Origin of the sequence: Frigoribacterium sp. CFBP 8766 (assembly GCF_014841435.1) — a bacterium.
Lineage (GTDB): Bacteria > Actinomycetota > Actinomycetes > Actinomycetales > Microbacteriaceae > Frigoribacterium.
Map to the genome: position 1 here is coordinate 516,328 of NZ_JACYTX010000002.1, position 115,343 is coordinate 631,670.

Below are 115,343 nucleotides of genomic sequence, written 5' to 3' on the forward strand. Positions count from 1 at the left end.
CCCGGACGAGGTCCGGGCGACGGCGGCCGGGATCCCCGCGTCGGCTACCGGACCGTGACGGTCTTGCAGCCGAGCAGCGGGTTGTTGCCGTCGGGGGTGTTGTAGGCGTAGGCGCAGACGGTGTGCGACCCCACGGCCACCGAGACTTTCGTGGCCCAGCCGTCGACGTCCGGCGATCCCGGGTAGGCACGGAGGACGTCCGCGCGGCTGTGGTCGGGAGACACGGCGGCGAGGAAGCGGCCGTTGTCGTAGAGGTGCACGTCGGTCGGCTGGCCGGACCAGTCGAAGGCCCAGCCGCTCGCGGTGAGCTGCCCGGCCCGGGACGACACGAGCGCGTCGTAGGCGCCGACGGGGTCGCCGACGCCGAGCACCGTCCGGCAGCCGAGGCTCCTCGCCCCGGTGCCCGTTCCGGCGGTCGCGCAGATCTTCCGGTCGCCCTGGGGGATGTCCTCGTAGAGCGACATGTCGAAGCCGGTGGTCATGTACGCGCCGGGGAACGCACGGTTGACGTCGGGACGACTCTGCCCGTCGGACACGACGGAGAGCTCGACGACGGTCCCGCCGGTCTCGTCCGTGACGGTGACGGCCGCGAGGCCGCCGTCGTCCTGGGGGGCCCAGGCCCAACCCCGGACTCGGATGCCCTCCCGGTCACGCGAGACGGCGTCGAGTGCCCCGACGGTGAGGTCCCTCGCGGTCACCTCCTTGGTCGAGGCTGCCAGGCAGCCGATCATCGGGTTCGCCCCGCCGATCGCGTACGCGCAGATGCGGTGGGCTCCGTCAGGGATCCTGAACTCGCCCTCGAAGCCGGTGTCCGCCGGCGCTCCCGGCACGGCGGCCGCGACGTCCGGGCGACTGACCGACGTCCTGAGCTTGCCCGCGTAGACGGAGCCGCCGGCCCGATCGTAGAAGTGGACCTCGGTGGGTCCGGCGACGCCCGACCACGCCCAGCCGGCGACCGAGACGACGTCGCCGCTGACCTCGATGAGGTCGAGGGCGCCCCGGGGAGCCGGGGCTGCCGCGGGGGCCGAGGCCGCGATGACGGCGGGGGCACCGATCACGAGCGCCAGCACGGCTGCGGCGAGGGTGACGATGCGGGCACGGCGCGGGAACACGGTCCTCCTGGGGACGAGAGCGAGAAGTCGATTCCCGTCGGGCACGGGAGTCGATGAACGCTAACCGGCGGGGCTCGCCCGTCGCTCCCCCCTCTTCGGGCACCGGCCAGCGCGTCCGCCAGCGACGACGCCTGCAACGCGTCCGCGCACGGCGCGTCCGGCGGAGCCGCCCTACCCTAAGCTGGACGGCATGCCCCGGGACCTCGACGGATCACTGACCCCGGGCCGGGTCTCGCCACTCCGCCCGGTCCCCTCGTCCATCGCCCGACCCGAGTACGTCGGCAAGGCGGGCCCCGCTCCGTACACAGGCGGCGACGTGTACGACGCCCCGACGATCGAGCTGATCCGCGCGAGCGGCCGGATCGCCTCGCAGGCGATCGACGCCGTCGAGGCCGCGATCCGCCCCGGCGTGACGACGGACGAGCTCGACCGGGTCGCCCACGAGTTCCTCGTGGCCCACGACGCCTACCCGTCGACGCTCGGCTACCGGGGCTTCCCGAAGTCGGTCTGCACGTCGGTGAACGAGGTCATCTGCCACGGCATCCCCGACGACACCGTGCTCGTCGAGGGCGACCTGGTCAACATCGACATCACCGCGTTCAAGGACGGGGTGCACGGCGACCTGAACCGCACGGTGCTCGTCGGGGACGCCGCACAGGAGACGACCGACCTGGTCGACCGCACCCGCGAGGCACTGCGCCGAGGCATCAAGGCGGTGGCCCCCGGTCGCGAGGTCAACGTGATCGGCCGGGCGATCCAGTCGTACGCCGCGCGTTTCGGCTACGGGGTCGTGCGCGACTACACCGGCCACGGCGTCGGACGCGCGTTCCACTCCGGCCTCGTCATCCCCCACTACGACGCCCCGCAGTTCGACGACGTCATGGTGCCGGGGATGGTCTTCACCATCGAGCCCATGCTCACGCTCGGCGGCGTCGAGGCGGACATCTGGGCGGACGGCTGGACCGTCACGACCCGGGACAAGTCGCTCACGGCCCAGTTCGAGCACACCCTCGTCGTCACCGAACGCGGTGCCGACGTCCTCACCCTCAGTTGACGACGAGCACCAGGAAGAAGGACGACCCGTGGCACAGAAGGCAGTCGGCATCGACATCGGCGGCACCGGCATCAAGGGGGCGATCGTCGACGTCGAGTCGGGCGAGCTCCTCACCGACCGCATCAAGAAGCCGACCCCCGAGGGCGGCGAGCCCGACGCCATCGTCGCGGTCGTGAAGCAGATCGTCGACGAGCTGGGACTCGACGACGACGCGATCCCGGTGGGCGTCTGCTTCCCCGCCGCCATCATGGACGGCAAGACCCTCTCGGCCGCGAACGTGTCGAAGAAGTGGATCGGCTTCGAGGCGGAGGCGCTCTTCGAGGAGACGTTGGGCAGGTCGATCCACTTCGTCAACGACGCGGACGCCGCCGGCTACGCCGAGACCCGCTACGGCGCCGCGAAGGACGTGCCCGGTCTCGTGATCATGACGACGCTCGGCACCGGCATCGGCACCGCCCTCATCAACGACGGCGTCCTCATCGTCAACGCCGAGCTCGGCCACCTCGAGATCGGCGGCAAGGACTACGAGACGAAGGCCTCGTACGCCGCCAAGGAGCGCGACGACATCAGCTGGAAGCACTGGGCGAAGCGCCTGCAGAAGTACTACTCGCACCTCGAGGCGCTGCTCTACCCGCGGCGCATCATCGTCGGCGGCGGCGTCTCGAAGCACCACGAGGAGTTCCTGCCGCTGCTCGACCTCCGCGCCGAGATCGTGCCGGCGGTGCTCCGCAACAACGCGGGCATCATGGGCGCAGCTGCCCTCGCCGCGGGCTCCCGCCCGGCTGCCTGAGGCGGCCCGGCGGACCCCGCGGCCGGCACGACGAGAGGGACCCTGGCTCGGGAGGCGCGCCTCCTGGACCAGGGTCCCTCTCGTCGTGTCCCAGCCGCGTGCACGGCTGAGGCGGATGGGCCGGCTGATACGCCGGGTTCTGTCCCGGTGCGCGAGCACCATGGACGGCCATCTCTCTCGGGACTGCGTTGCCGCAGCCCTCTAGCGGTCTACCCGAGGACTCGGCGAGCAGCCTCGGCGTCCTCTGTCTGACCTTGCTCCGGGCGAGGTTTACATAGCCGGTCGGTCACCCGAACCGCTGGTGGTCTCTTACACCGCCGTTTCACCCTTACCCCGGCGCCGCCTCTCGGCGACGACCGTGGCGGTCTTCTCTCTGTTGCACTGTCTCGCGGGTCGCCCCGGGTGGGTGTTGCCCACCGCCCTGCTCTGTGGAGCCCGGACGTTCCTCGGCACCGCAGGGCGGACCCCGCGGTGACGCGACCGTCTTGCCGACCCATCCGCGTCGACCATGCTAGCGGGCGTCACCCGCCCGTCACGACGGGAGGGTCAGATGCCCGACTCGCCCGTGCGCACGAGGATCGCGTCGCTGTCGGGGCAGAGCACGACGTCGTACGCGGAGGCGGACCGCACGGCCGCGAGGTCGCTGCCGGTGAGCGTCACCCCGCTCGCGCTGGAGACCCCGCCGCGGAGGAGCGACGCGCCGACGCCGTAGCGGGCCCGCTGGCGCTCGTACAGGGCGAGCAGCTCGGCGGGGACCTTCTCGGCGATGGCGGCTCGGTCGGCCTCGACCTCGCGCCGCTCGACCTCGAGCCTGCCGAGCCCGGCGTCACGGCCGTCGGCCGCCTCGGCACGACGGGTCTCGATCTGGTCGAGCTCGGACTTCGTCAGCGCGGCGACGGCACCGAGCGACTCGACCCGGTCCATGACCTCGAGCTGCGCGTCCTCCAGGTCGCTCTGACGACGGGCCAGGGCGACGAGCTCGCCCTCGAGCGCCGCGACGTCCTTGACGGACGAGGACGACGCCAGCCGCGTGCGGTCGCGCTCGGCCCGGGCCACCACGACGGCCACGTCGGACTCGATGCGCGTCAGCTCGGTCTGCGCGTCCTCCCAGGCGCCCTGCTCGGACGAGAGGCGGCTGCGGAGGCGGGAAGCGTCGCCGTCGATCGTGGCCAGCACGGCGATCTCGGGCAGGTTCGCCGCGCGGTGGGCGAGCTGCTGGATCGACGTGTCGAGCGCCTGGAGGTCGAGGAGGAGCGCCTGGTCGGCGGGGCTTGCTTGGAGGGCCATGGTGCCTGCTTCGTGGTCGTGGTGCGGCGGTGGTGGTGCGGCGTTCGTGTGGCGGGCCCGACAGGGCCGGGGGCGAGGGAGGGTCGGGTCGGCTACTGCACGACCGTGAAGTCCCAGGGGTCGGTGCGCAGGTCGCTCAGGGTGACCTCGACGTCGTGGAGGGCCTCCCGCAGCTGCGCGGCGGCCGTGTCGAGCCAGAGCCACTCGCTCGCCCAGTGCGAGACGTCGACGAGCGCGGGGCCCCGGCCGAGGAGCATCAGGTCGCGGGCGTCGCTCGCGGGGTGGTGGCGCAGGTCGCTCGTCAGGTAGACGTCGGCCGCCCGGACCAGGGGGTGGTCGAGCAGCGAGTCGCCGGCGCCGGCGCAGAGGGCGACCGTCTCGACGACGCGCTCGGCGTCGCCCGCCACACGGACGCCCGCGGCGGTCGGCGGCAGCAGCTCGCCCAGCTGACGGGCGAACGACACCAGGCTCATCGGGCGCGGCAGGCGGCCCGTGATGCCGAGCCCGGTCGAGCTCGTCGCGCCCTCGGTGATCGGTCGCTGGTCGACGAGGCCGAGCTGGTGGGCGAGGGCACGCGAGGTGCCGGTCTCGACGACGTCGGCGTTCGTGTGGGCGGCGATCAGCGCGCAGCCGGCCCGCACGAGGCGGGAGACGACCGCGCCCTTCGTCGTGTCCTCGGCCATGGTGGTCGCGCCGCGGAACAGGAGCGGGTGGTGGACGAGCAACAGGTCCGCACCGATGTCGACGGCCTCGTCGACGACCTCGAGGACAGGGTCGACCGCGAGGCGGACATGGGTCACGGGCTGGTCGGGATCGCCGACGACGACGCCCGGGGAGTCCCACGACTCGGCGCCCGAGAGGGGCCAGAGGCGTTCGACGACGGCGTTGACGGAGGCGAGGGTGGACACCGCCTCAGCCTAGCGGCGGGAGCTCGACCGGAGACCCGTCGCGAGCACGGCGACCACGAAGGCGGCGGCCGCGGCCACGAGCAGCGCGGCGGCGGCGGCGATGCCGGGCGTCATGCCCGTGAAGCCGACGAGGCGGACGAGCCAGCCCTGCCAGGCCAGCGACGCCGGCGCGGTCACCAGGACGCCGTAGCCGAGCGCGGCGGACACGACGATGCCGGCGACGACGGCGACGGGCCCGCGGGCGGCGACGCGCAGGGCGTCGGCCGGACCGTGCACCACGGCGATCAGCGCGGCGGCCGCACCGAGGCCGCCCGCGACGGGGACGGCCACCGTGGCGAGCACGGCGGAGGCGAGCAGTTCGGGGACGACCAGGGCGAGCACCACGGCAGCGAGGACGACGAGTCCCGCGACGACGAGACCGGCGACGATCGGGAGGCGTGGCGCCTGACCAGCGGACCGCTCGACCACGTGGGCCTCGTCCATCTGGAGGGCCGGCTCGGCGAGGGCCGCAGGCGGAAGGGTCGGCGCAGGTGCGGGAGTCGCTACAGGTGCGGGGGCCGACTCAGAGGCGGGCTCGGACACGCCGCTCGGTGCGCCCGAGGCCTCCGAGGGGGTCGCAGCCGGGCCGGACGACTGCACGTCGGTGGTCGCGTGGGGCGTCTCCTCGGGCTCCTCGTCGACGGCGTCGTCGCCGTGGACCTCGTCGAGGTCGATCGGCAGCCCGACGTCGATGACGCCGGTGAAGCGGAGCCGGGTCCGCTCGAGGGCGTCCGCGGCCTCGTCGGTGCCGACGCGGTCCATCTCGCGAGCCCAGGAGGCGAAGCGAGCGGCCTCGACGCGGCGCGCCTGGAGCTGGGCCTGCACGACCGCCATCAGGTCGACGGTCGCCGTGTCGTCGAGACGACGCTCGACCATCCGCACGAGGACGTCGTCGTCGAGGGTGAGCCGATCGGGCGGCTGCGGCAGCGAGGGGTCGACGTCCGGGGCGAAGACGGGCAGGGTGATGGCCGACGTCTCGACCGAGTGGCGGGCGACGCTGGCCGGTCGCGGCTCCGTCGGGTCGGTGGGCACGACGTCGTCCGTCGTGTCGGCGCGGTGCGAGGGCACCGAGACCGGACGCGGATCGCGGCGGGTGACGAGGACGTCGGACGGTGCTGCGGGGGCCTCGGGTGCGAGGACGGGTGTCACGGGGCGGTGCTCCTGCTCGTGCGTCGCGGGTGCGTGCGACGCGGTGGGGTCGACTGCGGGAGGAGCCGGGACGGCGGTGCGGGCTCCCCGCGGCGAGGGCGGCGCCTCGACGGGGAGCACGTCGACGTCCCACTCCGTCGTGCCGGTGCTCTCGCTCATGGTCGGATCGTACGTCCGCCCGGGGCCCATGCCCGGCGGACTCGCCGGTGCGACCGGGACATCTCCTGGCGTGGGCCCCTCGGGAGGGCGCCTCCCCGGCCTGACGGCCTCCCGCTGCTCAGAGCTCAGGGACGGCGGTCTCCGTCGCGGTCGGCTCCCCCGGCGTCCGTGACCTCGTGGGCACCGCCGTCCGCGGTCCCGCCGGCGGCGCTCCCCCGGGGGTCGTCGCCGACCGCCGTCGACGGCGCTCCCGCCGCGACGGCCGACGCGGTGGCCGCCTCGGCGACCGCGCCCGTCGACCGGCCGCGCGCCTCCTTCTCGAGCTGTTCCGCCTCGTCGCCCGAGACCGCCTCCCCGCGGGCGACCATGCCGGCGACGTCGCTGAGCGCGATCTGGGGCAGGAACAGCGCCAGCACGAAGGCGATCGCGATGAACGGGATGAGGTAGGCGAACACGGGCGCCAGGGCGTCGGCGTAGCCCTCGACGACCTGACGGCGGATCGCCTCGGGCAGCTCGTTCAGGGCTGCCGGGTCGAGCGTCGCCGTGGCCTGGGCGGCGTCGCCGCTCGACGCTCCGGCGCCGGTGAAGACGCTCGTGAGGTTCTCCGTGAGGCGACTCGTGAAGAGGGCGCCGAAGATGGCGACGCCCAGGGCTGCACCCACCTCGCGGAAGTAGTTGTTCGTGCTCGTCGCCGTGCCGACGTTCGCGGCGTCGACGGAGTTCTGCACGACCAGCACCACGACCTGCATGATGAGGCCGAGCCCGGCGCCGAAGACCAACAGGAAGACGCAGATCAGCCAGAGGGGCGTGTCGGCCGTGAGGGTCGTGAAGAGGGCCATCGCCACGCCCGTCAGCAGCGTGCCGACGATGGGGAAGACGCGGTAGCGCCCCGTCTTGGTGATCAGGTTGCCCGACAGGATCGAGGTGCCGATCAGGCCGGCCATCATCGGCAGGAGCAACAGCCCGGACACGGCCGCGGAGGCGCCCGACGACATCTGCAGGAACGTCGGGACGAACGCGATCGCCGAGAACATGCCGATGCCGAGCACGAAGCCGACGGCCGTCGCCAGGACGAACACGCGGTTGCGGAAGAAGGACAACGGGATGATCGGGTCCTCGGCGCGTGACTCGACGAGCACGAACGCGCTGACGGCGACGAGCACGCCCGCGCCCCACAGCCACGTCTCGGGTGCGCCCCAGCCGTGGTCGGCCTGGCCGCCGAACTCCGTGAAGAAGACGAGGCACGTCGTGGCGGCCGAGAGCAGCACGACGCCCAGCCAGTCGACGCGCTTCGTGGCCTTCTTGCTCGGCAGGGTCAGCGCCATCCAGGCGATGACGAAGGCGGCGATGCCGACGGGCACGTTGATGTAGAACGCCCACTGCCAGGTGAGGTGGTCGACGAAGAAGCCGCCGAGCAGGGGGCCGCCGATGGCCGACAGGCCGAACACGGCGCCGAGGGGGCCGAGGTACTTGCCTCGCTCCGAGGCAGGCACGATGTCGGCGATGATCGCCTGCGACAGGATCATCAGGCCGCCGCCGCCGAGGCCCTGGATCGCCCGGAAGACGACGAACGCCCAGAAGTCCGTCGCGAACGCGCAGCCGATGCTCGCGAGCGTGAAGATCGCGATCGCCGCCAGGAAGAGGTTCCGTCGACCGAGCACGTCGCCGAACTTGCCGTAGATCGGCATGACGATCGTGGTCGCGAGCAGGTAGGCCGTGGTGATCCAGGCCTGGTGCTCGACGCCGCCCAGCTCGCCGACGATCGTCGGCATGGCGGTCGAGACGATGGTCTGGTCGAGGCTCGAGAGGAGCATGCCCGAGATGAGGGCGCCGAAGATGATCCAGATCCGCCTCTGGGTGAGGAGGAACGGCGCGTCGGCCGTCTTCGCGGTGGTGGTGGTCATGGTCGAGTCAGCGTGCTTCCTGGTCGAGGGGCGGTGCGGCGGAGAACAGCGCGCGGGCGAGGGCGAGCTGGTCACGGAGGACGTGGTCGAAGCGGAGGCCCGGCGGGCCCTCGTCGAAGAAGAAGCGGGTCATGGCGCGCTGCACCAGCGCACCGGCGACCGCCACGACGACGCCGATGCGCGGGTCGTCGGCGGGGACGCCTTCGTGCGACGCCACGGCGGCCGCGACGCGACGCTGCTGCTCGTCGCCCTGCGTCAGCATCGCCTGCAGCAGCCGTGGCTCGCGGTCGAGCGCCGCCTTGAACTCGGCGGCCCGCTCGCGGGTGAGGCCGACGTGCTCGACACGCTGGACGACGAGCGCCGCGAGGTCGTCCAGAGTCGTCGAGAGGACGGGGAGGCGCGGGTCGCGTCGCGAGGACGCGTAGCCCTCGAGCGCCTCGTCCTCGTCGTCGTCCAGCCCCACGCCGACGACCACGTCGTCCTTGGACGCGAAGTGGTTGAAGAACGTGCGCCGGGAGATGCCGACCTCGTCGCAGAGCTGCTCGAGGGTGAAGCCGGCCAGCCCGTGCTCGGCGGTGAGCCGGCGGGCCGCGCCCACGAGCTCGGAGCGGGTCCGCTGGCGGCGGATCGCGGCCTTGCTGACGGGCGGGACGGTCTCGGTGCTCACGGGGCGCCTCCTCTCGGTCGTCGCTGCGCGGTGCGGCGACGTCGCCGGAGGGCGGGTGCCCACCGGAGATGATTGCACTCTGCGGTCAATAGTGCAATGTGCATGTCCTGCGGGCGAACGGCAACGACGAGCCGGCCCCGGGGCTGACAAGATCGACGCATGACGTGGCGCAGGATCTTCAAGCACTTCCCGACGGTGATCTTGGTCGTCGACATCCTCATCCGGATCGTGGCCGTGGTGGCCGTGCCCCGCAACCGGCGCCCGAGCTCGGCGATGGCCTGGCTGCTGGCGATCTTCGTGTCGCCGATCCCCGGCAGCGTGCTCTTCGGCCTGCTCGGCAGCTCGAAGCTGCCGCAGGACCGCCGCGACAAGCAGCGCGAGATCAACGACCGCATCCTCGACGCGACCAAGGGCATCGACGACGTGCACGCGGTGACGGACCCTCGCCCCCCGTGGTTCGGCACGGTCGTGACCCTCAACCGCACGCTCGGGGCCATGCCGCTGCTGCCCGGCAACACGGCGACCCTGCTGCCCGACTACGCCGAGTCGATCGCGGCCATGGCCGCCGCCGTCGACGAGGCCGAGCGGTACGTGCACGTCGAGTTCTACATCCTCACCCGTGACGAGTCGACCTTCCTCTTCTTCGAGGCGCTCGAGCGGGCGCACGCACGAGGCGTCGCCGTCCGGGTGCTCTACGACCACTGGGCGACGATGCGGAACCCGCAGGGCCGGGTCACCCGGCAGTGGCTGCGCGACTCGGGCATCCGGTTCGAGGAGATGCTGCCCTTCCGCCCGTTCCAGGGCGCCTGGCGCCGACCCGACCTGCGGAACCACCGCAAGATCGTCGTGATCGACGGCGACGTCGCCTTCACGGGGTCGCAGAACATGACGGACCCCAGCTACAACAAGCGAGGCAACATCAAGCGCGGGCTGCAGTGGAAGGACCTCATGGTGCGGCTCGAGGGCCCCGCCGCCGTCGGCCTCAACGCCCTCTTCATCACCGACTGGTACAGCGAGACCGACGAGCTGCCCACCGACGCCGAGGCCGAGCCCCTGATCGAGCAGCGGCAGGGGCCCGACAGCCTCGAGTGCCAGGTCGTGCCGAGCGGCCCGGGCTTCGACGGCGAGAACAACCTGCGCCTGTTCAACGCACTCGTCTACGGCGCACAGGAGAGGCTGATCATCGCGAGCCCCTACTTCGTGCCCGACGACTCGATGCTCTACGCGATCACGACGGCTGCCGAGCGCGGCGTCGAGGTCCAGCTCTTCGCGTGCGAGGTGGCCGACCAGTTCATGGTCTACCACGCCCAGCGCTCGTACTACGAGACGCTGTTGCGGGCCGGTGTCCGCATCTTCCTCTACGAGCGCCCGATCGTGCTGCACTCGAAGCACTTCACGGTCGACGACACCGTCGCCGTGATCGGCTCGAGCAACATGGACATGCGCTCGTTCAGCCTCAACTTCGAGGTGTCGCTGATGGTGCACGGCAAGTCGTTCGTCGACGAGGTCCGCCTCATCGAGGACGACTACCGCCGCAAGTCGCGCGAGATCACCCTCGAGGGCTGGCTGTCCCGCCCCGCGGGCCTGCAGGTGCTCGACAACGTGGCACGGCTGACCGCGTCGGTCCAGTAGGCCCGACGCGGCAGGCCGACGTCAGAGGAGGCGCTTCTCCCCCGGGCGCACCACGCGCAGCCAGCGGTGACCGTAGCCCTCCAGCTCGATCTCGACGCCGCCGTCGTCGAGGGGCCGGGCCGCACCGTCGCCGGCCAGGACGTCCACCACCTGCCACTCGTCGGTCGCGCCCTCGAGCTCGACGCGGAACGACCGGCCGTCCGGGGCGAAGTTGTGCGCCGCGACGAGCAGCCCTAGCTCGCTGTCCACGCTGTGGGCGAGCACGCAGGCGTGCGGTTGACGGAGGACGGACAGCTCTCCCCAGCCGATCTCGGGCGCCGCCCGGTAGGCGCGGGTCAGCTGCGACACGAAGGCGAGCAGCGAGTCGGGGTCGTGCCGCTGCTGGGAGACGTTGACGTGCTCCGGAGCGTTGCCGCCCGTGACCACCGCCGACACGAGGTCGTCGGGCGCGGCTGCCGAGAAGCCGCCGTTCGCCTCCGCCGTCCACTGCATGGGGGTGCGGACGGCGCCGCGGCTGCCCTCGACGCGGGAGTCCTCGCCCATGCCGATCTCCTCGCCGTAGTAGAGCACCGGCGAGCCGGGCAGCGAGAACAGGAGGCTGTAGACCATGCGGACGCGCCGGGGGTCGCCCTCCAGCATCGGCGGCAGGCGGCGGGTGATGCCGCGGCCGTGGATGCGCTGGCCCTCCTCCGGCGCGAACGCCGCGAAGACCTCGCCCCGCTCGGACTCGCTCAGCTGGTCGAGGGTGAGCTCGTCGTGGTTGCGGACGAAGTTGCCCCACTGGTTGCCGCGGGCCAGGGCAGGTCGAGCCTCGAGCGCCTCCCGCAGCGGGGTCGCGTCCTGTCGTGCGAGCGACAGGTACAGCGCCTGGTTGCCGACGAAGTCGAACTGCATGGTGAGCTCGTCGCCGTCCTCGCCGCCGAAGAACGCGAGCTGCTCGTCGTAGGGCAGGTTGACCTCGCCGAGCAGCACGCCGTGCCCGCTGCGTCGGGACACGAAGCGCCGCAGCGTGCGCAGGAAGTCGTGCTCGGGGCCGTCGTCGCCCTCGATCAGGTGCGGCACGGCGTCGACCCGGAACCCGTCGATGCCGAGCTGCAGCCAGAAGCCGATCACCTTGGCGATCTCCTCGCGGACCACCGGGTCGTCGGTGGCGAGGTCCGGCTGGTGGCGGTAGAAGGAGTGCTTGTAGAACTGGCCCGCCTCGTCGTCGTAGCGCCAGACACCGTCCTCGACGTCGGGGAACATGCTCTCCGGGGCGTCCTCGGGGACGTCGTCGCGCCACTGGTAGAACCGGCGGTACCGGTTCTCGGGGCTGCTGCGCGCCTCCCGGAACCAGGGGTGCTGGTCGGACGTGTGGTTGACCACCAGGTCGACGATGACCCGCATGCCCCGGTCGTGGGCGGTGCGCACGACCTCGACGAGGTCGCCGAGGTGGCCGTAGCGGGGGTCGACCCCGTAGTAGTCCTCGATGTCGTAGCCGTTGTCGCGCTGGGGCGACGGGTAGAACGGCGCCAGCCACAGGCAGGTGACGCCGAGCTCGGCCAGGTGGTCGAGCCGGTGCGCCAGGCCATCGAGGTCCCCGACGCCGTCGTCGTCCCGGTCGAGGTACGTCTCGACGTCGAGGTTGTAGAAGACCGCGGTCTTCCACCACAGGTCGCTCGTGTCGGTCAGCCTCATCGGCGCGTCTCCCGTCGTCCTCGCGCCGGTCAGGCGCCGAGGGGGTCGACGGTAGGGGCCCGCACGCGGTCGCCGCCTGGCAGGACGCCCCGAGGAGGCCGAGGATCGACCTGCTCCGTGCAGTGGCTGCAGGAGGCGCGGCGACCGAAGGGCGCTACGCCTGCGTCGGCGAGGACTCCGCGTCGTCGGGCTGGCCTGCCGGGCCGGCCGTCGCCGCCGTCGCCGCCGCCGCGCGGTCGAGCGGCTTGCCGAAGGAGGTCACCTCGGCCCCGAGACCGGCGAAGAGCGCCGACAGCTCGTCGATGCGGGGGCTGTCGGGGCCGGGTCGACGGCGTCGGACGAGCTCCTCGAGGTGGGCGCGGAGCTGGGCCTGGCTGGCGATGACGACGGTGCTCACGCCCTCGTCGTCGGCCCGGGGGTCGGCGTGGACGTCGGCGTCGGGGTGCGAGTACAGCACCGCGGTGTCGAACCACGGCTTGCGGTGGGTCTCGGCACGGACGAGGTCGGAGATGCGCTGCGCCTGGCGCCGGACCTGCTTGCGGGGGGCGTGGCCCTGGTCGTGCGTGCGCAGCTCGAGCGAGGTGAGCGAGTCGCGCTTGACCTGGACCGCGAAGGGCGGCTCCAGCTCGAGGTCGCCGAGGAGCGTCGCGAACGACGAGCCGGCGTCCCGGGGGTGCACGCCGTCGAGCACGACGCCCTTCCACCCCTTGTTCTCGATCACGAGGGCGACCGTCGGCAGCAGGAGGACGTGGTCGACCTGCGCGACGAAGCGCCGGGTCCGCGTCGCGTCGACGGGCACGAAGACGAGGTTCGTCACGAGGGCGCCGTCGAGGCCGAGGTCGGTGACCGCGTCGAGCACCATGCGGCGGGAGGTCTCCTCCCACTTCGCCCCGGCGGCGACCAGGGCGCGGCTCTGCTGTGCGGACGTCTCGGCGTCGACGCGACGCGCCTCGACCTGCTCGAGCTCACGGGCGTGGGACTCGGCGGCGTCGCGGGCCGCGCGCTCGCGCTCGGCCGTGGCCTCGTCGAGCGCCTTCCGGTGCGCGTCCTCGCGGGTCCGCAGCGCCTCCTGCGCCGCCGTGGCCCGTCGACGCAGCAGCACCACGAGCACGATCAGCACGATGAGGAGGACGGCGGCGACCGCCCAGGGCAGGTACGTGGTCAGCTCGCTCGCGTCAGGCATGCGCCCAGCAGACCACGGGTGGCGTCAGGGGCGCAGGAGGCGCACCGCGCCCGGACGAGGCGGTCGCGGCCGAGCCTGGCCCGACACGGCCCCCGCCCACAGGGGACGACGTCCCGTCGAGGAGGAGCGGCTCAGGAGCCGGGGTCGGCCACGGCGGAGATCCGTGCCACGGCGAGCACCCCGGTCCCGGCGACGGCCACGGTCGCGGGACCGGGCACCTGGAAGGCGTCGAGAGCACCCAGCACGTCGTTCCCGAGGCGTGCCTCCCCCGACACGACGACGGCCACGGCGACCTCGTGCGCCGCGAGCTCGAGCACGGCGGGGACCTCGACGGTCCGGAGCTGCCCCTCCGCGCTGCCTCGGCGGGTCATGAGGTTGAGGTCGAGTCCCTCGGCCGCGACGTCGACCGCCTCGACCGGCGACTCCCCCGCGAAGGCCAGCACCTCGAGGGCCTCGCCGTGCACCCGACGCCCGTCGACCACGAGGTCGAGACCCGCCTCCGACAGCGGCATCAGCAGGCGATCGACCCCCGCGAACTCCGAGAACGGCGCCGACCGGGCGATCGTCGCGATGCTGACCCGCCATGTCGGCTCCCGCCGCGTCGGCTCGCTCGAGCCGGCGGAGGACGGCGGCCCCTCGGCGACCACCGTCGTCGTCCCGGCGCCGTTCCGCCACGGCGCCACCGCGCGGACGGCGACCCGCAGCACGACGGGCTCCGCCATCAGGAGGCGCGCCCCGAGACGAGCTCCCCGCCGCGCCGGACCGACTCCACCAGCGGCACGCCCGGCCGGTACGCGAGGTGCACGAACGACGGCGCGTCGAGCACGAGGAGGTCCGCTGCCGCACCGACGGCGAGGTGGCCGACGTCGGTCCGTCGCAGCGCCGCCGCTCCCCCGGCGGTCGCGGACCACAGCGCCTCGGCCGGCGTCATGCCCATGTCGCGCACGGCCACCGCGATGCAGAACGGGATGCTCGTCGTGTAGCTCGACCCCGGGTTGCAGTCCGCGGCCAGGGCCACCGTCACCCCGGCCGCGAGCAGCCGTCGCGCGTCGGGGTAGCGAGCGCGGGTGGAGAACTCGGCCCCCGGCAGCAGGGTGGCGATCGTCGACGACGCGGCCAGTGCCTCCACGTCGTCGTCGCTCGCGTGGGTCACGTGGTCGACCGACGCCGCACCGAGCTCGACGCCGAGCTGGATGCCGCCGCCCGGTGCGAGCTGGCCGGCGTGCAGCCGCGGCGTCAGCCCTGCGGCCATCCCGGCGGTGAGGATCTCCCGCGTCTGGTCGACGTCGAACGCCCCGACGTCGCAGAAGACGTCGATCCACCGCGCGAGCGGCGCGCAGGCCTCGAGCATCTCGCCGACGACGAGCGCGACGTAGTCGTCGGGCCGCCCGGCGAACTCGGCGGGCACGACGTGGGCGCCCAGGAAGGTGGCCTCCGTCGTGACCGCCCGGACCGCCTCCAGGCTTCGGCGCTCGTCGTGCACGCTCAGCCCGTAGCCCGACTTGCTCTCGAGCGTGGTGGTGCCCTGCCGCAGCGCCTCGTCGGCGAGCCTCCGGACCGAGGCGGCGAGGTCGGCGTCGCTCGCCGACCTCGTGTGCGCCACGGTGCTCCGGATGCCGCCGGCGGAGTACGGCTCGCCGGCCATCCGGGCCGCGAACTCCTCGGACCGGTCGCCCGCGAACGCCAGGTGGGCGTGGCTGTCGACGAACCCGGGGACGACAGCCCGGCCGCCCAGGTCGACCACGGCGTCGGCGACCGACGACGGCATGCTCGCGGCGGGGCCGGTCCAGAGGACGCGGCCGCCGTCGAGGAGGACGGCGGCGTCGAGCACGACGCCGAGCGGCGAGTCGGACGCCTCGGCGTGCTCGTGCGTCGGGTCGTTCGTGACGAGCTGCGAGATGCCGGTCAGGGCGGTGACGGTCATGCGGGCGGGTCCTCTCGGCGAGCTCGGGCGGGTGGCGCGGGCACGGGCGGGGGCACGGGCCAGGGCACCGGCGACGGCTCGGGCGGCAGCACGGCCGCGATCGAGTCGCGCAGTGCGACGGCCGGCGACGCGATGCGCGCGTGTGCGCCGTCGCGCACGACCACCTCGCCGCCCACGACCACCGTGGCCACGTCCGACGCCGTGGCGGCGAAGACGACCGACTCGAGCAGCGAGTCGCCGCGCGCGTCCGCGAGGCGCACCGAGTCGAGCGACACGGTCGTGAAGTCGGCGAGGGCGCCGGGCGTGATCGTCCCGCCGTCGTCCCAGCCGAGCGACCTGGCCCCCTCGACGGTCGCCGCCGTCAGCAGCTGCGCGGCTCCGAACCAGCCGCGCCGACCGCTGACCAGGCGCTGTCCCGACTCGATGCCCCGCACCTCCTCGAGCAGGTCGACCACCGCGTGGCTGTCGCTGCCGACGGTGAGCGGCACGCCGGCCTCGACCAGCTCGGCGGCCGGTCCGATGCCGTCGGCGAGGTCGCGCTCGGTCGTGACGCAGAAGCAGGCCCAGGCGCCGCTCGCGGCGAGGTCGCCGACGTCGCGCGGCGTCAGGTGGGTGGCGTGGACGGCCGTCGCCCTGTGGTCGAGGACGCCGTGCCGACGGAGCAGCGCGACGGGGGTGGCGCCGAGGAGGCGCACGCAGTCCGCGTTCTCGGCCGGCTGTTCGGAGACGTGCACGTGCAGCGGTGCGCCGTGTCGGTGGGCCCAGGAGGCGACGGTGCCGAGTGCACGCTCGGGCACGGCCCGCACGGAGTGCACGGCGGCGCCGACCACGACGGTGGGCCCTGTCAGCGCGTCGCGGGTGGCCGTGGCACGGCGGGCCCAGTCCGCGGCGGTGCCGTCGCCGAAGCGGAGCTGCGCGGCCGACAGCGGGACGTGCACCTGCTCGACGTCGGGCCCGCTCTCGACCTCGCCTGCCCTGTCGGGCACGAACCCGCCGACCAGGTAGCAGGTGTCGAGCAGGGTCAGGCGGACGCCCGCGGTCGTCGCCGCCCGGACGAGCGCTCGCGACATCGCGATCGGGTCGTCGTGCGGCGTGCCGTCGGGGGTGTGGTGCACGTAGTGGAACTCGCCCACGGTCGTGACCCCGGCCAGCACCATCTCGGTGAACACCGCGGTCGCGAGGGCCTCGTAGTTCTCGGGCGTCAGCCGACCGGCGACGGACCACATGACGTCGCGCCAGGTCCAGAAGCTGCCGCTGCCGACCTGGGTCCGCCCGCGCAGCGCGCGGTGGAAGGCGTGCGAGTGCGAGTTCACCAGCCCCGGCAGGGTCACCCCGCGCAGGACGGTCGACCCCGCAGGAGGCGCGTCCACGTCGACCGCGACCGTCGCGATCCGATCGCCCGCGACCTCGACGACGACGCCGTGCCGCACCTCGCCCTGGCCGGGCCAGAGGTGCTCTGCCCAGAAGACCGACCGGTCCGGCTCGGCTGTCGGGCGACCCTCCCCGGTCACCGAGCGGCCTCGGCCGGGACGCCCCTGTCCGACACGACCTCGAGGGACTCGGTCAGCAGGTCGCGGAGCACGACGGTCAGCGCCTCCACGCCGTCGACGCAGTCCGACGCGTCGGCGTGCTCGTGCGGGCTGTGGCTGATCCCCGTCGGGTTCCGGACGAAGAGCATGGCCGTGGGCACGCGCGCGGCGAGGATCCCGGCGTCGTGCCCGGCGGCCGTCGGCAGGGTCGGCGCCGCGATCGACGCGGCGCCGAGCGACGACCGCAGCCGATCGCTCAGCGACGCGTCGAACTCGACCACGGGGGTGAAGCTGTCGTTCGTCACGGTGAGGCGGACGCCGTGGCCGGCCGCCGCCTCCTCGGCGACCCGTCGGAGGTCGTCGACCAGGCGGACGATGCCGACCTCGTCGGCCCCTCGGGCGTCGAGCCAGGCGTCGACCCGCGACGGGATCGCGTTCGTGCCGTTCGGGTCGACGCGGACCCTGCCGAAAGTCGTGACGGCCTGCGCCTCATCGGCCAGTCGACGGGCGGCGCCCACGGCCTCGGCGAACGGCAGCATCGGGTCGTGACGGTCGACGAGCCGCGTCGTCCCGGCATGGTTGCCCTCGCCCTCGAAGCAGAAGTGCCAGCGGCCGTGCGGCAGGATCGCACTCGCCACCCCGACCGACTCCTCGCCGAGGGCGAGGTGCACGCCCTGCTCGACGTGCAGCTCGACGAAGACCCCGATGCGGGCCAGGGCCGCCTCGTCGAGGCCGACGTGCTCCGGGGCGTGGCCCGCCGCGGACATCGCGTCGGCGAGGCTCGTGCCGTCGTCGTCGGTCAGCGAGAGCGCGTGGCCTGCGTCGACGGCGCCGGTCATGAGGCGCGACCCGAGGCAGGCGAGCCCGAACCGGGCCCCCTCCTCCTCGACGAAGTTCACCACGGCGAGCGGTCGCTCGGGCGCGAGGCCGGAGGCCCGGAGCGCGTCGACGGCGAGCAGGGCGCTGACGACGCCGAGCGGTCCGTCGAACGCCCCTCCGCCGGGCACGCTGTCGAGGTGGCTGCCCGTGACGACGGCGCCGTCCGCCGGGGCGCCCCACCAGGCCCACTGGTTGCCGTTGCGGTCGACCTCGACCTCGAGCCCGCGACGGGTCGCCTCCGCGACGAACCACTCGCGGAGCCCCAGGTCGACGCCCGTCCACGAGAACCGGTCGTAGCCGCCCGAGCGCGGGTCGCGGCCCACGCCCGCCAGGTCGCCCCAGACCCCGTCGAAGGAGGCGCGGAGCCGGTCGCGCTCGACGGTCGCGCCGCTACGGGCGAGGGCCATCGACCGTTCCCTCCGTGGCGTCGGCCGCGACGCTCTCGGTCGCCGGGCTCTCGGCGGGTGCTGGCTCCGGGACGCGACTCGCGCCTCCTGCACCCTGCTCCCGCATCGGGACGCGGACGCCGCGCTCGGCGGCGACCTCGACGGCTCGCTCGTAGCCGGCGTCGGCGTGGCGGATGACGCCCATGCCGGGGTCGGCGACGAGCACGCGCGCGAGCTTCTCCGCGGCGAGGTCCGTGCCGTCGGCCACGATGACCTGGCCGGCGTGGATCGAGCGGCCCATGCCGACGCCGCCGCCCTGGTGGATCGACACCCAGGTGGCCCCCGACGCGACGTTGACCATGGCGTTCAGGAGGGGCCAGTCGGCGATCGCGTCCGACCCGTCGAGCATCGCCTCCGTCTCGCGGTACGGCGACGCGACCGAGCCGGAGTCGAGGTGGTCACGGCCGATGACGATCGGCGCGGACAGCTCGCCCGACGCCACCATCTCGTTGAACTTCAGCCCGGCGAGGTGTCGTTCGCCGTAGCCGAGCCAGCAGATGCGGGCCGGGAGGCCCTGGAAGGCGACCCGCTCGCCCGCCATGGTGATCCACTTCCGCAGCGACTCGTTCTCGGGGAACAGCTCGAGGATCGCCTTGTCGGTCGCGGCGATGTCGGCCGGGTCGCCCGAGAGCGCAGCCCAGCGGAACGGCCCCTTGCCCTCGGCGAAGAGGGGACGGATGTACGCGGGCACGAACCCGGGGAACGCGAAGGCGCGGTCGTACCCTGCCGTGCGCGCCTCGCCGCGGATGCTGTTGCCGTAGTCGAAGACCACCGCACCGGCGTCCATGAAGCCGACCATCGCCTCCACGTGGGCCCGCATCGCCGCCTGGGCGCGGATCGTGAAGTCGGCCGGGTCGGCCGCGGCCTCGGCGGCCATGTCCTCGAAGCGGGTGCCGATCGGCAGGTAGGACAGCGGGTCGTGGGCCGAGGTCTGGTCGGTGACGATGTCGATCGGGGCCTCGCGGGCCAACAGCTCGGGCACCAGCTCGGCGGCGTTGCCGACCACGCCGATCGAGAGGGGCCGCTTCTCGTCGCGGGCGGCGATCGCCAGCTCGAGGGCCTCGTCGAGGTTCGCCGCCGCGACGTCGAGGTACCGGTGCTCGACGCGACGGTCGATGCGCGTCCGGTCGACGTCGATGCAGATCGCGACGCCGTCGTTCATCGTCACGGCCAGCGGCTGCGCACCTCCCATGCCCCCCACGCCCGCGGTCAGGGTGATCGTGCCGGCGAGCGTGCCGCCGAAGTCGGCGTCCGCGACCGCCGAGAACGTCTCGTAGGTGCCCTGGAGGATGCCCTGCGTGCCGATGTAGATCCAGGAGCCGGCGGTCATCTGGCCGTACATCATGAGGCCCAGCGCGTCCAGCTTGCGGAACTCCTCCCAGTTGGCCCAGTCGCCGACCAGGTTCGAGTTCGCGAGGAGCACGCGGGGCGACCACTCGTTCGTGCGGAACACGCCGACCGGCTTGCCCGACTGCACGAGCATCGTCTCGTCGTCGCCGAGGGTCCGGAGCGTCGCGACCATCGCGTCGAAGGCCTCCCACGAGCGGGCGGCCTTGCCGGTGCCGCCGTAGACGACGAGGTCGTCGGGGTGCTCGGCGACCTCGGGGTCGAGGTTGTTCATCAGCATCCGCAGGGCCGCCTCCTGCTGCCAGCCGCGGCAGCTGAGCTCGGTGCCTCGGGGGGCCGTCACCGGGCGGGGCCCGGACGGGACCGGTGCGAGGGACGTGTCCGCGGCGACTTCGGGGAGATTCGCGTCGATTGTCACGAGAGCTGCTTCCGTTCCGATCGTGAATGAGTTGATTCATGATGAGTAGATCATGAATACTTCGTCAATGGCCTCGACGATCAGTTCACGAGCCCGAAACAGCGAGGAGGCAGGGTGGCGACCATGACCGGGACGAACCGCATCACGCTGGACGGCACGCCGCTGCGCGTCGCCGACCTCGTGGCCCTCGCCGACCGGCACGCCGAGGTCACCGTCCCGGACAGCGCCCTCGAGCGCGTCCGGCTGTCGCACGAGACCCTCCTCGCCGCCCGGGACGCCGGCACCGTCTACGGCGCCAACACCGGCGTCGGCGCCAACCGCACCGTGGCGCTCGTCGACGAGGGCGAGGACCTGTCCGAGGAGGAGGTCCTCCGGGAGCAGACCGCGCACGGTCTGCGCCTCCTCCGCAGCCACGCCACCGGCATCGGCGAGGTCGAGGACGACCGCGTGACCCGCGCCGCCCTGGTGGTCCGCCTCAACCAGCTGCTCGCCGGCGGGTCCGGGGTCAGCCCCGCCGTGGTGCGGGGGCTGCTCGCCGCGGTCCGCGCCGACGCCCTCCCGACGTTCCACCGGACCGGCTCCGTCGGCACCGGCGACGTCACGGCCCTGGCCGAGCTCGCCCTGACGCTGATCGGCGAGCTGCCCTGGCGCTCGGGCACGGCCGAGCCCATCGTCTTCGCCCCCAGCGACTCCCTGCCGTTCATGAGCTCGAGCGCCGTCACGCTGGCGACGACCGCCCTCGCCGCCGACGTCGCGGCCCGGCAGCTCGACGCGGCCACGGTGGTCGCCGCGCTGAGCTTCCGTGCGTTGCGAGGCTCGGCGGAGGCGTTCGACGAGCAGGTGCACGCGGCCCGTCCGCATCCCGGTCAGGTGCAGGAGGCGGCGCGCCTGCGCTGGCTGACCGAGCGCGTCTCGGGCCCGCCCGCCGGCGCAGCCCGCCTGCAGGACCCGTTCGGGCTGCGAGCAGCCCCGCAGGTGCACGCCCCCGCCCGCACCGCCCTCTCGGTGCTGCTCGGCGCCCTCGACCGAGAACTCGGCGGGCCGGCGGAGAACCCCCTGGTGGTCGACGACGGGGTGCGGCACCACGGCCAGTTCCACCTCGCCACCCTCGCCTGGACGCTCGACGCGGCCAGGGTCGGGCTGCACCCCGTCTTCAGCTTGTCGACGAGCAGGCTCGGGCTGCTGATGCGGGCCGACATGACCGGGCTGCCCCCGTTCCTCGCCGACGCCCGGCGGAACGCGACCAGCTCCGGCCTGATGATCGTCGAGTACGTGGCGCAGGACGCGCTGGCCCACATGCGCGTCGACTCGGCACCCGTCACGAACGCCAGCGTGAGCGTCTCGCTGGGCCTCGAGGACCACGCGAGCTTCGCGATCCAGAGCACGCGGCTGCTGACGAGCCTGGTGCGCTCGGCCGGCGCCGTGCTGGCCGTCGAGCTGTTCGCGGCCGTCCGCGCCCTCCAGATGGCGCCCGACCGCGTGGCCGGGACGCGCCTCCTGCCGGTGTTCGAGCACCTGGTGAGCCTGATCGACCCGTCGACGGACGACCGTCCGCTCGGGCCGGACATCGAGCGGCTGGAGGCCGAGCTGCCCGGCCTCGGCGCCGTGCTCGCCGACTTCCCCGCCCGGCAGGCGCCGCCCTCGTCGCCGTCGGCCCTCTCGTCCCTGCAGGAAGGGACCTCGTGACCGACTCCGCCAGCACGCAGTCGCTCGACCGTGTGCGGTCGTGGCTGCTCGACCTGATGCACGCCCATCGCCTCTCGCCCACCCAGCGCCGCGTGGCGCAGCACATGCTCGACTCGCTGCCCGACGTGGCCTTCGCCTCGAGCGTCGACGTCGCCGAGGCGGCCGGGGTGAGCCAGCCCACGGTGACCCGCATGGCGACGGCGTTCGGGTTCTCGGGCTGGGCGGAGTTCCGCGCCGCAGCCCGGGAGCGCGTCCTCTCCGCGTCGCCGAGCGACAGCCCGTCGCCCGGCCCGGGCAGCATCCCCGCGGCCGCGCTCGCCCGCGAGCGGGACAACCTGAGCGCCCTCGAGCAGACCATCGCCTCCGACCGGATGACCCGTGCGGTCGACCTGCTCGCCGGGACGCGCCCCCTCGGCATCGTCGGCCTGAGGGTGTCCGCGTCGCTGGCGCACCACCTCGGCCACCTCGCGCAGAAGGTGCTGCCCGACGTCCGCGTCCTCGACGACGGCGCCTCGCTGATCGACGCCGTCACCCAGCTGCACCTCGACGGCGCGAGCGCGGTGCTGTTCGTCGTCATGCCCCGGCACCCGGACGCGACGGTGCGGGCCGTGGCCCACGCCCGGTCGCTCGGGCTGGCCACGGTCGGCATCGTCGACACTCCCCTCGTTCCGTTCGCCGACCTGCTCGACGTCGCACTGGTCGCCCCGGTGGGCACCGACCTCGTCTTCGACTCGCACGCCGCCGTGGTGACGCTGTCCATCGTGCTGCTCGACGCGCTCGCCCGACGGGACCCCCGGCGTACCCAGGCGCGGCTCGAGGCGCACGAGGAACTCGTCGCCACCTGGGAGCACGACGCCCGCCCGCGGCCCTCGTAGGAGGTACCCCCGAGTCCTCAGGGACCGCCGAGCCAGTGGTCGATCCGGTGGTGGTCGGGGCGGAAGCCGTTCTGCACGCCCCAGAGCACGGCCTGCGTGCGGCTGGTCGCACCGATGCGCCGGTAGACCGACCGGATGTACGACTTGACCGTGTTCGGGCTGAGGTAGGTCAGGGCGGCGACCTCGGCGTTGCTCTTGCCCTGCGTGATCAGCGCCAGGATCTCCGACTCGCGGTCGGTGATGCCCTCGCGGCGGCCCGGCCAGTCGAGGCCGGGGGCGCTCGGCGCACGGCCCCGGACGTCGCTGACGACCTGCTCGCCTCGGTGCACCGCCTCGAGCGCCTCCACGAGCTCACGCGCCGTGAGGGTCTTCGAGAGGTAGCCGTGCACGCCCTGCGCGAGGGCCGCCTCCACAAGCTCGGGGTGGAAGTTCCAGGTGTAGACGACCACCTTGCCGGCCGCGGGGTTCGCGACGAGCTCGGCGAGCTCGTGGTGGTCCGACTCCGGCTGGGCGAAGGAGTCGTAGAGGACGACGTCGACCTCGTCGGACAGCGCCGTCGTCGCGTCGATCTCGGTGACGACGACCCGGTCGCGGTACCGGTCGAACATGTGGGCGAGGCCGGCGAGCACGACGTCGTAGTCGTCGACGAGGGCGACGGTGATCGAGCGGGTCGGGGCGAGGGGCATGACGACACCATCCCACCCCGAGGGGTGTGCCGCCACACCTCCAGGGGTGGTCTGCTGAGCTGCGCGACTCCACGGCACCGACGGTGCCCGTCGCGCACCTCTCCCGGAAGGAGAACACCATGATCGGTCTCATCATCAGCCTGCTCGTCATCGGCCTCATCGCAGGGTTCATCGCCCGAGCGGTCGTCCCCGGGCGTCAGAGCCTCTCGATCGCCATGACGATCCTCCTCGGCGTCATCGGCTCGTTCGTCGGCGGGTTCCTCGGCTTCCTGCTGTTCCAGCACGACCCGACCGACGGCTTCTTCCAGCCCGCCGGCATCATCGGCTCGATCATCGGCGCGATCGTCGTCCTCGCGATCTGGGTCGCCGTCTCGGGACGCCGCAGCGCCGCCCGCCGCTAGGCGACGACCGCTGCCGTCGCGGGGGTGCGCCGGGCCGTCACGGACGTCCCGGCCCCTCGCCCCGTGGTGGTGAGCCCGCTCAGCGCCCGGCGGCGTGGCGGGCAGCCACGTCGGCCGCCGTCAGGGCGACGTCGTAGACCGCGGTGTTCTCGAGATCGCCTCGGTAGTGCGGACTGGACGGCGCCTCCGGCCACACTCCCCCCACCGTGTCGTAGCCGATCCGCCACCAGCCGAAGAAGTTCTCTGCCGAGGCCTGCGGCGAGGACGCCACCTGCGCCCCGTCCACGTACATGGCCATGCCGGACCCGTCGAGGGTGACGGTGGCGAGGTGCCACGCCCCGTCGGCGTAGGAGGCGGTGCTCGACATCGTGTACTGCTGACCGCTGTACACGCCGAAGACGAGCGTGCCCCGGTTCGTGAGGTAGAGGTGCCGGTCGTACTGGGTCGAGGCGCCCGCCTGGCTGTTGCCGAAGCCGACGAGCTTCCCCCCGGCTGTCGTCGTCGTCCGGAACCACGTCTCGATCGAGAAGACCTGGGGCGCCCTCAGCCGCTCGGGCGTCGTGACCTGCCCGGTCACCCCGTCGAGCGACAGCCACGGGCTCGGGTTCGACGCACAGCTCCCGCTCTGGATCACCGCCCCCTGGGTGAGCGTGCCCGCGCGCCCGTTGCCGCTGCTGTCCCGCAGCGACGTCCCGACGCCGTCGTTGTACTGGTACGCGAAGTGCGCCTGCGCGGCCACCGGGCGGTCGAGGCAGGCGAAACGGGAGGTGGCGAGGCTGCTCGCCGTCGAGGTCGTGCCGGCGAACGCGGAGTGGCTCGAGCCCACCACGAGCAGCAGGACGGCGACGCTGCCGACGACGGCGAGCGCCGTCCCCGACGCCCTGGCTGCCCAGGCCCCTGTGGTCACGGGGGCGCGCGCACGATGGCGGGACGGGCCGAGCGGGTCGACCACCTCCTCGTCGCCCCTCGGCTCGAGCCGTGTCAGGGCGATCAGCGCCAGCACGACCAGCGACGCCAGCAGGCCGCCGACCACGCGGTCGCCGCCGTGCCAGAGCATCGGGGAGCCGACCGCGGGCACGAGCAGGACGCCCACGCCGTGGACGTCCTCGACAGGGACCGGGCTCGAGTCGGCCGTCGCGTTGGCGTCGCCCTGCAGCCGGAGCCCGTCGGCGGTGCTCTCGACCAGCCGGTGCAGCCGCAGCTCGCCCGGTCGGTCGGGGTCGTCCACGAGCAGGACCTGCCCAGGGACGAGCTCGTCGGCACCGAGGGGCATCGCCACGACGACGTCGCCCGCGACGATCGTCGGCGCCATCGACCCCGAGACGACGGTGGTCGGCGACCAGCCCCAGAGGGCCGGCACGGCCGCCCAGAGGAGGAGGCACACCGCCGTCGTGAGGACCACCCGCGCACACGTCGCGACGCACAGGGCACCCCAGAAGGAGAGGGCGGTGCGCTCGTGCGGCGGCGTGGTGGTCGTGGTCATGACAGGGCTCCCGCTCCGGGTGGTCGACCGGGGTCGACCGGCGGTCAGCGGGTCTGGGCCTCCCAGGTGAAGGCGAGGGCGGCGCGGGAGTCCTGCCCGGTGTTCGGCGTGGCCGAGCTCAGCGTGTACGTGAACTGGAACGAGCGGGACTCGGGGGCGGTGCCCGACGGCGACCAGGTCGGCGCACCGGTCGCGTAGCCGGTGCGCTGGCTCGCGAAGTCCGCGAGCGTGCCCGACCAGACCTGGGGGTCCTGGGTCGCAGGCGTGAACCCGTCGCACGAGGCGCTAGACCCGCCGGTGCCCTGCACGATGCGCAGGTCGAGGTAGGACGAGAGCGAGTTCGTCGTCGTGGCCGAGGTGCCGTAGAGCCTGACCGCCGACGGCAGGGTGCCCTTGGACGTGACCGTCATGCACTTGCTCCCCGTGTCGCCCGGCTTCAGGCCCGACGCCGAGAACAGGGCGACGTCGGAGTCGTCGTCCGTGAGCTGGACGGTGCCGGTCGACCAGTTGCTGGTCGGGTTCGACGTGGTGGCGGAGAACGCCGAGTACGAGGCGGTCGAGATGATCGCGCCGGAGGCGATCACGGCGACGGGCAGGGCTGCCCAGCGGGCACGGCGCGTCCAGCGGGCGCGGCTGATCGTTCGGGACATGTCGGGAGGTCTCTCGGGTCGCGCCTCGGGAGCCCCCGGTGGTGCCGGTCGGGGAGGGACTCGCGAGGGTCGGCACGGTGCCGATGACGTGACGGTACCGACGGGTCGCCAGGGCGGTAAGGGCACGCGTGTCCCCAAAGAGGGGGATGCGCCTGTACCCCGACCCCACCTCCCCCCTTCGCCGCCCGCCGCGCCTGGTGATCCGGGGAGTTCCCGGCCGAGTCAGGTGCCGGCTGAACCTGCCGGGGAGGCGGTCTCTCCGGCGCGGCCGCGCGTCGCCACTCGTTCTTCGTACATCGGCCCGACCGGTCGCGCGGAGCCGTCGAGGCCGTGCACGGCCCGACGTGGCTCACCGTGTCCTAGTCGGACAGCTCGCCCGGGGCGAGCCGCACCTCCTCGGCGTCGAGCCTCGCCTGCACCTGGCGCAGCACCGTGTCGTCGATCCGCCCCTCGTCACGGAGGCGGACGACGGTGCCGCGCTTGCGGTGCAGCAGCTCGAGCCGCAGCTCCCGGTACTGCTGGTCGCGGCGCACGTCGTCGTCGTCCTCGGCCGAGACGTCGCCGGCCTCGACGACGCGCAGGTGCGCCTCCTGCTCCTCGCGGGCACGGTCCTCGACCTCCTGGTCCACCTCGAGGTCGCGGGCGACCTCGGCGAGGGCGTCCAGCGCCTCCTCGGCTGCGGTGGTCTCGGCGAGACGGCGCTCCTCGACGACGCCGGTGTCCTCGGGCAGCGACGCCCAGCGGACGACGGCGGGCAGCAGCAGCCCCTGCACGACCAGGGTCACGACGATGACGCCGGACGTCACGAAGACGATCATGTCGCGGTCGGGGAAGTCGTTCCCGGTCGTGAGCACGAGCGGCACGCCGAGCGCCGCCGCGAGCGAGACCGCGCCGCGGAACCCGGAGAGCCCGCTGAGGACCCGTGCCCGGTCGCTCACCCGCCGCAGGCGCTGCTGCGGCCGCCGGTCGACGGCCCGGATCGTGTACGCCGCCGTGAACAGGAAGACGATGCGGACGACGATCAGCGTGACGCTGATGACGACGACCGACAGGACGCCGGTGGCGACGAGACGCCCGTCCAGGCCCCGCACCGCCGTCTGCAGCTCGAGCCCCACGAGCACGAACAAGGAGGCGTTGAGCAAGAACGTCGACAGGCTCCAGAACGCGTCCGACTGGCGCCGGGTCGCGGCGCGGTCCCGTCGCGGTGCCGCCTGGCTCAGCGCCAGGCCCGCGATGACGACCGCCAGGACGCCGGACGACTCGACCGACTCGGCGACGAGGTAGGCGACGAACGGGGTCAGGATGGTGATCACCGTCTCCTGCAGCGGGTCGTCCAGGCGTGCCCGGACGCGCTTCACCGCCCAGGCCAGTGCCAGCCCGATGAGCGCACCTCCCCCGTAGGCGAGCAGGACGAGCCAGCTGATGCGCAGGGGCGTCGCCTCGTCCTCCCCCACGACGACCGCCACCGCCAGCCCGTAGATGACGAGCGCGGTGCCGTCGTTCACCAGGCTCTCGGCGCGCAGCGTCGTCACCGTGCGCCGCGGCAGCGACCTCGTGAAGGCACCGACGGCGGTCGCGTCGGTCGGGGCGACGGCCGCGCCGAGCACCCAGGCGGGACCCCACGGCATGCCGAGGAGGTGCGCGACGGTCGCCACCGCGGCCGCCGTCGCCACGACGAGCACCGTGCTCGTCAGCACGATGCCCCGGAGGTTCGCCCGGATCTCGCGCAGCGACGTCGTGAGGCTCTCCCAGAACAGCAGCGCCGGGAGGAAGAGGAAGAGCACGACCTCGGGCGGCAGCTGCACCTCGCGCAGGGCAGGCACGAAGCCGAGCAGGATCCCGCTCGCGAGCAACAGGATCGGCGGGGCGACGTGCAGACGGCTCGCCAGGCCGCTGCAGATGAGCACGGCGGCGCCGAGCACGACGACGATCTCGAGACCGAGCACGATGGTTCCTCACAGACGAGCGGGCCCTGGTGACCTGCGCACCCGACACAACTCGGTTCCCGGGCCGCCTGACACGCCTTGACAGTGCCTGTCTGACGGGTACTTCAGGGACCTCCCTCCTGGGCCCGCGCGTCTCCGAGAGCGCCCTCGCTGGGCGGCGCACGATGTCAGCTGCCGCTGCACCGGCTCCGAGAAGCTGAACCACCCCGTCGTCGGCGAGCTCGAGCTCTCGTCGAGGGCATGGAGCGCGCCGGAGCCGGATGAGGAGAAGGGGTGCCGGCACGTCGCGCGACGGCACCCCTCCTCTGCCCCGTGCCGGGCTCGTCCGAGCTAGGGAATGGCGATGTCTCCCTGGTGCAGGACGCGGGGGTCCGCGTAGGTGTCCTTGATCGCCTGTTGTGTGTTCGCGGACTCGAGCTGCTCCGACCAGTGCATGAACCACGTCCAGTTCGGCTGCGCGGCCAGGTGCGCCGACGTGGGCATCTTGCCGACCTCGCCCAGGGCGATCGGCTTCCCTGCCGCGATCGATTGCATCGTCTGGTATTCGGCTGCACTCGGGAAGGTCTTGTACCAGGCGTCCAGGGTGACGACGTCGACGTACGAGCTGCCCGGGTAGTAGCCGGCCAGTCCGCCGGCCGGGTTGTCCTGCACGTTCCAGGCCCAGACCAGGTTCGTCATGCCCTTCGTGCCGGCCAGGTAGTCGCGGGTGATCTGGTAGAGCTTCGCGGAGCCGGCCGATCCCGAACGTCCGCCCCACCAGGCCCACTGCTCGTTCATCTCGTGCAGCGGACGGAAGACGGCGGGCACGCCCGCATCCTTCAGCTGCTGCAGGTAGGGGACGACCTCGTCGAGTCGTGACTTCCACGCCGCGTTCAACGTCGTCCCATTCGTGGTCAGCTGCGACCACTGCGCGTCGGTGAGGTTCGCGTTGACGTCGTTCCACGAACACGACGACCCGACCGTCGGTGGGCAGACGTGCCACGTCAGCGAGACGAGCGCCCCGTTCTTCCACTCCGTCTTCGCCTGGTCGACGACACGCTGCCGGTTCGCCACGTCAGAGGCGGCGAAGAGGAAGTCCCCGCCCCAGAGCGCCGGGTAGACCCCGGTGATGTCCTTGACGCGCTGTGTGTACTGGCTCGGCTGCCCGGCGGGCTCCTTGTTGTGCTGCCCGCTGATGGTCTTCTGGCCCTTGATGCTCGCCAGGTAGTTCATCACCGTGCTCTTGCCGGTCGGGCTGAACGCCTCCGCCGGGGTCGCCGCGGGTGCGCCCACGGCGAGGATCCCCGCCAGGAGGAACGCCATGCCGGCCCCGAGGGCGGTGTGCTTCGGACGTGTGGTCATGATGCTTCTCCTCGCTCGACCACCGAGGTGGTCGTCGATGCGAGCCGACGTCGTCGTGCGGCCCGGAGTGCGACGGCACCGGCGATGACCGATGCCAGGGCGGCCAGGGCGAGCGCCGTGGTCGAGGTCGAGCCGGTGAAGGCGAGACCTGTGGAGGCGGTGGTCGCGGAGGCCGGGACGGTGCCGGTCCCGCTGACGGGCACCGCGCCTCCTGCACCGGACTCCGGACCTGCCGGCCCGGCACCGCTGCCCGGCGTACCGGGCGTGCTCGGCGTGCCCGGATCTGCAGGTACGACCGCGGCAGGGTCGACCATCGTGACGACGTCGTCCACGAGCAGCTCGCCAGCACCGTCGCCGCCGAGGTAGAACGCGAGCTGCGTCACGGTCGACGGGTCGAGGACGGCGTCGCCCGCCCAGGCAGGCGGCGCGAACGCGCTGAAGGGCACGTCGATCTGCTGCCAGCCCTCCCCCTCGACCGCGAGGGTGGTCTCGAAGTACGACCCGCCCGCCACGATCTGTACCGTCACGTCGTCACCGGCGGGGGCACGCAGCGAGAGCGAGAGGCCGGTGTAGCCCCACCAGTCCTGCGGCTCGGCGAGGGTGCGGACGACGCCCGCGTAGCCGGGGCCCGCGAGGTCGTAGGCGAACTGTCCTGCCTGGGAGCCCGTGGACGGGTTCTCGCCGAGGGTGGACGTGACGGCTCCGCCGCCGGTGTTGCGCACGTAGGTGCTGGTGAGGGCGGCGTCGTCGGCGTACTCCTCGAAGTCCTCCACGCCGAGCGCCTCCGTGGGGAGCGGACGCGTGGCGAAGGACGCCGTCGTGGGCACCGACGTCGTGGTGCCGACGCCGTTCACGGCCTCGACCGACCACCGGTAGGTCGTGCCGGGCACGAGCGTGACGTCGGGCCGGTACGACGTGCCCGTGAGACCGTCGGCCGAGGCCACGACGGTGCCCTCAGCGTTCGTGAGCGCGAAGCGGTAGTAGGCGGCATCGGTCGCGGCCGTCCAGGCGAAGTCCGGCGTCGAGGTGGTGCCCGTCGTCTCGTCGAGGGGCGCCTGGAGCGAGAACGCGCCGGGCGCCGTGGTGGGGTCGACGGCCGCGGACCGCAGGGTGGCCCGCGTGAGGTGCGCGTCTCCGGTCAACACGACGCGGACGTGGTCGTCGGCTAGGCCGTCGGCGACGACCGAGCCCTCGTCGGTGACGACCGTGGCGGCGGGCACCCACGTGCTGCCGTCCGCGCTGGTCTCGATGCGGGCGGCGCCCGGCTCGTCTACCTGGAACTCGGCACGGGTGAGCCCGGCGTGCTGCCAGGCCACCGTGCCGGATGTGCCGTCCGTCGCGATGACGGATCCTCCGTCAGGGTCGGCCGCGACCGTCACGCCGTCATGTTCGGACGAGAGGCGCCAGTCCTGCACGGGGTCGACGAGCACATCGCCGCCGTCCGGGTGGACGACATCGGACGCGGGTCCGGTCGTCCCCGCGCCGTCGAGTGCCCGGACCCGGTAGGAGGCGCCGGCCGGGGACTCGATGTCGGTGACGGTCCCGGCTGACGCGCCCAGTGCCTCCTCGGTGACGGTCGTCCACGGCTGGTCGTCGACCTGTCGCTCGACGACGTATCCGGCTGCGCCGGCGGTCCCGCGCCAGGTGATGGTCGAGATGCCCTGGGCTCGCTGCACGCTCGTCACGATCGGGGTCTCGAGAGGCAGGGCGGGCAGCACGACGCCGATGTCGCGGGCGTACTGGCGGATCGCCTCGGCCCGAGACTCCTCGGACGGCGTCCCTCCGGGCAGGTTGAAGGTGAACCCGTCGTCGTGGGGCACGAGGCCGGCGCGGTCGTCGTGGCCGAACAGCGACCAGACGAACATCCCGGAGACGGCCGGGTCCTGGGCGAGCGGGCTCAACAGCGCGGGCGTCGCCGCCGTCGAGGCGTACTCGCCGGCGATGTAGACCTTCCCGGCGGCGGTGACGGTCGCGGCATCGGCTGAGACGCGGGCGGCCGTCGGCGGGTAGTAGTGGACGTCGACGATGTCGAGCGCGGTCGCGGCGAGGGTGTCGGGGTCGATGTCGAACCGTCGGCCGGCGGCGACGAGCTGGGACGGGGCCTGTCGCTTGATGTGGGCGACCTGTTCGTCGATCCACGGGAGGGTCATGCCCTCGAGTTCGTTGCCGAGTTCCCAGGCCATGATGGTCGGGTCCTCGGCGTAGGGGACGCCGGTCAGCGCGTTGGTCCGCCCGACGACGTGGTCGACGTAGTCCTGGTAGGCGTCGATGGCCCGAGGGTCGGTGTAGAAGTCGGCGGACTCGAGGCCCAGGGGCGTCGTGAAGTCGCGGTGGCCGCCGTGGTAGTACTCCCACTCGTCGGTGAGCGGCAGGATGAGCCGCATGCCGAGCGACCCGGCGTAGGCGACGGCGAAGTCGATCGTGGCGAAGGCGTCGTCGTCGTACTCGCCCAGGCTCGGCATCAGCGCGAGCGTGTTCGCGTCGTCCTGGGCCGTCGAGGTGCCCATGTGCGAGCGGACGACGGTGATGCCGGCTCGGTGGGCCGAGTCGAGGGTGTCCTTGATGCGGAAGAAGGTGGGGTAGTCGACCCCGCCGACGTTCTCGTCGAGGCCGAGCCAGTAGATGTTGGCCCCGCTGGCCCGGAAGGTCTCTCCCCCGAGTTGGAGGCGTGACGCGTCCCGGGTGACGAACTCGGTGTTCTGGGTCGTCCACTCGGCGCGGGGCGCGGCGGACGCGGCCTCCGCCTGGTGTGGCGTCAGGGGTGCGAGCGAGCCGAGCAGGACGCCCGTGGCGACCACGGCACACACTCGGATCGACCGCCTCCGTGTCGGTCTCGGGGTCGTGCGGGACGGATGGTCGTGGCTGGGGACGCTGGTGGCGGTCGGTGTCGTCATCGGCGCTCAGGCTCCTTCGGCTGTGCGGTGATCAGGGCGCCCCGTTCGGGCCGCCCGGTGTCAGGTGGTGCTGACCAGCCGCCGTGTGTCGACCCGGTTCGGGTCGACCATGTCGGGGCGGTGGACGAGTGCGGCGGCTCCCAGCAAGGGAGCGGCGGATCCGAGGGCTGCCGGGACGATGAGCACCTCGGTGGCGTAGGGGAGCACGGTGGCTCGACGAGCCCCGTGGCGCACCAGGTCGACGTAGTCGGGCACGACCCCCGCGAAGCCGCCGCCGACGGCGACGGCGTCCAGGTCGAGCAGCGTGGTCGTGCCGGCGATCGCCTGGCCGACGGCGGCGGCGGATCGGTGGACGGCCGCCAGGGCGGTCGGCTCCCCGTCGGCGCACGACAGGGCGAGGTCCTCCCCCGAGGTCCCGGACCAGCCGTGGCTCCGGGCCCAGCGCACGGCGTTCGTCCCGGACGCGACGGCCTCGAGCGTGGTCGAGTCGGCCTCGCCTGCTTCCCCTCCGAAGCCGGCGACGTGGATCTGGCCGATGTGTCCGGCGTTCCCCGTCCTGCCCGACACCAGGGCGCCGCCGACGATCAGCCCACCGCCGACCCCCGTCGAGACCACCATGGACATCGTGTTCGCGAGCCCGGCCGTCGCTCCGAGCCAGTGCTCGGCGAGAGCGATGCAGGTGCCGTCCAGGCGAAGCCGGACCGGCAGGGCCTGGAGGCGGTCCTCGACTTCTCGGCGCAGGTCGAACCCGGCGAGGACGGGCAGGTTCTTCGGGCTCACCGTGCCCGCGACGAGGTCGACGGGGCCGGCCGACCCGATGCCAGCACCCACCAGCTCGCCGCCGGCCGGGAGGGCGGCCAGGGCACCGCCGACCACGGTGCCGACGGCACCCCGCAGCTCTACCCGCGAGGCCGCCGCGCCCGTGGCGGCGCGCACTCGGCTGCCCCCGACGATCCGGCCGTCGTCGTCGACGAGGGCAGCCTCGACCTTGGTGCCGCCGAGGTCGACTGCCAGGGCGAGCCTCGACATCGTCAGGCCCAGTCGACGACGAGCTGGTTCGACGTGCGGAGCACGCTCGCCGAGGTCAGCTGCTCGGGGGTGAGGTCGGCATCGATGCTCACGCGGAACGTCACGGACTCCCCGGGCAGCAGGGTGACCATCATGTCGTCGACGACGGCGTGCACGTCGACCTTGTCGACGAGCAGCGTCACGTCGCGAGCCAAGGAGGCGCTGGTCACCACGACGTCGTAGCCGCCGTCGACCGCGGTGACGGCCGTCGTCAGGTCGGCGGCGGTCAGGGCCGAGTCACGCTGTTCGACCGGGAACCACAGCCCCCGCTCGGCGCCGACCGTGGCGACCATCAGCTCGCGGGCCGGATCGCCGAAGGCGGCGACCTCGGCGGGGATCGCGACCGTGGTGGTGGTGCGGGCGTCGAGCGCCAGGTCGACCGTCGCGGAGGCGAGCACCTCGCCCTCGTAGGAGAGCCTCTGGAGGACGACCTGCGCCTCCCACGCCTCGGGCGAGTCGTTCGAGACGGCGGCGGCGAGGTCGTCGCCGCGCGGCTGGATCGTGACGAGGCGGTCGGCGTAGACGTGCTTGAGGGCGTAGAGCAGCGGCTTGGCGCGTCCGTAGCCGTCGACGGCTGCCCAGGAGGTGACGGGCCAGCAGTCGTTCAGCTGCCAGACGATCGAGCCCATCGTGGTGGGGCTCCACGACCGCCAGTGCTCGATGGCGAAGGCGACGGCGTGGGCCTGGTTCAGCGACATCGCCCAGTGCCAGTCCTCGGTGTCGTCGGGCAGCGGGAGATGCGCGACGAGGCCGTCGGTCAGCTTGTCGTTGCCGTCGGTCGCCTTCTGGTGCCAGATCATGCCGGGCGACTCGGGCGTCAGGGGCGAGTCGGAGATCGACTGCTGGATCGTGGACCAGGTCGCGGGGCCCTGCCAGCCGAACTCGGCGACGAAACGGGGCACGGTGTCGCGGTAGTGCGGGTAGTCGACGCGGTTCCACAGCTCCCAGAGGTGCACCGAGCCGTGCTCGATCTCGTTCGCCGGTCGTCCGGGGTCGCCCGACCAGGGGCTGCCCGGCGTGTAGGACCGCTCGGGGTCGAGTTCGGCGACGAGTCGTGGCAGCAGGTCGAGGTAGTAGCCGAGGCCCCACGTGCGACCCTGGAGGCGCTTCTCCCAGCCCCATTCCTCGAAGCCCCAGATGTTCTCGTTGTTGCCGTTCCAGAGCACGAGGCTCGGGTGGGACATCAGGCGCGTCACGTTGTCGCGGACCTCGGCCTCGACCTCGCCGCGGAGCGGCTCCTCCTCGGCGTAGGAGGCGCAGGCGAAGAGGAAGTCCTGCCAGGTCATGATGCCGCGTTCGTCGCACAGCTCGTAGAAGTCGTCGGACTCGTAGTAGCCGCCGCCCCAGACGCGCAGCAGGTTCATGTTCGCGAACTCGGCCTGGTCGAGGCGGGCGGCGACGCGGTCGCGGGTGACGCGGGTGACGAAGGCGTCGTCGGGGATCCAGTTCGCGCCCCTGGTCCAGACCGGCTGGCCGTTGACGACGACCCGGAAGCTGGTGCCCTCGGAGTCGGGCTCGAGTTCGACGACGACCGTGCGGAAGCCGATGCGGGTCGACCAGGCGGCGGCGGGCCGGTCGTCGACGCCGAGGTCGACGGCGAGGTCGTAGAGGACGGCGTCGCCGTGACCGCGGGGCCACCAGAGCGCGACGTCGGCGACGTCGAGGTCGACGACGGCCTCGGTCGCGCCCGGGGAGACGTCGACGCTGGCCGTGTCTGCCTCGGCTCCGTCGGGGCTCGTCACGGAGCCGGAGACGGTCACCGCGGCGTCGGACCCGGCCGACCTCTCGATCGTGACATGGGCGCGGACGTGGCCCGCGCCTCCGTCGGTCGTCACGACGGGGCGGACGCTGTCGACGCGGGCGCCCGACCAGGAGTGCAGGGTCACGGGCTTGTGGATGCCCGAGGAGGCGGCGTCGAGGCCCCAGTCCCAGCCGAAGTTGCAGGCCGCCTTGCGGATGGCGTTGAAGGGGTGGAAGTAGGTGTGCGGCCGGTAGCCGATGTCGAGGCTGGCCTGGTCGGCGTAGGCGACGGGCGAGGCGAAGTGGACGACGAGGTCGTTGTCGCCGTCGACGAGCACACCGTCGGCCGGGAGGCGGTAGGTGCGGTGCTGGTTGACGGTGCGTGCCAGCTCGGTGCCGTTGAGGGTGACCGTGGCGACGGTGTCGAGGCCCTCGAACACGAGGTCGTGGCGGTCGTGGCCGTCGGGACCCCACGTGAACGTGGTGCGGTACTCCCAGTCGCTCTCGCCGATCCAGGTGACCTTCTGCTCGTTGCGGTCGAGGTAGGGGTCGGGGATGAGGCCGGCGGCGAGGAGGTCCGTGTGGACGAGGCCGGGCACCGTCGCGGGGACGGTCGCCGCGGCGATCTCGGCGGGCACCGGGCCGCCGGTCGAGCGGACGGACCAGCCGTCGTGCAGCGGGCGGCGGGTCTCGGTCGCGGTGGTGGGGAAGGTGGTGGTCACTTGGTGGCTCCTGCCGTGAGGCCGTTGTAGATGTATCGCTGGAGGAAGAGGAAGGCGACGAGGGTGGGGACGATCACGAGCAGCGTCCCGGCCGCGATGACCTCCCACTGCGCGCCGAAGGGGCCCATGAAGCGGAACAGGGAGGTCGAGATGACGCCGAGGTCCTGTGAGGGCATGTAGAGGAACGGGATGTAGAACTCGTTGTAGACCGCGATGCCCTTGATGATGACCACCGTCGCGATGGCCGGCTTGAGCAGGGGCAGGACGATCCGCCAGTAGACGGTGAAGCGGCTCGCGCCGTCGAGCATCGCGGCCTCGTCGAGCGAGACGGGGATCGACTGCATGAACTGCAGGAAGATGTAGATCGCGACGATGTCGGTCCCCATGAAGATGAGGATCGCCGCGCCCCGGGTGTTGAAGAGGTCGAGGGCGCTGATCACCTGGAAGGTGGCGACCTGCGTCGTGACCGACGGCACGAGGGTCGCGAGCAGGAACCCCCCGAGCACGAGCTTCCGGCCGCGGAAGCGGAACCGGTCGATGGCGTAGGCGGCCATCGTGCCGATCAGGATGGTCCCGACGACGGACACGACGAGGATGATCCCCGTGTTGACGAAGCCCATCAGCATGCCGCCCTGGGTGAAGGCGGTGACGAAGTTGTCGAGGTTGAGCCAGTTGCCGGGCGGGGTGAGCGGGGTCGAGGTCCGATACTCCTCGTCCGTCTTGAAGGCGAGCATGACGATGGTGACGAGCGGGACGAGGGCCGCGAGGCACGCGAGCAGGAGGCTGACGTACTTGACGGTCGTCCCGGTGCGGGCGAGCGTGCGCGAACGGGTGAGCGACGCGGTGGTGGTCACGAGGCGTCCTCCTTCTTCTCGTCGGGGAACAGCAGCCGCTGCACCGCGGTGATGACGAGCACGATGACGAGCAGGACCACGGCCATGGCGGAGGCGAGGCCCACTTTCGAGAAGCGGAACGCGGTGTCGACGGTCTGGATGACGAACGTCTCCGACCCGTTGGCGCCTCCGGTCATGATGTAGGGCATCTCGAACGCGGAGAGGGCGCCGGCGATCGCGAGGATGAACGACAGGCCGAGGATGCGTCGGATGCTGGGCACGATGATGTAGAGGAACTTGTGCCACGACGTCGCGCCGTCGAGGTCGGCCGCCTCGTACTGCTCGGACGGGACCGATTGGATCGCGCCCAGGAAGAGCACGAAGTTCAGGCCCATGTAGCGCCAGACGCTCGTGGCGGCGAGCGAGGTGTTGACGACCCCGGGGTCGCCGAGCCACTGCGGGGTGTTCTCGACGCCGACCAGGGCGGCGAGGGCGTCGAGGGTGCCGCCGGGACGGAAGAAGTAGAGGAAGACGAGGCCGATCGCGACCCCGTTGATGAGGTACGGGAAGAAGATGATCCCCTTGAACAGGTTCGAGAAGCGGGTCGTGAAGCTGAGGAGGGTCGCGAAGTACAGGGCCAGGACGAGCTGGGCGATGGCGCCGGCCAGGTAGAAGAGGCTGACGAAGAAGACCTGGAAGATCTCGGGCCGGGTGAAGATCTCGACGAAGTTCTCGGGGCCGACGAACTCCTTGACCGGCGACAGGCCGTCCCAGTCGGTGACGCTGTACCAGAGCAGGTTCGCGACCGGCACGTAGGTCAGGAGAAGAAGGAACGCCAGCGGCACGACGAGGAACAGCCACGGGGTGGCGCGCAGGCCGCGCCGGCCCACGCGCCCGGCCGGGCCGGCGCCGGGGCGGGTGCCCCGGCGCCGGCCGCCGTCGGTGACGGTCGCCGCGACCTCGGGAGGCGAGGCGAGCTGGGTCATTCGGAGACCTTCTCCTGCGCTGCGGCCCAGCGGTCGTTGAGGTCGGAGAAGAACGAGTCCTCGTCGCCGTCGGCGGCGCCGCGGGCGGTGTCGATCAGCTTCTGACGGTAGGTGTTGCCGAAGATGTCGATCTCCGCCTCGTTGGCGATGTCGGTGAGCAGCGCCTCCTTGCCGACCGGGTCGGGAGCCAGCTCGAGGTACTGGACGTCGAGGGCGGTGAAGTCCGAGAGGGTGTCAGGCTCGGGGTCGCTCTTGACGGGGCTGATGGCTCCCTGGCTCTCGGCGTAGCCGGACTCGTTCGTGAACCAGTCGACCCAGGCCTTCGCGGTCGCTTTGTTGTCGCTGTTCTTGCTGACGCCGAGGACCTTGTCGCTGGCCGTCACCGAGGTGAACTGGCCGTCGACCTGCCAGGGCATCGGCCAGAAGCCGATGTCGTCGCGGGAGGCACCGGCGGCCTCGGCGGCGTCCTGCATCTGGCTGACGGCCCAGGAGCCGAGGACCATCGAGCCGATCTTGCCCTGGGCGAGGAGGTTCTTGGACTCCTCCCAGTTGGTCGTGGTCGGGTCGGCCTCGCTGAGGCCGGCCTCCACGGTCTGGAAGAGCAGGTCGTCGATCTTGTACTGGTCGGTGCCCTCCGTCCAAGGGGCGTCGTCCTCGGCCATCTCCATGCGGACCTCGGGACCCTGGGTGGCGCCGAGGTTGCCCTCGATGGTCGCCAGCGGCCAGCCGTCGGCGTAGTTCGTGTAGTACGGGTCGGCGTCGGTCTTGTCGCGGATGGCCTGCAGGTCGGTGAGGTACTCCTCCTGTGTCGTCGGGGCCTCGGTGACGCCGGCGTCGGCCCAGACCTTCTTGTTGACGACCATGCCCATGGCGGAGCCGAAGGTCGAGATGCCGTAGACCTGACCGTCGTACGCGCCTGCGTCGACGAAGCGGTACTTCTCGCTCATCTCGTCCACCGTGCCGAGGGGCTCGAAGAAGCTCGAGTACTGGTCCTTCGTGACGTTCGAGCTGGGGATGAGCAGCGCGTCGCCGTAGTCCTTCGAGTTCAGGCGGATCTTGACGTCGCCCTCGTAGTCGGTCAGCGCCTCGAACTTCACGCTCGTGCCCGGGTACTTGTCCTCGAACGTCTTCGCGTAGTCGGCGAAGGTCGTGTCGACGAGGTCGGTGCGGTTGGTGAGCACGGTGATCTCGCCCGAGGGGTCCCCGTCGTCGTTGGACGCCGACGAGCAGCCGCTGAGGCTGATCGCGGTGAGCGAGACCATCGCCATGCCCATGAGTGCTGTCTTCTTCATGCGTTCGAACTCCTTCGTTCGTGGGTGCCGGCGAGGTGCCTCGGCCGTTCTGTCCGGCAGGTCTCGGCGGGTGCGAGCTTGTCGGGTGCCTCAGCTTCGTCTGCATCATTACGCCGTGTCAAGACTTTGATTATTAATTTATGAAGTGTGATGCCGCCGAAACGGCCATGGCGGGCAAGGAGCGTCCGCTCTCGGGGACGTCAGCGAGCCGGCGGGCCGGTCGTCGCCCGGGGCACGAAGACGATGGGAGGCGCCTCGAGGGTGGGCGGTCTCTGGCCGTCGAGAACGGCCAGCACCGTCTCGCCCACCATCTCGCCGATGCGCTGGACGTCGTGGCTGAGGGCGGAGAGCGGAGGCTCAGAGAGCTGGCACTGGGCCGAGTCGTCCCACGCGACGATCGAAAGGTCGCCGGGCACGCTGAGACCACGGCGTTGCGCCTCGGCGAGCCCGCCGAGCGCCATGAGGTCGTTGTCGAAGACCACCGCGGTCGGAACAGCCGGGGCGCCCTCGACGATCTGGTCGTCAGAGTCGACCTGTGCGTCGAGGAGCGCCGACAGGGCTCGCTCGCCCGACTCGAACGAGTAGTCGCCCGTCACCGTCGCCGCGATCAGCCCCCGATCGTCGCAGATCGCGACGAAGGTGTCCCGGCGGGCGACGGAGTGGGCGAGGCGCAGCGGTCCGCTGACGTGGGCGAGACGGACGTGGCCCAGCAAGGCCAGCGCATCCACCGCCTCCTCGACGGCGACGTCGTCGTTCGTCCAGACGGCGGGGAGCCCACTCGAGATGGCGGGCGATGAGACCGAGATCGCGGGCAGTTCGAGCTCGGCGACCAAGGACACCCGCGGGTCGTCCACACCCAGGTCGACGAGCACGACGGCGTCCACGACGCCCCCGGCCGACCACCGGCGGCACAGGTCGACTTCGGTCTCCCGGTCGGGAAGGACCCGGAGCAGGACTGCGTGCCCCCGTGGTCGAACGACACGGTCGAGGCCGGCGGTGAGCTCGTGGAAGTACGGCTCGGCCCCGTAGATCTCGCTGGGACGCACCAGGGTCAGGCCGATCGGCCGCGGGAGTTGCGACGGATGGTCGCTATCGGTCAGGGTCGCGTCTCGCATGGCCTCGTCCTCCTCGGCCCCGATCATGGTGCCGGGCGCTCTCTCGTGACCGCTATCGTGTCACCGACGCGGGCCAGCACGACACAAGGGCTCGCCCGAGGTGCGGAGGACGACGTGGCCAGACCCGAGTCTTCCGCGTCCGGGCCGGGCAGCAGGGCACTCGTCGTCGACGTCATCCGCTCGTCCGGCCCGATCAGCAGGGTCGAGCTGACCTCGACCACGGGTCTCACCCAGCCGAGCATCTCCAACATCGTCCGCAGGTTGCTCGCCGAGGGAATCGTCCGCGAGAGCGGACGGGTCGCCTCCGGCGGCGGCAAGCCCCGGACCCTCGTCGAGATCAACCCAGGCGCCCTCTACGCCGTCGGCGTCCAGCTCGGCTACGAGTCGATGACCTTCGTCGCCACGGGCGCCGGCGGCGGTATCGTCGCACGTCAGCTCGTCGACGGGGCATCGCTCGATTCGCCAGAGAAGGTCACCGACCGGCTCGTGGCGCAGTTCGACGCGTTCGTCGATGCCGCGGGCATCCCCCGTGCGTCGATCGCCGGTGTCGCGGTCGTCGCCCCCGGCCCACTCTCGGCCGACCATGGCGCCATCCTCCGATCTCCGACGCTGCGTCGCTGGGAGGGCTTCTCGCTCCGGGACAGGCTGTCCGAGCGTCTCGACGTGCCCGTGTTGATCGACAACGATGCCGCGGCCGCGGCCGTGGGCGAGTTCTGGACGCGTCGTGTCCCCCGCACCGAGACCTTCGCCGGCATATACATGGGCACGGGCCTCGGCGCCGGCATCATCATCGACGGGGCCCTGTATCGCGGTGCGAGCTCGAACGCTGGCGAGCTCGGGCACACGTCCGTTGACCTCGACGGCGAGCCTTGCTTCTGCGGCAACCGAGGATGCGTGGAACGTTATGCGGCGCCCGCCGCCGTCCTGCATCAAGCCCGTGAGCAGTCAGGACGCTTGACCGGCCTCGGACTCGCCTTCGAGGATCACACCGTTACCCAAGACTTCGACCGTCTAGCTCGCGCTGCTGTGGGCGGGCACCCTGTCGCCGAGAGCTTGATCGCGACGTCCGCGCGCTATCTCGCCGCCGCCGTCGTGTCGTTCGTCAACGTCCTCGACGTCGACCGGCTCGTGCTCTCCGGTCCGAGCATCGCGGTCGCGGGTTCCGTGTACGCCCGGGCCGTCCGAGAACGTCTCATGGAGAGCGCATTCGCGCGGCAATCGCACGGCGTCCGAGTCGAGTTGGCCACCAACCCGAGAGACTCAGCCGCGATCGGAGCAGCAGCGCTGGTCTTACAGAGCTCTGTCTCTCCGGGACACGGCCCGCAGCTCATTCGGCCGAACTGACCAGCGGAAGCCGAGAGCCAGACCCACGATCTGAGCGAGGGTCCTCTCAAGCGCGATGCGATCGGCGTCCAAGACGTAGGACAGTGGATCGTCCTTCACCAACACGAGGAGACTTGTCCAACGGCACACAAGGCATTGCTTTCGCAAAGACTTGCTTCTGACCGGCAACTTCTACGGTGGGCCCTACCGGGCTCGAACCGATGACATCCACGGTGTAAACGTGGCGCTCTACCAACTGAGCTAAAGGCCCTCGCTCCGGGCGGGCCGGGCGAGCAGGAGACAGGTTATCGCGAAGCAGACCCGGCCGGCGCCTCCTGCTGGGCGGCCCTGCCGGCGAGTCAGGCCGGGACGGACGTGAGCTGGTCGAGCGCGGCGCGGTAGTCGGCCAGCGAGCGTGCCTGGCCGGGCTCGGTGAGGAAGTGCTCGCGGATGACGCCGTCGACGTCGATGAGGAACGTCGCGCGGGTGGCGAAGCCCTTGTGCTCGAGGAAGACGCCGTACTCCTTCGACACCTCGCCGTGGGGCCAGAAGTCGGCCAGGAGGGTGAAGTCGTAGCCCTCCTCCTCGGCGAAGGCCCGCAGGGTCGCCTTCGAGTCGACGGAGATGCCGATCAGCTCGACGCGGGCGTCCTGGAACATCGCCAGGTTGTCGCGGAGCGTGCAGAGCTCGGCGGTGCAGGTGCTGGAGAAGGCCAGCGGGAAGAAGACGAGGGCGACGGGGCGCACGCCGCGGTAGTCCGCCAGGCGCACGTGCTCGCCGAACTGGTTCGGCAGATCGAAGTCGGGAGCCTGGATGTCGTTCTCCAGCGCCATGAGCACGTTCCTTCCGCGCCGGTCCGGGCGACCGACGTCAACACGAGGAGCGATGTTACGCCTCTGACGGCTGCGCGCGAGGACGTTCTCCCAGGGCGTGCCGAGCCTCCGTCGGCGGAGCCAACTAGACTCGCCAGGTCAGTGCGCGACGACGACCCGGGACCCGAGCCGCGTCGAGCTGACCGCCGTGCGCCCCCGTGGGGCGGCGGCTGTTGTCCACCACACACGAGTGATAGAGGTCAAGGGTGACGGTAAACGATCAGGATCCGTACACGGTCGACACGACCGACCAGGATCCCGAGGAGACCGCCGAGTGGAGGGAGTCGCTCGACTCCCTCGTCGCGGCGCAGGGCCACGAACGCGCACGTCAGATCATGAAGAGCCTGCTGTCTCGCTCGAGCGAGCTGCACCTCGGCGTGCCGATGGTCCCGAAGACCGACTACGTGAACACCATCGCCCCCGAGGACGAGCCGGAGTTCCCCGGCGACGAAGAGCTCGAGCGCCGCTACCGCCGCTGGATCCGCTGGAACGCGGCCGTCACGGTGCACCGCGCCCAGCGCCCCGGCGTCTCGGTCGGCGGCCACATCTCGACCTACGCCTCGTCGGCCGCCCTCTACGAGGTCGGCTACAACCACTTCTTCCGCGGCCAGGACCACGCGGGCGGCGGCGACCAGGTCTTCTTCCAGGGGCACGCCTCCCCCGGCATGTACGCCCGCGCGTTCCTCGAGGGCCGCCTCGGCACCGACCAGCTCGACGGCTTCCGCCAGGAGAAGTCGCACCACACCGGCGGCCTCAGCTCGTACCCGCACCCCCGGCTCATGCCGCAGTTCTGGCAGTTCCCGACCGTGTCGATGGGCCTCGGGCCGATCAACGCGATCTACCAGGCGCAGGTCGCCAAGTACCTCACCAACCGCGGCATCAGGGATGCTTCCGACCAGCAGGTCTGGGCGTTCCTCGGCGACGGCGAGATGGACGAGGTCGAGAGCCGCGGCCAGCTCCAGGTCGCGGCGAACGAGGGCCTCGACAACCTCAACTTCGTGATCAACTGCAACCTGCAGCGCCTCGACGGCCCGGTCCGCGGCAACGGCAAGATCATCCAGGAGCTCGAGAGCTTCTTCCGCGGCGCCGGCTGGAACGTCATCAAGGTCGTCTGGGGCCGCGAGTGGGACGACCTGCTCGCCCGCGACACCGAGGGCGCTCTGCTCAACCTGATGAACACGACGCCCGACGGCGACTTCCAGACCTACAAGGCCGAGAGCGGCGCCTACGTCCGCGAGAACTTCTTCGGCCGCGACCCGCGCGCCCTCGAGCTCGTGAAGGACTTCACCGACGACCAGGTCTGGAACCTCAAGCGCGGCGGCCACGACTACAAGAAGGTCTACGCCGCCTTCAAGGCCGCCTCCGAGCACAAGGGCCAGCCCACCGTCATCCTCGCGAAGACAGTCAAGGGCTACGGCCTCGGCCCGGCCTTCGAGGGCCGCAACGCGACCCACCAGATGAAGAAGCTCACGCTCGACAACCTCAAGCAGTTCCGCGACGAGATGCGCATCCCGATCAGCGACGCCCAGCTCGACGAGGACCCGTACCTGCCGCCCTACTACCACCCGGGCGACGGCGACGAGGCGATCCAGTACCTGCACGAGCGCCGACGCGCGCTCGGCGGCTACGTTCCCGAGCGTCGCAGCAAGTACACCGAGATCGCGGTGCCCGAGGCGAAGTCCTACGACGTCGTCCGCAAGGGCTCGGGCAAGCAGGAGGTGGCCACCACGATGGCCTTCGCCCGTCTGCTCAAGGACCTGCTGCGCTCCCCCGACTTCGGCCACCGCATCGTCCCGATCATCCCGGACGAGGCCCGCACCTTCGGCATGGACGCGTACTTCCCGACGTCGAAGATCTACAACCCCAACGGGCAGCACTACACGTCCGTCGACCGCGAGCTGCTGCTGGCCTACAAGGAGAGCCCCCAGGGCCAGCTCCTGCACGTCGGCATCAACGAGGCCGGCGCCTTCGCGGCCTTCACCGCCGTGGGCACGTCGTACTCGACGCAGGGCGAGCCGCTCATCCCGGTCTACGTCTTCTACTCGATGTTCGGCTTCCAGCGCACCGGCGACGCCATGTGGGCCGCGGGCGACCAGATGGCCCGCGGGTTCATCATCGGCGCCACGGCGGGCCGCACGACGCTGACCGGCGAGGGCCTGCAGCACGCGGACGGCCACTCGTTGCTGCTCGCCTCGACCAACCCCGCCGTCGTCTCGTACGACCCGGCGTACGGCTACGAGCTCGGGCACATCGTCAAGGCGGGCATGGACCGCATGTACGGGAAGAACGACGACGGCACCCCGTCGCACGACGACCCGAACGTCATGTTCTACATCACCGTCTACAACGAGCCGATGCAGCAGCCCGTCGAGCCGGACGACCTCGACGTCGACGGCGTCGTGCGCGGCATCTACAAGCTGAGGTCCGCCGAGAACCTTGGGCCTCGTGCCCAGCTGCTCGCCTCTGGCGTCGGCGTGCGCTGGGCCCTCGAGGCCCAGCAGCTGCTCGCCGACGACTGGAACGTGGCCGCCGACGTGTGGAGCGTCACCTCGTGGAACGAGCTGCGCCGCGACGGTCTCGAGGCCGAGGAGCACAACTTCCTCAACCCGAGCGCCGAGCCCCGCACGCCCTACGTCACCGAGAAGCTCCAGGGCTCCGAGGGGCCGGTCATCGCGACGTCCGACTTCATGGCGGCCGTGCCCGACCAGATCCGCGAGTACGTGCCCGGCGACTACCTGACGCTCGGCGCCGACGGCTTCGGCTTCTCGGACACCCGCGCGGCGGCACGTCGGTTCTTCAAGATCGACGGCCCCTCCATGGTGGTCCGCACGCTGCAGGCGCTCGCCCGTCGTGGCGACGTCGACCGCAGCGTCGTCCAGCAGGCGATCGACCGCTACCAGCTGCACGACGTGACGGCCGGCACCAGCGGCACCGCCGGCGGGGAGAGCTGACGACCGCGTGAGCGCCGAGCGGGTCCCGGCCTCGCCGATGGAGCCGTCCGCGGCCACGAAGGAGCGAACGCTCGCGTGGCTGCGGACGGTGTCCGGGGAGTTGTCGACGGCGACCATCAAGCGGCTGGAGGAGACGCTGCCCTGGTACGGCGACATGCCGCCCGGCCGCCGGTCGGCGGTGGGGCTCGTCGCCCAGGCGGGCATCACCTCCTTCATCAGCTGGTTCGACGACCCCCGGTCGACGCCGTGGATCGCCGCCGACGTGTTCGGCGCGGCCCCTCGCGAGCTGCTCCGTTCGATCAGCCTGCAGCAGACGCTGCAGCTGATCCGGGTGACGGTCGAGGTGGTCGAAGAACGCGTCAAGGACGGCGACGACAGCCTGCGGGAGGCGATCCTCCTGTACTCGAGGGAGATCGCGTTCGCCTCGGCCGACGTCTACGCCCGGGCCGCCGAGGCGCGGGGTCTCTGGGACGCCCGGCTCGAGGCCCTCGTGGTCGACTCGATCCTGCGGGGCGAGTACGACGACGAGCTGCCGAGCCGCATCGCCGCGCTCGGCTGGCACGGCCACGGCGAGGTGTCCGTGCTCGTCGGCACGGCCCCGCGCATGCTCGACGTCGACCAGCTCCGCCGCACAGCGCGGCACCTCGACGCCGACGTCCTGATCGGCGTGCAGGGCAGCCGGCTGGTGCTGGTCATCGGCCGAGCCGAGCAGGAGACCGACGAGAACGGAGTCTCGACGTCGCAGCCCCCGTTCACCGACATCGCCTCGGCCCTCGAGCCCGGATTCGGCGACGGCCACCTCGTGCTCGGCCACGAGGTGCCGAGCCTCGTCGAGGCAGCACAGAGCGCCAAGGCGGCCCTCGCCGGTTTCGCCGTCGCACGGTCGTGGCGGAACGCGCCTCGTCCGGTGCTCGCCGACGACCTGCTCCCCGAACGCGCCCTCGCCGGCGACCCCCTCGCCCGCTCGACCCTCGTCAACCGCATCTACAAGCCGCTGAAGACGCACTCGACCGAGCTGCTCACGACCCTGTGGTGCTACCTCGACAACGGGCGGTCGCTCGAGGCGACGGCACGCGAGCTGTTCGTGCACCCCAACACGGTCCGCTACCGCCTCAAGCGCGTCTCGGACGTGATCGGCTGGGACGCCACCGGCGCGCGGGAGGCCATCGTGCTGCAGTCGGCGCTGATCCTCGGGTCGATCGCCGACACGGACGGGCAGTCGCCCCGACGACGCTGACCGCTTCGGCCACGGCTGTAGGTCACGGCTGTGGTGATCCACAGTGTCCCCGGCGATCTTTGGTCGGGTTGCTCCACACGGACGGGACACGTCGTTGGCATGATGGTCGAGTGATCGTCGTCGTAGCGCCCGGACAGGGCTCCCAGTCCCCCGGATTCCTCGAGCCCTGGCTGGAGGACGGCGCCCAGCGCGAGTTCCTCGAGTCGCTGTCGGAGTCGGCCGGGGTCGACCTCGTCGCCCACGGGACGACGTCCGACGCCGACACCATCCGCGACACCGCGGTGGCCCAGCCCCTCATCGTCGCCGCCGGGCTGCTCACGGCCCGTGCCCTCTTCTCCCGCGTCGACCGCAGCCGGGTCGGCGGCGTCGCCGGCCACTCCGTCGGCGAGTTCACCGCGGCGGCGGTCGCCGGCGTGCTGACCGACGACCACGCCGTCCGCCTGGTCGCTGAGCGCGGCCGCGCCATGGCCGAGGCCGCGTCGCGGGTCGAGACCGGCATGAGCGCCGTCCTGGGCGGGGACGAGGCCGAGCTGGCGGCCCGCCTCGAGGCCCTGGGGCTCACCGCCGCCAACCACAACGGCGGCGGGCAGGTCGTCGTCGCCGGCGAGCTGGCGGCCCTCGCCGCCCTCGCGGCCGAGCCGCCCGCCAAGAGCCGGGTCGTGCCGCTGCAGGTCGCCGGGGCGTTCCACACCCGCTTCATGGAGCCGGCCGTCGAGCGCCTCCGCACCGCCGCCTCCTCGGTCACCGCCTCCGACCCGACCCTGCGGCTCTGGACGAACCACGACGGCAGCGCCGTCGACTCCGGCAGCCGCTTCGTCGAGCTGCTCGTCGGCCAGGTGTCCTCGCCCGTCCGGTGGGACGCCGTCATGACCTCGTTCGCCGACGCCGGCGTCACCGGCATCGTCGAGCTCGCCCCTGCGGGTGCCCTGACGGGCCTCGCCAAGCGCGCGCTGCGCGGAGTCCCCTCCGTCGCGGTGAAGACCCCCGACGACCTGCAGGCCGCCGTCGACCTCCTCGAGGGAGCAGAATGACCACCCCCCAGCTCAAGCAGCAGCACGGCGCCGAGTACACGCGCATCCTCGCGATCGGCGCCGCCCGGGGCGACCAGGTCGTGCCGAACGCCGACATCGTCGAGCCGATCGACTCCAGCGACGAGTGGATCCAGCAGCGCACCGGCGTCGTGACGCGCGTGCGGGCGTCGTCCGAGGTGCACGTCGTCGACCTCGCCGAGGCCGCCGCGAACGAGGCGATCGCCAAGGCCGGCATCCGTCCCGACCAGATCGGCGTCGTGCTCGTCTCCACCATCAGCGGCGGCGTCGCGACCCCCTCGGTCGCCTCGCTGCTCGCCGAGAAGATCGGCGCGAACCCGGCCGCCGCCTACGACATGTCGGCCGCCTGCGCCGGCTACGCCTACGGCATCGCGCAGGCCGACTCCTTCGTGAAGTCCGGCCTCGCCGAGTACGTGCTCGTCGTCGGGGCCGAGAAGCTCAGCGACTTCATCGACCCGACCGACCGCACCATCTCGTTCCTCCTCGGCGACGGGGCGGGCGCGGCGGTCGTCGGCGCGAGCGACACCCCCGGCATCGCCCCCACCGTGTGGGGCAGCGACGGCTCGAAGTGGGACGCCATCCGCATGACGAACACGATGCAGGAGTACCGCGCCGGGGCCGGCGAGGTCGCCTGGCCGACCCTCCGCCAGGAGGGCCAGACCGTCTTCCGCTGGGCCGTGTGGGAGATGGTCAAGGTCGCGAAGCAGGCCCTCGAGCAGGCCGGCGTCACGAGCGAGCAGCTCGCCGCGTTCGTGCCGCACCAGGCCAACATGCGCATCGTCGACGAGTTCGCCAAGCAGCTCGGCCTGCCGGACACGGTCGTCATCGCCCGCGACATCGCGACCACCGGCAACACGTCCGCCGCCAGCATCCCGCTCGCGACCCACCGCCTCCTCGAGGAGCACCCCGAGCTCAGTGGCGGCCTGTCGCTGCAGATCGGCTTCGGTGCGGGGCTCGTGTTCGGCGCCCAGGTGGTCGTCCTCCCGTAGCGCGCCGCGACGGCTCGCCGCCGCCGCCCTGTATAGGCTTTACCCCGGTCACCACGACACCCCCTCAAGGAGAACACACCATGGCACTGTCCACCGAAGAAGTCCTCGCCGGCCTGGCCGAGCTCGTCAACGACGAGACGGGCATCGCGACCGACACCGTCGAGATGGACAAGTCGTTCACCGACGACCTGGACATCGACTCCATCTCGATGATGACCATCGTGGTCAACGCCGAGGAGAAGTTCGACGTGAAGATCCCCGACGAAGAGGTCAAGAACCTCAAGACCGTCGGCGACGCCGTCACCTTCATCACCAAGGCACAGGACTAGACGTCGACGGCCCGGTCTCCCCTCGGGGCGACCGGGCCTCTCCGTCCCCCCTCGTGGGCTCCGCGCCTGCCGAGGGACGCACCGTCTCTCCAGGAGAATCGTCATGACCAAGAAGATCGTCGTCACCGGCCTCGGTGGCACCTCCCCCCTCGGCGGCACCGCCGTCGACAGCTGGAACGCGCTCCTCGCGGGCGAGTCCGGCATCACGACCCTCGAGCAGGAGTGGGTCGCCAAGTACGAGCTGCCCGTCACCATCGCCGGCCAGGCGAAGGTGCCGTCGGCCGACGTGCTCGACCGCCGCGAGACCAAGCGCCTCGACCCGTCCAGCCAGTTCGCCCTCACCGCCGCGCGCGAGGCCTGGGCCGACGCCGGCTCGCCCGAGGTCGTCCCCGAGCGCTTCATCGTCGACTGGGCCACCGGCATCGGCGGCGTGTGGACCCTGCTCGACGCGTGGGACACCCTCCGCGAGAAGGGCCCGCGTCGGGTCCTGCCGATGACCGTGCCGATGCTGATGCCCAACGGCCCCGCCGCCGCGATCTCGATGAGCCTCGGCGCGCGCGCCGGCGCCCGCACGGTCGTCTCGGCCTGCGCCTCCAGCACCGAGTCGATCGCCATGGCCTACGACCACCTCCAGTCGGGCCTCGCCGACATCGCCGTCGCCGGCGGCTCCGAGGCGGCCATCCACCCGATGCCCCTCGCCTCGTTCGCGGCCATGCAGGCGCTCTCGAAGCGGAACGACGACCCGGCCACCGCCTCCCGCCCGTACGACGTCACCCGGGACGGCTTCGTCCTCGGTGAAGGAGGCGCGGCGCTCGTCCTCGAGACCGAGGAACACGCGCTCGCCCGCGGCGCCCGCATCTACGCCGAGCTGATCGGCGGAGCGGTCACGAGCGACTCGTACCACATCACCGCCCCCGACCCCGAGGGCACCGGCGCGGCCCGCGCGGTCATCGCGACGCTCGAGAACGCCGGCGTCGAGCGTGACCAGGTCGTGCACGTCAACGCGCACGCGACCAGCACGCCCGTCGGCGACATCGCCGAGTACCACGCGATCAAGCGGGTCTTCGGCAACCACACCTCGAAGCTGATCGTCTCGGCGACCAAGGCCTCGACCGGGCACCTGCTCGGCGGTGCGGGAGCCATCGAGGCGCTGTTCACGGTCAAGGCGCTGCACGAGCGCCTCGCTCCCCCGACGATCAACGTCACGCAGATGGACGACGAGATCGACCTCGACGTCGTGGTCGGCGAGCCGCGTCGGCTGCCCGACGGCGAGATCGTCGCGGTCAGCAACTCGTTCGGCTTCGGCGGGCACAACGCGGTCGTCGCGTTCCGCTCGGTCTGACGCACCCTGCCCGCGCCTCCGCGCCGGGCACGACGAAGGCCGGTGTCCCCTCGGGGCCACCGGCCTTCGTCGCGTCGTGCGGGTGCGTGGAGGTCCGCCGAGCGACGTCGACGACCGAGGTCAGCCACCGACGCCAGCTGCCGGTGTCAGCCGACCTTGTGCAGCCAGACGACGGGGTTGCCCTCGCCGCTGTAGCGGAACGGCTCGAGCTCGTCGTCCCAGGCCTGGCCGAGGGCGAGCCGCAGCTCGCGGTGCAGCTCGAGCGCGTTCGACCCGGCGATGTCCATGGCGTAGCGGATCCGGTCCTCGGGCACGACGGTGTTGCCCGCCGTGTCGGTCTGCGCGAAGAACACCCCGAGGTCGGGCGTGTGCATCCAGCGCCCGCCGTCGTTCTCGACGCCGGGATCCTCCGTCACCTCGTACCGGAGGTGCTCCCAGCCTCGCAGCGCCGAGGCGATGCGCGCGCCGGCGCCCTCGTCGCCCTGCCAGGAGAACTCTGTCCGCTGGGCGCCGGACAGGACCGGCTGCGCCACCCAGGCGAAGTTCACGGCGTGCCCGAGGGCACGACCGACCGCCCACTCGACATGCGGGCACAGTGCACGAGGGGACGAGTGCACGAAGAGCACTCCCCTAGCCGTTGCAGCAGCCACGATTCCTCCATCCGTTAGGTGCGACTTCCCCATCGACCTGTGGACACGTGGACCGTGTGCGTGCTCTCGTGCGTGTTCGGTTGTGTGCGGACCTCGGTCCGCTGGGTCGATCATGACACGTGCTCCCTGCACGTCACAACCGTGCAACGGCTGGCAATCGGCCCGGCCTGCCCCGCCGGGCAGCCCATGACACGCGACGAGGAGGCGGCGGGCGCGCCCTCGGACCCGCAGGCGCCTCCTACTTGGCCTGCGAGTAGTCGTCGACGACGGCCACGGTGAGCGGGAACCGCACCGGGGCGTCGCCGAACAGCATCCGGCCCGCGGCCGCGGCCGCCTCGACGACGAGGACCGCGACCTCGTCGGCGGTGTCGGCCGGCGCGTGCACGACGACCTCGTCGTGCAGGAAGAACGTGAGGTGCGGGGCCTCGTCGCCGCGGTCGCCGAAGCGGTCGTGCAGCGCCTGCCGGAAGGCGCCCAACCAGCAGAGCGCCCACTCGGCTGCCGTGCCCTGCACGACGAAGTTGCGGGTGAACCGTCCCCACGACCGGGCGTCGCGCCCGACCTCGGCGCGGGGCATCTCGGGCGGCAGCTCGTCCGCGGCGGCGTCCGCAGGCGACGGGGAAGTGCGGCCGAGGAGGGTGCGGACCACGCCGCCCTGCTCGCCGGTGCGCGCGGCGGTCTCGACGAGGGCCATCGCCTGCGGGAAACGTCGCGCCAGCCGGGGCACGAGCCGCCCGCTCTCGCCCTGGGTCGCGCCGTACATCGCCCCGAGCATCGCGACCTTGGCCTCGGCCCGGCTCGCCACCGCGCCGCTCGCGACGATGCCCTCGTAGAGGTCGCCCTGACCCGCCGCCGCCATCGCGCGGTCGCCGGAGAGGCCGGTGAGGATGCGCGGCTCGAGCTGCGAGGCGTCGGCGACGACGAGCTTCCAGCCCGGGTCGGCCACGACGGCCGCCCGGACGGCCCTCGGCAGCTGCAGGGCGCCTCCCCCGCTCGTGGCCCAGCGACCGGTGACGCTGCCGGCCGGCACGTAGTCGGGCCGGAAGCGCCCGTCACGCACCCAGGCGTCGAGCCAGGCCCAGCCGTTGGCGACGAGCAGCCGCTGCCGCTTCTTGTACCGCAGCAAGGGCTCGACGGCGGGGTGGTCGTGACGCTCGAGCTCCCACTTGGTCGTCGAGGCGACGTGGACGCCGGCCGAGTTGAGCGCGCGCACCAGCTCGGCGGGCGAGTCGGGGTTGAGGTCGGGGGCGTCGAGCCGGCTGCGCACCTCGTCGAGGTCGGTGCGCATCAGCGCCGGTCGTTCCCCCGCGGCCGGCCGTGGCCCGAGGGCCTCTCTGAGGACGCGGTCGTGCACGCGGGCCGACCACGGCACGCCGTCGTGCCGCATCTCGACGGCGATCAGCGCGCCCGTCGACTCGGCGGTCGTCAGCAGCTCGAGTCGTGCCCGCTCGGCGCTCGTCTCGATCGCCGCCCGCTGGCGGAGGAACTCACCCGCCGGGTCGGGCAGCGACTCGGGCAGCACGTCGAAGAGCCCGTCGCGGGGGCCGTCCACGCCCTGCGGGACGTCCCACGGGCCGCGGGGCGCCCCGTGCAGCTCGGACCCCGCCGTCGCGACGGCCGACCGCAGCAGGGCATGGCAGAGCCGCAGGTCGACGCAGCGCGCCACGCGGACGCCCGCCTCGAGGAGGCGCGGGTACCACCGCGGGGTGTCGTCCCAGACCCAGCGGGGCCCCGCCGTGCCCTCGGGGCCCGACTCGCGCCTCCGGACGGCCTCGACCAGGTCGGCGTCGCCGACGACCTCGACGTCGGCCGGGGCCAGGGCCTGGTCGGGGGCGGGACGGCGCCACGTCGTCAGCTCGACGTCGCCGTCGGCGAGGCGACGGGCGAGCACGAACATCCGTCGATCATCCCATCCCCGGGCGAGACGACGCGCCCACGGTCCCAGAGCCTCGCCGCTCCCCCGGGCCCGGCCCCGCCGTCAGTGCAGCAGTGCGCCGTCGCGGTCGAGCACGTTCTTCTCGCCGGCCTCGATCGGCACGGCCAGACGGTTCTGCGGGGGCGGGATCGGGCAGTTGAAGGCGTACGAGAACGCGCAGGGCGGCAGCACGGCCTGGTTGAAGTCGAGCACGATCGTGCCGTCGTCGCCGGGGGTCGGGAAGAGGAAGCGGCCGACCGAGTAGGTGCTCTCGCCGTTCGTCGCGTCGCCGAAGACGAGCTGCAGTCGGTCGCCGGAGCCGCTGGGGAACGCGGCGAGCTCGTGCTCGACGCCGTCGAGCGAGAACCGGATGAGTCCTGGCAGGGGCTTCGGGCGGCTGAGGTCGAGGTCCGCCTGGTGCCGGATGTCGACCTGCGTGCCGTCCTCGGTGGGGACGAAGTCGGCCGTCACCACCCAGGCAGGGTCGTGCTCGAACGAGTCGATCGACCCGAACCGGCGGATGCCCTCGGACTCCGCGTCCCAGACGCGCAGCCCCCAGCTCGAGCGGTCGTCGTTGGCGATGACGGTCCCGGAGAGCGTGTCGGAGAACCGCACGGCGCTCGGCGTCACCGCGTCGTCCCCCGCGACGAGCACGGTGCCGTCCACGACCTCGCCGTCCACCTGCACGCCGTCGGCGGCCGTCGCGGTGACGAGGAGCCCCGCGAGGCCGTCGGGCGCCGGGGCCCAGGTGCCCGCGACGCCCCAGACGGGCTGGGGCGAGTCGACCCACTGCGTGTTGACGAGCGCCAGGGGGCCGCGGGGGCTGACGGCACGGGCGCGCCTGGCCTCGTGGAACCGGGCGAGCTCGTCGGCGGGGCTGCGGGTGTCGGTCATGCGTCCTCCTCGGGGTGCGCGCGGGTCGCCGCGCCGGGCGTGACCATCATCGACCCGTCCGGGGCCGCGCGCCCTGCGGCACGGCGAGGTCCGGGGCTGCTCGGCCCGGTGCGCGGGTCAGATGTCGTCCGGGACGCCGAGGCGGCCCAGCTGCTCCTCGAACGAGACCACGTCGGCGAACGGGTCGCGGCGCTCGGTGTGCCGCAGGGAGACCAGCGCGGCGAACTCGTCCGCCGCGCGCGTCACACGCTCGGGCAGGCCCGTGGTCGTCGAGTCGCCGGCGCCCCAGTCCTCCGCCGCGGCGAAGACGCCGGTGGGCACGACGACGGCGCGCAGATAGGAGAAGAGCGGGCGCAGCTCGTGGTCGAGGACGAGCGAGTGCCGGGCCGTGCCCGCCGTCGCGCCGATCAGCACGGGCGTGCCGGTCAGGGCCGTGTTGTCGAGCACGTCGAAGAACGACTTGAAGAGGCCGCTGTAGGAGCCCGTGAACACCGGCGTGACGGCGACGACCCCGTCCGCGGCGCCGACGGCCGCCAGCACGTCGGCCAGCGCCTCGGACGGGAACCCCGTCAGCATCGCGTCGACGACGTCGCGGGCGTGGTCACGGAGCTCGACGACCCGGAACTCGGCGGGCGAGCCCTGGTCGAGCAGGGCCCGGGCGCTCGCCTCGGCGAGACGGTCGGCGAGGAGCCGGGTGGAGGAGGGCTGGCCGAGCCCTGCCGAGAGGACGACGATCATCCTGGTGCTCACGGGGCGCCTCCTACAGGCTCGGGACGGACGCGGCGTCGGCCGTGACCGAGGACGTGACGGACGAGGTCGCGGCGGAGGAGGCGGCGGCCACGAGGGAGGCGTGCGTCGGCGCGTCGGGGACGCCCGCGGCACGACGGGACGCGAACTCGCGGCGGAGCACGGGCACGACCTCCTCGCCGAGGATGTCGAGCTGCTCGAGGACCGTCTGCAGGGGCAGGCCCGCGTGGTCGATGAGGAACAGCTGACGCTGGTAGTCGCCGACGTACTCGCGGAAGCCGAGCGTGCGGTCGATGACCTCCTGCGGGCTGCCGACGGTGAGCGGAGTCTGGCTCGTGAAGTCCTCCATGCTCGGGCCGTGGCCGTAGACGGGGGCCTCGTCGAAGTACGGGCGGAAGGCTCGCTTCGCGTCCTGCGAGTTCTTGGCCATGAAGACCTGCCCGCCGAGCCCGACGATCGCCTGGTCGGCGCGGCCGTGGCCGTGGTGCTCGAAGCGGCTGCGGTAGAGCTCGACCATCTGCTTCGTGTGCGAGGCCGGCCAGAAGATGTGGTTGGCGAAGAAGCCGTCGCCGTAGTAGGCGGCCTGCTCGGCGATCTCCGGGCTGCGGATCGAGCCGTGCCAGACGAACGGGGCGACGCCGTCGAGCGGACGGGGCGTCGCGGTGAAGCCCTGCAGCGGCGTGCGGAAGTGGCCCTTCCAGTCGACGACGTCCTCGGTCCAGAGGCGGCGCAGCAGGGCGTAGTTCTCGATGGCCAGGTTGATGCCCTGGCGGATGTCCTTGCCGAACCACGGGTAGACCGGGCCCGTGTTGCCGCGGCCGAGCGTCAGGTCGACGCGACCGTCGGCGAGGTGCTGCAGCATCGCGAAGTCCTCGGCGATCTTGACCGGGTCGTTCGTCGTGATGAGCGTCGTCGCCGTGCTGAGCTGGATTCGCTCGGTCGTCGCCGCGATGGTGGCGAGCAGGGTGGTCGTGCTCGAGTTCACGAAGGGCGGGTTGTGGTGCTCGCCGGCGGCGAAGACGTCGAGGCCCACCTCCTCGACCTTCTGGGCGATGGTCACCATCGCCTTGATGCGCTCGTGCTCGGTCGGCACCCGGCCGGTGGTCGGGTCGGCCGTGATGTCGCCGACGGAGAAGACTCCGAACTGCATGGTCTCACCTCAGATATAGTGCATGCGTCTGCATGTAGTTGGGTGAACGACGTGTCGGGCGGGTCTATTCCCGGACGTGTCAGCGGGGCGCGATGGGGGGCGCGAGGCGCAGGAAGCGCTCGGCGACCTGGGCGCTCTGCACCGGGCCGTCACCGTCACGGTCGAGCTGCGGCGAGTCGAACTCGACCCACCACGTCCGGGCCGAGCCGCCGATGGCCGACACGCCCTGCCACGCCGAGCCCCCGGCCCGCATGACGACGCCGGTCGGGCCCCAGGGCCACGGCGACGTCGGGTCCTCGTCGGAGTCGAGAACGTAGACCTGCGCCCCGACGCCCATCCGCGGCTCGGTGCCGACGGACGCGAGCGAGTCGTCCCCGTCGTCCGGGCCGGCACTCTTGCTGAAGAACATCCGGCCATGCTGCCAGAAGGTCGAGCGGGACGGCTGGGAGGCGCGGCTCCCGCACCGGCACCGGCACCGGCACGGCAGTAGGGCGGACGGGACTTGAACCCGTGACCGATCGATTATGAGTCGACTGCTCTAACCGGCTGAGCTACCGCCCCGTGTCGCCGACCCGACCGGCACCCGCGGGTGTGGTCAAGACGAGACGACGTCGGTGGTGGGAGCCACCGGCTGCCCACGATACAGGCCCTCGAAGACGTTGAGCGTGCGCTCGATGTCGTGCCCCTCGATCATCCGGAGGCTGGCTCGCCGCATCGCGAGGTACTCGTCGTCGGGGGCCGTGAGCACCCGCGTCAGCTTGTCGGCCAGGTCGGCGCTGTCGCCGGGGCGGAACAACCAGCCGTTGCCGCCGTCGTCGACCAGGTGCGGCAGGGCCATCGCGTCCGCGACTACGATCGGCAGGCCGGACGCCATCGCCTCGAGGCTCGCGATGCTCTGCAGCTCGGCGATCGACGGCATCGCGAACACGGTGGCGTCGGTGAGGGTGCGGCGCAGCTCGGCGTCGGAGAGGTAGCCGGCGAACGTGACGCGCCCGGCGAGGCCGAGGTCGACGCTGAGCTGCTGCAGGTGACGCATGAGGTCGCCCCCGCCGACGATCGTGAGAGTGCTCTCGAGCGCCGGGTCGATCAGCGTCATGGCGCGCAGCAGCACGTCGATCTGCTTCTCGGCGGTGACGCGTCCGACGAAGACGATGCGGTTGCCCTCGGGCCGGTCGTCGCGGGCCGTGTAGTTCGACGCCTCGATGCCGCACGAGACCGCGAGCACGCCCTCGACGTCGATGGCCTTCTCGAGGAACCGGGCCGCCTTGTCGGTCGGCGTCGTCATCGACTCGACGCGGTGGTATGTGCGGCTCGCGTCGGCCCAGGCCATCTTCACCGCGGTGGCCCGCAGCGCGTGCGGCAGCCCCGTGTGCTCGAGCAGGTTCTCGGGCATGAAGTGGTTGGTCGCCACGGCCCGGATGCCGAGGCGGTTCGCGACCCGGACGACCGCGCGGCCGATCACGATGTGCGACTGGATGTGGACGACGTCGGGCTGGATCTGACGGATGACGTGCTCGGCATTGGCCTCGGCGCGCCACGGCGTCGCGAAGCGCAGCCAGTCGTGCAGGGGCCACCTCGTCGAGTAGAGCCGGTGCACCGTCAGCGTCACGCCGGCGTGCTGCTCGAGGAACGTGCCGTGCTTGCGGCTGGCGGCGGGGGCCAGCACGTGCACGTCGTGGCCGCGGGCCGCCATGCCGACGGCGAGCCGCTCCGCGAAGTTCGCGGCGCCGTTGACGTCGGGCGGGAACGTGTCGGCGGCGATCAGGACGGTCAGCCTCGGCGCGTCGGCCCAGGCTGCGGTGTCGCTCGGATCGGTCGGTCCGTGGGCGTCGGTCACGTGGTCAGTCCTTGTCGTGAGGGATGGTCGGGCCCGGGTGCAGGAGGAGGCGGGACGGCGGATCGGAGAACCGGACGCCCGGCGACCCGCGTCGACCACGGTAGCTCAGCTGACCCTCTTCTTCTGCGGGTGGTGCTTGGCGAGCTGGAAGACGCCGGCCACGGCGACGGCCCCCGCCAAAAGGAAGAGCACGGCGGCGATCGGCGGTGCCGTCGCGGCCTCGCCGAGCACGACGATGCCGATGGTGACGGCGATGATCGGGTCGACGACGGTCAGGCCCGCGATGACGAGGTCCGGAGACCCCGACGAGTACGCGTTCTGGACGAAGTAGCCGCCGAGCACCGCGGCCGCGACGAGCATGACGATGCAGACGACCTCGAGCCAGTCGAAGGTGCCCGACGTGATCCGGTTCAGCACGACCTTGGCGAGGGTCGCGACGAAGCCGTAGAGGACCCCAGCGCCGATCACGTAGAACAGGACGTTGCGTCGGTGGCGCAGCACGACGAAGGCGGCGGCCAGCACGGCCCCCACGACCAGCAGCAGGACGAGCACGGTGACCAGCTGTCGGGTGGTGATCGGCGACTCGGTCGCGGCGAACGCGGCGACGGTCGCGAAGAGCCCGATGCCGCCCACGCAGAGCGCGATCGATCGCTTCACCTTCGCGCTCAGCCGCTGCTTGGTCACGCGGGCGTTGACGACGGCGGTGACCACGAGGGCCACGGCGCCGAGCGGCTGGACGACGAGCAGAGGTGCGATGTTCAGGCTGGTCAGCTGGAAGACCACGGCCAGGCCCAGGAGGAGCGTGCCGGCCACCCAGGACGGCCTGCCGACCAGCGCGACCACCTGGCGCACGCTCATGCCGCTCTGCGCCGCCCCGAGGCGCCGCTCGACCTTCTCGACACCGCGGCTCTGCAGCTGCGCGCCGATCGAGAGGAAGACCGCGCCGACGAGGGCGATGGGGATGCCCAGCGCCTGGTAGGGGGTCAACGACACCTGGGCGGTCAGGTCCCCGAGGTCAGCGCTCACGGTGACACGGTAGCGGCAGCGCGCTGGATAGTCTGGGCGAATGGCCGTACGACCCATCACCATCACGGGAGAACCCGTCCTCCACGCCCGAGCCGCCGAGGTGGAGGTCGTCGACGACGACCTGCGCACGCTCGTCGCCGACATGTTCGAGACGATGGACGCCGCACCCGGAGTGGGCCTCGCGGGCCCGCAGGTCGGGGTCGGACTCCGTCTCTTCGTGTACTCGTGGGTGGACGACGACGGCGAGCCCTGGCGCGGCGTCGCGATCAACCCGACGCTCTGGCAGAGCCCGCTCGGCATCGAGCCCCTCGACGACGACGACGAGTCGGAGGGGTGCCTCTCGATCCCGGGCGAGCGGTTCCCGCTGCGCCGGGCCGAGAGCGTGCTGCTCCGCGCGACGGACCTCGACGGCGACGAGTACGAGATCGAGGCGCACGGCTGGCTCGCCCGCATCTTCCAGCACGAGTACGACCACCTGGACGGCGTGCTCTACGCCGACCGCCTGGAGCACCCCCTGCACAAGGCCGCGGCCAAGAGCGTCAAGAAGTCGGGCTGGGGCGTGCCGGGCCAGACCTGGCTGCCGGGCGTCGACCACCTCGACGACTGACCGAGCACCCACGCTGACCGAGCATCCGCACAAGAGAAAAGGCCCAGCGGGTGGAGCCGCTGGGCCTTCGCTCCCCGAGTTGGACTCGAACCAACAACCTGCCGGTTAACAGCCGGCTGCTCTGCCAATTGAGCTATCGAGGAATGGCAGCTGACCTGGACCGGAGTCCCTGACAGCGGACACAACACTAGCGCATGTCGCGGCCGTCTCTGAACACGCGGTGACCGCCGGGCGCGTCGCGCGCCTCCTCGACGGTCGGGCCCGAGCGGCCCGGCCGGCCCGCCGGCTCAGTATCCGACGACCGGGTCGACGACGCCGACGAAGTGCCCCTCGCCCGCCAGGGCCCGGACGTTGTGGCGGATGCGACCGGCGAGCAGGGGCGCGGTCATCTCCGGCGTGTCCGCCTGGTGCGGCGTGACGACGACCCGAGGGTCGTGCCAGAGCGGGTGGCCGTCCGGCAGCGGCTCCGGGTCGGTGACGTCGAGGCCGACGCCCCAGAGCCGGTCGGCGCGGACGGCGGCGACGAGGGCGTCGGTGTCGACGAGGCTCCCCCGGGCGACGTTGACGAACACGGCACGGGACGGGAGGCGGGCCAGCCGGCGAGCGTCGAAGAGCCGGGCCGTGCCCGGGGTCGCGGCTGCCGCCACCACGACGACGTCGGCGGTGGGCAGCACCTCGTCGAGCAGGTCGACCCCCACGGTCCGCGCGACGCCCTCGACCGGGTCCGCCGTGCGGCGCACGATCGTCACCCGCACCTCGAAGGGCGCCAGCAGGCGCACCAGCTCGCGCGCGATGCCCCCGGCACCGACGATCACGACGTGCCGGCCGTAGAGCGAGATCCCCCGCTGCTCGGTCTGCCACGTCGACGCCAGCACCCGCGAGGGCACGACGCGCAACAGCGACAGGAGCAGCACGAGCGCGTGCTCGGCGACCGGCTCGGCGTAGGCGCCCTTCGCGCTCGTCCAGAGCGGCAGCGCCCGGTCGCGATGTGCCTCGAGCACCCCGGAGAACGCGTCCACCCCGGCCCAGGGCAGTTGCACCCACTCGATGCCCGGGTGCTCCGCGAGGGCAGCCTCGAGGCCGGCGACGTCGCGGTACGAGAGCCAGATGAGGCCGCGGGTGTCGGGGCCGAGCGGGACGAGCTCGCCGCCCGCCTCGTGCACGGCGTCCTCGAAGACCGCCGAGCCGCGCGGGCCGATGCTCACGGCACCGGGACGAGGGCGGCGCTCGGGAGGCAGGTCGACGGCCGCGGTGGCCGCTGCTCGGTGGCCGCGCGCGCCTCCCGTGGTCACGGTCGTCGCTCGTCGCGCCGTCGGTCGCCGCGCTCTCGCTCTTCGGGCCTGATGACGTCGATCGGCGTCGTGGTCGACAGCACCTTGACGTAGGGGTCGACCCCGTCGCGGAGGACCGTGTCGATCTGACCGAGGCCGACGAGGCGGCCGCCGCGCATGACGGCGACGCGGTCGGTGATCGCCCGCGCCTCGGACACGCTCGACGTGACGACCATCGCCGAGAACTGGCGGTCGGCGTGCAGGTTCTTGATCACGTCGAGCACGGCCTGCCGCACGAGCACGTCGACGCCGCGCGCCGGCTCGTCGGCCACCAGGAGGCGCGGCTCGAGCACGAGGGACCGCGCCAGGGCCACGCGCTGCCGCTGGCCCGAGCTGAGCTCCCAGGTCTGCTTGAGCATCGTCCCGAGCGGGAGGTGCACCGCGTCGACCAGCGCCGTCACGAGACGCCCCGCCTCGCGACGGTCGAAGTGCCGGTCACGCAGGTAGATCGGCTCGGCGATGGCCTCGCCCACGGTCAGGTCGGGGCTCAGGGCCTCGCCGTCGTCCTGCGCGAGGTAGCCGACGACCGACGACAGCCGGCCGCGACGTCGAGCGCTCGCCCGGGTCAGCTCGAGGCCGAAGACGCTCGCCGCTCCCCCGCTGATCTGCGGACGGCCCTCCGGCGGGCGGCCCTTGCCGACGAGGCCGGCGACGGCCAGCGCGAGGGTCGACTTGCCGGAGCCGCTCTCGCCCAGCACGGCGACGATCTCGCCGACCCGGATGTCGAGGGTGACCCCGTCGACCGCCCGCAGCGCCGGGTGGCCCGCACGGGCCGGGTAGGTCAGCGAGAGGTCGTCGGTCGTGACGGGGCGGTCCAGGTCGAGTTCGGGGCTCACCCGCGTCACGCTACCTCGCCCGACGCCGCGCGGGCGTCGAGCTCGGCGAGACGGCGACGACGCGCCGCCTGCTCGGCCGGGTCGGGCACCGGCAGGGAGGCGAGCAGCCGCTGGGTGTACGGGTGCTCGGGGGCGCCGAGCACCTGGTCGTTCGGCCCGCTCTCGACGAGGTCGCCGTGGTAGAGGACGCCGATGCGGTCAGCGAGCATGTTCACGACCGCGAGGTCGTGGCTGATGAAGAGCGCCGCGAAGCCGAGGTCGGCCTGCAGCTCGCGGAAGAGCTCGAGCACGCGTGCCTGCACCGACACGTCGAGGGCGCTCGTGGGCTCGTCGGCGATGAGGAGGCTCGGCTCGAGGGCCAGGGACCGGGCGAGGCTGGCCCGCTGCCGCTGGCCGCCGCTGAGCTCGTGCGGGTAGCGGTCCCCGAAGGCCTTGGGCAGCTGCACCGCCTCCATCAGCTCGTCGACGCGCGGACGCGCGGCGCGCGCGTCGCCGGCACGGCCGTGCACGATCAGGGGCTCGGCCACGCACTCGGCGATGGTCAGGAGCGGGTTGAAGCTCGACGCCGGGTCCTGGAAGACGAACCCGATGTCGGCCCGCAGCGGCTTGAACTCGCGCTCGTGCACGCCGTTCATCTCGACGCCGAGCACCTCGAGGGAGCCGCCGGTCACCTTGGTCAGGCCGGCGATGGCACGGCCGATCGTGGTCTTGCCCGAGCCGCTCTCGCCGACGAGGCCGAGCACCTCGCCCTTGGCGATCGAGAAGTCGACGCCCTTGACGGCACGGAACCCGCCGCGGCCGAGACGGCCCGGGTACTCGATCTCGAGGCCCGTGGCGCGCACGACGACGTCGCGGTCGGCCTCGCCGGCCTGCACCTGCGCGCCGCGCGGCTCGAGCACGGGGACGCTGCCGAGGAGGCGCTTCGTGTAGTCGTCCTGCGGCGACGCGAACAGCGCCTCCGAGGTCGCCTGCTCGACGACCTCGCCTTGGTACATCACGGCCACCCGGTCGGCCAGGTCGGCCACCACGCCCATGTTGTGGGTGATCAGCACGATGGCCGTGCCGAACTCGTCGCGACAGCGGCGCAGCAGGTCGAGGATCTCGGCCTGCACCGTCACGTCGAGTGCGGTGGTCGGCTCGTCGGCGACGATGACCGACGGGTTCAGCACGAGGGCCATGGCGATGACCACGCGCTGCTTCTGGCCGCCCGAGAACTGGTGCGGGTAGTAGTCGACACGGGTCTCGGGGTCGGGGATGCCCACCTTCCGCAGGATGTCGACGGCTCTCGCTCGCGCCTCCTTGCGGCCGACCTTGCCGTGGGCACGGATGCCCTCGGCGATCTGCCAGCCCACCGTGTAGACGGGGTTGAGGGCGGTCGACGGCTCCTGGAAGACCATCGCGACCTCGGTGCCGCGCATCTCGCGCACGGCGCCGCGGCCGATCTCGAGCACGTTCTTCCCCGAGAGCACGACGGCACCGGAGGCGACCGCCGTCTCGGGCAGGAGCCGCAGGATCGTCTTGGCCGTCACGGACTTGCCGCTGCCGGACTCGCCGACGATGGCGAGCACCTCGCCCGCGCGCACGTCGAGGGTGACGCCGCGGACCGCCGCGACGTCGCCGCCGTCGGTCGCGAACGTCACGCGGAGGTCGGTGATGCCGACGGCCACGTCGCGCTCGTCGCGGGCGACGTCGTGGGCGGCGTGGCGGACGGGCGGGGCGGCCTGTGCGCCCTGGTCGAGCGGTCCTGCGGTCATGCTGTCGCCTCCTGCGGCTCGACCGGGGCTGCGGTCGTCGTGGTCGTCGTGCTGCCGGCGCCGCGGCGTCCGGTCTTCTTGCCGCGACCGGCACGGCGGCGCGTCCGGAGGCGCGGGTCGGCCAGGTCGTTCAGGCTCTCGCCCACGAGGGTGATGCCGAGCACCATCAGGACGATGGCCGCGCCGGGGAACACGCCCGTCCACCAGATGCCGCTCGCCGTGTCGCTGAGCGCGCGGTTCAGGTCGTAGCCCCACTCGGCGGCCGACGTCGGGCCGATGCCGAAGCCCAGGAAGCCGAGCGCGGCCAGGGTGAGGATCGCCTCCGACGCGTTGAGCGTCAGGATGAGCGGCAGGCTGCGGGTCGCGTTGCGGAGCACGTGCTTGAACATGATGCGCGGCGTGCTGCTGCCGACGACCTTGGCGGACTCGACGAAGGCCTCGGACTTGAGCCGGACGGCCTCGGCGCGGACGACCCGGAAGTACTGGGGCACGAACACGACGGTGATCGAGATGCCCGCCGAGAGGATGCCGCCCCAGAGGCTCGACTGGCCGCCGCTGATGACGATCGAGACGACGATCGCGAGCAGCAGCGACGGGAACGCGTAGACGGCGTCGGCCACGACGACGAGGACGCGGTCGACCCAGCCGCCGAGGTAGCCGGAGACGAGGCCGAGGACGACACCGAGGACGATCGAGAGCACGACCGCGACGACGACGACGGAGATCGCGGTCCGGGTGCCCCAGACCACGCGGCTGAAGACGTCGTACCCGCCGACCGTGGTGCCCCAGAGGTGCTGGGCCGAGGGCGCGGCCTGGCGGGCGAACGTGCCCGCGTCGTCGCTGAGCTGGCCGTAGCCGTAGGGCGCGATGAGCGGGGCGAAGACGGCGAGCACGATGAACGCGACGCAGATGACGATCCCGGCGACGAGCATGCCGCGCTGCAGGCCGACCGAGCGGCGCACGTGGGCGACGATCGGGAGGCGCTTCCAGAGGGGCTCGTGCCGGTCGGACAGGACGCCGGAGGTGGTGGTCGACACGGTCAGTACCTCACTCTCGGGTCGATGAGGGCCGCGATGACGTCGACCAGGAAGTTCGTGACGGCGACGATGACGGCGAGCACGGCGACGATGCCCTGCACGGCGACGAAGTCGCGCGCCGAGAGGTACTGCTGCAGCTGGAAGCCGAGGCCGCGCCAGCCGAAGGTCGTCTCGGTGAGCACCGAGCCGCCGAGCAGCATCGCGATCTGCAGGCCCATCACGGTGATGATCGGGATCAGCGCCGGCTTGAGCGCGTGCTTCCGCACGAGGCGGAGCTCGGAGACGCCACGCGAGCGTGCCGCGTCCACGTACTCGGAGCCGAGCGTGCCGATGACGTTCGTCCGCACCAGGCGGAGGAAGATGCCCGCCGTCAGCAGGCCCAGCGTGAGGGCGGGCAGCACCGCGTGGCTGAGGACGTTCAGCGTGATCGTCGAGTTGCCGAGCCGCAGCGCGTCGAGGATGTAGATGCCCGTCGGGTTCTCGATCCGGCCGAGGGCGATGGCGATCCGGGTGTCGGCGCGTCCGCTCAGCGGGAGCCAGCCCAGCCAGACCGAGAAGGTGAGCTTGAGCAGCAGGCCCGCGAAGAAGACGGGCGTGGCGTAGGCGAAGATCGCGAGGATGCGCAGCACGGCGTCGGGCCAGCGGTCGCGGAGGTAGGCGGCGAGCATGCCGAGCGGGATGCCGATCACGAGCGCGACGATGAGCGCGTAGATCACGAGCTCGAGGGTCGCGGCGCCGTACGTGACGATGATGTCGCTGATCTGGCGGTTGTCCGTGGCGGTCGTGCCGAAGTCGAGGCGCACGATCTGGCCGAGGTACTCGACGTACTGGACGATGATCGGCCGGTCGTAGCCGGCCGCGGCGAGCCGCTCGGCGAGCTGCGCCTCCGTCAGCCGGTCGCCCACCGAGGCGGTGATCGGGTTGCCGACCACGCGCATCAGGAAGAACACCAGCGTGACGAGGATGAAGACGGTGGGGATGATCAGGACGGCCCTGACCACCAGGTAGCGTCCGAGACCACCGCCTCCGCCGCCTGCACGGCGTCGTCGGGGGGCCGCCGGGGCGGGCCGCTCGGGGGCGATCTGGTCGCCGGTGAGCACTGTCACGTCGATGTGCCTTTCTGGGTGGAACGGAGGCGGACGCGAGGGGTGCCCCGCCCGTGGGCGGAGCACCCCTCGTCGTCGTGCCGTGAGGCGGTCGTCCTGCCGACTAGCGGCTGAGCGCTCCGTAGCGGAACTTGAACGACGAGTCCAGCGTGTCGTCGACGCCCTGGACGTCGCTGGCCGAGACGACGACCTGCGTGCCCTGGAGGAGCGGCAGCGTCGGCAGGTCGGCCGCGACGGCGTCCTGGACGTCCCCGATGAGCGCGGTGCGGGCCGTCTCGTCACCCTCGGCGATCTCCTGCGACAGCAGGGCCTGGACGGCCGCCGAGTCGTAGTGGTTGCCGACGAAGTTGTCCTTCACGAAGAACGGCGACAGGTAGTTGTCCGCGTCCGAGAAGTCGGGGAACCAGCCGAGCTGGTACACCGGGTAGGCGTCCTGGCGGCGCTCGGTGGAGTAGGTGTCCCACAGGGTCGACTGCAGGTTCACGGTGAACAGGCCCGACGCCTCGAGCTGCGTCTTGATGAGGGCGTACTCCTCGTCGCTCGACGCGCCGTAGTGGTCGGGGCTGTACTGCAGGTCGAGCTGGACGGGCACGTCCACGCCGGCCGTCGACAGCGTCGCGGTCGCGGCGTCCGCGTCGGGGCCGCCCTGGCCGTCGCCGTACAGCGACTCGAGCGGCTTCGTGGCACCGGTCAGGCCGTCGGGGACGACCGAGTAGAGGGGCGTGTACGTGTCGTTGTACACCTCCTTGGCGAGGGCCTCGCGGTCGACGACGCTCGCGACGGCCTGGCGGACCGCCAGGGCCTTCGCCGCGTCGGCGTCGGGCTGGGTCGCGCCGTAGGGCATCGTGTCGAAGTTGAAGACCATGTAGCGGGTCTCGCCGCCGGGGCCGTTGTGCACGGTCAACGAGTCGTCCTTCGCCAGGTCGGCGAGGTCGGTCGGGCTCAGGCTGCGGTTCGCGACGTCGACGTCGCCCTCCTGCACGGCGAGCTTGAGGTCGGTCTCCTCCGTGAAGTAGGTGGCGGTGACCGAATCGGTCTTCGCCGCGCCCAGGACGCCGTCGTAGGAGTCGTTGGCCGCGTACTGGATCGACTCGTTCTCGGAGTAGTCGGTGATCGTGTACTGCCCGGAGAAGGCGTTGCCCTCCACGATGTCGTCGGGCGCGGTCAGGCTGGTCGCGGAGAAGACGTCCTCGTCGACGATGGGGCCGGCGGGGCTCGACAGGATCTGCGGCCAGGTCTGGTCGGCGCCCTTCAGCGTGAAGACGACGGTCTTGTCGTCGGGGGCCTCCGTGCTGGCGAGGTTGCCGAGCAGCGACGAGGGGCCGTTGTCGTCCGCGATCGCCAGCTGGCGGTCGAAGGTGAACTTGACGTCGCTCGAGGTCAGTGCGTTGCCGTTGGCGAACGTCAGCCCGTCCTTGAGGGTGACCGTGTAGGTGGTGGGGTCGGTGAACTCGGCCGACTCGGCGAGGTCGGGCTCGACGTCCGGGCTGCCGTAGGGCGAGTTCATGAGGAACCCGAAGACCTGGTTCTGCACCGCGAACGAGCCGTTGTCGTACGACCCGGCCGGGTCGAGGGAGGTGATGACGTCGGTGGTGCCGACGCTGATGCCGTTGAGCGCGTCGTCGGCCGCGTCGCCGCCGGACGCGCAGCCGGCCAGGACGAGAGCCGTGGCGGCTGCTCCTCCCATGACGGCGAGGACGCGGCGGTTGAGCCTGGAGTCGGATGTCATTCCGGTTTCCTCTTTCTCTGTGTGCAGGGACCCCGAGGCCGCAGCTGTGGGTGCGACAGTGCACGGGGGGTAGCTATTGGTAACACACAGTCAGCTCTCGGCTGCAACCGATAGGCGATCGTTTACAAACTCGCAACGAAGTTTGCCACGTGGTCCGATGACGTCACGATGACGTACCGGCGCCGCTCTCGCAGCCGCGGCACGGCCCTCACTGCTCGGCGGTGAGCGCTCTCCGCTCGACCTCGAGGGCGGCGAGCTGTACCTGGATCTCGCGCCACTTGTCGGGGTCGGTCTTGACGTCCGTGCGGAACGACCGGCCCATCAGCTCCGATTTATCCCTGATCAGGTCCCGCTCGACGATCGACACGACGATGCCGCGGCAGTAGGTCGTGATCTCCCTGTCCTGGCGCTCCGGGATCGGCGCGACCGCCAGCTCCTTCGCCAGGGCGTCGAACGGCGCGGGCGTCTGGTCGAGCACGACGTCGAGCCAGGAGGCGTCGCCGAACTTGTCGAGGCTCGCGCCGATGGCGTCGCGCACGACCGCCAGGGAGGTGGTCTCGAGTCGCGCCTGGACCGCTCGCCTCATCAGCTCGAAGCCCACGGCGTCGGGGTGCTGCAGCATGGCCATGACCGCGTCGCGCTCGGTGCGGGTCGTCAGGTCGCCGGGCAGCGACATGAGGCTGGGCCCGGCGGGCTCCTCGGGCAGGGGCGGCAGGCTCGTGATGGACTGGCGCCCCTCGGAGGCGTTGGCCGGCAGCGCACGAGGTGCCGCCGCGACGGCCTGCGCCTGGCGCATCACGGACGTCACGACCTCCACGACGCTCTCCGTGTCCTCTCCGACCGCCTTCGCGAGGAAGCGCGCGTAGCCGAGGCGGATCGAGTTGTCGCGGATGGACGCGACGGCCGGGGCAGCTGCTCGCACCGCGCTGGCACGGCCCTCGACCGTCTCGAGGTCGAACCCCACGACGCTGCGCTGGATCATGAACTCGAACATCGGTCGACGGGTGTCGATCATGCGCCGGACGGCGTCGTCCCCCCTCGCGAGCCGCAGGTCGCAAGGGTCCAGGCCCTCGGGCGGGAGGGCGACGAACGTCTGCGTCTGGAACCGCTGCTCCTCGGCGAAGGCCCGCGACGCGGCCTTCTGGCCGGCCTCGTCGGGGTCGAACGTGAAGACGACCTGGCCGAGCGCCGAGAGGTCGTGCCCCGCGCTCTCGCCCAGCATCGGCCGCAGCAGCTTGATGTGGTCGACGCCGAAGGAGGTGCCGCAGGTCGCGACGGCGGTCGTCACGCCCGCGAGGTGGCACGCCATGACGTCCGTGTAGCCCTCGACGATGACGACCTGCTTGCCCTTCGCGATGTCGCGACGGGCGAGGTCGAGCCCGTAGAGGACCTGCGACTTGTGGTAGATCGGCGTCTCGGGGGTGTTCAGGTACTTCGGGCCCTTGTCGTCGTCGAGGAGGCGCCTGGCCCCGAAGCCGATGGTCGACCCGGTGACGTCGCGGATCGGCCACACGAGACGGCCCCGGAACCGGTCGTAGGGGCTGCGGTCGCCCTGGCTCAGCAGCCCGGCCGTGACCAGCTCCTCGTCGGCGAAGCCCGCGCCCTTGAGGTGAGAGCGGAGGGCGTCGAACGACTTGGGCGCGAACCCCACGCCGAAGCGCTCGGCCGCCGCAGGGTCGAAACCGCGCTCGCCGAGGAACCGACGGGCCGGGTCCGCGTCCGCGGCGGTGAGGTGCTGGGCGAAGAACTCCCGCGCGGCCTCGTTCGCGGCGATGAGGCGCGCTCGACCGCCGTGGTCGCTCGCCTTGCCGCCGTCTTCGTAGCGCAGCGTGAACCCGATCCGGCTCGCCAGCCGCTCGACCGCCTCCTGGAAGGTCGTGTGGTCGGTCTTCATCACGAAGCTGTAGACGTCGCCGTCCTCGCCGCAGCCGAAGCAGTGGTACCGACCGACCTGGGGGCGGACGTGGAAGCTCGGGCTGCGCTCGTCGTGGAACGGGCAGAGGCCCTTCAGCGAGCCGACGCCGGCGCCCTTGAGCGTGACGTGGTCGCCGACGACGTCGGCGATGTTCGTGCGGGAGCGCACCTCGTCGATGTCGTCGCGCTTGATCAGGCCGGGCACGGGACGGTCCCTCCTCGGAGCTCGGGCCGGGTGGCGACGGAGGTCACGGGGCCGCTCATCGCGCCCCGACGAGGCGGTCGTGCCAGCTGACGGCGCTCTGGTCGGTCAGGGAGGCGACCTGGTCGACGACCACGCGCCTCCTGCCGGCATCGTCGTCCGCGACGGCCCAGTCGGCACGGAAGCCGGGGTCGAGCTCGGAGTCGCCCGTCGCCCAGAGGGCGTCGGACAGGGTCGTGAGGACCTCGCGCTGACGCTCGTAGATCGGCTGGCGGTGGCCCTGCGTCATCACGAAGGCCGCCGTGATGCCCTTGAGCACGGCGATCTCGCCGATCACGTCGGGAGAGATGACCATGCTCGCGCTGAACCGGATCAGGGACTGCTCGGCGTACGACTCGCGCGTGGACTGCGTGGCCGAGCCGGCGAAGCGGCCGATCAGCTGGCTGGTCAAGTTCTTGAGGCGGGCCTGGTCGAGACGGCCGCCGTCGTAGGACCGGAGCCAGAAGGGCTGGCGGCGGAGGCGGTCGAAGGCCTCCTCGAGCTCGTCCCGGCTGAGCTCGCCGCCGACCCACGCGTGCATGGCCGTGACCAGGGCCTCGTGGCCGTCGGGCGACCCCAGGCTCGACACGTCGACGTAGCCGTTGACCACGGCGTCCTCGAAGTCGTGCACCGAGTAGGCGATGTCGTCGGAGAGGTCCATCACCTGGGCCTCGATGCAGCGGCGACGCCTCGGCGCACCGGCCCGCAGCCAGTCGAAGGCGGCCGTGTCGTCGTCGTAGAAGCCGAACTTCATGCGTCCGCCCGGGTCGGGGACGCCCTGCGCCGCCGGCCACGGGTACTTGCAGCTCGCGTCGAGGCTGGCGCGGGTGAGGTTGAGGCCGAAGCTGCGGCCCGTCGCGTCGATGACCTTCGGCTCGATGCGGGTGAGCAGACGGAGGGTCTGCGCGTTGCCCTCGAAGCCGCCGATCGACGAGGACCACTCGTTCAGGGCGCGCTCGCCGTTGTGCCCGAAGGGCGGGTGGCCCAGGTCGTGGGCCAGGCATGCGGTGTCGACGACGTCGGGGTCGAGGCCCAGGCTCGTCGCGAGCTCGCGGCCGACCTGCGCCACCTCGAGCGAGTGCGTCAGGCGGTTGCGGGCGAAGTCGAGCCCCGCAGTCGGGCTCAGCACCTGCGTCTTGGCGGCGAGGCGCCGGAGCGCGCTCGAGTGCAGCAGGCGTGCTCGGTCGCGGGCGAAGTCGCTCCGGCGGTTCGAGTGCTGTTCGGGCAGCCAGCGCTCGGAGTCGGCGCGGGCGTAGTCGACGCCGACGCCGTGCAGGGAGGCAGTGGTCACCGGGGGCCTCTCGGGGTGGCAGGGGCGGACGAGGTCGAGGAGGCGGTCGGGAAGCGGACCGAGGAGGGCACGCCTCAGCCCCCGCTGTGGTGCAGCTCGGCCGCGACGAGCTCGCCGCGGAACGCCTCGTCGAGCTCTCGGCTCTCGAGCCAGCGGTCGGGCAGCGACGGCCGCTTCGGGCTGCCGGCGCGACCTCGCGGCCCCTCGGCCGCGTCGCCGGGGTAGGGCTGAGCGGCGTCGAGGGTCGCCAGCAGGTCGTCCATCTGCTGCAGCGACTCGACGGCCGCCAGGGCGGCTCGCGTGTCGCCGCCCACGGGGTAGCCCTTGAAGTACCACGCGACGTGCTTGCGGATGTCGCGGCAGGCGTGCGGCTCGTCGCCGTCGTAGAACTCGACCAGGAGCTCGGCGTGCCGGCGGAACGCCGCGGCCACCTCGCCGAGGGCCGGCTCGGCCTTCTGCTCCTCGCCGCGGAACGCGGCCGCGAGGTCGCCGAACAGCCACGGTCGCCCGAGGCAGCCCCGGCCGACGACGACGCCGTCGCAGCCCGTCTCGTCGACCATGCGGAGCGCGTCGGCCGCGGACCAGATGTCGCCGTTGCCGAGCACGGGCACGCTCGTGACCGTCTGCTTCAGCTTCGCGATCGCCGACCAGTCGGCTTGGCCCGAGTAGTACTCGGAGGCCGTGCGGGCGTGCAGCGCGACGCTCGCGACCCCCGCGCCCTCGGCCGCCCGGCCCGCCTCGAGGTACGTGAGGTGCTCGTCGTCGATGCCCTTCCGCATCTTCACGGTCAGGGGGACGTCGCCGGCGGCCTTCACCGCTCGCTCGACGATCTCGCGGAAGAGCCCGATCTTCCAGGGGAGGGCCGCTCCCCCGCCGCGCCGCGTCACCTTCGCCACGGGGCAGCCGAAGTTGAGGTCGATGTGGTCTGCGCGGTCCTCGGCGACCAGCATGGTGACCGCCTCGGCGACGGTGTTCGGCTCGACGCCGTAGAGCTGGATGCTGCGGGGCGTCTCGCTCTCGTGGTGCGTGATCAGCCGCATCGACTCGGGGGTGCGCTCGACGAGGGCGCGGCTCGTGATCATCTCGCTGACGTAGAGGCCGGCGCCGTGCTCGCGGCACAGTCGGCGGTACGCCGTGTTGGTGATGCCGGCCATCGGCGCGAGCACGACGGGCGAGGCCACGTCGATCGGTCCGATCGAGAGGCCGGGGGAAGGCAGGGTGGAGGTGGTCATCGGTACGATTCTCCCATGAGCGATCCTGCGCTGACAGCCTCCGACGGTTCGCCTGTGGACGGCGCCACGGCGACGAGCGACGTGCAGGGGCCAGGCACGCAGCGCCTCCTCGCCGACGCCGCCGAACGCGGCCTCGCCGTCGAGATCGTCGCGCGCCCGGCGGCCGACAGCCTCGAGGCGGCGGCGGCCCTGCTGGGGGTCGATCCGGCCTCGGTCGTCAAGAGCCTCGTGGTGAAGCGGCACGACGGGTCGTTCCTCTTCGCGCTCGTCCCCGGCGACCGACAGATCTCGTGGCGCAAGCTGCGGACCGTCGTCGGGGTCAACAAGCTCTCGATGCCTGCCGCCGAGGTCGCCCTCGACGCGACCGGCTTCGAGCGCGGCACCATCACTCCCGTCGGCAGCTCGACCGCCTGGCCCGTCGTGGCCGACGAGCGGATCGTCGGTCGTCGAGTGGCCATGGGCGCCGGCGGGCACGGCCTGAGCGCGTTCGTCGAGGCCGACGAGCTCATCGAGGCGTACTCCGCGACCGTGGCCGACATCAGCGACTGACCGCCGCCTCCGGGGCCGGGTCCGCCTCGGTCCGGACGTCGGCCGGTGTCGCGCTCGGCGTCAGGGCGCCGACCGGTGCTGCGCTCGGGGTCAGGGCGCCGACCGTGGCGACCGCTGCCGGCAGCAGGCAGGCGTCGCCCTCGCACGCGAGGGCGTCCGCGTCGCCGAGCATGGCGAACGGACTCATCGGACGGCGTCCGTCCCAGTCGTGTCCGCACCCGGGGCGGACGCGGTGCCGCCCGCCGTCGCCAGCTCGGACTGCACCTGCTGCAGCGCGCCGAGGAACGCCTCCGGCGCCTGGGCACCCGAGATCCCGTACTTGCCCTCGAGCACGAAGAAGGGCACGCCCGTGATGCCGAACGCCTGCGCCTGCTGCTGGTCGGCGCGCACGTCGGCGAGGTGCTGGTCGGACTCGAGGGCCGCGACGACCTCGGCGCGGTCGAGGCCGACGTCGGCGGCGAGGTCGCCGAGGTCGGCGACGCGGCCCACGTGACGGCCCTCGACGAAGTAGGCGGCCAGCAGGCGCTCGGTCATCTCGAGCTGCAGGCCGCGCGCCTTGGCGAAGTGCAGCAGCTGGTGCGCCTTCACCGTGTTCGTGTGGTGAAGCGACCCGAAGTCATAAGCGAGCCCGACCTCGGCGGCGATGCCGGTGACCTGGTCGAGCATGCCGCGCACCTGGTCGGCCGGCATGCCCTTGTGCTTCGCGAGGAAGTCGACCTCGTCGCCCTCGAAGTCGACCGGGGTGTCGGGCGACAGCTCGAAGGAGTGGTACTCGACCTCGACCTCGCCGTCGAAGCGCGCCGCCGCGTCCTCGAACTTCCGCTTGCCGATGTAGCACCATGGGCAGGCGATGTCGCTCCAGACGTCGACTCTGATCGGGGAACTGGCGAGGGACGAGGAGGCGGTGGTCGTGTCGGTCACGACAGGGCAAAGTCGGTGCGGGTCCGACGCATTCCCGGGTCAGGCCCCAGCCTCCAGCGGCGGCGGCCCCTCGCGCCCAGCACGCGCGGCAGCCGCGCCTCGGGGCGCCCTGAGGGCGGCGGGCCGCCGGCGAGCCCCACGAGCCGGTCCACCGCCTCCTGCACCGCCGCCCACTCCTCGCGCACCTGCCGGTAGCTGACCCGGCACGGCACGAACCCGGCCGCGATCGTCAGGAGGTCCTTCCGGCGATCGCGCTCGAAGTGGTCGGCGTGGTGCTCGCGACCGTCCGTCTCGAGCGACGCCGTCCCGTCGACGACGTGGTCGACGGCCTCGCCTCGCGGCCCCACGACGACCTGACGCTCGACGACGCGGCCCGCCAGGCGCAGGCGGGTGCCCGCCGCGCTCTCGAGGATGCTCTGTGCGCCGACGTCGCTCCACTCAGCCAGCCCCGACGCGTCCTGTCGATGCCGCCCGAGGACGGCCCGGTCGTCCGCCTCGGTGATCAGCTCGACGGACCGGGCCCAGTCGGCGAGGACCACCGCGTCCTCGAAGGAGGGCGCCTCGACCACGGCGCGGGCCAGGGCGTCGCGGGCGTCGACGGTCGCGGTCCCGCCCCGATCGACCACGTCGCCTCCGTCCCACACGACGCGCACGCCGCGGCGGCTCCTCAGGCGCGACGCGGTGCGGGGCACCGAGACGACGACGTCGGGGGGACGGCGATCCCAGGCCCACGCGCCCAGGAGGGCGAGCGCGGCTGCCCCGGTCAGCCTCCCCCCGACCGCGACGGCGACGAACCTCGGGTCGGTGGACGGCCAGGTCGAGTACCACCCGCGCCTCGGACGCCGGACGTCCCGAGCCCGCACCGCCGCCGTGAGGTGCCTGTCGGTGGCCCCGTGGCCCACGAGGTCGCGCTTGTGCAGCAGCCCGCCGGCCGCGGCCACCAGCTCTCGGATCGTCGTCATCCCCCGAGGATCTTCGCCCATGTGCACGTAGTGCTGGCGTCGCGGGCCAGCCTGTGGACGAGACGAGCACCGCTCGACGGCGTGGAGGACGCACCTCCACCGCCGCGTGCAGGCGCCCGGTGCTCGGGCCGCCCCCGTGCCCGTCGGCAACTCCTGACGAACGCGACGCACGGAGCACCGGCCTCCGGCCGCGAAGCCCCTCGGGCGCCCCTGATCAGGAGTTGCCGACCGCGGGCGACGCACCCGGCAGCCCGGGCCCGGGCCCGCGAGCAGGCCGCGAGTACGAGTCGAGAGCGACGCGGACCAGCCGGCGTCGGCAACTCCTGCGACAAGTGCAGGCAGTCGCACGCGACCCCGCTGCGTGCAACTGTCACGGGGCACCGTGCAGGAGTTGCCGACCGGTGACCCGACTCGGCCCCCGAGGGTCGTCCGGGGCCGACGGCCCGGACAGGCGCGGCGGGCCCCGCAGGCGCGGAGGGCCGGCGGCCCGGCGGGCCCCGGCAGGCCCGCGGGGGCGCTAGGCGCCGAGCAGCTGCTCCGCGAGGTACCCGCGCAGCGCCGACAGGGGCATGCGCTGCTGCTCCATCGTGTCGCGCTCGCGGACCGTCACCGCGTCGTCCTCGAGCGAGTCGAAGTCGACCGTGACGCAGAAGGGCGTGCCGATCTCGTCCTGGCGACGGTAGCGACGGCCGATCGCCCCGGCGTCGTCGAAGTCGATGTTCCAGTACTTGCGGAGGTCCGCGGCGAGGCCTCGCGCCATCGGCGACAGCTGCTCGTTGCGGCTGAGCGGCAGGACGGCGACCTTGATCGGCGCCAGGCGGCGGTCGAGCTTCAGCACGGTGCGCTTGTCGACGCCGCCCTTCGCGTTCGGCGCCTCGTCCTCGGTGTACGCGTCGACGAGGAACGCCATGAGCGACCGGGTCAGGCCGGCGGCGGGCTCGATGACGTACGGCGTCCAGCGCTCGTTCTTGGCCTGGTCGAAGTACGACAGGTCCTTGCCGGAGGCGGCGGCGTGCGTCCGGAGGTCGTAGTCGGTGCGGTTCGCGACGCCCTCGAGCTCGCCGAACTCGCCTCCGGCGAACCGGAAGCGGTACTCGATGTCGACGGTGCGCTTCGAGTAGTGCGAGAGCTTCTCGGGGGCGTGCTCGTACAGGCGGAGGTTCTCGGGGTCGATGCCGAGGTCGACGTACCACTGGAAGCGGGCGTCGATCCAGTACTGGTGCCACTCTTCGTCGCTGCCGGGCTCGACGAAGAACTCCATCTCCATCTGCTCGAACTCGCGCGTGCGGAAGATGAAGTTGCCGGGGGTGATCTCGTTGCGGAAGCTCTTGCCGATCTGGCCGATCCCGAAGGGCGGCTTGATGCGCGACGACTGCAGGATGTTGTCGAAGTTGGTGAAGATGCCCTGGGCCGTCTCGGGCCGGAGGTACGCCATGCCCTGCTCGTTGTCGACCGGCCCGAGGAACGTCTTGAGCAGGCCGGAGAAGTTCTGCGGCTCGGTCCACGACCCGGGCTGCCCGGTCTCGGGGTCGCGCACGTCGGCGAGGCCGTTCTCGGGCGGGTGGCCGTGCTTGGCCTCGTACGCCTCGAGGAGGTGGTCGGCGCGGTAGCGCTTGTGGGTGTGCAGCGACTCGACCAGGGGGTCGCTGAACACCTCGACGTGCCCGGACGCCTCCCACACCTGGCGCGGCAGGATGACCGCGGAGTCGAGCCCGACGACGTCGTCGCGGCCCTGCACCATGGTCTGCCACCACTGGCGCTTGATGTTCTCCTTGAGCGCGACGCCGAGGGGCCCGTAGTCCCAGGCCGACCGGGACCCGCCGTAGATCTCGCCCGACTGGAAGACGAACCCGCGGCGCTTGGCCAGGGCGATGACGGAATCGAGACGGTTGGGTGCTGCCACGGGGTGTGCTCCAGAGGATCGGTCCGGGCTCGGGGCCCGGCGGTCGAGGTACCCGGCAACTCTAGCCGCGCGGGCGGCTCGGCCCGCCCCGGCCGGGCGCCCGGACGAGCACCGACGTCTCGACCGGCCGGGTCAGCGTCCGAGGGAGGCGACGACCGCCTCCACGTCCTCGGCCCTGTTCCAGAGGTGGAAGGCGACCCGCACGCGACCGGCCCGGGCGGAGACAGTGAGGCCCGCCTCCCCCATCGCGGTGGCGGCCCGACCGTCGACGTCCGCCCACGTGACGATCGCCTGGTGCTGCTCGGGCAGGTCGAGCCGTCGGCAGAGCTCGTCGCCGAGCCCGCTGGCGTGCGCCCAGGTCTCGGCAGGGTCGAGGCGGGCGAACGTCTCGAGGGCCGCCGCGGCCCCCGGCCAGGCCGGCCAGGCCGGCGACACGTCGAAGGCACGGGCGTCGTGGGCGAGCTGCATCGCGGGCCCGTAGCAGGACGACCAGACCGAGTCGCCCGCGTACCAGCCGGCCTGCACGGGCCGCAGCTCCGCCAGGGCACGCTCGGACAGGGTCATGAAGGCGGCGCCCCGAGGGCAGCAGAGCCACTTGTAGGCGTGCCCGACCGAGACGTCCCACGCGGAGGCGTCGACCGGCAGGACGCCCGCCGCCTGCGTCACGTCGCAGACGGTGAGGGCGCCGTGGACCGCGGCCGCGGCGCGGATCCTCGCGTCGTCGGCAACGACGCCGGTGGCCGACTGGACGGCCGACCACGCCACGCACCACGTCGAGGGCCCGACCGCCTCCGCCAGCTCGGCGACCGGGACGCTGCGCACCGTCACGCCCCGGTGCGCCTGCTGCAGGAACGGGTAGACGACCGAGCTGAAGTCTCCGTCGACGCAGACGACCTCGGCACCGTCGGGCGCGGCCGCGGCGATCACCGAGACCATGGCCGAGGTCTGCGAGCCGACGGCGACGCTCGTGACGGGCACGCCCACCAGCCGCGCGTACGAGGCCCTGGCCTGCTCGACGACGTCCCCGTAGGCGACGGGCGAGCGTGACCCCGTGGCCCAGCGGTCGAGGTCGTCGCGCTGGGCCGCGAGAGTCTCGGCCAGGGGCAGCCCCATGGTGCACGCGGCGAGGTACCCGGTGCCGCTCGCGAAGCGCGAGGCCGCCTCCGGGACGGTCAGGATGCTGGTCGTGTCGGGCATCGCCCCAGACTGGGCCGTGCGCCGCAGGACGACAAGGCCAGGATGACAACGCCACACATAACGTGACGTTATGGTTCGAGCATGACCGACGACCTCGATCTGTTGACCCTCCGCATCGTGCGCGCCGTCGCCGACACCGGGACGGTGACCGCCGCCGCCGCCGAGCTGGGCTACAGCCAACCGGCGCTCAGCCAGCACCTGCGGCGGGCCGAGGCCAGGGTGGGCCACCCCCTGCTGCTGCGGGCGGGCCGCGGGGTCGAGCTGACCGAGGCCGGGCGGCGCCTGGCCGAGCACGCCGTCCACGTGCAGGCCGCTCTCGACGCGGCGCGCCAGGAGCTCGACCACCTCGGCGGCGCGACCTCGGGACGGGTGCGGCTCGCGGGCTTCCCCAGCGCCTCCTCGACGCTCGTGCCCGACGTGCTGTCGCGGCTGCGCACCAGCCACCCCGGACTGCAGGTCGACTACGTCGAGGCGGAGCCCCCCGAGGCGCTGACGCTGCTGCGCGACGGAGCCGTCGACGCCGCGGTCGTGTTCCGCCACGCGGGCCGGGCCGCCACCGATCGCGAGAGCGTGCCCGAGTCGCTCCGCGAGACAGCGCTGTTCGTCGACCGCACCGTGCTCGTGCTGCCCCGCGCCCACCCGTTCGTCGAGGGCGACGACTTCGGCGCGCTGCACGCCGAGCGCTGGATCGGGGGCTGCCCGCGCTGCCGCGGCCACCTCCTGACCACCTGTGCGACCGCAGACTTCGTGCCCGAGATCGTCCTCGAGACCGACAACGCGCTCGCCGTGCTCGGCCTCGTCGCGGCGGGTCTGGGCATCGCGCTGCTGCCGGGCCTGTCGCTGCAGTCGGCGGCGATCCCCGAGGAGGTGCGGGTCGTCACCCTGCCCCCGTCCGTCTCGCGGGTGATCGCGGTCGCGCACCGCCGCGGGGCCCGGCGGGTGCCCAGCATCCGTGTCCTCACGGAGGCGGTGGCCGCGGTGCTGCCGGACCGGCACGGCCTCGAGGCGGTCGGGCCGCAGGGCGCTGTCGCAGGCCCGAGCTAGGCTGACCGGACGAGACGAAGGGTGCCTGCTCCGTGAAGAGACGACTGACCGCCGTAGGCCTCGCCGCCATCGTGCTGGTGGGCCTCACCGCCTGCTTCCCCGACCTCACGACCCTGCAGCCGGTCGGCCAGGGCGGCGTCGACGACGGCTCGGGCCTGGGCGGCACGGCCACCCAGGCGCCCCAGCCGCAGGTCACGGGCGCGCCGGGCACCGGCGGAGGGACGGGCAGCGCCTCACCCGACGAGCTGGCACCGGGCGGCACGCTCCTCAACCAGGTCAACTACAAGGACCTCACGATCTACGTCTACAGCGTCGGCACCCTGACGACCACGGCGCCCTCCATCTACGCGCGGCCCGACGGCACTGATCCCTACCCAGCCGGCACCACCGTCGAGGCCACCGCCTACGTGCTCGCCAACAACTCGCAGCGGCGGCTCGACCTCACCGACCTGAGCGCCGACTACTCCGCCTACGGCAACGACCTCGCTCAACAGGACGTGTTCGCCGGCCAGGACCTGCTGACGGACGCCGGCTACTCGACGTCGCTCGAGTCGGCCTTCCCGGCCGACGCGGCGACCTGGTACCTGCTGCCGGGCGAGTCGGCCGTGTTCGCCAACGCCTGGTTCCACCGGCCCGCCGACGGGCCCCTCACCCTGCAGTTCCTCTGGCCCGCCGAGCGGATCTTCCTCGGTGCGAACATCCAGTTCTAGGCGCTGCCGGTCGTGTCGGCGCCGGTGCTGATGCCGCTGGCCGCCGGCGTCGGCGCGTCGACGGCCCCGCCGAAGCGGCGAGAGCGTCTGGCGTACGTGACCACCGCCTCCCACAGGTCTGTCCTCGAGAAGTCCGGCCAGAGCCGGTCGAGGAACACCATCTCGGCGTAGGCCGACTGCCACAGCAGGAAGTTGCTCGTCCGCTGCTCGCCCGAGCTGCGGACGAAGAGGTCGACGTCGGGCAGCTCGGGCGCGTACAGGTGCCGCTGGATGAGCTTCTCGCTGACGCCCGACGGCTTGACCCGACCTGCCGCCACGTCCTCGGCGATGGCGCGGACGGCATCGGCGATCTCGGTGCGGCCGCCGTAGTTGACGCACATCGTGAGGGTCAGCACGTCGTTGCCCCGGGTGAGCTCCTCGGCGTACTGCAACTCCTTGATCACGGAGCCCCAGAGCCGCGGTTTGCGGCCCGCCCACCGGACGCGCACGCCCCACGCGTTCAGCTGGTCGCGCCTCCGGTGCAGGACGTCGCGGTTGAAGCCCATCAGGAACTTGACCTCGTCGGGCGAGCGCTTCCAGTTCTCGGTCGAGAATGCGTAGACGCTCAGGTGCTTCACGCCGAGCTGGATGGCGCCGGCGACGACGTCGAGCAGCGAGGCCTCGCCCTGCTTGTGGCCCTCGACACGGGACAGGCCTCGCGCGTTCGCCCATCGCCCGTTGCCGTCCATGACGATGGCGACGTGCTCGGGGACGGCGCCCCGGGGCAGCTCGGGCGGGTACAGGCCCGTCCAGTCGACGGGGCGCCAGTCGACGGCGTCGCGGTGGGTCTTCTTCACGGGGTGCCTTCCCTGGCGGCAGCGGGCAGTGCCCGGCCTGGCTCTCGGTCGATGTGCTGGAGCGAGCGGAGGCCGCGCTCGAGGTGCCACTGGGTGTACGCGGCGACGACGCCGCTCGCCTGGTTGCGGGTCGCGTCCGGGGTCGCGTCGGCTGCCTCCCAGTCGCCGGTCAGCAGCGCCGAGAGCAGCCCGAGCGCGGGAGGCGCGAGTCGCGGAGCCCCCGGAGGCGCGTGCTCGTCGGCCACCACTCCCCCGAGCTGCACCACGAACGCCGAGTGCGGCCCCGGGGCGCCCGACACGGCACAGTCGCCGAAGCTCGGCGACCAGCCGGCGATGCTGAGCGCGCGGAGCAGGTAGGAGTCGAGGGTGAGCTGGGGGGCGTGCTCCCGCCGGCTCAGCGACCGCAGGGCGCCGACGAGGAGGAGGTACTGCTGCAGGCCGGCCTCGGCGTCGGTCAGCTTGTCGGCCGTCTCGACCATGACGCTCCCGGCCGTGTAGCTCGCGTAGTCGGCGGCGATCAGGGCACCGTAGGAGCCCAGCGACTCAGCCTGGGTCACCACGTCGAGCGACCGGCCCTCGTAGAGCTGCACGTCCGCCACCATCATCGGCTCGAGACGCGAGCCGAACTTCGACCCGGTACGCCGGACACCCTTGGCCACGGCCCGGATCTTGCCGTGCTGGCGGCTGAGCATGGTCAGGATGCGGTCCGCCTCACCCAGCTTGTGGGTGCGCAGCACGACGCATTCATCTCGGTACACGGGCACTCGGCCATGATCCCACGCGTGGTACAAGTGCAGGATGCACGCCACGGCCTTCGCCATCCCCCTGTGGGCCGACCTCCTCGCCGTCGGGGTCGGCAGCCTGCAGGGCGCCATGTTCGCCTCCGAGTTCAAGGACCGCCGGCTCGACCTGCTCGGGGTCGCGATCATCGGCATCGCCACCGGGCTCGGCGGCGGCATCCTGCGCGACGTGCTGCTCGGGCAGGTGCCCCGCGCCATGTCGAGCAACTGGTACCTGCTCGTGGCCGTGGCCGCCGCCCTCGTCGGGATGGCGCTGCAGCGCCTGTTCCACCGGCTCGCGGGGCTGATCACCGCCCTGGACGCCCTCACCATCGGCCTGTTCGGCGCGATCGGCTCGACGAAGGCGCTGGCGCTCGGGCTGCCCGAGATCCCTGCCGTGTTCGTCGGGGTGATCTCCGCGGTCGGGGGCTCGGTGCTGCGGGACCTGTTGATGAACCTGACCATCGCGATGATGCACGTCGGGTCGCTCTACGCCGTGGCCGCCGCCGCCGGGACCGTCGTGCTCGTCGTGCTCGTGTCGGTCGGGGCGCCGGTGGCGCTCTCCGCGATCATCGGGACGTCGGTCACCCTGGTGATCCGGCTGCTGGCCGTGCGCTTCGGCTGGACACTGCCCGAGCAGCGCGCCCTGAGCCGGCTGCCGCGCTGGCGTCGACCGCGCTGACGTAGGTCGGCATCCGCCGCGCCGCTGCCGCTGCCGCTGCCGCCTGCGCAGGCACAGGCCGTCGCACCGGCGCGCTCGGTGTCGGCGCAGGCCGTCGCACCGGCGCGCTCCGTGTCGGCAACTCCTGACGGGTGCCCCGGCGCGGCCGCGCGCCCGGAACGTCCGCCAGCGCGGTCGCTCGTGGATCAGGAGTTGCCGACACGACGTCGAGCACGTGTGACCGGACCGAGTCCGGACCGCACAGCCCGGACCGGTGGGGCGGGGCTGGTCGGACGGGCAGTGGGGACTCGTGTCGGCAACTCCTGACCGGTGCGTCGGCGCTGCCGCGCGCCAGCGCCACCCGCGCGCGTGACCGCGCACGCGTCAGGAGTTGCCGACACGATCAGCGGCCTGCCGACGGAGCCAGCGGCCCGCTGCAGCCGGGCCGAGCGGCGGCCCGGCTGCAGCGGCCGCGCAGCGGCTAGGCCGTGGCGAGCTCGCGCACCGTCGTTGTCCGGCGGACGGCGCGGTTCACCGCCGAGACGATGGCCTTGAGCGACGCCGTCGAGATGTCGGCGTCGATGCCCACGCCCCAGAGACGCGTCCCGTCGACGTCGAGCTCGACGTACGCCGCGGCCTGTGCGTCGCCGCCCGCGCTGAGGGTGTGCTCGACGTAGTCGTAGAGCTCGACGCGCACCCCGTGGTCGGCGAGGACCTGGATGAAGGCGTCGATCGGGCCCTTGCCCCGGCCGGAGGTCGACTCGACCGTGTCGCCCACGCGGAGGTCGACGTCGAGCGACGTCACGCCGCCCATGTCGCTGGAGGTCCCCGTGCGCGTCAGCTCGAACCGGCCCCACTTGTCGTCGTCGATCAAAGCGGGCAGGTACTCGTCCTGGAAGATCGTCCAGATGTGGGCGCTCGACATCTCGCCGCCCTCGGCGTCGGTGCGCGCCTGGACGACCCCGCTGAACTCGATCTGCAGCTTGCGCGGCAGGTCGATTGCGTGGTCGGCCTTGAGCAGGTAGGCGACGCCGCCCTTGCCGGACTGGGAGTTGACGCGGATGACGGCCTCGTAGCTCCGGCCCAGGTCCTTCGGGTCGACCGGCAGGTAGGGCACAGCCCAGACGAGGTCGTCGACGCTCGTCCCCGTCGCCTCCGCCTCGGCGGCCATCGCCTCGAAGCCCTTCTTGATGGCGTCCTGGTGGGAGCCGCTGAAGGCCGTGTAGACGAGGTCGCCCGCCCACGGGCTGCGCTCCGGCACCGGCAGCTGGTTGCAGTGCTCGGCGGTGCGCTTGACCTTGTCGAGGTCGCTGAAGTCGATCTGGGGGTCGATGCCCTGCGTGAAGAGGTTGATGCCGAGCGCGACGAGGTCGACGTTGCCGGTGCGCTCGCCGTTGCCGAAGAGGCAGCCCTCGATGCGGTCGGCGCCGGCCAGGTAGCCCAGCTCGGCGGCGGCGATGCCCGTGCCGCGGTCGTTGTGCGGGTGGAGCGACAGGATGACGCTGTCACGGCGCGCGAGGTTGCGGTGCATCCACTCGATCGAGTCGGCGTACACGTTCGGGGTCGCCATCTCGACGGTGGCCGGCAGGTTGACGATGACGGGACGCTCGGGCGTCGCGTCGAAGGCCTCGATGACCTGGTTGCAGATGTCGAGCGCGAAGTCGAGCTCCGTGCCGGTGTAGCTCTCGGGCGAGTACTCGTAGAACACGGCCGTCTCGGGGATGGTCGCCTCGGCCGCGCGGCAGAGCCGGACGCCCTCGAGGGCGATGTCGACGATGCCCTGCCGGTCGGTGCGGAAGACGACGTCCCGCTGCAGGACGCTCGTCGAGTTGTAGAGGTGCACGATGGCCTGCTTCGCACCGGCGATGGCCTCGTACGTCCGGGCGATCAGGTGCTCACGTGCCTGGGTCAGCACCTGGATCGTGACGTCGTCCGGGATGGCGCCTGTCTCGATCAGGCTGCGGACGAAGTCGAAGTCGGTCTGCGAGGCGCTCGGGAAGCCGACCTCGATCTCCTTGTAGCCCATGCCGACGAGCAGGTCGAACATGATGCGCTTGCGCTCAGGGCTCATCGGGTCGATGAGGGCCTGGTTGCCGTCTCGGAGGTCGACGGCGCACCAGCGCGGAGCCTCAGTGATGCGACGGGAGGGCCACGTGCGGTCGGGCAGGTCGACGGCGATCTGCTCGTGGAACGGGCGGTACTTGTGGGTCGGCATCCCCGACGGGATCTGTGCGTTCTTCATGACTCAGGTCTTCTCTGCCCCGACGACGGGGCCTCAGCGCGTGGATGGTGTCGGCCGACGACGAACTCCGCGACGAGGGAGGCCTGGGTCAGGTCTCGTCGCGGCAGCTAAGGAGGAGCAGACCGAACAGCACGAGGCGAATCTAGCACCCGAGCCCGATCCGTGACGGACGAGCCCTGTCGGCAGCCGCTACTCGGCGATCCCGTGCTCGTACGCGTACACGACGAGCTGGACGCGGTCGCGCAGCGACAGCTTCGACAGCACCCGGCTGATGTGCGTCTTGACCGTGGCCTCGCTGAGGAACTCGCGCCCGGCGATCTCCGAGTTGCTGAGCCCTCGGGCTGCGAGGTCGAAGATGTCCCGCTCGCGACTGGTCAGGGTACCGAAGGCGGGCGGGATCGACGCCGCCCGGGAGGAGCGGCCGTCGAAGTGCTCGAAGAGCTCCCGTGTGGCCGACGCCGCGATCACGGCGGTGCCCGCGTGGACGGTGCGGATCGCGGCGAGCAGGAACTCGGGGTCCGCGTCCTTCAGGACGAAGCCGCTGGCGCCTCCCCGGATCGCCCGGGTCGCCGCCTCGTCCAGGTCGAAGGTCGTGAGCACGATGATGCGAGGCGGGCGTCGAGCCGCCGCCTCGGCCTGGGCCAGGACGGCACTCGTCGCGGCGATCCCGTCCATCACGGGCATCCGGATGTCCATGAGGACGACGTCCGGACGTGCCTCGGCGACCATCGCCACCCCCTCCTCGCCGTCGCTGGCCTCGCCGACGAACTCGAGGTCGGGCTGGGAGCCGACGAGCATCTTGATGCCGGCCCGGAAGAGCGCCTGGTCGTCGACCAGGGCGACGCGGATCGTGGTGGTCATCGGATCATCCCTACTTCTTGAGTGAGCGCCAGCGTCGGCACGATGGCATGGACGACGAACCGTCCGTCGGCGTCCTGGGTGGTGAGCGACCCGCCGGCCAGCGTGGCCCGCTCGCGCATCCCGTCGAGACCGTGGCCGCCGCGGCGCGTCTCGCCCGTCGCCCGCGTGTCGACGGGCTCGGTGACCGGACGGACCACGTTCGAGACCACCAGGTGGAGGGCGTCGTAGCGCCAGTCGAACAGCAACTCGACCGGAGCGTCCCGCGACCCGTGCCGGAGCGCGTTGGTCAGCGACTCCTGGACGATGCGGAACACGGCGAGCTGTCGGTTGGTGCCGAGCTGCTGGGGCTCGCCGTGCACGCGGTGGTCGATCTGCAGACCGGAGCCGCGCATCTGGTCGAGGAGGCGGTCGAGGTCGCCCAGCGCGGGCTGCGGTGCCTCGCCCTGGCTGTGCCGCAGCTGCCCGAGCAGCACTCGGACGTCCCCGAGCGCCTCGCGGGCCGTGCCCGCGATGGTCTGCAGCGCCTCGTCGACGCTCGTGGGATCGACCCTCGCGGCGTAGCGTGCGCCGTCGGCCTGGGCGATCACGACGGCGAGCGAGTGGGCGACGACGTCGTGCATGTCGCGAGCGATCCGGTTGCGCTCCTGCTCGACGGCGATGTCGCGCTCGGCCCGCGCCGCCTCGCGCTCGGCCCGCGCGGCGTCGCCCTCGGCCCGTGCGGTCTCGCGCTCGGCGGTGAGCTGCGCCTCCCGGCTCACCCGCGCGGTCGAGCGCGCCCGGGTCAGCAGGCCGGCGGCCCACGGCAGGCCGAGGAGCCCGAGGAAACCGAGGAACGTGATGCCGAGCTGCAGGAGGATCCGGACCACGTCGGTGATGCCGTAGACGTTGTAGTCGATGCCGAAGAGCGACGTCTGCACGAACGAGACGTAGAAGGTGCCCGAGATCGCGCCCAGGGCCACGGACCCGAGACCCGCCCACTTCGCCCGCTCGCTTCCGTACGCGGCGACGGAGTAGAGCACGGCGCAGACGGCGAGGTTGCTGATGCCTGGTGTCGACAGCGAGACCATCTCGCCGAGGGCGACGGCCCAGGCGATCGTCAACGCCAGCGACGGGGACAGGCGCCGGATCGCCGCGGCGACGACCATGCCGAGCACGACCAGGCCGCCCACGAGGTCGCCCTCGAGGAACAGCAGGGAGACGAACCCGAGCAGGAGGGCCGCTGAGACGTCGACGACGACCTGGTAAGGCGCGAGGCGGCGGAAGCTCATCCGACGAGCGTAGGGCGCGGACGGGCCGACCGGGTGGGCCACGGACGTCCCGACGACCAGCGGCCGACCAGGATCATCCTGTGGAGGGACGGGCGCCCACCGAGGATCAGAAGCCCAGGCGGCCGAGCAGCTTCGGGTCGCGCTGCCAGTCCTTCGCGACCTTGACCCGGATCGACAGGAACACCTGGTGGCCGACGAGCGGCTCGATCTGTGCCCGTGCGCGCGCACCGACCTCGCGCAGCCTCGCGCCGCCCTTGCCGATGACGATGGCCTTCTGGCTGTCGCGCTCGACGAAGAGGTTCGCGTAGATCTCGAGGATGTCCTTGTCGTCGCGCTGGACCATGTCGTCGATGGTGACCGCGAGGGAGTGCGGGAGTTCGTCCTGCACGCCCTCGAGCGCCGCCTCCCGGATGTACTCGGAGACCCTGTCCTCGAGGACCTCCTCGGTCACGGCGTCGGCCGGGTAGAGCGCGGGCGAGAGCGGCATGAGCTTGATGAGCTCGTCGGCGAGGACGTCGAGCTGCACGTCGCCGAGGGCGGAGAGCGGGATGATCGCCTCCCAGTCGCGCAGCCGGCTCACCGCGAGCAGCTGCTCCGCCACGGCCGGCCGCGAGGTCGTGTCCGTCTTCGTGACGATCGCGACCTTCTTGGCCCGCGGGAACGCGTCGAGCTGTTCGTTGATGAACTTGTCGCCGGGACCGATCTTCTCGTCGGCCGGGATGCAGAGCCCGATCACGTCGACGTCGCCCAGGGTCGTCTGCACCACGTCGTTGAGGCGCTCGCCGAGCAAGGTGCGGGGCCGGTGCATGCCGGGGGTGTCCACGAGCACGAGCTGGCCCGCGGGGTGGTGCACGATCCCGCGGATGGCCCGCCGGGTCGTCTGGGGCTTCGAGGAGGTGATGGCCACCTTCTCGCCGACGAGCGCGTTCGTGAGGGTCGACTTCCCGACGTTCGGCCGCCCCACGAACGAGACGAAGCCCGCACGGTGGTCGGGGCCGGCGGTCGGCATGGGAGGCAGGACGGAGTCGTCGCCGGTGGTCGTCATGGTGCTTCTCTCGGGGAGGGGACGGGATCGGGGTCGGTGAAGGCCACCTGTGCGGAGACCAGGGCAGGGTCGCGCTCGACGAGGACCGTCTGGAGGTCGCGACGTCGCCCCTCCGTGCGGTCCGCCGTGAGCACGAGACCGGAGACGGTGACGGTCGACCCCTTCTCGGGCAGGCGCCCGAGCTGCTTCGTGAGGAGGCCGCCGACGGAGTCGACGTCGTCGTCGTCGAGCTCGATGCCGAAGAGGTCGCCGAGCTCGTCGACGGCCAGCCGTGCGCTGACGCGGTAGACCCCCGGGGAGATCTCCCGGTGCTCGGCGACGGTGCGGTCGTACTCGTCGCTGATGTCGCCGACCAGTTCTTCGATGAGGTCCTCGAGGGTGACGAGGCCGGCGATGCCGCCGTACTCGTCGACGACCATCGCGAGGTGGTTCTTGTCGAGCTGCATCTGCCGGAGCGCGTCGTCGGCCTTCTTCGACTCGGGCACGAAGACCGCGGGGCGTGCGAGGTCGGCCACCGCGGCGTCGTCGGCGCCGGCGTGCTCGTGGAGGCGCCGGGCGAGGTCGCGGAGGTAGACGACCCCGACCACGTCGTCGCTGTCGCGGCCGACCACCGGCACCCTCGAGACCCCGCGCCCCAGGAAGAGGCTCATGGCGGAGCGGACGGACGCCGTCGACTCGATGGTGACCATGTCGGTGCGGGGCACCATGACCTCGCGGACCACCGTGTCGCTGAACTCGAAGATCGAATGGATCAGCTCACGGTCGTCTTCTTCGAGGACGTCGAGCTCGGTGGCCTCGTCGACCATGCTGAGGAGTTGCTCCTCGGACGAGAACGACGCACTGCGGGGCCGGCCCGGCGTGACCCGGTTGCCGATCGCGACGAGGGCGTCGGCGAGCGGTCCGAGCACGACACGGAGGCCCCGGACGAGGCCCGCGGTCGCGACGACGAGGCCCCGGGCGTGCGCCCGGCCCACGCTGCGCGGGCTGGAGCCGACGAGCACGAACGACACGAGGGTCATGATCAACGCCGACAACAGCAGGGCGAGCCACCAGGGCTCGACCGTGAACGCGAACGAGAGCGAGACCAGGACCGCAGCGGACGTCTCGGCGACCACCCGCGTGAAGTTGACCGCGTTGACGTGGGCTCCGACGTCGGCGGCGACCGCGGACAACGAGGCGCTGCTGCGGGGCGACGACTCGGCTTCCTCGAGCAGGTCGCCCCGACTCAGCACCCCCAGCGCGGCGTCGACGGCCGCGAGCAGCCCCCCGAGGACGACGAGCACGACGGCCACGATGACGAACACGGTGACCATCACGGCGTCACCGTCTTTCGTCGGCGCCGGCGAACGCGGCGAGGATCTCGCGCTGGAGACCGAACATCTCGCGTTCGTCGTCGGGCTCGGCGTGGTCGAAGCCGAGGAGGTGCAGCACGCCGTGACAGGTCAGCAGCAGCATCTCGTCGAGGGGGCTGTGGCCCGCCGTGGCCGCCTGGGCGACCGCGACCTGCGGGCAGACCACGATGTCGCCGAGCAGGCCGGCCGGCGTGGGTTCGTCTTCCGTGCCGGGACGGAGCTCGTCCATCGGGAAGCTGAGCACGTCGGTGGGACCCGGCTCGTCCATCCACTGGACGTGCAGCTGCTCCATCGCCGCCTCGTCGACGAAGACGATCGCGAGCTCGGCCTCGGGGTGCACGTGCATCTGGTCGAGCGCGAAGGTCGCCAGGCGCTGGATCGCCGCCTCGTCGACCTCGAGGCCGGACTCGTTGTTGACCTCGATGCTCATCGGGTGCCTCTCTTCGGGAGCCGGTCTCGGCTCGCGGACGACCGTCGCTCGGCCCGGTTCGCACCGTCGCCGACCGGACCGGTCGACACGGAGGTGCTCGCCGCCTCCTGCCGTTCGGCCCGCTGGGCCTGCCGCTCGGCGTCGTAGGTCGTGTAGGCGTCGACGATCCGCCCGACGAGGGTGTGGCGGACCACGTCGTCGCTGGTCAGCCGGGCGAAGTGGATGTCGTCGATGTCGTCGAGGACACGGGTGACGAGCTGGAGGCCGCTGGCCCCGGTGGGCAGGTCGACCTGCGTGACGTCACCGGTGACGACCATCCGCGAGCCGAACCCGAGACGCGTGAGGAACATCTTCATCTGCTCGGGCGTCGTGTTCTGCGCCTCGTCGAGCACCACGAACGCGTCGTTCAGCGTCCGGCCGCGCATGTACGCCAGGGGCGCCACCTCGACGGTGCCCGCCGCCAGCAGCTTCGGCACGATCTCCGGGTCCATCATCTCGTTCAGCGCGTCGTAGAGCGGGCGCAGGTACGGGTCGATCTTGTCGGTCAGCGTGCCGGGCAGGAAGCCGAGCCGTTCGCCGGCCTCGACCGCGGGGCGCGTGAGGATGATGCGCTGCACCTCGCGGCGCTGCAGGGCCTGGACGGCCTTCGCCATCGCCAGGTAGGTCTTGCCCGTGCCTGCGGGGCCGATGCCGAACGTGATCGTGTGCTGGTCGATGGCGTCGACGTACTGCTTCTGCCCGAGGGTCTTCGCGCGCACGGCCTTGCCGCGGCTCGAGACGATGGGCTGGCCGAACACGTCGGACGGTGCCGCCGCCCCCGAGTCGAGCAGCTTCGCAGACGTCTCGACCTCGGCCGGCGCGAGGTCGTGGCCTCCGCGGACGAGCCCGACGAGCTCGTCGACGAGCACCCGGGCCCGGCTCACGGACGCGGTCGGGCCCTCGAGGGCGACCTCGTTGCCCCGGACGAGCACGCGCACGTCGGGGTACTGCTTCTCGACGGTGCGCAGCAGGCGGTCCTGGGGACCGAGCAGCTGGACCATGGCGACACCGTCGACGGTGAGGTCGACGCGCGTGGTGCCCTCGCCTGCGGGCTGAGGGTCGGTGGAGCGGGTCTCGCTAGTGGGCAAGGGAGCCTTCCTCGAGGGGGCCTGCGAGCACATGGGCGTGCACGTGGAACACGGTCTGGCCGGCGGAGGCGCCGGTGTTGAAGATCAGTCGGAACTCGCCCGTGCCGCCCGAGACCGCCACGACCTCGTCGCCGACGAGTGCCGGGTCGGAGGCGAGCGCCGAGGCCGTCGACACGACGTGGGCGAGCAGGGCCGGATCGGCGGCCGCGAGCTCGACGACGTCGCGGTGACGCGAGGTCTTGGGCACGACGAGCACGTGGAACGGTGCCTGGGGCGCGATGTCGCGGAAGGCGATCACCGAGTCGTCCTCGAAGACCACGTCGGCCGGGATCTCGCGCGAGATGATGCGGCTGAAGACCGACGACTCGGTCGGTGCTGGCTCTGGCTCGGACATGCGTCCCATGGTAGTCGCGGCCGCCGACACGGCCCCCACCAGCGGCACGGCCCTCAGCGCCGGCACGGCGCCACGGCCCCCGCCGGCGGCCCGGCGCTTACCAGCGCCCCAGCCGCACGCTCAGCACCGCGAGGGCGGCGGGCCCCGCCGTCGAGGTGCGCAGCACGGCGTCGCCGAGCCGAACCGGCACGGCACCCGCGCTCGCGAGCAGCTCGAGCTCCGTGGGCGAGATGCCGCCCTCGGGGCCGACCACCACCAGGACCGACGACGGCGCGCCTCCCCCGCCCTCGACGACGACGTCGGAGAGCGCCCGCTCGGCGCTCGGCTCGAGCACGAGGACGAGCGCCCTGTCGTCCGCGGCCCGTGCCGCGACCTGCTTCGTCGTCGACAGCTCGGAGACCACGGGAGCCCACGGCCGGATCGCCTGCTTCGTCGCCTCCCGCGTGATGGAGCGCCACCGGGCCGTGCCCTTCGCCACCTTGGCGCCCTCCCAGCGCGAGACGCTGCGGGCGGCCGACCACGGCACGACCTCGTCGACGCCCAGCTCGGTCGCGGCCTGGACGGCGAGCTCGTCGCGGTCGCCCTTGGCCAGCGCCTGGACGAGCACGAGCCGGGTCCCCGGCCGCTCGACCCGGGCCACCTCGGCGGCGACCAGCGTGAGCCGCGAGTCCGTCGCCTCGACGACCTCGCCCCGCACGGACGTGCCGCGCCCGTCGCCGAGGGCGAGTGCCTCGCCGACACGGACCCGGCTGACCGTGACCGCGTGCCGCGCCTCCTGCCCCTCGACCACGACAGTGCTCCCGACGGACGCGTCCGTCAGGTCGTCGACCAGGTAGAAGTGGGCCACGATCAGAAGTGCAGGAACCGGTCGCGGAGCTTGCCGAACAGGCCCTGCTGGAACTGCGAGAGCTCGGGCGCCGCCGAGCGGCGTCCGGCCGCGAACTTCTCGATGAGCTCTCGCTCCTTGTGGCTGAGCTTTGTCGGCGTCACCACCTGGATGCCGATCTTCAGGTCGCCGCGCCCGGTGCCGCGGAGCTTCGTGATGCCCCGGTCGCGGATCGTGATGACGTCGGCGCTCTGGGTGCCGGCCTTGAGCTCGATCTCGACCTCGCCGTCGAGCGCGTGCAGGGTCGTCTCGGTGCCCAGGATGGCGTCGGCCATCTGGACCTCGAGGGTCGCGAGCAGGTCGTCGCCGTCGCGGCTGTAGATGTCGTGGTGGCGCACCTTGACCTCGAGGTAGAGGTCGCCGTTGGGCCCGCCGGCCTGGCCGACCTCGCCCTGGCTCGGCAGCTGCAGCCGGATGCCCGTGTCGACGCCCGCGGGGATGTCGATCGGGATCGTGCGGCGCGCGCGCACCCGGCCCTGGCCCTGGCAGGTCGGGCACGGGTTCGGGATGACGGTGCCGTAGCCGCGGCAGGTGCCGCAGGGGCTCGACGTCATGACGTTGCCGAGCAGCGACCGGACGGTCCGCTGGATCTGGCCGGAGCCGTGGCAGATGTCGCAGGTCTGGGGCGAGGTGCCGGGCGCGCAGCACGACCCGTTGCAGGTCTCGCAGAGCACGGCCGTGTCGACCTCGATGTCGCGGGTCGTGCCGAAGACGATCTCCTCGAGGTCGACCTCGAGGCGCAGCAGGGCGTCCTGGCCGCGCTCGCGACGCGATCGCGGGCCCTGTCGCTGACCCCCGCCTCCTCCGCCTCCGAAGAACGCGTCGAAGATGTCGCCGAAGCCCGCCGCGCCGCCGCCCCCGCCGCCGAACCCGGCCTGCGGGCCGAGGTCGTAGCGCTCGCGCTGCTGCGGGTCGCTCAGCACGTCGTAGGCGTGCGTGACGTCCTTGAAGCGCTCGGAGGCCTCGGGGCTGGGGTTGACGTCCGGGTGCAGCTCGCGTGCGAGCCTGCGGTACGCCTTCTTGATCTCGTCGGGCGTCGCCGACCGGTCGACTCCGAGCACGTCGTAATGATCTGCCACTTGTTCTCGTCTGCCTCTGGTGTCTGGGGGTGGTCTCGTGGGGGCTGGTCAGGGGGCGCGGCGCGGTCGCGCAGGGCCGGGGAGGTGCGGGTCGTCAGCGCTCGGAGAGCAGCGACGACAGATAACGGGCCACCGCACGCACGGCGGCCATGTTGGTCGAGTAGTCCATGCGCATCGGGCCGAGCACGCCGAGGCGCGCGACCTCGCTGCCCGTCGAGGTGTACCCGCTCGCCAGCACGGACGCCTGGGAGAGGCCGAAGGAGGCGTTCTCTCGTCCGATGCTCGCGGCCACGTCGACCGCGTCGAGCTGCATCTCGCCGAAGAGGCGCAGCAGGGCCACCTGCTGCTCGATCGCCTCGAGGACGGGGTAGAGGTCGCCGCTGAAGTCGTCGCCGGTGCGCACGAGGTTGGCCGCGCCGGCCATCACGAGGCGTTCCTGACGCCCGGCGGCGAGCTGCTCGACCAGGCTGGCGACGACGACGCCGACCACGACGGCCTGCTCGGGGCGGAAGCCCTCGTGCAGGTCGCCGAGCAGCGCGGCGGCCGCGCTCAGCTCGGTGCCGCCCACCGCCGCGTTGAGCGCCCGGCGGAGCTCGGCGAGGAACTCGTCGTCGACGACGACGGGCAGCTCGACGAGCCGCTGCTCGACCTGCCCCGTGTCGGTGATGAGCACGGTCATGACACGCCGCTCGGCGAGGCTGACCAGCTCGACGTGCCGCACGCGCGCCCGCGAGAACGAGGGGTACTGCACGAGCGCCACCTGGTTCGTCAGCTGGGACAGGAGGCGGACCGTGCGGCCGAGGACCTCGTCGAGGTCGGCCGAGTCGCCGAGGAACGTCTCGATCGCCTGCCGCTGCGCGGTGGTCAGCGGACGCAGGTCGGCGAGGTGGTTGACGAAGAGGCGGTAGCCCTTGTCGGTCGGCACCCGACCAGAGGAGGTGTGGGGCGCCGCGATCAGCTCTTCTTCTTCGAGGAGCGCCATGTCGTTGCGGATCGTGGCGGCCGAGACGCCGAAGTGGTGCCGCTCGACGATCGACTTCGAGCCCACGGGCTCGCGGGACGCGACGTAGTCGTGCACGATGACGCGCAGCACCTCGAGACCACGTTCCGAGACCACGACGCACCTCCCTCTCGCACGGCCGGCGGCGGGGCACGTCACGACGACGACCCGAGCTCGCTGGCACTCGTCCTGCCAGACTGCCAATCCTACGTCACGCGGCCCGCGAGGCCTACTCGACCCGCACCTCCTGCCCTATGCTCGCCGTGACGCCCGCCGGACCACCTCGTCCGGCCGGGCGGCCAGCACCGACCACCCGCGACGCGCCCGTTCGCCTCGACCCGGTCGGGCCCACGACGACGAACAGGTGAGCAGATGACCGACACCCCTCCCTCCCAGCCGAACGACCCGCAGGGCTCCGGCTGGGGCCAGCAGCCCGGTCAGGGCCAGCCCGGCCACGGGCAGCAGCCCGGTCAGCCCGGCCCGCAGCAGCCCGGCTACGGCCAGCAGCCCGGCTACGGCCAGCAGCCCGGCTACGGCGCCCCGCAGCCGCCTCAGCCCCTGCGCCCCGAGGACGAGAAGCTCTGGGCCACGCTGATCCACGTCGGCGGCATCCTGCTCAGCTTCGTCGCGCCCCTGGTCGGCTACCTCGTACTCAAGGACCGCGGCCCGTTCGTCCGCGAGCACAGCCGCGTCGCGCTGAACTTCCAGCTGACCGTGCTCATCGCGTACCTCGTCGGAGGCGCCACGTCGTTCCTCGGCATCGGCCTCGTGATAACGCTCGTCGCGGGCATCCTCGTGATCGTCTTCGGCATCATCGCCGCCCTGGCGGCCAACCGGGGCGAGTACTACAAGTACCCGCTGAGCATCGAGTTCATCAAGGCGTAGCCCGCCGGCACGCCCGTCGAGGCGCGTCTCCCGTCTGGGAGGCGCGCCTCGCGTCGTCTCGGCAGGACGTCGCCCCACGAGCGTGCCCCGGGCAGGTCGGACTCAGACCGGGAGCAGCCGGCGGACCACGGCGTCGGCCATGAGTCGCCCCGTGCGCGTGAGGACGACCCGACCGGCCAGCGCCTCGCGCCCCTCGACCCAGCCGTCCGCGATCAGCCCGGCGACGGCCGCACGGCCCTCGGGATCGAGGTCGGAGGTGGGCAGGCCCTCGCGCATCCGGACGGCGAGCAGCACCCGCTCGACCCGACGCGTCTCGGCGTCGAGGGTCTCGCGGCCGGCTCCGGGCGACTCCCCCGCGGCCATGCGCTGGCCGTAGGCGGCCGGGTGCTTCACGTTCCACCAGCGGACCCCGCCGACGTGGCTGTGCGCGCCCGGGCCGACGCCCCACCAGTCGTGGCCCTGCCAGTACGACAGGTTGTGGCGGGAACGGTGCTGCTCGTCCCGCGCCCAGTTGCTCACCTCGTACCAGCCGTAGCCCGCGGCGGCGAGCCGGTCGTCGGCGAGCTCGTACATGTCGGCGGCGGTGTCGTCGTCGGGCTGGGCCACCTCGCCACGGCGGATCTGCCGGGCGAGCTTCGTGCCGTCCTCGACGATGAGCGAGTACGCGGACAGGTGGTCGGGCTCCTGCTCGAGGGCGACGTCGAGCGACCGGGACCAGTCGTCGAGCGTCTCGCCGGGCGTGCCGTAGATGAGGTCGAGGCTGACGTCGAGCCCGGCGTCGCGCGCCCAGCGCACGACGAGCGGCACGCGCTGGGGGTCGTGCGTCCGCTCGAGGGTCGCGAGCACGCTCGGCACCGCGGACTGCATGCCGAAGCTGACGCGCGTGAAGCCGGCGGCCGCCAGCGCCTCGAGGTACTCCGCGTCGACCGAGTCGGGGTTCGCCTCCGTCGTCACCTCGGCGCCGTCGACCAGCCCCCAGGTGTCGACGACCGACGAGAGCATCGCGGCGAGGTCGGAGTGCGGCAGCATCGTGGGCGTGCCGCCGCCGAAGAAGACGGTCGAGACCGGACGAGGAGGCAGCCCGGCACCCTCGAGGACGCGACCGGCGAGGCGCACCTCGTCCACCGCCTCCTGCGCGTAGTCGTCACGCCGGGCCCCGCGCAGCTCGTCGCCCGTGTAGGTGTTGAAGTCGCAGTAGCCGCAGCGGACCCGGCAGAAGGGCACGTGCAGGTACACGCCGAAGTTGCGGTCGGCGACGCCGTCGACCACCGAGGTCGGCAGCGAGCCGTCGACGGGGGCAGGGTCGCCGAGGGGAAGGGCTCCGGGCACCGTCAGTCGCCCGACCGGCGCGAGCCGGGCTCGCGGATCTCGTCGTCGTGGGCTGCCTCGGCGGCGGCCTCGAGGTCGACGTCGGCCTCGGCGGGGACGTCGGGCTCGCTGAGGCTGAGGGCACGCAGGTAGCGACGCGTGTACATCGCCTGCTGGCGGCGCATGAAGGGCTCGACGAGCTTCCAGCGCCAGGTGCTCGGGCGGGAGAACGAACGGATCGACAGCCAGACGGAGCCGTCGTCGGTCTGGTCGACGACCCAGCTCTCCTCGCCGCTCTCCGGGTGGCCGTCGAGCGTGCCGTAGGCGAAGCCCTTGCGCCTCGGCTCGTCGACGACGTAGACGACCCGGACGGGCGCCTGCACGCTGCGGCCGTAGGCCGAGATGGACAGGGTCGCCGTCGTGCCCGCGGTGAGGAACGGCGTGCCGTCCGGCGCGAAGCGGGACTCGTCGCGGCCCTGCTCCCAGTGCGCCGGGTCGACGGGGACGCCGTCGTCGTCGAAGGTGACGGGGTGGTAGCCGCCCTCCTCGACGGGCGGCACCGAGTCGACGTGGACCTCGATGCCGCTGCGCTCCTGGATCTTCCAGGTCATCGTGGCGATCCACGCCGCCTCGAAGCGGGCGTCGCCGTGGCCGACCCTGGTGCGGTACTCGGCGGGGCGGAAGCCCTTCGGCGGGTACTGCATCAGGTCGGGCGCCTGCGTCGCCCCGACCTCGCCGTAGGTCGTGTGGGTCTCGGCGTGGGTCGAGCGGCGCATCGGCTACTTCTTCTCTTTCTTCGCCTCGGTGTCGCCGCTCAGGGCGGCGATGAACGCCTCCTGGGGCACCTCGACGCGACCGATGGTCTTCATGCGCTTCTTGCCCTCCTTCTGCTTCTCGAGCAGCTTGCGCTTGCGGCTGATGTCGCCGCCGTAGCACTTCGCGAGGACGTCCTTGCGCATGGCACGGATGCTCTCGCGCGCGATGATCCGGGCGCCGATGGCGGCCTGGATCGGGACCTCGAACTGCTGTCGCGGGATGAGCTCACGGAGGCGACCGGTCATGAGGACCCCGTACGCGTACGCCTTGTCGCGGTGGACGATCGCGCTGAACGCGTCGACCTGCTCGCCCTGGAGCAGGATGTCGACCTTGACGAGGTCGGCCTCCTGGTCGCCGATGGGCTCGTAGTCGAGGCTCGCGTAGCCGGCCGTCTTCGACTTGAGGCTGTCGAAGAAGTCGAACACGATCTCGCCGAGGGGCATCGCGTACCGGATCTCGACCCGGTCCTCGCCGAGGTACTCCATGCCGAGCAGGGCGCCCCGGCGCTGCTGGCAGAGCTCCATGATCACGCCGACGTAGTCCTTCGGGGCGAGGATCGCCGCCTTGACCATCGGCTCGCTCACGCTGGCGATCTTGCCGCCGGGGAACTCGCTCGGGTTCGTGACGGTCACCGTCTGCTTGTCGTCGGTCGTGACCTCGTAGACGACGCTCGGCGCCGTGGTGATGAGGTCGAGGCCGAACTCGCGCTCGAGGCGCTCGGTGATGATCTCGAGGTGCAGCAGCCCGAGGAACCCGCAGCGGAACCCGAAGCCGAGGGCGACGCTGGTCTCGGGCTCGTAGACGAGGGCCGCGTCGGACAGCTTGAGCTTGTCGAGGGCCTCGCGAAGGTCGGGGTAGTCGCTGCCGTCGATCGGGTACAGGCCCGAGTAGACCATCGGGAGGGGCTCGACGTAGCCGGCCAGCGCCTCCGTCGCGGGTTTCGCGGAGGTCGTCACGGTGTCGCCGACCTTCGAGAGCCGGACGTCTTTCACACCGGTGATCAGGTAGCCGACCTCGCCGACCGAGAGGCCCTGGCTCGGCGTCGGCTCGGGGGACGAGACGCCGATCTCGAGGATCTCGTGCGTCGACTTCGTCGACATCATCTGCACCTTCTCGCGCGGGTGCAGGGTGCCGTCGATCATGCGGATGTAGGTCACGACGCCGCGGTAGCTGTCGTAGACCGAGTCGAAGATCATCGCGCGCGGCGAGGCGTCGAAGTCGCCGGTGGGCGACGGGATGCGGTCGACGACGCGGTCGAGCAGCTCGGTGACGCCGATGCCCGTCTTGCCGCTGACGCGCAGGACGTCGGCGGGGTCGCCCCCGATGAGGCTCGCGAGCTCGGCCGCGTACTTCTCCGGCTCGGCCGCCGGCAGGTCGATCTTGTTGAGGACCGGGATGATCTCGAGGTCGTTCTCGAGCGCCAGGTAGAGGTTCGCCAGCGTCTGGGCCTCGATGCCCTGCGCCGCGTCGACGAGGAGGATCGCGCCCTCGCACGCCGCGAGCGACCGGCTGACCTCGTAGCTGAAGTCGACGTGGCCGGGCGTGTCGATCATGTTGAGGGCGAAGGTCTGGCCGTCGCGCTCCCAGGGCATGCGCACGGCCTGGCTCTTGATCGTGATGCCGCGCTCGCGCTCGATGTCCATGCGGTCGAGGTACTGGGCACGCATCGCCCTGTCCTCGACGACGCCGGTGATGCCCAGCATGCGATCGGCGAGCGTCGACTTGCCGTGGTCGATGTGCGCGATGATGCAGAAGTTGCGGATGTGCTCGGGCGCGGTCTTCGCCGGCTCGAGTGCACGGGTTGCTAGGGGGCTCACACGGTCCTCAGGGGGTGGCGGGCGGTTGTCGCCTCGATTCTCCCACGTCGCGCTCGGGAACCGTGTCGGCAACTCCTGCTGTGCGCGCTGCACCGTCGCCGTGACGGCGCTGCCGGCGGCTCCCGGCGCACCCGTCAGGAGTTGCCGACACGGGCGCGGACCCACAGAGCAGGCGTCAGCTGACGAGCAGGCGTCAGCCGAAGTACTGGAACAGGCCGAGCAGTCCGATCGGCACCGCGGCGAGCAGGCCGACCACGAGGAGGACCACGCTGCCGAGCAGCATCACCCCCGACGAGATGATGCCGATCAGCGCCAACGTGCGGCCCTCGGGCTCGCGTCGGCGACCGAGGACGCCCAGGACGACGCCGACGATCGGCACGACGAAGGTGAAGCTCAGCGCCACCGACGCGATCCCGAGCACGAGGCTCGTGAGGCTCAGCGGCGAGTGCAGGCCGCCGGCCGCCGCGGGGGCGACAGGGGCCGCAGGGGCCGCGGTGGGCGCGGCGACGGTCGGGGTGGTCGGTGCGGTGTTCGTCATGCCTCGAGCCTACGAAGGAGGCGCAGCCCGCCTGAAGGGGGCAGACCCCCGGATCGAGGCGGGGGCGTCCCCGTCAGGCGCCGGGTGCGGGGAGGGCCCGGAGCCCGCGCTCGATCACCTCGGGAGCCGCGGCCAGGCAGATGCGGATCCAGCCCTCGCCGGACCGGCCGAAGGCGCTGCCCGGCGCGACGGCGACCCGTCGCTCGAGCAGGAAGCGCTCGGCCCAGCCGGCGACGTCGCCCTGCGACGCGTGGCTCACGTCGATCCAGAGGTAGAAGGCGCCCTGCGGGTCGAGGTGGGCGATGCCGCGCTCCGCGAGCAGCGCCGTGGCGAGCTCGAGGTTCTGGCGGTAGTGCTCCCGGGCCTCGGACACCGGCCCGTGGTCGCCGGTGACGGCGGCGAGGGCCGCGTGCTGGTCGGGCTCGGCGACGCAGCTGATCATCGCCTCCTGGACCGTCCGCATCGTCGGGGCGAGGCCACGCGGCGTCACCAGGTAGCCGACGCGCACGCCGGTCATGGCGTAGGTCTTGCTCAGGGAGAACGCGCTGAAGACGCGGTCGTCGGCGTCGAGGGAGGCGATGCTCACGTGCGGCGTCCCGTAGGTGAAGTACTCGTAGACCTCGTCGCTGATCACCCAGAGGTCGTGTCGGGCGGCCAGGTCGAGCAGCCCCTGCAGCACCTCGCGCGGCCAGACCACCCCGAGGGGGTTGGACGGCGAGTTGACGACGACCGCTCGGGTGCGGTCCGTGACGGCCGCCTCCAGCTGGTCGAGGTCGGGCAGGAAGCCGTGGCCGGGCGAGAGCGCGTACGGCACGGGGACGGCGTCGAGCATGTGCGCGTTCATCGAGAACGTCGTGTAGCCGGGGTCGGGCACGAGCACCTCGTCGCCCGACGAGAGGACGAGCCCCATGGCCTGGTGGAGCGCCTGGGTGGCCCCGACCGTGACCCAGACCTGCTCCACGTCGACGTGCAGGTCGTTCTCGCGCGCCAGCTTCGCCACGAGGGCCTCGCGGAGGGGCGCGATGCCGCCGTTCGGCGTGTAGCCGGTGCGGTCCTCCGACCAGGCGCGGCGGGCCGCGTCGCCGACGTGGTGCGGCACGGGCACGTCGGGCTCGCCGATGACCAGCATCGCGACGTCGTCCAGGCCGGCGGCGAGCTCGAAGACCCTGCGGATCCCGGAGGCGGGGACGGACGCGATGTGCGGGGCGAGCGACGGCATGACGGCACCGTACTACGGGCGACACGCCCTCCCGCCGGGTCACCACCGCCCCTCGGGGACGCCCTATCATTGAGAGTCGGGCGACGTGCTGGTAACGTTGCCTGTTGGCTTGCGCGGAACGTCTGACGTGACGGATCGCGAACGCAGCCGAGAGCCGCTCCGGTGGCACCACCGGCGGCAGTCCGGGGAGAGCGCGTCTCCTCCCGGTCGGCTCGCAGCACCACCTCACAGAACCGTCCCCCGGGCACGGCGCCGCATCCTGGTGCCGACAGCCCCGACACACGAAACAGGAAGTAGCGAACGTGGCGAACATCAAGTCGCAGATCAAGCGCATCGGCACCAACAAGAAGGCCCAGGACCGCAACAAGGCCGTCAAGAGCGAGCTGAAGACCGCCGTCCGCGCCGCGCGCGAGGCCATCGTCGCCGGTGACAAGGACAAGGCGACCGCGTCCCTGGCCCTCGCCTCGAAGAAGCTCGACAAGGCCGCCAGCAAGGGCGTCATCCACAAGAACCAGGCCGCGAACCGCAAGTCGTCGATCGCGAAGCAGGTCGGCGCTCTCTGAGCCTGACTCCCTGAGCGCATCGCGCTCGCCGCGAAGGGCCCCGTCTCGACCGAGACGGGGCCCTTCGCGTTCCCCGAGGACGTCAGGAAGACGGACCCGCGAGCCGGGCAGCCGGTCAGCGCCCGACGGCACCCCGCGTCGCCACGGTCGTGACCATCCGCTCGAGCGCGTAGATCGCGTCGCGCTGCGCGCCCTTGACCGCGGCGTCCGTCTCGGCGAGCAGCTCGATGCACCGGCCCAGGCCGTCCTCGCTCCAGCCACGGACGTCGCGCTGGGCCCGCTCGACCTGCCACGGCGCCATGCCGAGGCGCGACGCGAGCTGGCCGGACGGGCCGTAGACGCCCTGCACCTTCGCCATGGTGCGGATCTTCATCGCGAAGGCCGCCACGACGGGGACCGGGTCGGCACCCGACGAGAGGGCGTGCCGCAGGAGCACGAGCGCCTCGCCCTGGCGCCCCGCGATCGCTGCGTCCGCGACCTTGAAGGCGTTCGTCTCGACCCTGCCGGCGTAGTACTTCTCGACCGTCGCCTCCGTGATCTCGTCCGCCGCGTCGGAGATCAGCTGCTGGCAGGCGCTGGCGAGCTCGGCGAGGTCGTCGGAGAACGCCGTCACGAGCGCGCGGAGTGCGCCGCTCGACACACGTCGACGCGCCGACCGGAACTCGCCCGCGGCGAAGTCGTGCTTCTCCGTGTCCTTCTTGAGCTCGGCACAGACGACCTCGACGCCGCCGCCGACGCCCGCGCGGATCGTGTCGAGCAGCTTCTTGCCGCGCACGCCCCCGCCGTGCCGCAGCACGAGGTAGGTGTCGTCGGCCGGCGACTCGAGGTACCGGAGCGTCTCGGTGAGGAACGCATCGGTGCACTTCTCGACCGACACCACGCGCAGGAGGCGCGGCTCGGCGAACAGGGACGGGCTCGCGAGCGTGATGAGCTCGCCGGGCTGGTAGTGGTCGGCCTCGAGGTCGTGGACCTCGAGGCTCGGGTCCTCGGCGACGAGCTGGTCGCGGAGCTGCCGGACGGCACGCTCGGCGAGGAACTGCTCGGGCCCGCTCACGAGGACGACCGGCGCGGGGCGGATCGCGTGCCAGGGGACCTGGTCGACGGCGACGCTCGCCTTCTTCGTCGTCTTGCCGGTGGTTCTCGCGGCCACGGTCCTCCTCGGTCGAGGACGCCTCGGGCGTCCGGCTCCCAGCGTAACGGCCTCCCCCGACGCCGCCGGTGCCCAGGCCCCCGAGGCCCCCGCGGCCGACGGGTCGGCGGACGGCGCGTGGGCCGCGACGGCGTGTCGGCGCCAGAGCCGCACGTCGCCCACGTCGTCGACGACGACCGCGGCGTCGCCGTCGAGATCGGTCCTCGTGACCTCGGCGCCCGCCTCCTCGACCATGTCGAGAGCCTCTCGTCGCGGGTGCCCGTAGCCGTTGTCGGCACCGACCCCGACGAGCCCGACCGAGGCCCGGGCGGCCGCGTAGAGACCCGCGTGCTGGTCGGCGGATCCGTGGTGGGACACCTTCACGACGTCGACGCCCGAGAGGGCCTCGCCCGACGACGAGAGGAGGCGGCGCTGCGGGGCCTCGCCGAGGTCGCCGAGGTCGAGGAGCGACAGGCAGCCCGTCCGGCAGCCGGGCAGGGGCCGCCACAGGGTGACGACGCTCGCGTCGTTGCCCGCCGCGTCCGCCCGGACCGGCCAGAGCACGGACCAGCCGAGCTCGCCGAGGACTCCCCCCACGCCGGCCGCGACCCCGACGACCTCCGCACCGCCGCCGGCCAGGTCGTCGACGACACGCTCGTCGTCGGGGCTCGCGGTCGGCCCGACCAGGGCACGGCCGACTCGACCCGTGACCACGTCGACGGCTCCGACGTGGTCCGCGTCGAAGTGCGTGAGCACGAGGAGGTCGATCCGGTCGACCCCGAACCGGCGGAGGCAGCCGCCGAGCGCGGCCTCGTCGTCGCCCACGTCGACGAGGGCCACCTGGCCGGCGCTCCGGACGAGGACCGCGTCGCCCTGCCCGACGTCGCACTGCGCGATCGCCCAGTCGGCAGGGACGGCGCTGCGCTCCCCCGTGCGGACGCCCACGACCGCGCCCGCGCCCACCACGAGCGCACCCGTGAGCAGGACGACGACGACCCGCCGCAGCCGCCCGCCCGACCGGGCGAGCACCGCCCCGGCGACGAGGACGGTCAGTGCCGCCAGGAGCACGACGCCCCTCGGCCCGCCGAGCCACTCCACCCGGGCGAACGGCCAGGACGCCACGGAGCGGGCCACCGCGCCGATCCACGTGGCCGGCACCCACGCGGCCCGGGCGACGAGCTCGGCGAAGTCCGGCGCCCAGGAGGCGGTGACGCACACGACGAGGCCGCCCACGGTCGCCAGGGGTGCCGCGGGCTCGGCCAGCACGTTCGCGACGACGCCGTGCACGGCCACCCGGGGGTCGAGGAGCAGCAGCACCGGCTGGCACGCGAGCTGCGCGGCGACGGGCACGGCCAGCACGGCCGCCACCGGGCGCGGCAGGAAACGGGCTAGCGCGTCGGCGAGGGGCGCCGCGAGCAGCACGAGACCCGCCGTGGCGAGCACCGACAGGGCGAAGCCGAGGTCGCGGGCCAGCCAGGGGTCGACGAGGAGCAGGCCCGAGACCGCCAGCGAGACGACGGGCAGTCCCGACACGGGCCGACCCGCCGCGAGGTGGCCGAGCACGACCAGGGCCATGACCGAGGCGCGGACGATGCTGGGCTCGGGGGTGACGAGCGCGAGGAACGCGAGGAGCAGGACCGCCGCGAGCAGGAGGCGCGCCAGCCGCGGTGCTCCCAGGGCCCCGCCCACGAGCACGACGAGGGCGACGAGGACGGCGCAGTTCGACCCGGAGACGGCGGTCAGGTGCGACAGCGAGGACGCCTTCATGGCCTCGTCGAGCTCGTCGTCGACGGCGGACGTGTCGCCGACGGCGAGCCCGGGAAGGAGGCTGCCGCCGTCGCCCGGCAGCTCCGAAGTCACGTCGCGGAAGTCGGAGCGCACCGAGTCGGCGAGGCCCGCCGCCCCGGACGGCGGCGCCCCGGGGACGACCTGGCCGCGCACGGCCGCGACGAAGGCGACGTCGTCGCCCGGCTCGACCGGGAGGACCGAGACGCGGGCGGACACCTCCTGCCCCACCTCGACCGTCGCCCCCTCCACGACCCGCGGCCCGAGGAGGAGGAACGACGCCCGGCCGCGCCACACGACCACGTCGGCCACGACGACCTCGCGCACCGTCACCTGCACGGCTCGTGTGCCCGCCGCCACCCGGCCCGTCGCCGTGCCGTGCAGCTCGGCGGAGTGGCCCGACAGGGCGACGAGCTCCTCCGGGTAGCGCACGTGCTGCCGTGCGGCCGCACCCGCCAGCACCAGTCCCGCGACGAGGGCCACGAGCGCGACCAGTGCGGCAGCGGGGACGGCGCGGGACCCCGTCGACCCCGAGGTCGGCTGCCCGCCTGACGCCCACGCCGACGGCGACGGCGCGCCCGACGCCGAGGGCCGGGCGCGTCGATCCCGTCGTCCGGCCCCGACGGCGACGAGCAAGGCCGCAGCCCCGACGAGGAGGAGCAGGACGCTCACCACGACGTGCAGGTCGGGCCTCGGCAGGACCGCGACGAGCACGGCCCACGACGAGCCCGCCGGCGCCGCCCAGCGCACGTCGACCTGCGTCGCCGCCCTCACACGGTGACCAGGGGGCTGAGCTTGGCGAGGGTCTTCTCCCCGATGCCGCTGACGCCCAGCAGGTCGTCCACCGACCGGAACGCGCCGTTCTGCCGCCGCCACTCGAGGATCGCCGCCGAGGTCGCGGGCCCTACCCCGGGGAGCGTCTCGAGCGCGGCGGCGTCGGCCGAGTTGAGGTCGACGAGAGCTGCCCCCGGCCCGGACGCGCCGCCGCCCACCGCGGAGCCCGCACCCGCCCCCGCGCCCGCGCCGGCCCCGCTGCCGGGCCCGGCCGCGGCCGTCTCTCCCACCGCCGGCACGTACAGCTGCTCGCCGTCGACGAGGGGCCGGGCCAGGTTGACCGCCCCCTGCTCGGCGTCGTCGGCGAAGCCCCCCGCGGCCGCGACGACGTCGACGACGCGTGCCCCCGAGGCGAGCTCGTAGAGACCCGGCAGCGCGACCCTGCCGTGCACGTGCACGAAGACGGGCGAGCCGGGTGCCCCGGGCGCCCCCGACGAGTCGGCCGCCCCGGACGGAGCGTCGGCGGGCGTCGGTCGCGACGTGATCGCGGTCTCGCCCGCGCCTCCTCGGGTCGCCGCCGCCGAGATCGCGACGGTGACCGCGAGCACCGCCAGGACGAGCACGACCACGGCCCCGACGCCGAGGCGCCAGCGCGGCCCACGGGGGGCCGCCGGATCGGGCGCGGAGCGGAAGTCGACGACCATCCCCCGACCGTAGGAGGAGCGGCACAGCACCCGCAGACGACGACGGCCGCCCTGGGGAACCAGGACGGCCGGTCGGCGACGGGGAGGAGCGAGTCGGCTACTTCACCGCGATGGCGACGAGGCGCGGCGCCCGCACGACGACGTTCACGATCTGCTTGTCGCCGACCGCGCGCTGCACCGCGGCGGAGTCGCGGGCCAGGGCCTCGAGCTCGTCGGACCCGATCTTGGGCGAGACCTCGAGACGGTCGCGGACCTTGCCGTTCACCTGCACGACGGCCGTGACGCTGGTCTCGACGAGCAGGGTCGGGTCGGCCCGGCGCCAGCCGAAGTGGGCGACGCCGACGCCGTCGTAGCCGAGCAGCTCCCACATCTCCGACGCGGTGTAGGGCGCGAAGAGCGAGAGCCCGAGGGCGACCGTCTCCGTCGCCTCGCGGACCGCGGGGTCGGCGGCGCCGGCGCCGCTGTCGATCGTCTTCCGGACGGCGTTGACGAGCTCCATCAGGCGGGCGACGACGACGTTGTACTTGAACGCCTCGCTGAGCCCGGGGGCCTCGGCGAGGAACCGGTGGGTGACCCGCCGCAGCGCCTGGTCGCCCTCGGCCCACACCACGTCGCGCGGGCTGTCGACGTCGGTCGCCAGCCGGAACGCCCGGGCGAGGAACTTCGCGGACCCGGCCGGCGAGACGTCGGCCCAGTCGATGTCGTCCTCGGGCGGGCCGGCGAACGCCATCGTCAGGCGGATCGCGTCGACGCCGTGCTTCGCGATCTCGTCGGACAGGCTGACGACGTTGCCCTTGCTCTTGCTCATCTTCGCGCCGTCCTGCAGCACCATGCCCTGGTTCAGCAGCGCGCTGAACGGCTCGGTGAAGTCGACGTGGCCGAGGTCGAAGAGCACCTTGGTGATGAAGCGCGCGTAGAGCAGGTGGAGGATCGCGTGCTCGACACCGCCCACGTACTGGTCGACGGGGGCCCACTTGCTCGCCTGGGCCGGGTCGAACGCCCTCTCAGAATCGGTCGGGTCGAGGAACCGCAGGAAGTACCACGAGCTGTCGACGAAGGTGTCCATCGTGTCGGCGTCGCGGCGCGCGGGCGAGCCGTCGCGCGGGTCGGGCACGTTCACCCAGTCGGTCGCGGCGCCCAGGGGCGAGCTGCCCTTGGGCTTCAGGTCGAGGCCCTCGGTCGACGGCAGCAGCACGGGCAGCTGGTCGACGGGCACGGGCACCTCGACGCCGTCGGCGCCGTGGACGATCGGGATGGGCGTGCCCCAGAAGCGCTGACGCGAGATCAGCCAGTCGCGGAGGCGGTAGGTCTTCGCGGCCTTGCCGGAACCCGACTGCTCGAGCAGCTCGACCACGCGCTTGATCGCGTTCGACTTGCTCAGGCCGGTGAGCGGCCCCGAGTTCATCAGCCGACCCTCGCCGGTCAGGGCGACGCCGGTCGACGCCGGGTCGAGGTCGGGCAGGTCGTCGGGCAGGATCGCCTGGCCGTCCTCGTCCAGCTGCAGCTTGGGGATGACGCCCGTGACGGGCGCGTTGGTGTCGACGACGACGCGGACCGGCAGGTCGTACTTGCGGGCGAAGTCGAGGTCGCGCTGGTCGTGCGCGGGCACGGCCATGACGGCGCCGTGGCCGTAGTCGGCGAGCACGTAGTCCGCGGCCCAGACGGGCATCGGGTCGCCCGTGACCGGGTTCACCGCGACGCGCCCGAGGGGCACGCCGGTCTTCGGACGCTCGCTCGACTGGCGCTCGATCTCGGTCGCCTTCTGCACCTCGACCAGGTAGGAGGCGAAGGTCTCCTTCACGTCGTCGGTCGCGTCGGCGACGAGCTCGGCCGCGAGGTCGGAGTCGGGCGCGACGACCATGAAGGTGGCGCCCCAGAGCGTGTCGGGACGGGTCGTGAAGACCGTGACCCGCTCCTCCCTGCCCTCGATCTCGAAGTGCACGTCGGCACCGATCGACCGGCCGATCCAGTTGCGCTGCATGTTCAGCACCTTGGTCGGCCAGTGGCCCTCGAGCTGGTTGAGGTCGTCGAGCAGGCGGTCGGCGTAGTCGGTGATCTTGAAGTACCACTGCGTCAGCTTCTTCTTGACGACGACGGCGCCCGAGCGGTCGGACGTGCCGTCGGCGAGGACCTGCTCGTTCGCGAGCACGGTCTGGTCGACCGGGTCCCAGTTGACCCAGCTGTCCTTGCGGTAGGCGAGGCCCTTGTCGTACATCTGCAGGAACAACCACTGGTTCCACTTGTAGTACTCGGGGTCGCTCGTGTGCAGCACGCGGTCCCAGTCGAACGACGGCGCGTAGAGCTTCATGCTCTGCTTCTGCTGCTCGATGTTCGCGTAGGTCCACTCGCGGGGGTCGACCCCGCGCTTGATGGCGGCGTTCTCGGCGGGCAGGCCGAAGCTGTCCCAGCCGATCGGGTGCAGCACGTTGAAGCCCTGCTGGCGCCAGTAGCGCGTGACCATGTCGCCGAGCGCGTACTGCTCGGCGTGCCCCATGTGCAGGTCGCCCGACGGGTACGGGAACATGTCGAGGATGTACTTGCGCGGCCGCACGTCGTCCGGGTCGACGGCGAAGGGCTTCGCCTCCTCCCAGATCGCCTGCCACTTGTGCTGCAGGCGGGCGGGGTCGTAGGCGCGCTCCGTCTCGCCCTCGGCGGGGGCCGGGGTCTCGGACGCCGGGGTGGTGGACGCCTGGTCGGCGGACGGTGTCGTGTCGTGCTCGTGGGCCACGGGACTCTCAATCGCTGCGGTGGGGAGGCGGACGGCCCGAGGGCGCCCTGAGGGGCGCACGCGCGGGGCGGTCCGTCGTCCAGGGTAGCGGGCAGACCGTCTCGTCAGGGCACGGGACGCGTCGGCAGTGCGGGAGCCGAGGAGTCGCCCTCCGCGACCGCGTCGAGGGCGCGCAGCAGGGCGGCCGACTTCAGCCGCACCTCCTCGAGCTCGACGGACGGCACCGACGACGCGGTGATGCCTCCCCCGGCGCCGACGCTCGCGCGGCCGGGCCGTCGCGACGTCGCGCGCTCGACGACGATCGACCGGATGGCCATGGCGAGCGAGGCGGAGCCGTCCAGGCCGAGGTGCCCCACGACGCCCGAGTAGACGCCGCGAGGCCGCCCCTCCCACGCCGCGAGGAGCTGCACGGCCCGGCGCTTCGGCGCGCCGGTCATCGAGCCGGCGGGGAAGGCCGTCTCCACGACGTCGAGGGCGGTGAGCCCCGGAGCCAGGACGGCCGTGACCGTGCTCACCAGCTGGTGCACGTGGCGGTAGGACCGCACGGCGAACAGCTCGGCCACCGCGACGGTGCCGGGCGCCGCGACGCGGGTGAGGTCGTTGCGCACGAGGTCGACGATCATCAGGTTCTCGGCGAGCTCCTTCTCGTCGGCGCCGAGCTCGGCGGCGGCGCGGGCGTCGAGCGCCGCGTCCGCCGACCGCGGGCGGGTCCCCTTGATCGGGGCCGACGAGACCGCCCCGTCCGCGTCGACCCGGAGGAACGACTCGGGCGACGCCCCGAGCACCGACGTGGCCCCGATCCGGACGAAGCAGGCGTGCGGGGCCGGAGAGGACCGGCGCAGCCTCCGGTACACGGCCAGGTCGTCCACGTCGCCCTCGACCGTGGTCGTCGTCGTGAGGCAGAGCACGTAGGCGTCTCCCGCCGTGATGGCCTGCTGGCAGCGCTCGACGAGCGCGAGGTAGGCGTCGTCGTCGTGCTGACGCACGACGGGGCGTGACGGCGCCGTGGGCTCGGACGGGTGCCCGGGGTCGCCCTCGGGGACGTCGGGCCAGGCCGCTGCGACGGCCGACAGCCAGCGGTCGTCGCCCAGGACCACCGCCTCCACCGTCCTGTCACCGTGGTCGAAGACCAGCGCGTGGTCGGTCAGCAGCAGCGCGAGGTCGGCGGGGACGTCGGGGTCGAGCGCGAGCCCGGCCGTGACCGAGGGAGGCGCGCCCCGGCCCACGCCGACGGTCGCGTCCCGGTCGAGGAGCCAGGTCCCGACGCCGTAGCCGAGCCAGCCGGCGGGTCCGAGCGGATCGGCGTCGCCTCGGGCATCGGCGAGGACGGCCCGGAGCTCGCTCCACGCGACGGCCAGGTCGTCGGGGCCCGTCGCCGTCAGCGCGGGGCCCCAGGCGACGACCGAGCGCCCCGACGAGGCACCGCGGCCCGCGTCGGTCCAGACGACGTCCCCGCTGCGGGCGAGGGCGAGCACGACGGCCTCCGGGTCGCGCCACGAGAGCGGACGACGGTGGACCGGGAGACGCATACCCTGAGTGTATGAGCCCCGGCGAGACCCTCCTGTGGCGCGGGGGCGAGCTCGCGTCGTCGCCCGCGGAGTCGACGGGACCGACGGCCTCCACGGCGGACCCGCCCACGGCGTCGACCCCCGACGTGCTCGTCGCCGACTCGTGGCTCGTGCTCGACGGCGCCGTCCGCGCCCTCGACGTGCACCGCGACCGCTTCACGTCGTCCGTGGCGGCAACGGGCCTGGTCGCCGACGACGACGCCGAGGCCTTCTGGGGCGCGGTCGTCGACCGCCTGCCGCGGGACGGCGCCTGGTTCCCCCGCGTCGAGCTGGTCCGCGGCGCCGCCGCCGGGGCACCTGAGCTGCGCGCTCGACTGCGGACCGCTCCGGACCGCACGAGATCGGTGCGGGTGGCGACCGCGGCCCACGACCCCCGCACGTCGCCCCTCGTCAAGGGCCCCGACCTGGCCGCCCTCGGCGACCTGCGAACGGAGGCCGCTTCTCGGGGAGCGGAGGAGGCGGTGATCCTCTCCCCCGAGGGCCACGTCGTCGAGGGCGCGTGGAGCTCACTGGTCTGGTGGCGCGGCGACTCCCTCTGCACGCCGGCCGACGACCTGCCCCGCCTGCCCGGGGTGACCTCGCGCACCGTGCTCACCCTCGCGGCCGTGCTCGGCGTCGACGTGCTGCACGACCGGACGGCGCCGGCGGAGCTCGACGGCGCCGAGATCTGGTCGCTCAGCGCGCTGCACGGCGTCCGCATCGTCTCAGGGTGGGTCGACGGCCCTTCTCCGGCGGAGCAGCCGGGGCGGCTCGCCACGTGGCAGGCCCGTCTCGACGCCCTGCGCCGCCCCCTCCCGGCGAGGTCCTGACCGGCCTGGGAGACGAGGGGACTCACGACCTGCGGGACCAGGGGGCTCCCGGCCGGCGGTGAATAGGATCGGCCGGGTGGACGACGTGCTGACAGGACTCCTCGACCTCGTGCAGTCGGTCGACCCGCTCCTCCGGACCCTGCTCGCCGGGCTCGCGATGGTCCTGGAGACGAGCGTGCTGCTCGGGCTGCTCGTGCCCGGGGACACCGTGGCCGTGGTCTCCGCGACCGCGGTGGTCGGCCCGGTCGAGTTCGTCTCGCTCGTCGTCGCCCTCGTGCTCGGCGCCCTCACCGGCGAGAGCATCGGCTTCGCGCTCGGGCGGCACTTCGGCCCGGCGATCCGGCGCAGCCGTCTCGGCCGGCGCCTCGGCGAGCACAACTGGGTCAGGGCCGAGAACTACCTCGCCCGACGCGGCGGCATCGCCGTCTTCGTGTCGCGCTTCCTGCCCGTGCTGCACTCGCTCATCCCCCTGACCGTGGGCACGAGCCCGATGCGCTACCGCACCTTCCTGGCCTGGACGACGCCGGCCTGCCTCCTCTGGGCGACGGCGTACGTGTCGGTGGGCGCGGCCGCCGCCGGCAGCTACCGCGAGCTCGCCGACCGGCTGCACGGCGCCGGCTACGTCTTCGTCGGCATCGTGGTCGCCTTCGCCGTGGTGGTGCTGCTCGTCAAGCGGCTCGTGCACCGGCGCGAGGAGAAGCACATGGCGCACCCGGACGACGACGCCGTCTGACGACGGAGGGGCCGGCACGTGCGTGCCGGCCCCTCCTCTGCTCGTCGCTGGTCAGCCGACGAGCCCCTTGCTCTCGAGGAAGTCCTTGGCGATGGTGCCCTCGGACTCCTTGTCGGTCTGGCTCTTCGAGTTCATCTCCTGCAGGTCGGCCGAGGTCAGCGCCGCGTCGACCGCGTCGATGATGTCCTGTGCGCCCTGGTCGACCTTGTCCGAGACGATCGGCACCACGTTCTGCGGCAGGATCATGTTCTCGGGGTCGTCGAGGGTGACGAAGTCGTTCTCGACGATCAGCGGGCTGGCCGAGTAGAGGTCGGCGATCTGGACGCTGCCGTCCGACAGCGCCTTGGCCGTCAGCGGGCCGCCTCCGTCGTCGATCGGGGTCGAGGTGACGTCGACGCCGTAGATGCTCTTCAGGCCGGGAGGGCCGTAGGGACGGTCGACGTTCTCGGGCGGGGCGCCGAGGGCGATCGAGCCGGAGTAGTCCTTGAGGTCGGCCAGGCTCGTGATGCCGTTCTCCTCGGAGAACTCCTTCGTCACGTTGTAGCTGTCCTGGTCCGTCGCCTCGGCGGCGGTGAGGCTGGTGAGGCCGTCGGGCAGCGCGTCGGCGAGGGCCGACTCCACCTCCTCGGGCGTCTTGGCCGTCGTCTCGGCGTCGTAGAACTGGAGCAGGTTGCCGGAGTACTCGGGGAACACGTCGATGCTGCCGCCCTCGAGCTCGGGCAGGTACACCTCGCGCTGGCCGATGTCGTACTGACGGTCGACCGTGTAGCCGCCGTCCTCGAGCGCCTGGGCGTAGAGCTCGGCGATGATCTTGTTCGAGTAGTACTGCTGCGAACCGATCACGAGGGCGTCGGAGGACGACGCCGTGTCGTCGGAGCCGCTGCTGAGAGGGTCGCTCGACGAGCACCCTGCCAGGGCCACCACGGCCCCGATCGCGACTGCGCCGAGAACGGTGAGCCGGCCTTTCTTCGCTGTGTTGTTCACTGTGTTCCTTCCTGGAGGGGTGTTGCGGTGCCCGGGGCGCGTCGGGCGACGCGCGCGCGGGAGTCGGTGGGGCGCCCGGCGGTGACGCCGGCCGGGACGACGAGTCGCTGGACGACGGAGAAGACGACCTCGAGGGCCACGGCGAGGACGATCACGAGGATCGAGCCGGCCAGCATCGTGCCGTAGTCGTTGGCCCGCAGGCCGGTGATGATGTAGCTGCCGAGGCCGCCGGAGCCGACGATGGTCGCGAGCGTCGCGGTCGCGACGACCTGGAGCACCGCCGAGCGGATCCCGCCGATCAGCAGCGGCAGCCCGAGCGGCACCTCGACGCGCGTGACGATCTGCCACTCGGTCATGCCGACGGCACGGGCGGCGTCCACGGTGGAGCGGCCGACGGCCTCGAACCCCGCGTAGGCACCGGCGAGCACCGACGGGATCGCGAGGATCACGAACGCGATCATCGGGGCCGTGAGGCCGATGCCGACCCAGCCGGCGATGAGCGTGATGACGCCGAAGGTGGGCAGCGCCCGGGCTCCCCCCGACACAGCGACCGCGATCGCTCGCCCCCGACCGGTGTGGCCGATGGCGAAGCCGACGGGGATCGCGACGATCGACGCCAGGGCGACCGCCACGACCGAGTACCAGAGGTGCTCGCCGAGGCGGGTGGGGATGCCGTTCGGGCCGACCCAGCTGCTGCCGTCGCCGATGAACGCGAAGGCCTCCGCGAAGAAGTTCACGAGCGCACCGCCTCTCGACGAGACGACTGGGGCGAGGAGGCGCCGGTCTCGGTGGAGCGGGTCGACGACCGCCGCGAGGAGGCGCGGCGCGGCCTGCCGGGCCGGCTCCACGGCATCAGCGCGCGGCCGAGGAGGACGAGCAGCCCGTCGAGCACGAGCGCCATGACGATGGTGATGACGATGCCCGCGAGGATCTCCTCGGGGATGTCCCGCTGGAAGCCGTCGATGAAGAGCAGCCCGAGGCCGTTGACGCCCAGCACGCCGCCGACGGTGGCGAGGCTGACCGTGCTGACGACCACGACCCGGAGGCCGGCGAGCATGACGGGGCCCGCGAGGGGGAACTCGACGCGCCAGAAGCGCTGCCAGCTCGAGTAGCCCACGGCCGTCGCCGACTGGCGCACGTCGACCTCGACGGCGCCCAGGGCGTCGGCGACCGAGCGGACCATCAGCGCGACCCCGTAGAGCGTCAGCCCGATCACGATGTTGACGGGGCTGCGGAGCGACGTGCCGACGAGGGCGGGCAGGGCGACGAACAGGGGCAGCGACGGGATGGCGTAGAACAGGCCGGCGACCGTGAGGATGCCGCGGGACACGCGGTAGCGGTTCGCGAGCCAGCCGATCGGCAGCGAGATGACGAAGGCGAGGACGACCGGAGGCACGCTGAGGGCGAGGTGCACCAGCGTCTTGTCCCAGATGTAGTCGGCGTTCGACCAGATCCAGTTCACGACGCGTGCCCACCCTGCGCCGGGGCACCCGGAGCCTGGACGGCTCCGGCCTCGCTCGGGGTCGCCGGTCTCGCGCGCGGCACGGTGCCGGGTGCCGTCAGCACGCCGGTCGTGCGGCCCTCGTCGTCGACGACGACCTGGCCGGTGGCGGTCTGCTCGATGTGCAGGGCCCGCTTTCCCCGGTTCGAGCCGACGAAGTCGGCCACGAAGTCGCTGGCCGGGTCGGAGAGGATCTCGGCGGGCGAGCCCTTCTGGGCGATCTTGCCGCCCTTCTCGAGGATGACGACCTGGTCGCCCAGCAGGAAGGCCTCGTCGATGTCGTGCGTGACGAACACGACCGTCTTGTCGAGGTCGCGCTGCAGCCGGACGAGCTCACGCTGCAGGTCGGCCCGGACGAGCGGGTCGACGGCGCCGAAGGGCTCGTCCATCAGGAGGATGTTCGGGTCGACGGCGAGGCCCCGGGCCACGCCGACGCGCTGCTGCTGGCCGCCGCTGAGCTGGCTCGGCCAGCGGTCGGCGAGCGAGCGGTCGAGGCCGACCGTGTCCATCAGGTCCAGGGCCCGGCTCCGCGCCTCCTTCTTGGAGACGCCCTTGAGCACCGGGACGGTCGCGATGTTGTCGACGACCCGGCGGTGCGGCAGCAGCCCCGAGTTCTGCATCACGTAGCCGATGCTGCGGCGGAGGCCCACGGGCTCGAGGCCGCCGATCTCGTCGCCGTCGATCTCGATCGACCCGCTGGACGGGTCGACCATCCGGTTGATCATCCTGAGGATGGTGGTCTTGCCGCAGCCGCTCGACCCGACGAAGACCGTCGTCTGACGGGACGGGATGACGAGGCTGAAGTCGTCGACGGCGAGGGTGCCGTCGGGGTACTGCTTGGTCACCGAGGTGAACTCGATCATGGGTGGCTCATTCCTCGTGGGCAGCACGAATCGACACTTGCCAGTCCCGACACTGAACCACACGACGACGGATGAGGGCCGTCCCCGCCTCGTCCGTTTCGCTGAACGGACCGTGCGGGCCCCTGCGACGCGTCAGGCGAGGGTGAGGTGCGCCTCGAGGTAGGACTTCGACACGCGACGGCACTCGTCCACGAAGCGCGCGTCGCCGTCGCCGCCGGCGAGGAACGCCCGCGCCAGGAGCGAGACGCCGATCTCGACCACGACCTGCACGGCGAGCTCGGAGTCGGCGTCGCGGACGACGCCGAAGCGCTGCTCGAACATCCCGAGCACGGCCTCGGCGAAGGGGCTCAGCGAGGAGGTGGCCTGCGGCGAGCCCGCGTCGGGAGCGTCGCTGAAGCGGATGGCCCGGAAGCCGGGTTCGTTCCGGTAGAGCTCGACCTTGGAGTCGATCACGATGTCGACGGCGCCGCGCCAGTCGGCCGCCCCGTCGGCGTCGAGGGTGTCGGCCACCCGGTTCGTCAAGCGCTGCACGCAGCGCAGGGCGAGGGCGTCGACGACCGCGATGCGGTCGGGGAAGTACCGGTAGACCGTGCCGATGGAGGCGCCGGCCCGCTCGGCGACCATCGCCGTCGTCAGGCGCTCGTAGCCGATCTCGTCGATGATCGCGGCGGCGGCGTCGAGGAGGCCGGTGAGCCGTGCGGAGCTGCGAGCCTGCACGGGCTCGTTCCTGAGCAGCGACGAACCCCCGGGCAGTGCGTCGTGGACGTCGGTGACGAGCAAGGGGTTCTCCTTCGTGCGGCGTCGCCGGGGCGACGTGGTGCGTGCGGTGCGGTCCGTGACCGGCGGGTCAGGGTCCTGAGGGGGCGTCAGGGCGACCTCGTCGACCGATGTCGGTCGCAGCCGGGAGAATGGTGCGCATGTGCGGACGATTCGTGATGGCGCGTGCCTCGAGCGACCTGGTGCCCTTGTTCGACGTCGACGTCTCGGGCGACAGTCTCCCAGACCCTTCCTGGAACATCGCTCCGACCCGCCCGGTGACGGTGCTGATCGACGCGGCGCCCCGCGGGGACGACGCGGGCGGGCCTCCCGTGCGCCGCCTCGCCGCCGCTCGGTGGGGCCTCGTCCCGGCCGGCTCCGACGGTCCGGCCGGCCCCCCGGTGTTCAACGCGCGCTCCGAGACGGCCGCCGAGAAGCCGATGTTCCGCGAGGCCCTGGCCTCGCGGCGGGCCCTCGTGCCGGCGACGGGCTGGTACGAGTGGCAGGCGCTGCCCGACGGGGGCAAGCGTCCCGTCGCCGTGCGGCTCCCCGACGACGAGGTCCTCCTGTTCGCGGCGCTGTACGAGTGGTGGCGCGACCCGGGGGCCGAGGTGGGGTCGCCGTCTCGGTGGCTGCTCTCCACGACCGTGCTGACCCGCGCCTCCTCGGGTCCGCTCGCGGCCGTCCACGACCGGATGCCCGTGCTCGTCGGCGCCGACGTCATGGACGACTGGCTCGACCCGGAGGCCGAGGGCGGCGACGACCTGCTGCAGGGCGTCGCGGGGCTGTCCGACGAGATCGCCGCTCGGCTCGTCGTGCACGAGGTCTCCCCCGACGTCGGCTCGGTCGCGAACGACTCCCCCTCCTTGCTGCTGCCCGTGTGAGGCCGTGAGGGCGCACGGTCGGTCGACCGTGCGAGGATGACCGGATGCCCGACATCCGAAAGCCGGCCCCGGCCGCTGTCGAGCCCCTCCTGCACCGGGCGGCGCGCATCGAGAACTCCGTGCACCGGTTCCGCGAGAAGCGGGCCCGCAAGCGCGGCCTGCGTCCGACGATCGTGCCGTACACGGGCTACGGCTCGAGCGGGTGGGTCCGCGTCCTGTCGCGCGTGCTGCTCACGCGGACCGGCACCCTCGACGGCGCCGACCGCGCGAACGTCCGCGGCTGGCGCAGCTTCACGAGCGTGCCGGTCGAGCACGCGGTCGTCGAGGTGACCATCGGCGGACGGACGCAGACGGTGACCACGGATCGCGGCGGCGTCCTCGACGTGCGGCTCGAGTCCGACCTGGCGCCGGGCTGGCACGTCGTGACGATCACGACCGAGGGCTCCCTCCCGGTGGAGGCGCCGGTCGCGGTGATCGACCCCGACGCGCGCTTCGGCATCGTCTCGGACATCGACGACACGG

General features: G+C 72.3%; 100 protein-coding genes, 3 tRNA genes, 1 other RNA gene and 1 pseudogene (1 of these 105 running past the window's edge). 25 read left to right on the forward strand and 80 right to left on the reverse strand.

Features of this window, described 5'->3' with window-relative positions:
- Window positions 1-44: 44 nt before the first annotated feature.
- A complete protein-coding gene (locus IFT90_RS08240; protein ID WP_192041774.1) occupies window positions 45-1,112 on the reverse strand; it encodes a hypothetical protein in 1,068 nt (355 codons plus the stop codon).
- A 190-nt stretch (window positions 1,113-1,302) separates the two neighbouring features.
- Between IFT90_RS08240 and map the strand changes: the two genes are divergently transcribed.
- Complete coding sequence (gene map / locus IFT90_RS08245; protein WP_192041775.1) at window positions 1,303-2,166, forward strand: type I methionyl aminopeptidase; 864 nt, start codon at window positions 1,303-1,305, stop codon at window positions 2,164-2,166.
- Window positions 2,167-2,194: 28 nt separating this feature from the next.
- Window positions 2,195-2,956: a polyphosphate--glucose phosphotransferase gene (gene ppgK, locus IFT90_RS08250; RefSeq protein ID WP_192041776.1), complete on the forward strand. Its 762-nt coding sequence runs from the start codon at window positions 2,195-2,197 to the stop codon at window positions 2,954-2,956.
- A 112-nt stretch (window positions 2,957-3,068) separates the two neighbouring features.
- On the opposite strand, the gene rnpB is transcribed toward ppgK, so the two are convergent.
- From rnpB to IFT90_RS08280, 6 genes are all read right to left on the reverse strand, one after another.
- An RNA gene (rnpB, locus tag IFT90_RS08255) (RNase P RNA component class A) lies at window positions 3,069-3,452 on the reverse strand.
- Between the two features lie 50 nt (window positions 3,453-3,502).
- Complete coding sequence (locus IFT90_RS08260; RefSeq protein WP_133737593.1) at window positions 3,503-4,243, reverse strand: zinc ribbon domain-containing protein; 741 nt, start codon at window positions 4,241-4,243, stop codon at window positions 3,503-3,505.
- A gap of 92 nt (window positions 4,244-4,335) precedes the next feature.
- Window positions 4,336-5,151, reverse strand: a complete 816-nt coding sequence (locus tag IFT90_RS08265) for a Nif3-like dinuclear metal center hexameric protein (protein ID WP_192041777.1) — start codon at window positions 5,149-5,151, stop codon at window positions 4,336-4,338.
- Window positions 5,152-5,160: 9 nt separating this feature from the next.
- Complete coding sequence (locus IFT90_RS08270) at window positions 5,161-6,498, reverse strand: hypothetical protein (protein ID WP_192041778.1); 1,338 nt, start codon at window positions 6,496-6,498, stop codon at window positions 5,161-5,163.
- Between the two features lie 125 nt (window positions 6,499-6,623).
- Window positions 6,624-8,402 (reverse strand): MDR family MFS transporter, encoded by a 1,779-nt coding sequence (locus IFT90_RS08275; RefSeq protein ID WP_192041779.1) that lies wholly within the window; start codon window positions 8,400-8,402, stop codon window positions 6,624-6,626.
- Between the two features lie 7 nt (window positions 8,403-8,409).
- Entirely contained in the window at window positions 8,410-9,069 is a 660-nt protein-coding gene (locus IFT90_RS08280; RefSeq protein WP_192041780.1) for a TetR/AcrR family transcriptional regulator, read from the reverse strand.
- Window positions 9,070-9,228: 159 nt separating this feature from the next.
- Between IFT90_RS08280 and cls the strand changes: the two genes are divergently transcribed.
- Window positions 9,229-10,701, forward strand: a complete 1,473-nt coding sequence (gene cls / locus IFT90_RS08285; protein ID WP_133737598.1) for a cardiolipin synthase — start codon at window positions 9,229-9,231, stop codon at window positions 10,699-10,701.
- A gap of 21 nt (window positions 10,702-10,722) precedes the next feature.
- On the opposite strand, the gene IFT90_RS08290 is transcribed toward cls, so the two are convergent.
- From IFT90_RS08290 to hutU, 7 genes are all read right to left on the reverse strand, one after another.
- Window positions 10,723-12,378, reverse strand: a complete 1,656-nt coding sequence (locus IFT90_RS08290; RefSeq protein ID WP_192041781.1) for an alpha-amylase family protein — start codon at window positions 12,376-12,378, stop codon at window positions 10,723-10,725.
- A gap of 154 nt (window positions 12,379-12,532) precedes the next feature.
- Entirely contained in the window at window positions 12,533-13,561 is a 1,029-nt protein-coding gene (locus IFT90_RS08295; protein ID WP_192041782.1) for a nuclease-related domain-containing protein, read from the reverse strand.
- Between the two features lie 131 nt (window positions 13,562-13,692).
- Window positions 13,693-14,283, reverse strand: a complete 591-nt coding sequence (locus IFT90_RS08300; protein ID WP_192041783.1) for a HutD family protein — start codon at window positions 14,281-14,283, stop codon at window positions 13,693-13,695.
- Window positions 14,283-15,485 carry an imidazolonepropionase gene (gene hutI / locus IFT90_RS08305; RefSeq protein WP_192041784.1) on the reverse strand — a complete coding sequence of 401 codons (1,203 nt, stop codon included), beginning with the start codon at window positions 15,483-15,485 and terminating at the stop codon, window positions 14,283-14,285. The genes IFT90_RS08300 and hutI overlap by 1 nt, the downstream gene beginning before the upstream one ends.
- Window positions 15,482-16,996, reverse strand: coding sequence for a formimidoylglutamate deiminase (locus IFT90_RS08310; protein ID WP_192041785.1), 1,515 nt, complete (start codon window positions 16,994-16,996; stop codon window positions 15,482-15,484). The genes hutI and IFT90_RS08310 overlap by 4 nt, the downstream gene beginning before the upstream one ends.
- On the reverse strand, window positions 16,993-18,300 hold the full coding sequence (locus tag IFT90_RS08315) for an allantoate amidohydrolase (RefSeq protein ID WP_192041786.1): 1,308 nt from the start codon (window positions 18,298-18,300) through the stop codon (window positions 16,993-16,995). Before IFT90_RS08315 ends, IFT90_RS08310 begins: the two co-directional genes overlap by 4 nt.
- The gene (hutU, locus tag IFT90_RS08320) at window positions 18,284-20,029 is read right to left on the reverse strand and encodes a urocanate hydratase (RefSeq protein ID WP_371812191.1); all 1,746 of its coding nucleotides are present in this window, start codon (window positions 20,027-20,029) and stop codon (window positions 18,284-18,286) included. The genes IFT90_RS08315 and hutU overlap by 17 nt, the downstream gene beginning before the upstream one ends.
- Before the next feature lie 198 nt (window positions 20,030-20,227).
- Between hutU and IFT90_RS08325 the strand changes: the two genes are divergently transcribed.
- Complete coding sequence (locus IFT90_RS08325) at window positions 20,228-21,790, forward strand: aromatic amino acid ammonia-lyase (protein WP_192041787.1); 1,563 nt, start codon at window positions 20,228-20,230, stop codon at window positions 21,788-21,790.
- Window positions 21,787-22,665, forward strand: a complete 879-nt coding sequence (locus IFT90_RS08330) for a MurR/RpiR family transcriptional regulator (protein ID WP_371812192.1) — start codon at window positions 21,787-21,789, stop codon at window positions 22,663-22,665. Before IFT90_RS08325 ends, IFT90_RS08330 begins: the two co-directional genes overlap by 4 nt.
- Window positions 22,666-22,682: 17 nt before the next feature.
- Here IFT90_RS08330 and IFT90_RS08335 read toward each other — a convergent pair whose 3' ends face one another.
- Complete coding sequence (locus IFT90_RS08335; protein ID WP_192041788.1) at window positions 22,683-23,351, reverse strand: response regulator transcription factor; 669 nt, start codon at window positions 23,349-23,351, stop codon at window positions 22,683-22,685.
- A gap of 119 nt (window positions 23,352-23,470) precedes the next feature.
- Here IFT90_RS08335 and IFT90_RS08340 point away from each other — a divergent pair, with 119 nt between their 5' ends.
- Entirely contained in the window at window positions 23,471-23,752 is a 282-nt protein-coding gene (locus IFT90_RS08340; RefSeq protein ID WP_123546074.1) for a GlsB/YeaQ/YmgE family stress response membrane protein, read from the forward strand.
- A 79-nt stretch (window positions 23,753-23,831) separates the two neighbouring features.
- Here IFT90_RS08340 and IFT90_RS08345 read toward each other — a convergent pair whose 3' ends face one another.
- The 3 genes from IFT90_RS08345 to IFT90_RS08355 form a co-directional block, all read right to left on the reverse strand.
- On the reverse strand, window positions 23,832-25,235 hold the full coding sequence (locus IFT90_RS08345) for a LamG-like jellyroll fold domain-containing protein (protein ID WP_192041789.1): 1,404 nt from the start codon (window positions 25,233-25,235) through the stop codon (window positions 23,832-23,834).
- 44 nt (window positions 25,236-25,279) lie between these two features.
- Window positions 25,280-25,885 (reverse strand): hypothetical protein, encoded by a 606-nt coding sequence (locus tag IFT90_RS08350; protein ID WP_192041790.1) that lies wholly within the window; start codon window positions 25,883-25,885, stop codon window positions 25,280-25,282.
- 359 nt (window positions 25,886-26,244) lie between these two features.
- On the reverse strand, window positions 26,245-27,831 hold the full coding sequence (locus IFT90_RS08355) for a Na+/H+ antiporter (RefSeq protein WP_192041791.1): 1,587 nt from the start codon (window positions 27,829-27,831) through the stop codon (window positions 26,245-26,247).
- A gap of 88 nt (window positions 27,832-27,919) precedes the next feature.
- Here IFT90_RS08355 and IFT90_RS17525 point away from each other — a divergent pair, with 88 nt between their 5' ends.
- The gene (locus IFT90_RS17525; RefSeq protein WP_371740962.1) at window positions 27,920-28,165 is read left to right on the forward strand and encodes a hypothetical protein; all 246 of its coding nucleotides are present in this window, start codon (window positions 27,920-27,922) and stop codon (window positions 28,163-28,165) included.
- Here IFT90_RS17525 and IFT90_RS08360 read toward each other — a convergent pair.
- From IFT90_RS08360 to IFT90_RS08395, 8 genes are all read right to left on the reverse strand, one after another.
- Complete coding sequence (locus IFT90_RS08360; protein ID WP_192041792.1) at window positions 28,162-29,172, reverse strand: glycosyl hydrolase; 1,011 nt, start codon at window positions 29,170-29,172, stop codon at window positions 28,162-28,164. The genes IFT90_RS17525 and IFT90_RS08360 overlap by 4 nt on opposite strands.
- Window positions 29,169-31,970, reverse strand: a complete 2,802-nt coding sequence (locus tag IFT90_RS08365; RefSeq protein ID WP_192041793.1) for a carbohydrate binding domain-containing protein — start codon at window positions 31,968-31,970, stop codon at window positions 29,169-29,171. The genes IFT90_RS08360 and IFT90_RS08365 overlap by 4 nt, the downstream gene beginning before the upstream one ends.
- A 156-nt stretch (window positions 31,971-32,126) precedes the next feature.
- Window positions 32,127-33,095, reverse strand: a complete 969-nt coding sequence (locus IFT90_RS08370; protein ID WP_192041794.1) for an ROK family protein — start codon at window positions 33,093-33,095, stop codon at window positions 32,127-32,129.
- A gap of 2 nt (window positions 33,096-33,097) precedes the next feature.
- A complete protein-coding gene (locus IFT90_RS08375) occupies window positions 33,098-35,596 on the reverse strand; it encodes a glycoside hydrolase family 2 protein (protein ID WP_192041795.1) in 2,499 nt (832 codons plus the stop codon).
- Window positions 35,593-36,450, reverse strand: coding sequence for a carbohydrate ABC transporter permease (locus IFT90_RS08380; RefSeq protein ID WP_371740887.1), 858 nt, complete (start codon window positions 36,448-36,450; stop codon window positions 35,593-35,595). The genes IFT90_RS08375 and IFT90_RS08380 overlap by 4 nt, the downstream gene beginning before the upstream one ends.
- On the reverse strand, window positions 36,447-37,415 hold the full coding sequence (locus IFT90_RS08385; protein WP_192041796.1) for a carbohydrate ABC transporter permease: 969 nt from the start codon (window positions 37,413-37,415) through the stop codon (window positions 36,447-36,449). Before IFT90_RS08385 ends, IFT90_RS08380 begins: the two co-directional genes overlap by 4 nt.
- Complete coding sequence (locus tag IFT90_RS08390; protein ID WP_192041797.1) at window positions 37,412-38,707, reverse strand: ABC transporter substrate-binding protein; 1,296 nt, start codon at window positions 38,705-38,707, stop codon at window positions 37,412-37,414. Before IFT90_RS08390 ends, IFT90_RS08385 begins: the two co-directional genes overlap by 4 nt.
- A 200-nt stretch (window positions 38,708-38,907) precedes the next feature.
- Window positions 38,908-39,822, reverse strand: coding sequence for a LacI family DNA-binding transcriptional regulator (locus IFT90_RS08395; RefSeq protein WP_192041798.1), 915 nt, complete (start codon window positions 39,820-39,822; stop codon window positions 38,908-38,910).
- A 261-nt stretch (window positions 39,823-40,083) separates the two neighbouring features.
- On the opposite strand from IFT90_RS08395, the gene IFT90_RS08400 reads away from it, so the two are divergent.
- A complete protein-coding gene (locus tag IFT90_RS08400) occupies window positions 40,084-41,166 on the forward strand; it encodes an ROK family protein (RefSeq protein WP_199861746.1) in 1,083 nt (360 codons plus the stop codon).
- A 177-nt stretch (window positions 41,167-41,343) separates the two neighbouring features.
- On the opposite strand, the gene IFT90_RS08405 is transcribed toward IFT90_RS08400, so the two are convergent.
- Together IFT90_RS08405 and IFT90_RS08410 are read right to left on the reverse strand one after the other, a co-directional pair.
- Window positions 41,344-41,416 (reverse strand) — tRNA-Val (locus IFT90_RS08405).
- An 88-nt stretch (window positions 41,417-41,504) separates the two neighbouring features.
- Complete coding sequence (locus tag IFT90_RS08410) at window positions 41,505-41,978, reverse strand: peroxiredoxin (protein WP_123546080.1); 474 nt, start codon at window positions 41,976-41,978, stop codon at window positions 41,505-41,507.
- A gap of 245 nt (window positions 41,979-42,223) precedes the next feature.
- Between IFT90_RS08410 and aceE the strand changes: the two genes are divergently transcribed.
- The 6 genes from aceE to IFT90_RS08440 all read left to right on the forward strand — a co-directional run bounded on the left by aceE (window position 42,224) and on the right by IFT90_RS08440 (window position 49,914).
- A complete protein-coding gene (aceE, locus tag IFT90_RS08415; protein ID WP_192041799.1) occupies window positions 42,224-44,968 on the forward strand; it encodes a pyruvate dehydrogenase (acetyl-transferring), homodimeric type in 2,745 nt (914 codons plus the stop codon).
- Window positions 44,969-45,005: 37 nt separating this feature from the next.
- Window positions 45,006-46,205, forward strand: coding sequence for a CdaR family transcriptional regulator (locus IFT90_RS08420; protein WP_192042326.1), 1,200 nt, complete (start codon window positions 45,006-45,008; stop codon window positions 46,203-46,205).
- Window positions 46,206-46,315: 110 nt separating this feature from the next.
- Window positions 46,316-47,236, forward strand: a complete 921-nt coding sequence (locus IFT90_RS08425; RefSeq protein WP_192041800.1) for an acyltransferase domain-containing protein — start codon at window positions 46,316-46,318, stop codon at window positions 47,234-47,236.
- Complete coding sequence (locus IFT90_RS08430; protein ID WP_192041801.1) at window positions 47,233-48,243, forward strand: beta-ketoacyl-ACP synthase III; 1,011 nt, start codon at window positions 47,233-47,235, stop codon at window positions 48,241-48,243. The genes IFT90_RS08425 and IFT90_RS08430 overlap by 4 nt, the downstream gene beginning before the upstream one ends.
- Window positions 48,244-48,323: 80 nt before the next feature.
- Window positions 48,324-48,572, forward strand: a complete 249-nt coding sequence (locus IFT90_RS08435; RefSeq protein WP_056054313.1) for an acyl carrier protein — start codon at window positions 48,324-48,326, stop codon at window positions 48,570-48,572.
- A gap of 103 nt (window positions 48,573-48,675) precedes the next feature.
- On the forward strand, window positions 48,676-49,914 hold the full coding sequence (locus IFT90_RS08440) for a beta-ketoacyl synthase (RefSeq protein WP_192041802.1): 1,239 nt from the start codon (window positions 48,676-48,678) through the stop codon (window positions 49,912-49,914).
- Window positions 49,915-50,060: 146 nt separating this feature from the next.
- On the opposite strand, the gene IFT90_RS08445 is transcribed toward IFT90_RS08440, so the two are convergent.
- The 9 genes from IFT90_RS08445 to IFT90_RS08485 form a co-directional block, all read right to left on the reverse strand.
- The gene (locus tag IFT90_RS08445) at window positions 50,061-50,597 is read right to left on the reverse strand and encodes a DUF3145 domain-containing protein (protein WP_123546092.1); all 537 of its coding nucleotides are present in this window, start codon (window positions 50,595-50,597) and stop codon (window positions 50,061-50,063) included.
- Between the two features lie 205 nt (window positions 50,598-50,802).
- Window positions 50,803-52,461 (reverse strand): bifunctional 3'-5' exonuclease/DNA polymerase, encoded by a 1,659-nt coding sequence (locus tag IFT90_RS08450; RefSeq protein ID WP_192041803.1) that lies wholly within the window; start codon window positions 52,459-52,461, stop codon window positions 50,803-50,805.
- 81 nt (window positions 52,462-52,542) lie between these two features.
- Entirely contained in the window at window positions 52,543-53,373 is an 831-nt protein-coding gene (locus IFT90_RS08455; protein WP_192041804.1) for a DUF1684 domain-containing protein, read from the reverse strand.
- A 117-nt stretch (window positions 53,374-53,490) separates the two neighbouring features.
- The gene (locus IFT90_RS08460; protein ID WP_192041805.1) at window positions 53,491-54,123 is read right to left on the reverse strand and encodes a CE1759 family FMN reductase; all 633 of its coding nucleotides are present in this window, start codon (window positions 54,121-54,123) and stop codon (window positions 53,491-53,493) included.
- A 10-nt stretch (window positions 54,124-54,133) separates the two neighbouring features.
- Window positions 54,134-55,270, reverse strand: coding sequence for an LLM class flavin-dependent oxidoreductase (locus IFT90_RS08465; protein ID WP_192041806.1), 1,137 nt, complete (start codon window positions 55,268-55,270; stop codon window positions 54,134-54,136).
- Between the two features lie 79 nt (window positions 55,271-55,349).
- Window positions 55,350-55,679, reverse strand: a complete 330-nt coding sequence (locus tag IFT90_RS08470; RefSeq protein ID WP_192041807.1) for a hypothetical protein — start codon at window positions 55,677-55,679, stop codon at window positions 55,350-55,352.
- Window positions 55,680-55,757: 78 nt separating this feature from the next.
- Window positions 55,758-55,831, reverse strand: a tRNA-Ile gene (locus IFT90_RS08475).
- Window positions 55,832-55,865: 34 nt separating this feature from the next.
- Complete coding sequence (locus IFT90_RS08480) at window positions 55,866-57,107, reverse strand: glycosyltransferase (protein WP_371812193.1); 1,242 nt, start codon at window positions 57,105-57,107, stop codon at window positions 55,866-55,868.
- A 105-nt stretch (window positions 57,108-57,212) separates the two neighbouring features.
- Window positions 57,213-58,133 carry a DMT family transporter gene (locus IFT90_RS08485; protein WP_371812194.1) on the reverse strand — a complete coding sequence of 307 codons (921 nt, stop codon included), beginning with the start codon at window positions 58,131-58,133 and terminating at the stop codon, window positions 57,213-57,215.
- A 40-nt stretch (window positions 58,134-58,173) separates the two neighbouring features.
- Between IFT90_RS08485 and def the strand changes: the two genes are divergently transcribed.
- Entirely contained in the window at window positions 58,174-58,740 is a 567-nt protein-coding gene (gene def / locus IFT90_RS08490; RefSeq protein WP_192041809.1) for a peptide deformylase, read from the forward strand.
- Window positions 58,741-58,810: 70 nt separating this feature from the next.
- On the opposite strand, the gene IFT90_RS08495 is transcribed toward def, so the two are convergent.
- From IFT90_RS08495 to dusB, 10 genes are all read right to left on the reverse strand, one after another.
- Window positions 58,811-58,883 (reverse strand) — tRNA-Asn (locus IFT90_RS08495).
- Between the two features lie 144 nt (window positions 58,884-59,027).
- Window positions 59,028-60,032 carry an NAD(P)-dependent oxidoreductase gene (locus IFT90_RS08500; protein ID WP_192041810.1) on the reverse strand — a complete coding sequence of 335 codons (1,005 nt, stop codon included), beginning with the start codon at window positions 60,030-60,032 and terminating at the stop codon, window positions 59,028-59,030.
- The gene (locus tag IFT90_RS08505) at window positions 60,029-60,907 is read right to left on the reverse strand and encodes an ATP-binding cassette domain-containing protein (protein ID WP_371812195.1); all 879 of its coding nucleotides are present in this window, start codon (window positions 60,905-60,907) and stop codon (window positions 60,029-60,031) included. The genes IFT90_RS08500 and IFT90_RS08505 overlap by 4 nt, the downstream gene beginning before the upstream one ends.
- A gap of 5 nt (window positions 60,908-60,912) precedes the next feature.
- The gene (locus IFT90_RS08510; protein WP_192041811.1) at window positions 60,913-62,661 is read right to left on the reverse strand and encodes an ABC transporter ATP-binding protein; all 1,749 of its coding nucleotides are present in this window, start codon (window positions 62,659-62,661) and stop codon (window positions 60,913-60,915) included.
- The gene (locus IFT90_RS08515; protein ID WP_371740896.1) at window positions 62,658-63,698 is read right to left on the reverse strand and encodes an ABC transporter permease; all 1,041 of its coding nucleotides are present in this window, start codon (window positions 63,696-63,698) and stop codon (window positions 62,658-62,660) included. The genes IFT90_RS08510 and IFT90_RS08515 overlap by 4 nt, the downstream gene beginning before the upstream one ends.
- A 2-nt stretch (window positions 63,699-63,700) precedes the next feature.
- Window positions 63,701-64,780, reverse strand: coding sequence for an ABC transporter permease (locus IFT90_RS08520; RefSeq protein WP_369878212.1), 1,080 nt, complete (start codon window positions 64,778-64,780; stop codon window positions 63,701-63,703).
- A gap of 127 nt (window positions 64,781-64,907) precedes the next feature.
- On the reverse strand, window positions 64,908-66,533 hold the full coding sequence (locus IFT90_RS08525) for an ABC transporter substrate-binding protein (RefSeq protein WP_192041812.1): 1,626 nt from the start codon (window positions 66,531-66,533) through the stop codon (window positions 64,908-64,910).
- Window positions 66,534-66,741: 208 nt separating this feature from the next.
- A complete protein-coding gene (gene dnaG / locus IFT90_RS08530; RefSeq protein ID WP_192041813.1) occupies window positions 66,742-68,652 on the reverse strand; it encodes a DNA primase in 1,911 nt (636 codons plus the stop codon).
- A gap of 55 nt (window positions 68,653-68,707) precedes the next feature.
- The gene (locus IFT90_RS08535; protein ID WP_371812196.1) at window positions 68,708-69,979 is read right to left on the reverse strand and encodes a deoxyguanosinetriphosphate triphosphohydrolase; all 1,272 of its coding nucleotides are present in this window, start codon (window positions 69,977-69,979) and stop codon (window positions 68,708-68,710) included.
- A gap of 74 nt (window positions 69,980-70,053) precedes the next feature.
- A complete protein-coding gene (gene dusB, locus IFT90_RS08540; protein WP_192041814.1) occupies window positions 70,054-71,211 on the reverse strand; it encodes a tRNA dihydrouridine synthase DusB in 1,158 nt (385 codons plus the stop codon).
- 15 nt (window positions 71,212-71,226) lie between these two features.
- Here dusB and IFT90_RS08545 point away from each other — a divergent pair, with 15 nt between their 5' ends.
- A complete protein-coding gene (locus IFT90_RS08545) occupies window positions 71,227-71,760 on the forward strand; it encodes an aminoacyl-tRNA deacylase (protein ID WP_192041815.1) in 534 nt (177 codons plus the stop codon).
- Here IFT90_RS08545 and IFT90_RS08550 read toward each other — a convergent pair.
- The 5 genes from IFT90_RS08550 to IFT90_RS08570 all read right to left on the reverse strand — a co-directional run bounded on the left by IFT90_RS08550 (window position 71,750) and on the right by IFT90_RS08570 (window position 76,743).
- Window positions 71,750-71,947, reverse strand: a complete 198-nt coding sequence (locus tag IFT90_RS08550; protein ID WP_192041816.1) for a hypothetical protein — start codon at window positions 71,945-71,947, stop codon at window positions 71,750-71,752. The two genes, IFT90_RS08545 and IFT90_RS08550, sit on opposite strands and share 11 nt — an antisense overlap.
- Entirely contained in the window at window positions 71,944-72,681 is a 738-nt protein-coding gene (locus IFT90_RS08555; protein ID WP_192041817.1) for a DsbA family protein, read from the reverse strand. The genes IFT90_RS08550 and IFT90_RS08555 overlap by 4 nt, the downstream gene beginning before the upstream one ends.
- Window positions 72,678-73,643: a hypothetical protein gene (locus tag IFT90_RS08560; RefSeq protein WP_192041818.1), complete on the reverse strand. Its 966-nt coding sequence runs from the start codon at window positions 73,641-73,643 to the stop codon at window positions 72,678-72,680. The genes IFT90_RS08555 and IFT90_RS08560 overlap by 4 nt, the downstream gene beginning before the upstream one ends.
- Before the next feature lie 517 nt (window positions 73,644-74,160).
- Window positions 74,161-75,546 carry a glycine--tRNA ligase gene (locus IFT90_RS08565; RefSeq protein WP_192041819.1) on the reverse strand — a complete coding sequence of 462 codons (1,386 nt, stop codon included), beginning with the start codon at window positions 75,544-75,546 and terminating at the stop codon, window positions 74,161-74,163.
- Window positions 75,547-75,678: 132 nt separating this feature from the next.
- Window positions 75,679-76,743 (reverse strand): aminotransferase class V-fold PLP-dependent enzyme, encoded by a 1,065-nt coding sequence (locus IFT90_RS08570; protein WP_192041820.1) that lies wholly within the window; start codon window positions 76,741-76,743, stop codon window positions 75,679-75,681.
- An 81-nt stretch (window positions 76,744-76,824) separates the two neighbouring features.
- Here IFT90_RS08570 and IFT90_RS08575 point away from each other — a divergent pair, with 81 nt between their 5' ends.
- Complete coding sequence (locus IFT90_RS08575; protein WP_192041821.1) at window positions 76,825-77,787, forward strand: LysR family transcriptional regulator; 963 nt, start codon at window positions 76,825-76,827, stop codon at window positions 77,785-77,787.
- A 32-nt stretch (window positions 77,788-77,819) separates the two neighbouring features.
- On the forward strand, window positions 77,820-78,497 hold the full coding sequence (locus tag IFT90_RS08580) for a hypothetical protein (RefSeq protein WP_192041822.1): 678 nt from the start codon (window positions 77,820-77,822) through the stop codon (window positions 78,495-78,497).
- On the opposite strand, the gene IFT90_RS08585 is transcribed toward IFT90_RS08580, so the two are convergent.
- A complete protein-coding gene (locus IFT90_RS08585) occupies window positions 78,494-79,333 on the reverse strand; it encodes an isoprenyl transferase (protein ID WP_192041823.1) in 840 nt (279 codons plus the stop codon). The genes IFT90_RS08580 and IFT90_RS08585 overlap by 4 nt on opposite strands.
- Window positions 79,330-80,097 (reverse strand): DNA repair protein RecO, encoded by a 768-nt coding sequence (gene recO / locus IFT90_RS08590; RefSeq protein ID WP_192041824.1) that lies wholly within the window; start codon window positions 80,095-80,097, stop codon window positions 79,330-79,332. Before recO ends, IFT90_RS08585 begins: the two co-directional genes overlap by 4 nt.
- Before the next feature lie 34 nt (window positions 80,098-80,131).
- On the opposite strand from recO, the gene IFT90_RS08595 reads away from it, so the two are divergent.
- Window positions 80,132-80,794, forward strand: a complete 663-nt coding sequence (locus IFT90_RS08595; protein ID WP_123546142.1) for a trimeric intracellular cation channel family protein — start codon at window positions 80,132-80,134, stop codon at window positions 80,792-80,794.
- Between the two features lie 460 nt (window positions 80,795-81,254).
- Here IFT90_RS08595 and leuA read toward each other — a convergent pair whose 3' ends face one another.
- The 11 genes from leuA to hrcA all read right to left on the reverse strand — a co-directional run bounded on the left by leuA (window position 81,255) and on the right by hrcA (window position 92,574).
- Window positions 81,255-83,015 carry a 2-isopropylmalate synthase gene (leuA, locus tag IFT90_RS08600; RefSeq protein WP_192041825.1) on the reverse strand — a complete coding sequence of 587 codons (1,761 nt, stop codon included), beginning with the start codon at window positions 83,013-83,015 and terminating at the stop codon, window positions 81,255-81,257.
- A gap of 189 nt (window positions 83,016-83,204) precedes the next feature.
- A complete protein-coding gene (locus IFT90_RS08605; protein ID WP_192041826.1) occupies window positions 83,205-83,876 on the reverse strand; it encodes a response regulator transcription factor in 672 nt (223 codons plus the stop codon).
- A complete protein-coding gene (locus IFT90_RS08610; protein ID WP_192041827.1) occupies window positions 83,873-85,144 on the reverse strand; it encodes a sensor histidine kinase in 1,272 nt (423 codons plus the stop codon). The genes IFT90_RS08605 and IFT90_RS08610 overlap by 4 nt, the downstream gene beginning before the upstream one ends.
- A gap of 106 nt (window positions 85,145-85,250) precedes the next feature.
- Window positions 85,251-86,189 carry a GTPase Era gene (gene era / locus IFT90_RS08615; protein WP_228506190.1) on the reverse strand — a complete coding sequence of 313 codons (939 nt, stop codon included), beginning with the start codon at window positions 86,187-86,189 and terminating at the stop codon, window positions 85,251-85,253.
- Window positions 86,186-87,502 (reverse strand): hemolysin family protein, encoded by a 1,317-nt coding sequence (locus tag IFT90_RS08620; RefSeq protein WP_192042331.1) that lies wholly within the window; start codon window positions 87,500-87,502, stop codon window positions 86,186-86,188. The genes era and IFT90_RS08620 overlap by 4 nt, the downstream gene beginning before the upstream one ends.
- Before the next feature lie 7 nt (window positions 87,503-87,509).
- On the reverse strand, window positions 87,510-87,971 hold the full coding sequence (gene ybeY, locus IFT90_RS08625) for an rRNA maturation RNase YbeY (protein ID WP_192041828.1): 462 nt from the start codon (window positions 87,969-87,971) through the stop codon (window positions 87,510-87,512).
- Window positions 87,968-89,098: a PhoH family protein gene (locus IFT90_RS08630; protein ID WP_371812197.1), complete on the reverse strand. Its 1,131-nt coding sequence runs from the start codon at window positions 89,096-89,098 to the stop codon at window positions 87,968-87,970. The genes ybeY and IFT90_RS08630 overlap by 4 nt, the downstream gene beginning before the upstream one ends.
- Window positions 89,088-89,492, reverse strand: a complete 405-nt coding sequence (locus tag IFT90_RS08635) for an HIT domain-containing protein (protein ID WP_192041830.1) — start codon at window positions 89,490-89,492, stop codon at window positions 89,088-89,090. Before IFT90_RS08635 ends, IFT90_RS08630 begins: the two co-directional genes overlap by 11 nt.
- Window positions 89,493-89,589: 97 nt before the next feature.
- On the reverse strand, window positions 89,590-90,339 hold the full coding sequence (locus IFT90_RS08640; protein WP_192041831.1) for a 16S rRNA (uracil(1498)-N(3))-methyltransferase: 750 nt from the start codon (window positions 90,337-90,339) through the stop codon (window positions 89,590-89,592).
- Between the two features lie 2 nt (window positions 90,340-90,341).
- Window positions 90,342-91,457 (reverse strand): molecular chaperone DnaJ, encoded by a 1,116-nt coding sequence (dnaJ, locus tag IFT90_RS08645; protein WP_192041832.1) that lies wholly within the window; start codon window positions 91,455-91,457, stop codon window positions 90,342-90,344.
- A 94-nt stretch (window positions 91,458-91,551) separates the two neighbouring features.
- Entirely contained in the window at window positions 91,552-92,574 is a 1,023-nt protein-coding gene (gene hrcA, locus IFT90_RS08650; protein WP_192041833.1) for a heat-inducible transcriptional repressor HrcA, read from the reverse strand.
- Window positions 92,575-92,829: 255 nt separating this feature from the next.
- Between hrcA and IFT90_RS17530 the strand changes: the two genes are divergently transcribed.
- Complete coding sequence (locus tag IFT90_RS17530; protein WP_192041834.1) at window positions 92,830-93,342, forward strand: DUF4870 domain-containing protein; 513 nt, start codon at window positions 92,830-92,832, stop codon at window positions 93,340-93,342.
- A 102-nt stretch (window positions 93,343-93,444) separates the two neighbouring features.
- Here the strand turns inward: IFT90_RS17530 and hemW are convergent, their stop codons facing one another.
- The 5 genes from hemW to IFT90_RS08680 form a co-directional block, all read right to left on the reverse strand.
- Complete coding sequence (hemW, locus tag IFT90_RS08660) at window positions 93,445-94,671, reverse strand: radical SAM family heme chaperone HemW (RefSeq protein ID WP_192041835.1); 1,227 nt, start codon at window positions 94,669-94,671, stop codon at window positions 93,445-93,447.
- Between the two features lie 2 nt (window positions 94,672-94,673).
- Window positions 94,674-95,426 carry a DUF1990 family protein gene (locus IFT90_RS08665; protein ID WP_123546166.1) on the reverse strand — a complete coding sequence of 251 codons (753 nt, stop codon included), beginning with the start codon at window positions 95,424-95,426 and terminating at the stop codon, window positions 94,674-94,676.
- A gap of 3 nt (window positions 95,427-95,429) precedes the next feature.
- Window positions 95,430-97,283, reverse strand: coding sequence for a translation elongation factor 4 (gene lepA, locus IFT90_RS08670; RefSeq protein WP_192041836.1), 1,854 nt, complete (start codon window positions 97,281-97,283; stop codon window positions 95,430-95,432).
- A 193-nt stretch (window positions 97,284-97,476) separates the two neighbouring features.
- Window positions 97,477-97,821 carry a DUF4190 domain-containing protein gene (locus IFT90_RS08675; RefSeq protein ID WP_192041837.1) on the reverse strand — a complete coding sequence of 115 codons (345 nt, stop codon included), beginning with the start codon at window positions 97,819-97,821 and terminating at the stop codon, window positions 97,477-97,479.
- A 73-nt stretch (window positions 97,822-97,894) separates the two neighbouring features.
- Window positions 97,895-99,040, reverse strand: coding sequence for a pyridoxal phosphate-dependent aminotransferase (locus tag IFT90_RS08680; RefSeq protein WP_133737626.1), 1,146 nt, complete (start codon window positions 99,038-99,040; stop codon window positions 97,895-97,897).
- A gap of 302 nt (window positions 99,041-99,342) precedes the next feature.
- Here IFT90_RS08680 and rpsT point away from each other — a divergent pair, with 302 nt between their 5' ends.
- Window positions 99,343-99,603, forward strand: coding sequence for a 30S ribosomal protein S20 (gene rpsT, locus IFT90_RS08685; protein WP_123546174.1), 261 nt, complete (start codon window positions 99,343-99,345; stop codon window positions 99,601-99,603).
- A gap of 115 nt (window positions 99,604-99,718) precedes the next feature.
- Here the strand turns inward: rpsT and holA are convergent, their stop codons facing one another.
- The 5 genes and pseudogenes from holA to IFT90_RS08705 form a co-directional block, all read right to left on the reverse strand.
- Window positions 99,719-100,753, reverse strand: a complete 1,035-nt coding sequence (gene holA / locus IFT90_RS16885; RefSeq protein ID WP_243833404.1) for a DNA polymerase III subunit delta — start codon at window positions 100,751-100,753, stop codon at window positions 99,719-99,721.
- Between the two features lie 693 nt (window positions 100,754-101,446).
- Window positions 101,447-103,393 (reverse strand): annotated as a pseudogene (locus IFT90_RS17290) (ComEC/Rec2 family competence protein); the annotation flags it as partial.
- Window positions 103,288-103,995, reverse strand: a complete 708-nt coding sequence (locus IFT90_RS08695; RefSeq protein WP_192041839.1) for a helix-hairpin-helix domain-containing protein — start codon at window positions 103,993-103,995, stop codon at window positions 103,288-103,290. The gene IFT90_RS08695 and the pseudogene IFT90_RS17290, both read right to left, overlap by 106 nt.
- A 97-nt stretch (window positions 103,996-104,092) precedes the next feature.
- Window positions 104,093-106,723: a leucine--tRNA ligase gene (leuS, locus tag IFT90_RS08700; RefSeq protein ID WP_371740901.1), complete on the reverse strand. Its 2,631-nt coding sequence runs from the start codon at window positions 106,721-106,723 to the stop codon at window positions 104,093-104,095.
- Window positions 106,724-106,827: 104 nt separating this feature from the next.
- The gene (locus IFT90_RS08705; RefSeq protein WP_192041840.1) at window positions 106,828-108,252 is read right to left on the reverse strand and encodes an anthranilate synthase component I family protein; all 1,425 of its coding nucleotides are present in this window, start codon (window positions 108,250-108,252) and stop codon (window positions 106,828-106,830) included.
- Between the two features lie 11 nt (window positions 108,253-108,263).
- Here IFT90_RS08705 and IFT90_RS08710 point away from each other — a divergent pair, with 11 nt between their 5' ends.
- Together IFT90_RS08710 and IFT90_RS08715 are read left to right on the forward strand one after the other, a co-directional pair.
- Window positions 108,264-109,100, forward strand: a complete 837-nt coding sequence (locus IFT90_RS08710; RefSeq protein ID WP_192041841.1) for an aminotransferase class IV — start codon at window positions 108,264-108,266, stop codon at window positions 109,098-109,100.
- Between the two features lie 76 nt (window positions 109,101-109,176).
- The gene (locus IFT90_RS08715; RefSeq protein WP_192041842.1) at window positions 109,177-109,833 is read left to right on the forward strand and encodes a VTT domain-containing protein; all 657 of its coding nucleotides are present in this window, start codon (window positions 109,177-109,179) and stop codon (window positions 109,831-109,833) included.
- A 51-nt stretch (window positions 109,834-109,884) separates the two neighbouring features.
- On the opposite strand, the gene IFT90_RS08720 is transcribed toward IFT90_RS08715, so the two are convergent.
- The 5 genes from IFT90_RS08720 to IFT90_RS08740 form a co-directional block, all read right to left on the reverse strand.
- A complete protein-coding gene (locus IFT90_RS08720) occupies window positions 109,885-110,817 on the reverse strand; it encodes an ABC transporter substrate-binding protein (RefSeq protein WP_192041843.1) in 933 nt (310 codons plus the stop codon).
- Window positions 110,814-111,554, reverse strand: coding sequence for an ABC transporter permease subunit (locus IFT90_RS08725; RefSeq protein WP_192041844.1), 741 nt, complete (start codon window positions 111,552-111,554; stop codon window positions 110,814-110,816). Before IFT90_RS08725 ends, IFT90_RS08720 begins: the two co-directional genes overlap by 4 nt.
- A complete protein-coding gene (locus IFT90_RS08730; RefSeq protein ID WP_192041845.1) occupies window positions 111,551-112,279 on the reverse strand; it encodes an ABC transporter permease subunit in 729 nt (242 codons plus the stop codon). The genes IFT90_RS08725 and IFT90_RS08730 overlap by 4 nt, the downstream gene beginning before the upstream one ends.
- Entirely contained in the window at window positions 112,276-113,181 is a 906-nt protein-coding gene (locus IFT90_RS08735) for an ABC transporter ATP-binding protein (protein ID WP_192041846.1), read from the reverse strand. The genes IFT90_RS08730 and IFT90_RS08735 overlap by 4 nt, the downstream gene beginning before the upstream one ends.
- 132 nt (window positions 113,182-113,313) lie before the next feature.
- Entirely contained in the window at window positions 113,314-113,961 is a 648-nt protein-coding gene (locus IFT90_RS08740) for a TetR/AcrR family transcriptional regulator (protein WP_123546190.1), read from the reverse strand.
- A gap of 137 nt (window positions 113,962-114,098) precedes the next feature.
- On the opposite strand from IFT90_RS08740, the gene IFT90_RS08745 reads away from it, so the two are divergent.
- Both IFT90_RS08745 and IFT90_RS08750 read left to right on the forward strand, forming a co-directional pair.
- Entirely contained in the window at window positions 114,099-114,821 is a 723-nt protein-coding gene (locus tag IFT90_RS08745) for an SOS response-associated peptidase (protein WP_192041847.1), read from the forward strand.
- A gap of 44 nt (window positions 114,822-114,865) precedes the next feature.
- Window positions 114,866-115,343: the start of an App1 family protein gene (locus IFT90_RS08750; RefSeq protein ID WP_192041848.1), read on the forward strand. 575 nt of this gene lie beyond the right edge of the window; the window shows 478 of its 1,053 coding nt (coding positions 1-478); it begins with the start codon at window positions 114,866-114,868; its stop codon lies beyond the right edge, outside the window.

Bases quoted from the DNA above. Each gene is read 5' to 3' on its own strand.
- map (WP_192041775.1), top strand. From the start codon at position 1,303: ATGCCCCGGGACCTCGACGGATCACTGACCCCGGGCCGGGTCTCGCCA.
- IFT90_RS08260 (WP_133737593.1), bottom strand. From the start codon at position 4,243: ATGGCCCTCCAAGCAAGCCCCGCCGACCAGGCGCTCCTCCTCGACCTC.
- IFT90_RS08270 (WP_192041778.1), bottom strand. From the start codon at position 6,498: ATGAGCGAGAGCACCGGCACGACGGAGTGGGACGTCGACGTGCTCCCC.
- IFT90_RS08275 (WP_192041779.1), bottom strand. From the start codon at position 8,402: ATGACCACCACCACCGCGAAGACGGCCGACGCGCCGTTCCTCCTCACC.
- cls (WP_133737598.1), top strand. From the start codon at position 9,229: ATGACGTGGCGCAGGATCTTCAAGCACTTCCCGACGGTGATCTTGGTC.
- IFT90_RS08290 (WP_192041781.1), bottom strand. From the start codon at position 12,378: ATGAGGCTGACCGACACGAGCGACCTGTGGTGGAAGACCGCGGTCTTC.
- IFT90_RS08295 (WP_192041782.1), bottom strand. From the start codon at position 13,561: ATGCCTGACGCGAGCGAGCTGACCACGTACCTGCCCTGGGCGGTCGCC.
- IFT90_RS08300 (WP_192041783.1), bottom strand. From the start codon at position 14,283: ATGGCGGAGCCCGTCGTGCTGCGGGTCGCCGTCCGCGCGGTGGCGCCG.
- hutI (WP_192041784.1), bottom strand. From the start codon at position 15,485: ATGACCGTCACCGCCCTGACCGGCATCTCGCAGCTCGTCACGAACGAC.
- IFT90_RS08315 (WP_192041786.1), bottom strand. From the start codon at position 18,300: ATGGCCCTCGCCCGTAGCGGCGCGACCGTCGAGCGCGACCGGCTCCGC.
- IFT90_RS08325 (WP_192041787.1), top strand. From the start codon at position 20,228: ATGACCGGGACGAACCGCATCACGCTGGACGGCACGCCGCTGCGCGTC.
- IFT90_RS08335 (WP_192041788.1), bottom strand. From the start codon at position 23,351: ATGCCCCTCGCCCCGACCCGCTCGATCACCGTCGCCCTCGTCGACGAC.
- IFT90_RS08340 (WP_123546074.1), top strand. From the start codon at position 23,471: ATGATCGGTCTCATCATCAGCCTGCTCGTCATCGGCCTCATCGCAGGG.
- IFT90_RS08345 (WP_192041789.1), bottom strand. From the start codon at position 25,235: ATGACCACGACCACCACGCCGCCGCACGAGCGCACCGCCCTCTCCTTC.
- IFT90_RS08350 (WP_192041790.1), bottom strand. From the start codon at position 25,885: ATGTCCCGAACGATCAGCCGCGCCCGCTGGACGCGCCGTGCCCGCTGG.
- IFT90_RS08360 (WP_192041792.1), bottom strand. From the start codon at position 29,172: ATGACCACACGTCCGAAGCACACCGCCCTCGGGGCCGGCATGGCGTTC.
- IFT90_RS08370 (WP_192041794.1), bottom strand. From the start codon at position 33,095: ATGTCGAGGCTCGCCCTGGCAGTCGACCTCGGCGGCACCAAGGTCGAG.
- IFT90_RS08385 (WP_192041796.1), bottom strand. From the start codon at position 37,415: ATGACCCAGCTCGCCTCGCCTCCCGAGGTCGCGGCGACCGTCACCGAC.
- IFT90_RS08390 (WP_192041797.1), bottom strand. From the start codon at position 38,707: ATGAAGAAGACAGCACTCATGGGCATGGCGATGGTCTCGCTCACCGCG.
- IFT90_RS08395 (WP_192041798.1), bottom strand. From the start codon at position 39,822: ATGCGAGACGCGACCCTGACCGATAGCGACCATCCGTCGCAACTCCCG.
- IFT90_RS08410 (WP_123546080.1), bottom strand. From the start codon at position 41,978: ATGGCGCTGGAGAACGACATCCAGGCTCCCGACTTCGATCTGCCGAAC.
- IFT90_RS08420 (WP_192042326.1), top strand. From the start codon at position 45,006: ATGGAGCCGTCCGCGGCCACGAAGGAGCGAACGCTCGCGTGGCTGCGG.
- IFT90_RS08430 (WP_192041801.1), top strand. From the start codon at position 47,233: ATGACCACCCCCCAGCTCAAGCAGCAGCACGGCGCCGAGTACACGCGC.
- IFT90_RS08435 (WP_056054313.1), top strand. From the start codon at position 48,324: ATGGCACTGTCCACCGAAGAAGTCCTCGCCGGCCTGGCCGAGCTCGTC.
- IFT90_RS08440 (WP_192041802.1), top strand. From the start codon at position 48,676: ATGACCAAGAAGATCGTCGTCACCGGCCTCGGTGGCACCTCCCCCCTC.
- IFT90_RS08445 (WP_123546092.1), bottom strand. From the start codon at position 50,597: ATGGGGAAGTCGCACCTAACGGATGGAGGAATCGTGGCTGCTGCAACG.
- IFT90_RS08450 (WP_192041803.1), bottom strand. From the start codon at position 52,461: ATGTTCGTGCTCGCCCGTCGCCTCGCCGACGGCGACGTCGAGCTGACG.
- IFT90_RS08455 (WP_192041804.1), bottom strand. From the start codon at position 53,373: ATGACCGACACCCGCAGCCCCGCCGACGAGCTCGCCCGGTTCCACGAG.
- IFT90_RS08465 (WP_192041806.1), bottom strand. From the start codon at position 55,270: ATGCAGTTCGGAGTCTTCTCCGTCGGCGACATCACGGCCGACCCGACC.
- IFT90_RS08470 (WP_192041807.1), bottom strand. From the start codon at position 55,679: ATGTTCTTCAGCAAGAGTGCCGGCCCGGACGACGGGGACGACTCGCTC.
- def (WP_192041809.1), top strand. From the start codon at position 58,174: ATGGCCGTACGACCCATCACCATCACGGGAGAACCCGTCCTCCACGCC.
- IFT90_RS08510 (WP_192041811.1), bottom strand. From the start codon at position 62,661: ATGACCGCAGGACCGCTCGACCAGGGCGCACAGGCCGCCCCGCCCGTC.
- IFT90_RS08525 (WP_192041812.1), bottom strand. From the start codon at position 66,533: ATGACATCCGACTCCAGGCTCAACCGCCGCGTCCTCGCCGTCATGGGA.
- dusB (WP_192041814.1), bottom strand. From the start codon at position 71,211: ATGACCACCTCCACCCTGCCTTCCCCCGGCCTCTCGATCGGACCGATC.
- IFT90_RS08545 (WP_192041815.1), top strand. From the start codon at position 71,227: ATGAGCGATCCTGCGCTGACAGCCTCCGACGGTTCGCCTGTGGACGGC.
- IFT90_RS08550 (WP_192041816.1), bottom strand. From the start codon at position 71,947: ATGAGTCCGTTCGCCATGCTCGGCGACGCGGACGCCCTCGCGTGCGAG.
- IFT90_RS08560 (WP_192041818.1), bottom strand. From the start codon at position 73,643: ATGACGACGATCCGAGAGCTGGTGGCCGCGGCCGGCGGGCTGCTGCAC.
- IFT90_RS08570 (WP_192041820.1), bottom strand. From the start codon at position 76,743: ATGCCCGACACGACCAGCATCCTGACCGTCCCGGAGGCGGCCTCGCGC.
- IFT90_RS08575 (WP_192041821.1), top strand. From the start codon at position 76,825: ATGACCGACGACCTCGATCTGTTGACCCTCCGCATCGTGCGCGCCGTC.
- IFT90_RS08595 (WP_123546142.1), top strand. From the start codon at position 80,132: ATGCACGCCACGGCCTTCGCCATCCCCCTGTGGGCCGACCTCCTCGCC.
- leuA (WP_192041825.1), bottom strand. From the start codon at position 83,015: ATGAAGAACGCACAGATCCCGTCGGGGATGCCGACCCACAAGTACCGC.
- IFT90_RS08605 (WP_192041826.1), bottom strand. From the start codon at position 83,876: ATGACCACCACGATCCGCGTCGCCCTGGTCGACGACCAGGCGCTCTTC.
- IFT90_RS08610 (WP_192041827.1), bottom strand. From the start codon at position 85,144: ATGAGCTTCCGCCGCCTCGCGCCTTACCAGGTCGTCGTCGACGTCTCA.
- era (WP_228506190.1), bottom strand. From the start codon at position 86,189: ATGACGACCACCGGCGACGACTCCGTCCTGCCTCCCATGCCGACCGCC.
- IFT90_RS08620 (WP_192042331.1), bottom strand. From the start codon at position 87,502: ATGGTCACCGTGTTCGTCATCGTGGCCGTCGTGCTCGTCGTCCTCGGG.
- ybeY (WP_192041828.1), bottom strand. From the start codon at position 87,971: ATGAGCATCGAGGTCAACAACGAGTCCGGCCTCGAGGTCGACGAGGCG.
- IFT90_RS08635 (WP_192041830.1), bottom strand. From the start codon at position 89,492: ATGTCCGAGCCAGAGCCAGCACCGACCGAGTCGTCGGTCTTCAGCCGC.
- IFT90_RS17530 (WP_192041834.1), top strand. From the start codon at position 92,830: ATGACCGACACCCCTCCCTCCCAGCCGAACGACCCGCAGGGCTCCGGC.
- IFT90_RS08665 (WP_123546166.1), bottom strand. From the start codon at position 95,426: ATGCGCCGCTCGACCCACGCCGAGACCCACACGACCTACGGCGAGGTC.
- IFT90_RS08675 (WP_192041837.1), bottom strand. From the start codon at position 97,821: ATGACGAACACCGCACCGACCACCCCGACCGTCGCCGCGCCCACCGCG.
- IFT90_RS08680 (WP_133737626.1), bottom strand. From the start codon at position 99,040: ATGCCGTCGCTCGCCCCGCACATCGCGTCCGTCCCCGCCTCCGGGATC.
- IFT90_RS08695 (WP_192041839.1), bottom strand. From the start codon at position 103,995: ATGGTCGTCGACTTCCGCTCCGCGCCCGATCCGGCGGCCCCCCGTGGG.
- IFT90_RS08705 (WP_192041840.1), bottom strand. From the start codon at position 108,252: ATGCGTCTCCCGGTCCACCGTCGTCCGCTCTCGTGGCGCGACCCGGAG.
- IFT90_RS08710 (WP_192041841.1), top strand. From the start codon at position 108,264: ATGAGCCCCGGCGAGACCCTCCTGTGGCGCGGGGGCGAGCTCGCGTCG.
- IFT90_RS08735 (WP_192041846.1), bottom strand. From the start codon at position 113,181: ATGATCGAGTTCACCTCGGTGACCAAGCAGTACCCCGACGGCACCCTC.
- IFT90_RS08745 (WP_192041847.1), top strand. From the start codon at position 114,099: ATGTGCGGACGATTCGTGATGGCGCGTGCCTCGAGCGACCTGGTGCCC.